An 86,745-nucleotide genomic window follows, 5' to 3' on the forward strand; every position below is an offset into this window, starting at 1 on the left:
TTTCTAGATTAGCATCTCATTCAGCAAATCGTTGGTACCCTTATGAGACACCATGGCGTTATTAAAGACTAAAGATTAATCCATCATCTTTAGAGAAATAAACAAAAATAGTTAATAGATTCTTTTTAGAAAAAAGCTATAAAACAAGAGCCTCTTAGAGAATACTCTACATCATAAGATTTCTTCTTTGAAGCATAGCATTCCAAAAGAAAATTATGATTGCTAACAAGACAATTATTCTAAAAAGAAACTATTTTAACGACTCTATAATTACTTAAGGAATCATAAAGAATAAAGGTTTTTATGCTATCATTTCAAATTGTTGAAAAGCCAGCAATGATACTTGCTGGAGTAACTTTAGAAAATGTAAAGTCAAATCAAGAATGTCCTAAACTTTGGGAAAAGTTACATAAACAATATAATCCAGCAAAACTAAAAGAAAAAGGTATCCAGCAAGCCATTGGCATTTGTAAAACACAACCTGATTTTCGTTTCGATTACAGCGCCACTTATCGAGTAGAGACAAGTGTCCAAGCCCCAAAAGGGTTAGAAATTATTAGGATCCCAAGCGCTACCTATGCAGTCATTTCTGTTAAAGGTCCAATGCCATCGAGTCTTCAAGAAACATGGCGAAAAATAATACAAGGATTTTTTCAAGAGAATAATCTAAAACCAGCTAACTCGCCAAACTTAGAAATTTATTCATCTCAACATCCACAAGATACTGATTATCAAATGGAAATTTGGCTTGCTATCGCAGATATTACTAATAAATCGAAAACAAACTTAATCTAGCCTTGCTTAATATAAAAAAGCCCCTTTTTGAGGCTTTTTTATATTAAGTGATTTCTTTACCTGCATTAGCACCAGATTGTAAATTAAAAATACGCTCGACGTGAATAATACCAACTGCTTTCGGAACCCCCATGCGTCCTTCTGCCCATTTTTTCGCTGCTTCGTAATAAGCACCTTCTGTTTGAATTTCAGCAGTTCCCACAAACCTGTAACCTAAAAGACGTTCACGATCAACAAAGGCAATTTCAATTTTCCCATTATCTTCAATGTTAATACGAGTTTGACCATCTGTATTTTCATTATAAATAAACGTTTTATCATCCCAGAGACGCATAGAACGTTTTGGACCAATATTGGGTTGACCTTTAGCATCAACCGTCGCGACCATTGCTAACTGACTATTAATAATCTCTTTCATTTCTTGTGTAATCATATTAATTTCTCCTTATTTTCTTGCTCGTTTTCCTTTTTTTCCAGAAGTTACTAGGAAAAGCAAACATAAACTAACGTATCCTAGAATCTTGTATATAAAATTATTTTTAGAACTTGTTTGAGGTAAATTTACATCAGACTGTGACTTATGTAATTGCTGCTCGGACCTTATTGGTGTTACAGCTACATAATTATTAGTCTCCGCATTTATATTATGACCTTTAGCCACTCTATCACCATCTACCTTTTCATTAGGTAAAGCCTTATCAAAAATCGGCGTTTTATAATCAACTGGTTTTGAATTTTTCTCCACTTGTTTTTTACGATAATTTGGGACTGTATTTAGGTACCCCTTAGGTGTCTTAGGAATCAATCGGTCTGCTTCTGCCGCTGCATTTCGGATAGCTTGGAAAAATCCTAATCTATGATATTTTGCCAAAGGAATCTGACGTATTGCTTTAATCTTATCAAGGGAACTATTTAAAATATCTTTGATATAAAGACCTTCATAATCAGCTAAAGTGGCAACTGCCAAGGCATGATAACCTTCATTATCCTCGTCAACATTTAATATAGGATTACCATATGCATCTTTTTGTCCCTCGCCAATAGTATCACTCATATCAAGTGCATAAATCAATTTTCCAGACTTGTCAAAATAAACGTTCAATCCGATATAATATTCTGGCAATGGTAGAGGCGTCTTTAATAAATAAACTCCTTGTACCATTGTAGCTTGCGCTAATGGTCCTTTTCCCTCGACTAAATCTGTCAGCAAGTCTAACTCTTTTTCCAAGCGCTTAACATTAGCTTTTTTAATAGCACTATTATTATAAGCTAATACCGCTTTGTTAATACTCCTCTCAAGCAAATGACCATTCTTTGTTGCCTTCTTGGTCACTAAAGCCTTCTCAGCTTTAGCTATGGCTTTATCCAAATCAACGCGATCAAGGAAAAATTGTGCTTCTTGAAGGAATTTTTGTTTTTCTCCTTGTCGGAGGTTAGATTTTGATAACAACGCTTTACCTGCAGTAGTCATTTCTCTAAACTGAGTTTGAGTAGTCTGACGTAATGTAGAGTAATCTAAACCTTCTAGTGTTTTTAAAACCTTTTCAAGGTCTACCATTGTAGAAGATAGCTTATCTGGATCAATGATAAAACGCTCACCATCTGCTAACATATGAGAATTATTATGTGTCCTAACAACCACTTTCTTATTAAAGCGTTTGTCCCCATCATTTTGATCAAAAGCATTAAAAGCAATCTGAGATAATGTAGATGAACCCTTCACTTCTTTCAAATGATTCCTTTTGAAAGCCTCTTCACGAATAGTCTGTAAATTTGGCGGTAAGACTACTTCACTAAGGGCATTATCCGAAAAAGCTTGGACCTCAATTGTCTTTAATTGTTTTTGCTCAGAGAGATTTACACTTTCCAGTTTATTGGATAAAAAAGCCATTTCACCAATTGTTTTAACCTTATTTCCGATAAACATAAGGTGAAGTGCACCATTTTGTCGAAAAGCTGAACGTCCTATTTCTTGTACAGATTCTGGAAGAACAATGGCGTAAATATGATTAATATGGAAAGCAGCATCACCTATTTTGATAAGTTTGTCTTTCAAGTCTAGAGTTCCAATACGATTATTCATAAAGGCTCCCTCTTTAATCTCTTCTAAATCTTCACTTGCTTCAAAGGATTTCAAGTTATTAGATTGAAAAGCAAAAGCACCTATTTTCCGAATAGTTGAGGGGAGCTTTATTTCTTCCAAATCATATTTACGTAAAGTTTTACTTTGAAAATCAACATTGCGAAAAGCGTTATCACCAATTTCAGTAATAGTAATACCATTGTGTTGTTTTGGAATTTCTAAGTTTTTATTACGTCTTACCTTTTGTAAGCCTTTATTTGAAAAACCTGTAATACTATTTTTTTGATAGGTAAAATCTTCCTCTAACCATTTGGTATAATCCATATCAGGCGTTGCACGCCACAATGATTTGTCCGGATTGACGTAAGTATTCTCAGTCGCAAGTTGATGTGGATTTTGGCCTGTCCGTGTGCGCAATACGACCTGATTGTTGTAATGTTCATCTCCTGGATTTCCTGTAAAAGCTTCTGATTCTATTTTTTCAAGTCCATCCGGAAGCATAACATTACTTAGATTATTATCTTGAAAACTTGCTTCTCCTATAACCTTAAGCTTACTTCCCAAAAACTCAACTGTTTGAATACGATTAGATTTGAAAGCGCGTTCTGCTAATTTTATCAAGTGATGTGGCAAGTAAAGCTTACCACCAATCTGGTTATCAAAAAAAGCTAATTCTCCAATGACCTTTAGGTTATCTGGTAACTTTACTTGTTTTAAAGACATGTGAGCAAAAGCATAGTCTGAAATAGTCTCGAGACTTTCAGGAAGATTAACCTCAGCAATATTCTTATTGTCCACAAAAGCATCTTGACCAATAGACTTATAACCATTTGGAATAGTAAGCTTAGTCAACTGGTAAGCATTAAATATTTCTCCCTCATCAATAATTTCCTTCTGATCAATATCTAAACGACTCGGTTTCCCATTTTCTCCTAGCCTACTTGTATATTCTGCAATGGCCGTCTTTTTATCTGGAGTAAAAGCAAAGCTAGCTACTTGTGTCAATTGAGTTCCATCTGCTGCATGACTTGGTAAAACTAAGTGTGATGTTTGAGATAACTTATTAATTCCAGATTTTGGAAAACCTACTAAAGTATCCCCTCTAGTTACGAAATCTTTTGCCTCCCAAGTTGATGTTTCTATGATTTCCTTTTTTGAAGCTGTATCCTGTTTTGATACTTCTACTTTGCTAGCATTATTACTAGAATTGCTTGCTTCTTGTGTAACCTCTGGTTTTGCTTTGAGGACTTGTTTAGGGTCATTTACTACTGACTCGGTTTTAGAACTAGAGTTATTACTATTTCCATCAGAAAATAAATCACTAACTGTTTCATCAACAGTAGAATTCTCTTTAGAAACATTTGTTTTCCTCTCATTATCTTCTTCGAACCAATCATCTTCTGAAGCTGACTGGGTTTGTTCTTGTTTGACCGATTCCTCTCTTTCTAATCCATATACCTCCTGGCTGTATGTCACTACTGATACTGTAGTAAGTGCCAAGGCAAGCGTTTTAAGATGTTTTTTTGTCATTACAATAAAGCCTTTCTAAAAGCCAATATATTTCTCTTAATCTTCTGATCGAGTATATTTAGTTAAATCATGCAGGACTGACAGTCTTCTAAGTCCGATGAAGTGAAATCATCCAGCATATCATCATCATAACTCTCGCTACCTTCTAGGATGTCCTGTCTCACTCGTACATAATAAATAGAGGCACATTTTTGTTTAAATGCTTGAATATAGGCTTTATTTAAATCTCGCGTAGTTGCTTGATCTGTCATGAAAAGCGTTAGCGAAATAGCTTGATCAATGTGTTTTTGAGCGGCAGCTGCAATATTGATAATCGCCTCAGGTCCCACTTCATAAGCTCCTTTTTTGTAGTAGACATAATTATCTGCATCAATCTTATAAGCAGGTACATAAACCCTCCCCAGTGCTCCTTCCTTGCGTACTTCGACAGGTGATACAACTGGTTGGAGGCTCGGAGTACAAGAAGAAAGATAACTGATTGACCCTGTCGGAGCAACAGCTAATAAATGCGCATTAGCTAATCCTATCTCTTTAATACTTTGCACAAGCTTTCTCCAGTCCTCTTGGCTTGGTAGAGTCAGGCCATACTCAGCTAGTAGATTTTTAACACGCTGTGTTTTTGGCTCAAAGTTTTGTTCGGTATATTGATAGAAATAACTGCCATCAGCATAACTTGATTCCGAGAAGCCTTCAAAGGTTCCTTTTTCCTTTGCTAAATGGTTAGAAGCTTTAAAGGCATAATAAGCCATAGCGTAAAAGAAGCAATCTGTAAAATCAATAGCTTCTTGAGAATCGTAATAAATATGGTTAGTCGCCAAAAATCCATGCAAATTCATAGCACCTAAACCAACAGCATGATTAGCTGCATTACCTTTTTTAATAGATGGAGCACTATCTAAATCAGAAGTTCGAGATATACGATCAAGGGCTCTAATGCTATTAGCAATTAATTTTTCCAAATCCGCCGCTTGATCCATAGCACGCGCAATATTAATAGAACCTAAATTACAACAAACATCATGTCCAACCTTAGTGAAAGTCAGGTCTTCTGAAAATTGACTGGCTGTATTAACTTGGGCAATCTCAGAACATAAATTAGACATAACAATTCGTCCCTCTTTTTTGTGAGGGTTTTTAGCATTTACAGTATCTTCAAATAAGATATAAGGATAACCAGATTCAAAATGAAGCTCTGCTATCGTTTGAAATAGTTTTCGTGCACTAATAAAGGTTTTACGAATATCCGCATTGGCTAATAAAGTTTCATATTCTTCTGTGATAGAGATATCAGACATTGGTTTACCATATACTCGCTCAATGTCATACGGTGAAAACAAGGCCATATCTTTATTTGCCTTAGCCAATTCAAAAGTAATATCAGGAATAACAAGTCCTAGGGAAAGAGATTTAATTCGAATTTTCTCATCGGCATTCTCACGTTTAGTATCTAAAAACGTTAATACTTCAGGATGGTGAGCGTGTAAGTAAACTGCACCAGCTCCTTGTCTTTGTCCTAATTGATTGGCGTAAGAAAAAGAATCTTCTAGTAATTTCATGACAGGTACAATACCAGTAGCTTGATTTTTAATACCTTTTATTGGAGCACCAAATTCCCGTAAGTTGGTTAAGCAAAGTGCTACCCCACCACCTCGTTTTGATAACTGAAGGCTTGTACTAATAGCACGAGAAATAGATTCCATATTGTCTTCAATGCGCAACAAATAGCAAGAGATATATTCACCACGACGTTTTTTCCCTGCATTTAAAAAGGTAGGTGTTGCTGGTTGAAAGCGATTTGCTAGCATGTCATCTACTAGGTCATAGGCAGCTTTTTCATCACCAGCAGCTAAAAACAGAGCATTCATTACAACACGATCTTCATAGTGTTCCAAATAATAACGATTGTCTTCTGTTTTAAGAGCATAAGCATTATAAAATTTTAAAGCCCCCATAAAATTTAGAAAAGCAAATTTCTTAGCGTATGCATGCTCAAAAATTTGGCAAATAAACTCAAGGTTATATTGTTTTAGAAGGTCCGATTCATAGTAGTTATTAGAAACCAAATAATCTAGCTTTTCAATTAGTGATGTGAACGTCATTGTATTAGGTTCAACATGTTCTATCATATATTGTTCAACAGCCTCTTTATCCGAAGCAAAATGATAATTACCTGTGCGATCTCTAAAGCGTGTCTTCGCGTTCAACGAGAGATATGCATCTGATTGTGTCATCTTATTTATCCTTTCTAGTGAATTGGCAAAGTAACTCCTTTACCCTTGTAACATCTTCTTGTGTTCCCAGTAATTCAAATTGATGAAGCAAAGGAACATTTAATTTTCGAGCAATAATAGGTCCAGCAATGGCATAAGTGTCACCAAAATTGGTATTTCCAGAAGAAATAACCCCTTGGCAATGTTCCCGATTTTGTCGAACATTTAAAAACTGTACAACTTGTTTTGGAACTGCGCCTTTGGTATCATCTCCTCCTCCAGCGTAAGTAGGCACAATCAAAATATAATCCTCAGTAACCAATATATTGCTACCATCTGATGGAATACGCTGGTTAGACCAAGCCAACTTTTGAACAAAACGATGGGTATTGTTAGATTTCGATGAAAAATAGACAACCTGCACTGTACTATCCATTTAAAACTCCCAATCTTCATCCAATGTTTCTTCTGTAATCCCCATAATATATGAAGAGCCGTTTCCTGAGAAGAAATCATGATTTTCATCTGCACGCGCCGAAAGTTGTGCAAAAACCTCAGGAGATATACGAGTCTCTTCTTCTGTAAATGGAGAATCATATCCTAAATTTTGTAAAAATTTACCAGCATTGTAAATGCTAAACCTGATTGCATCTTCAGCCAAATCAAAACCATCATATAGTTCGTAAAGATAGGCTTTTTCTAAATCAATCAACTGATAAAGGAGGTCAAAGACAAATGTCTTCATTTCGGCTTGCTTTTCTACAGATAATTTAGCAACTTTCTGTTGATACTTATAGCCACTGTAATAGTTATGAATTACCTTATCTCGTAAAATTAAACGAATAATATCAGACGTATTTGGTAATTTTCCTCTGGCTGAAAGGTAAAAAGGAAGGTAAAAGCCACCATATAACAAAAATCCTGGCATCATGGCTGCAGCAACCTTAGATTTCAAAGGATCATCACCAGTATAAAAAGGAATAAGTATACGTGATCGAGCTTGTAGACTTTCAGTATCTACTACCCATTCATGTGCTTCCTCAATTTGTTGGCTAGTGCATAAGGTTGAAAAAATCGTTCCATACGATCGCGCATGAATAGCCACCATAAAGGCAAAGTTAGCATAAATAACTTGTTCATGATCTGTCTGAGAATGCTTAATCTGAGCAATATCACCAACAGTAGCCTGCACAGAATCTAATAAGGTTAGACCAGTAAAAGTCCGAGTAATTAATTGCTGCCAATCAGCATCCAATGTTCTCCAAGAATTAAGGTCATTAGAAACTGGGATCTTTTCAGGTAACCAGAAATTTTGAGTTACTCTGTTCCATACCTCTAAGTCTTTGTCATCGTTTAGCTTATTCCAATTAACAGAACGCATAGGAAAAGCTTTTTCTGACAAGGCATAGTCAAGTGGCGATTGAGAACGATCATAGTATGATTGCATTAAACTAGTCTCCTAAATATTAAAATTAAGCGAGTTTTAAGCACCAAAAAAGCCTCCCAAGAGGACTGGATTTTTGTTAAAATCACACAACTATTGGAATGTTCTTCTTGATGTTTTTTTATTCTGGTAAGAAGCTAACTCTTGCTTCAAAACCACTGTTTTGTTAAGTTACGTTAAACTTTTTTGTCGGTTACCTTTATTAAGGATCTGCTTAAACAGTATACTAACACAAAGTTTTGTGTCTTTCAACATATATCACCACTATATCTTGTGTTTTCATCATAATGTAAAGAATATAAAAATTTAAAAATTAAGCAAGCCTAATTTTTATAAAAAAAGGCTTTACCTTCATACTTTTCCTGTGTAAAACAAAAAAGGAGTAGCGATTGCTACTCCTTTTCCAAAACCCGAAATTAATGCGAGCCAAGGTTCTACCTTGTTCTTTAATATTATTATATACTAATTTCGTTAAGTGTCAACAACTTTTTGGAAAATAAATATTTTCTATATTTTTAACTACAACTCAACTTGATTTCCTTCAACCAAAAAAATTATGCTTTTGGTTTACCGTAACCTGTTAAAAGTAGGATAGTCATAGCAACTGTTTCTTTCAATGATTTCCGACGGAGTTTTAATTTTGATAAAAGATAAATCCTTCTCATTAGATTGGCATTTTTTAATTCTATAAAACGACTAAAGAAGAGTTTACGCTCCAGGGACATTTTATCGGATACTTGAGCAAAAATAAGCGAAGCACGATCAAAAGAAGTATTTATCATCTGCCAAAACGTAGCCACCCCATATTGTCTCCCGTAATTGTTTAGCGACTCTGCCCCTACTTGTCTACGCCAAAGGACTGTACTGTCAGAAATATAAGCCACATTTCCAACGGCGTAAGCTAGAGTTCCAACATAAGAATCATGGGCGCCAATTTGACGATATTCCCAAAGCTTTGCTAACTCATGATTCATCATGATAACCATACCATTTATTTGGTTAAAGGCAATTTGTTCTTGAATAACTGTTGCTGGATTATGTTCTTTCAATACTGTTAATTTTTCATCTACAGAAGTCCAGTTCGAATAAACAAGCAATGGTAGTTCTTGGTTAAATTTCTCTGCTTCTTCAAGGTAACGTTCTAAACGATTTTCTTTCCAAACATCATCCTGGTCTGAGAAAACATAAAAATCTGCTTTTTTATAGTTAACCAACTCGTAAAAACTGCGGTGACTTCCTAACTTTCTGTCATCGTTAGAATTAATAAATATAAAACGTGAATCTCTATTAACATATTCTTTAATAATAGCTACTGTATCATCAGTAGATCCATCGTCCCTTATTAAACAAATCCAGTCAGTATAACCTTGTTGTATTATGCTATCTAATTGCTGGCGAAGGTATTTTTGACCATTATAGGTCGCTAAGCAAATATTTATTTGCCAATCTTTTATCGTTTTCATTGCTATCAAAACTCCTTAAGGCTAGTTCATCTTATGAAAGCTTACAAAGTGAACGGTATCACATACTAATCGTAATTATAATATTATAATATTATATGTCATTAATCAATATAAAATTAATCAAAAATAAGAGTCAATACCCTAAAAGTCCAGCTTAACATAATGTTAAACTGAACTTTTCATCATATTGCCGAGTAGTTTACTTAGTTTTATTTACTATTATTTTTAGTCTTTTTGGGTTTCAAATAAAGAAGTAAACTAGATAACAATGCCAAAGTACCAACAAATAGACCATTCGTTGCTCTATCTGATGTACTAGGTAAGGTATGGTTAACAGAATCCCCGTTATGTTTAGGTGATATGATCTTAGCTACTCTGCTACTATTATTGTTTGTAGAAGTGAGGACTTTCTCATTTCCTGATTTAGTTATTTCTTTAGACAATGATTGAGTAGTAACTGTAGTTTGCGGCTTAACTAATATTATTTCTTCTAGATTCTTGTTTACTACTTTTTCCTTTTTAGAAATAAACATAGGTTCTTTTTTCAAGTTATCAAAATATTTGAAACTGTTAGAAATTACTATAGCGTTTTCTTTCTCTGATACTACTGCCTTATTCAAGAGATCAGACAATTTTACCGTTGCGAAATTACCAGCTTTATCTTCCACAACAAGTGTCAAGGCCTTAGGGTCTACCGCAACCTCACTCTCTCCTATCTTAACCGTTTTAGGAAGTGTCACTTTACCTTCTTGATCTATATGGAAATAATGGTAAGAAGTCTCATCCCCATATTCTTCATCTTTTACAACATGAGATAAAACTAATTGTAAACGATATGTAGGAACATAACTACTTTCCTTAGGCATGGCTAAGCTTAATGTTCGATTAGTTTCATCAAACTGAGCTCGTGAAGGAAGATTTGGTGACTTAGTACTTACTTGTACTTTAAAGTCTGACTCCTGACTATTTGCTCCTTCTGCTACTGGTGTGTAACGTAAGCGATAAGTATAAAAACCATCTGCTACAACTTTGCCATCCTTATCTAAACCACTCCACTGAAGAGCATCCATACGATAATGACCATCACTTTGCTTTGGATTATTATGGAAATTTTTACGATAAGATGGTAAAACCTTACTTTGCCAAATAACATTTCCATTTTGATCTAGAACTTGAGCAGAAATATCCTTAACATTTCTTAAGAAAGTTGCCTGGGGAGTGATTTCGTCCCTATTTCCATCTTTATTTGGAGAAATGGCAAAATATGGATTATTCGCTGCATCTCTTTCCAAAAGATGAATTGTTTTATCCTCAACCTTATTCTCAAAAGTTCCTAAAATAATTCTTTTTGGACTCTCCGGTGCTAATTCTAACTCCCCACCATTTTTGACATAATCAACATAGCCCCAAGACGCTGATTGTGTTAACAAGGCAGTATAGTTGTTGCTTTCAAAAGGAGCTGATTCATTGTACTCCAATTGGTCTTTATGAGTTGTATCATTTGGTTTATAGTAGAAACTACCTTTAGAAAGCGTCTTATAAATCGGTGTTTCAAGTGCTTGTAAGTTCGCAAAATCACCATTAAATCCTACAAAAGGAATACTCATTAACTCCTGATTACTATCCTTGGCTTCTTTAAAACGTACAAAACCTTCTAAGAAATAACCATTTGCCATCTGTTCTTTTAATTTCTGACTAAATTGACTAGCATCAATAGTAAATCGAACTTGTGTTTCTTTATCACGAAGAATTACTTTCTGCCAATTAGTATCTAGCAAGGCTTGTGGTTTAAGGGCAAATTTACCTTTATTTACTTGTTCTGTTGCTACATTAGCTTGATAATACAATTCTTTGACACCTTCTACAAGTTTATGAATTGTAACTGTGATATCAAATTTATCTCCCATTCGTTTGAGATTAATTTTAGCTTTGCCATCGTTTCCAGTAATATAATATTGAGCTTGGATAGCTTTTTCAGCATCAACTACACCTGCACCTTGCTGACGTGGTGAATAAAACGCCTTATCCTCTTCACTATATAATGCTGTTGCTGAGCTCATGAGGATGTTTTTAGACAATTCTAGCAATTTTTTAGAATCTAAATTCATCCCTTTATATTTCTCAGCCAAATGACTTTGAAGCATTGTCATTAATCCTGCAACATGTGGTGAAGCCATACTTGTACCAGACATTGTTTGGTATTGATTATTATAGGTTGAAGAATAAATTTCAAAGCCAGAAGCTGTTACATCAGGCTTGATTGCTCCTTCAGCTGTCACGCCCCAACTTGATTGTTCCAGCATACGATTACCACCTTGGCTATCAACTACTTCAAAACTCTGGTTAAATGTTAACTGACTTGAAGTATTTTTTATACGCTCGCCATCTACTTTACTAATAATCCCCACAGGTAATTCACGGTAAGGAATTAGAAAATTTCCACGTTTTTCTTGATCGTTAAAAATAACGATACCAACAACACCTGCATTTGTAGCATGAGTGATTTTAGTCATAAAATCAAGTCCACCACCACGCTCAATTAATGCAATCTTACCTTTAAAGTCCTTACCTTCAAAGTCTTTTTTTGCACCATAATTGGCATAAACCACATCGTAGGCCTTACCTTTGTCAAAAGGTTTAGAAGTCACAATCGGCAACTTAACTAACTTACCTTCAATAGTTGTTTCAACGACCTCACTGATAGTTTTAAGTGATTCATAGCTAGCAACACTCAAAGTATCTTCAGAAATAGCTGGACTATTAACCGTACCGTAGTCAGGATTAGTTGATAATGGTTTGCTATAATCCATACCAAATGCGCCTTCATTTCCGGCAGCCACAACAACTGCAACGCCCTTCTCAGAAGCTAATTTAAGTGCTAATTTAACTTTATCATTGAGAGCAATTAAAGAATCAGCTGTTTTTCCAATACTCATATTAATCGTTTTTGCTCCTAGATTAACAGCGTCTGTGATTGCTTTAGCATATGCTTCACCAAATTTGTCCGAATCAATTTTATCTGGAATACGCATTAATAAGACTTGAGCATTTGGCGCTGCACCTTCTAAAAGAAGACCATTGATTGCTGGACGTTTACTATTACCTACAAAAATACCAGCAACGTGTGTACCATGCGAAATATTCTTTGCTTCTGAACCATAACCATCTTTCATAGCTGCTGCAATATCAGCCACCGTTTCTGTATTGTTGGCGTAGTTATGTGCAAAAACAATCTTATCGTTAACCCATTTCCCATAAGTGATATTATGTTTTGCTTTTAATTCCTCAAATTCTGTCTTAGTTTTAAAGCTGTGCTTATCATCTTTTGGGCTATCTAAACGAAAAATATCATGGTTAATATCAAAGCCAGTATCAATAATAGCTACTACATTTCCCTTTCCTCTTTGGGTTATGGCTTGTAATTTTGTTATTTTAGATGTATCAAGAACAGCAAGCGATGACTTGCTTTCTGGCTTCACCTCTTCATATGCTGAGGGAACTTTCTGTGCTATTGCAGTTGAAGCATTTGTTACTACATTGCTTTCTTTATTGTTGGTTGTCTCTGGTTTAGAGGGATATTCTTCTTCAAGATCAGCCCCCAAATTAGACGTATCAAGGTTTTTAGATAACTCTTCTAATAATTCATCTTCTGTTTTGTCATTTTTTACAGATGTATCACCCATTTCTTTCGCTGTATTACTAGCAGAAGCAGCTGTTACAGATGTTTTTTCAACAGTATTAGTAGTTACCGATGGCGATGGCTGTTGAGCAACATTAGCAATTACAGGTGATTGCTCTTGGTTTTTTAATTCTTGCTCCTCTGCATTCACTTGATTGCTATGCATTAATAAAATACTAGTTGTTATAAGTGTTAACTTTAAAATAGCCTTTTTTGAGTGATGTTTATCCACTTTTCCTATTTCCTCCAAAAATCAGTATGCATACTATATTACAACATAATTAATTTATTAGCAATAGAATAATTAGCGATAAATTTTATTTTTAATTTTTAATTTAAATTTTTTAAATTTTTGTTAATTAAAAGATCTCTCAGCAATACTGAGAGACCTTTTAATTGATAGTTTAAATAGCATGTATTTATAATAAAACCATATCAAGATGAGGAATATTATCTTCTAGATAGATATCTGAGACAGGTTGAAATCCGAAAGATTGATAAAAATCTTGTAAATAAGCTTGGGCCTGAGCATAAATAGGTTTATTAGGGTAATTTGCCTCACTAAATTTAATCGCATATTCCACTAATTGATTTCCTAATCCCTTTTTTCTAAAGTCTGGATTAACAATCACACGTCCCAAATGCACCTTATCATCTTCTGGTATCAATCTATAATAAGCTGCCAATTGACCATCTACCCAATTCATCCCATGCAAACAAATCAAATCTTCATCATCAACCTCTTGATAAGGACAATCTTGTTCAACCACAAATACAGATACTCTTAATTTATATATTTGAAACAACTCATGTGTAGTTAAATTATCAAAAGGTTTTACATTCCACATTGCTATCTTCCTTTCAACATCATACAGTAGACCCTAAAAAGTCTCTATAGCAAACTCCATGGCAATATAAGCAATTTTATCTTTCTTTTCTAAATCCTCGCTATTTCCTAAAGATCTTGCTTCCCATACTTCTGCATCTAAATTATCCGCAGAGTAAAAAAATTGAATTTGTGTTTACTGCAATTTCAGAACTTGCTTCCGAATAATGAAATGATGTCCCTTCATCCCTAATAGCACTTCTTGGAATAATAATGGATGTCTCCTCAATTGACGAATCAAGGACGCCACATGTTCCAAAAACAATTAAACTTTCCATTCCAAATACTATAATATCTTCCAAGATTGCTACGCAAGCTGAAGCACCAACATAAGCATTGAAAAAGCCAATCTTTTGTCCTTTAAATTCTAATTCATAAATGGGAATTTCTAAGTTTGCTACACTAGTTCTAGCAATTTCACGATGAGGCAATTCTTCTAAAATACGATTGAAAGTCTCCCGCGCGAAACAGGTAATAACAGTCTTTGGAAAACCTTTTATTGGTGAATTAATATCTTCAGGATTAATAATCGCTTTTCTACTATTATCGAATGAATTTATTATCATAAGCATTTCCTTTAAACCTTAATTTACGATGTTCTATCATCTTGTTAAAAATATTTTTTCTATTTTAACTCAATGAAACTTAAAAGGCAAGGTCAAATTTGCAAAGATGAATATACTTAATGGAACTATTTACCATTTCTAAGGTAAATTTCCGTATCAAATAGCTTAAACCATGTGTTTTTAGACTATGTTATATTAATATCTCACCATTACTATCTAAAAATAAGAATACCCAAAAATACTCTTATTTTTTGATTAGAAAACTTTATTATTCCTTACGTTGTAGTTTCACTACAGCCTCGGTCCTTGCTGTATGTGGAAACATGTCAACGGATTGGATGTAGTGGACATGGTATACTTTTGTTAATGTTACTAAGTCTCTAGCAAGCGTGGATGTATTACAAGAAACGTAAACCATTTTTTCTGGAGGCATTTTTAGTATAGTATTTAGCAATTTATCATCTAAACCTGTGCGAGGAGGATCCACGATTAACGCATTAGCGCGAAATCCCTCACTATACCACCTAGGGATAATATCCTCTGCCTTTCCAGCTTCGTAATGTGTATTAGTAAAACCCATATAAAGTGCGTTCTCTTTAGCATCCTGAATAGCCTCAGGGATAATATCCATTCCACGAACACTTTTAACTTTTCCAGCAAAAGCAAGTCCAATCGTTCCTACTCCACAATAAGCGTCAATTAAATCATCATCTTCCTTCACATCTAAGGCCTTAACTGCCTCACTATATAAAATTTGTGTTTGTTTAGGATTAAGTTGATAAAAAGCACGTGGTGATAACGAAAAACCATAATCTAATACTTCTTCATTGATGGATTCTTGACCCCAAATAACTTCTGTTATTTGACCATAGATATCACTTGTTTTACTAGCGTTGATATTTACAGCAACTGTCTTTAACTCAGGAAACTCTCGAACTAATTCAATAACAACATCATCAAAATCAAGTCTTTTACTTGTGATAAAGATCAGTTGAACCTCTCCACTCGCTTGTGCTCGTCGAATCATAACAGTACGGACACCAGCTATTTTACGTTCATTATAAATAGGCAATTTATATTTTCCTAAAAGTTCTGCAACTCGATTTATCATTTCCTGAGTAAGGCTATCTTGCACTAAACAATCTTTGATATCAATCAATCGATGTGTCCCTTGTGCATATAAACCTGCCTTTACATTCCCTCCAAACGAACGCACTTGAAATTGTAATTTAGCACGATAGTGTTCAGGTTCCGACATACCTATCGTTTTACGGATTTCATAATTCTCATATCCCTCTGGTTTAAATTTCATTAGAGCCTGTCGAATAACATCCGTTTTAAACTCTAGCTGCTTATCATATTGAAGGTGCATTATTTGGCATCCCCCACATTCTTTATAAATAGAACAAGGGGGTTCTACCCTATTTTTAGATTTTTTATTTATCTTTAACAGTTTAGCTTCTGCAAAATTACGTCTAACAGAAGAAATCTGACAAAACACCTCTTCTCCCTTGAGGGCCCCTGGAACAAAGATTAGTGTTTTTTTATAAAAACCTATTCCTTCACCATTAATTCCCATTCGTTTAATTTTTAAAGGAATTCGCTGTTTTAAAACCACATTCATCAGTTCATTACTCCCTAACTAAGAAAATACTATAAATCCATAACATTTAAAAAAAGACTCATTTTTACTATTTTATCATTTTTGCTATAATAAAAACTATGAAAATAACCAAAATCGAAAAGAAAAAAAGACTTTACACTCTAGAGCTAGACAATACCGAAAATTTATATATAACAGAAGATACTATCGTTCATTTTATGTTAAGTAAAGGGATGATAATTAATGCCGAGAAACTTGAAAATATTAAAAAATTTGCCCAACTATCATACGGTAAAAATCTAGGTCTTTATTATATTTCTTTCAAGCAGAGAACCGAGAAAGAAGTTATTAAATATCTTCAACAACATGATATTGATTCTAAAATTATTCCACAAATTATTGATAATCTAAAAAGTGAGAATTGGATAAACGATAAAAACTACGTGCAATCTTTCATACAGCAAAATCTAAATACTGGCGATAAGGGACCATACGTGATAAAACAAAAATTATTGCAAAAAGGTATCAAAAGTAAAATAATTGAATCTGAACTTCAAGCTATAAACTTTCAAGACTTAGCATCCAAAATAAGCCAAAAACTCTATAAAAAATATCAAAACAAACTTCCACTAAAAGCATTAAAAGATAAATTGATGCAGAGCTTAACTACAAAAGGATTTGATTATCAGATAGTGCATACCGTAATTCAAAACCTTGAAATTGAAAAAGATCAAGAACTTGAAGAAGACCTCATTTATAAAGAATTAGATAAACAATACCAAAAATTATCAAAAAAACATGACCAGTATGAATTAAAGCAACGTATAATCAATGCCTTAATGCGTAAAGGATACCAGTACGAAGATATCAAAAGTGCTTTAAGAGAATATTTATAAGATAATAACTCTCAGACGATGTATTTTACAGAAAATTATGATAAACTATAACAGACGTATAAATTGTAGAAAGTTGGTAGGCTATGAGATTACCTAAAGAAGGCGACTTTATTACAATTCAAAGTTACAAACATGATGGTAGTTTACACCGAACTTGGCGTGACACCATGGTATTAAAAACAACCGAAAATGCCCTCATTGGTGTTAATGATCATACTTTAGTAACAGAAAATGATGGTCGACGCTGGGTGACACGAGAGCCTGCAATAGTATACTTTCATAAAAAATACTGGTTTAACATTATCGCTATGATACGTGAAACTGGTGTCTCCTACTATTGTAATCTAGCAAGTCCGTATATCTTGGACCCTGAAGCACTCAAGTATATTGACTATGACCTTGATGTCAAAGTATTTGCAGATGGTGAAAAAAGACTACTAGATGTGGACGAATATGAACAGCATAAAGCTCAGATGAACTATCCTACCGATATTGATTATATATTAAAGGAAAATGTAAAAATATTGGTAGAATGGATAAATGAGAATAAAGGCCCCTTTTCATCATCATATATCAATATCTGGTATAAACGGTACCTTGAATTGAAAAAGCGCTAACTAACACACTAAATAGTGTGTTTTTATTAATATCAAATTTAATTACAATACTATTGCAAAAATATATACTTAAAATAAAAAAAGTAGAAAGATCACTTTCTACTTTTTTTAAGAATAGTCCGTACGGGATTCGAACCCGTGTTACCGCCGTGAAAAGGCGGTGTCTTAACCCCTTGACCAACGGACCATATTCTTGATGGGCACGAGTGGACTCGAACCACCGACCTCACGCTTATCAGGCGTGCGCTCTAACCACCTGAGCTACGCGCCCAAGCTATTGCTTGGTTTTTACTTTCTTATAAAGTAAAGCGGGTGACGAGAATCGAACTCGCGACAACAGCTTGGAAGGCTGTAGTTTTACCACTAAACTACACCCGCTTCTATGGGAGTTAACGGGATCGAACCGCTGACCCTCTGCTTGTAAGGCAGATGCTCTCCCAGCTGAGCTAAACTCCCTTTGCTAAGCGACTACCTTATCTCACAGGGGGCAACCCCCAACTACTTCCGGCGTTCTAGGGCTTAACTTCTGTGTTCGGCATGAGAACAGGTGTATCTCCTAGGCAATTATCACTTAACTATTGAGCCTTATTCACTCAAATTGAATATCTATAGTCTAACAAGAAACCGTAACGTTGTCAATATCTCTTTTGGATAAGTCCTCGAGCTATTAGTATTAGTCCGCTAAATGTGTCACCACAATTACACTCCTAACCTATCTACCTGATCATCTCTCAGGGCTCTTACTGATATAAAATCATGGGAAATCTCATCTTGAGGTGGGCTTCGCACTTAGATGCTTTCAGCGCTTATCCCTTCCCTACATAGCTACCCAGCGATGCCTTTGGCAAGACAACTGGTACACCAGCGGTAAGTCCACTCTGGTCCTCTCGTACTAGGAGCAGATCCTCTCAAATTTCCTACGCCCGCGACGGATAGGGACCGAACTGTCTCACGACGTTCTGAACCCAGCTCGCGTGCCGCTTTAATGGGCGAACAGCCCAACCCTTGGGACCGACTACAGCCCCAGGATGCGACGAGCCGACATCGAGGTGCCAAACCTCCCCGTCGATGTGAACTCTTGGGGAGATAAGCCTGTTATCCCCAGGGTAGCTTTTATCCGTTGAGCGATGGCCCTTCCATACGGAACCACCGGATCACTAAGCCCGACTTTCGTCCCTGCTCGAGTTGTAGCTCTCGCAGTCAAGCTCCCTTATACCTTTACACTCTACGACTGATTTCCAACCAGTCTGAGGGAACCTTTGGGCGCCTCCGTTACCTTTTAGGAGGCGACCGCCCCAGTCAAACTGCCCGTCAGACACTGTCTCCGATAGGGATTGCCTATCTGGGTTAGAGTAGCCATAACACAAGGGTAGTATCCCAACAACGCCTCAAACGAAACTGGCGTCCCGTTATCATAGGCTCCTACCTATCCTGTACATGTGGTACAGATACTCAATATCAAACTGCAGTAAAGCTCCATGGGGTCTTTCCGTCCTGTCGCGGGTAACCTGCATCTTCACAGGTACTAAAATTTCACCGAGTCTCTCGTTGAGACAGTGCCCAAATCATTACGCCTTTCGTGCGGGTCGGAACTTACCCGACAAGGAATTTCGCTACCTTAGGACCGTTATAGTTACGGCCGCCGTTTACTGGGGCTTCAATTCATACCTTCGCTTACGCTAAGCACTCCTCTTAACCTTCCAGCACCGGGCAGGCGTCACCCCCTATACATCATCTTACGATTTAGCAGAGAGCTGTGTTTTGATAAACAGTTGCTTGGGCCTATTCACTGCGGCTGATCTAAAATCAGCGCCCCTTCTCCCGAAGTTACGGGGCCATTTTGCCGAGTTCCTTAACGAGAGTTCTCTCGCTCACCTGAGGCTACTCGCCTCGACTACCTGTGTCGGTTTGCGGTACGGGTAGAGTATATGTATCGCTAGAAGCTTTTCTTGGCAGTGTGACATCACTAACTTCGCTACTAAACTTCGCTCCTCGTCACAGCTCAATGTTAAAGATATAAGCATTTGACTCATATCACACCTCACTGTTTGACCAGACACTTCCAATCGTCTGGTTTAGTTAGCCTACTGCGTCCCTCCATCACTATATACTCTAGTACAGGAATATCAACCTGTTGTCCATCGGATACACCTTTCGGTCTCTCCTTAGGTCCCGACTAACCCAGGGCGGACGAGCCTTCCCCTGGAAACCTTAGTCTTACGGTGGACAGGATTCTCACCTGTCTTGCGCTACTCATACCGGCATTCTCACTTCTATGCGTTCCAGCGCTCCTCACGGTACACCTTCTTCACACATAGAACGCTCTCCTACCATGACACTTTTGTGTCATCCACAGCTTCGGTAATATGTTTTAGCCCCGGTACATTTTCGGCGCAGGGTCACTCGACTAGTGAGCTATTACGCACTCTTTGAATGAATAGCTGCTTCTAAGCTAACATCCTAGTTGTCTGTGCAACCCCACATCCTTTCCACTTAACATATATTTTGGGACCTTAGCTGGTGGTCTGGGCTGTTTCCCTTTCGACTACGGATCTTAGCACTCGCAGTCTGACTGCCGATTATATCTCGTTGGCATTCGGAGTTTATCTGAGATTGGTAATCCGGGATGGACCCCTCACCCAAACAGTGCTCTACCTCCAAGAGACTTAACATCGACGCTAGCCCTAAAGCTATTTCGGAGAGAACCAGCTATCTCCAAGTTCGTTTGGAATTTCTCCGCTACCCACAAGTCATCCAAGCACTTTTCAACGTGCCCTGGTTCGGTCCTCCAGTGAGTTTTACCTCACCTTCAACCTGCTCATGGGTAGGTCACATGGTTTCGGGTCTACAACATGATACTATGACGCCCTATTAAGACTCGGTTTCCCTACGGCTCCGTCTCTTCAACTTAACCTCGCATCATATCGTAACTCGCCGGTTCATTCTACAAAAGGCACGCTCTCACCCATTAACGGGCTCGAACTTGTTGTAGGCACACGGTTTCAGGTTCTATTTCACTCCCCTCCCGGGGTGCTTTTCACCTTTCCCTCACGGTACTGGTTCACTATCGGTCACTAGAGAGTATTTAGGGTTGGGAGATGGTCCTCCCAGATTCCGACGAGATTTCGCGTGTCTCGCCGTACTCAGGATACTGCTAAGGTTAATCTATCATTTTAAATACGAGGCTGTTACTCTCTTTGGCTTACCTTCCCAGGTAATTCTTCTATAATGATTAATCCTATATCGCAGTCCTACAACCCCGAAGTGTAAACACTTCGGTTTGCCCTCCTGCCGTTTCGCTCGCCGCTACTAAGGCAATCGCTTTGCTTTCTCTTCCTGCAGCTACTTAGATGTTTCAGTTCACTGCGTCTTCCTTCTCATATCCTTAACAGATATGGATACTAGTCATTAACTAGTGGGTTCCCCATTCGGACATCTCTGGATCAGCGCTTACTTACAGCTCCCCAAAGCATTTCGTCGTTAGTCACGTCCTTCTTCGGCTTCTAGTGCCAAGGCATCCACCGTGCGCCCTTATTAACTTAACCTTATTAACCTAGTTTCTTTAAAACTAGAAAACTCATTAAATATTCACAGCGTTTCGGTTTATTTCTTGTTACTTTCTACAATCTATTTCTAGATCGTGGAATTTGATATAGATATTCAATTTCAATGAACAATTTGAACCTTTCGATTCAATGGAGCCTAGCGGGATCGAACCGCTGACCTCCTGCGTGCAAAGCAGGCGCTCTCCCAGCTGAGCTAAGGCCCCACAAGACCTCTCAAAACTAAACAAGACGCAAATGGCAGGTTTCCTTATCCTTAGAAAGGAGGTGATCCAGCCGCACCTTCCGATACGGCTACCTTGTTACGACTTCACCCCAATCATCTATCCCACCTTAGGCGGCTGGCTCCTAAAAGGTTACCTCACCGACTTCGGGTGTTACAAACTCTCGTGGTGTGACGGGCGGTGTGTACAAGGCCCGGGAACGTATTCACCGCGGCGTGCTGATCCGCGATTACTAGCGATTCCGACTTCATGTAGGCGAGTTGCAGCCTACAATCCGAACTGAGATTGGCTTTAAGAGATTAGCTTGCCGTCACCGGCTTGCGACTCGTTGTACCAACCATTGTAGCACGTGTGTAGCCCAGGTCATAAGGGGCATGATGATTTGACGTCATCCCCACCTTCCTCCGGTTTATTACCGGCAGTCTCGCTAGAGTGCCCAACTTAATGATGGCAACTAACAATAGGGGTTGCGCTCGTTGCGGGACTTAACCCAACATCTCACGACACGAGCTGACGACAACCATGCACCACCTGTCACTTCTGCTCCGAAGAGAAAGCCTATCTCTAGGCCGGTCAGAAGGATGTCAAGACCTGGTAAGGTTCTTCGCGTTGCTTCGAATTAAACCACATGCTCCACCGCTTGTGCGGGCCCCCGTCAATTCCTTTGAGTTTCAACCTTGCGGTCGTACTCCCCAGGCGGAGTGCTTAATGCGTTAGCTGCGGCACTAAGCCCCGGAAAGGGCCTAACACCTAGCACTCATCGTTTACGGCGTGGACTACCAGGGTATCTAATCCTGTTTGCTCCCCACGCTTTCGAGCCTCAGCGTCAGTTACAGACCAGAGAGCCGCTTTCGCCACCGGTGTTCCTCCATATATCTACGCATTTCACCGCTACACATGGAATTCCACTCTCCCTTCTGCACTCAAGTCCTCCAGTTTCCAAAGCGTACAATGGTTAAGCCACTGCCTTTAACTTCAGACTTAAAGAACCGCCTGCGCTCGCTTTACGCCCAATAAATCCGGACAACGCTCGGGACCTACGTATTACCGCGGCTGCTGGCACGTAGTTAGCCGTCCCTTTCTGGTTAGTTACCGTCACTTGGTAGATTTTCCACTCCTACCAACGTTCTTCTCTAACAACAGAGCTTTACGATCCGAAAACCTTCTTCACTCACGCGGCGTTGCTCGGTCAGACTTCCGTCCATTGCCGAAGATTCCCTACTGCTGCCTCCCGTAGGAGTCTGGGCCGTGTCTCAGTCCCAGTGTGGCCGATCACCCTCTCAGGTCGGCTATGTATCGTCGCCTTGGTGAGCCTTTACCTCACCAACTAGCTAATACAACGCAGGTCCATCTCACAGTGAAGCAATTGCTCCTTTTAAATAACTAACATGTGTTAATTACTCTTATGCGGTATTAGCTATCGTTTCCAATAGTTATCCCCCGCTATGAGGCAGGTTACCTACGCGTTACTCACCCGTTCGCAACTCATCAGTCTAGTGTAAACACCAAACCTCAGCGTTCTACTTGCATGTATTAGGCACGCCGCCAGCGTTCGTCCTGAGCCAGGATCAAACTCTCATTAAAAGTTTGAGCTTTGCTCTTTCTGTCTCGCTGACAGATTTATTGTTTTTTGTCATTGACGGATTTACAATGTAAATCCACCCTGCACATTCGTTCGTCTTGTTCAGTTTTCAAAGGTCTTTGCCTCTCTTGAGACAACTTCTATATTCTAGCAAACTTATTCTGCTTTGTCAACTACTTTTTTTAAGTTGTTAACTACGCGCTAATAGAAACTGCTCTCTCGAGACAACTTATTTAGTTTACTACATCATCTCTTACTTTGTCAACTCTTTTTTCATACTTTTTCTACATTTTCTGAAAATGTAGATAGAGCGCAAGAAAAAAAGAGGTCTCACCTCTTTTTATTTCTTAGTAACTACTACAAATCTATTAGGATCGTTACCTTCAGAATAACTTTCAACACCCTCTATAGTTGCAATTGTTTTATGAACAGTTTTTCGCTCACTGTTACTCATAGGATCCATATGGTAAGGTTCATTAGTCTCTAAAACACGCCTAGCTATTTTTTTAGAAAAATCAATTAAAGTTTCTGTACGATGCTCAACGTAGTCATGGACATTAATGGATACTGAAAAACTCTTAGAAAAGCGGTCATGAAGATAATTTTGTGCTAACAACTGCAACGATTTTAATACTTTTCCATGATAACCAATGATGCGCCCAGCTTCTGGCGTTTCTATTTGGAGATTTATTTGTCGCTTACTTGTCGTAGTTTCTATTGTTGCATCTAAATCCATCTCATAGATGATATTTTCAACGTATTTAGTCACCTGAGCAGCTGCTACTTCAATATTAGGAAGTAGGTCAATTTTTTCAATAGCTTCACTTGTAGTTACAACGTTTTTATCATCAATTTTTGGAAGTTCTGGTTGTGATACGTCTTCTTTTTCAAGCGTTTCATCAACCTCCTCTATATATTCTTCCACCACATCTACGCTAGACGGTACATTCTTAATATTTTTTAACGCTACCGATTCATTAATATCAGTTACTTCGTCGGTGATACCTTCTATTTCAACTTTTGCTGGCTTTTTACCAAAGCCCAAAAAACCTTTTTTCTCACGTGATACAACTTTTATATGTGCCCTCAATCGTGAAATGTTTAACTCTTGTAGTCCTTTTTCAATAGCTTCTTCTACAGTCGCTCCTGTAAATAATACCATGGTTTTCCTACTTTCTTTTCTTACTTGCTTTTCTCTTAGCACGTTTAACTCTTTGTTCTTTTTCATGTGCCACTCTTACTGCTTCTTCTCGAACCTTTATAATCTTGTATGGGTTGTTCAATAATAGAATTTGAAATACTTGAAAAGCATTAGACACCGTCCAGTATAAAACAACACCACTAGCAAAGTTAAAGCTTGTTACCAATATGATAAACGGCATAACATAAGTCATAAGAGTTAAAGCAATATTTTTTTCAACAGCTGCTTTGTTAGTTAACCAAGTTGATAAAAAGGTAAATAAGGCCGCCAGTACAGGTAAAATATAATATGGGTCCGGCTGTGATAATTCTAGGCTCAAAAATGTTCCTACTTTTAAGAAAGAAACCCTAGTCAAAGCTTGGAAAAGAGCCCATAGGACAGGTAACTGAATTAGAAGAGGTAATACACTTGCATATGGGTTAACTCCCTCAGCTTTATACATAGATTGCATTTCATCATTTAGCTTTAAACGGTTATCAGGATCTTTCCCTGGATATTTTTTTTGTAATTCCTTGAGCCTTGGCTGAATTTCCTGCATCTTTTGGCTGGATTTCATTTGCATATTATAAAGCGGCATCATAATCGCTCTGATTATTAGAGTGAATAAGATTATTCCCAAACCAATTGAATGGTTAAAGGAGAGCCATTGTATTGATTTAGCAAATGCATAAACTATTTGCTCCCATAATGTGGCTGAATGACTAGATACTTCTCCTCGTCCGCAAGCAACCAATAAAGAGCCTGTCAGCAATATTAAGCTAAATGTTTTAAGTTTTTTCTTCAATTTTATACCTTTCTAGATGAGTCCTGCTATTTTTAAAACGTGTATAAGATTTTTTTCTAATGCTTGATAGTCCAATTCCTCTACACCTTTACGCGCAATCACGACAAAATCATAATCTTGCAGCGCTGTTTTCTGAGAGAGTAAAACATGCCTAATTTTTCTTTTAATAGCGTTACGAACAACAGCATTTCCTAATTTCTTACTAACAGAGATTCCCACACGAAAGTGTTTTTGTTCTTTTTCTAAATAGTAGATAACAAATTTTCGATTAGCAACATTTTTACCTCTGCTGAAAATCATTTGAAAATCCTTATCACTTTTTACCCGATAGGTTTTTTTCAAAATAGTGCTCCATTTATCTAAATTGGTTTTATTATACCATAAATAACCTAAAAGACTCAATTCTTTTCTAATGTTACTATCATTGACAACAGACTAAACAAGACAAAGTGTATTAGAGTATGATATAATGTTAGCGCTATATGCCTTATTATTAGAAAGAAGGAATAAGATGACAAAACAAAAAATTGCCGTTCTTGGACCTGGTTCATGGGGGACTGCTCTTGCACAAGTATTAAATGACAATGGACATGAGGTACGCTTATGGGGAAACGTGGTTGAACAAATAGAAGAGATTAATACTAACCATACTAATCAACGTTACTTCAAAGATATTACCTTAGATTCCAAAATAAAAGCCTACACTAATCTTGAGGAAGCGATTAATAATGTTGACAGCATTTTATTCGTCGTCCCAACTAAAGTTACAAGACTTGTTGCTAAACAAGTGGCTAATCTTTTAAAGCATAAAGTTGTTCTTATGCATGCTTCTAAGGGACTAGAACCTGGTACTCATGAACGACTTTCTACAATTTTAGAAGAAGAAATCTCTGAACAATATCGTAGTGATATCGTTGTTGTTTCAGGTCCCAGTCATGCTGAAGAAGCCATCGTTCGTGATATTACTTTGATTACTGCTGCTTCAAAAGATATTGAAGCAGCTAAGTATGTCCAAAAATTGTTTAGTAATCATTATTTTAGACTTTATACTAACACTGATGTCGTAGGAGTAGAAACAGCTGGTGCTCTAAAAAATATTATTGCTGTTGGTGCTGGAGCACTACACGGTCTTGGTTATGGTGATAATGCTAAAGCAGCTATTATTACGCGTGGTTTAGCTGAGATAACACGTCTTGGTGTACAATTAGGGGCCGACCCTCTCACTTTCAGTGGTTTATCCGGAGTTGGAGATTTAATTGTGACTGGTACATCTGTTCATTCTCGCAACTGGAGAGCGGGAGATGCTTTAGGACGTGGTGAGAAACTTGAAGATATTGAAAAAAATATGGGGATGGTTATTGAAGGTATCTCAACAACTAAAGTTGCTTACGAAATCGCCCAAAACTTAAATGTTTACATGCCCATTACAGAAGCTATTTATAAATCAATATATGAAGGGGCTAATATCAAAGATAGCATTTTAGATATGATGTCCAATGAATTTCGTTCAGAGAATGAATGGCACTAATATCGTTTATATTAATACTATTTAAAGGAGCTATATATGAAAGTCAGAAAAGCAGTTATCCCTGCCGCTGGTTTAGGAACACGTTTTTTACCTGCTACTAAAGCTTTAGCTAAAGAAATGCTTCCAATCGTTGATAAACCAACTATTCAATTTATTGTTGAAGAAGCACTAAAATCTGGAATTGAAGATATTTTAGTTGTAACTGGTAAATCAAAACGTTCTATAGAAGACCACTTTGATTCAAATTTTGAATTAGAATATAACCTAAAAGAGAAAGGGAAAAACGAACTTCTCAAACTTGTTGATGAAACAACTGGCATTCGACTCCATTTTATTCGACAAAGTCATCCTCGTGGGCTTGGAGATGCTGTGCTACAAGCAAAAGCCTTCGTTGGTAATGAACCTTTTGTTGTTATGCTAGGTGATGATCTAATGGATATTACCAATAATAAAGTTATTCCTCTCACCAAACAATTAATTAATGACTTTGAAGCTACTCATGCATCAACAATTGCTGTTATGGAAGTTCCACATGAAGATGTTTCTGCTTATGGTGTTATTGCTCCACAAGGAGAAGGAGTTAATGGTCTATATAGCGTTAACACTTTCGTTGAAAAACCTTCTCCCGAAGAGGCTCCAAGTAATTTGGCAATCATTGGTCGCTACTTGTTAACTCCAGAAATTTTTAATATTTTAGAAACTCAAAAACCTGGTGCAGGAAATGAGATTCAACTAACCGATGCTATCGATACTTTAAATAAAACGCAACGTGTTTTTGCTAGAAAATTTACAGGAGACCGTTACGACGTTGGTGACAAGTTTGGTTTTATGAAAACATCTATTGATTATGCTCTTCAACACCCACAAGTTAAAGATGACTTGAAGAAATATATCATTGATTTAGGAAAATCTCTAGAAAAAACATCTAAGAAGTAAAATATGAGTCAAGTACAATAAAAAAGTTTCCTAAATAGGAAACTTTTTTATTGTACTTGACGAAGAACTTATTGTTCCTCCACACTTTTATCATTTCATAGGAACTTGTATTTTCCCTGAAACAATATCCTCTTTAGCTTTTTTGACAGCAACAGATCCCTCACTAGACAATTGATGCTCTTTAATATCTACACCACTATCCTTTAGACCAAAAACTGTTACTTTCCCTCCTGGATATTGTTTTTTCTCTGTTAATTCTGCTACAGATTGGAGAGATTTCCCCACCTCTTTTATAGTAGATGCCAGAACAAAGTTTGCTTTCTTACCATCTTTTGAAACATAATTGCCTTCTTGACTTTGATCTCTGTCAACACCAATTACCCAGACTTTGTTAGATTCCTTGCGGGTCTCATTTTCAGTTTTAGCCTCACTAAAAATTCCTGCTCCTGTACCACCAGCAGCCTGGTAAATAACATCAACACCTGTTGCATACTGTGTGGCAGCAATCGTTTTACCTTTAGCTGCATCTGTAAATGAGCCTGCATAAGATACCGCAACTTTAATAGCCGGATCAATTGATTTTACTCCAGCCTTAAATCCTGCTTCAAATCGCTTAACAACGACGCCTTCCATCCCTCCGATAAAACCAACTGTTTTTGTCTTAGTTGTCTTAGCTGCAGCAACTCCAGCTAAGTAAGCAGCTTCATTGTCTGCAAAAGTAACACTAGCTACATTTTCTTTACCTTTAATGATATCATCTACAATAACGTATTTAACATCTTTATTATTTTCTGATACTTTTTCAATAGTATCATGAAGACCAAATCCAATACCAAAAATTAAATTATAACCACTAGAGGCTGCCGTATCAAGGTTATTAGCATGATCTGATTCATTAGATGACTGGAAATAATCAAAGCCATTACCTTTTGTCAACCCCTTCTTTTTTCCCCACTTTTGTAGCCCTTCCCAAGCTGATTGATTAAACGATTTATCGTCTACTCCACCTTGATTAGTTACCATCGCAACTTTGATATCTGATTTATTTGCAGACTTATCTGAACGATTACCACATGCTGTTAATGTTAGTACAGATAAAGATAGTAGAGTTAAGCCAATAATTTTTCTGTTCACCGAGAATGAACCTCCTAATAAGTTATAGTCACATAAAAACAGATTTCTATCATAACATAAAAAAATCATTTAGCAAACTTTATTCTATTTTTCCCAGAGAAAGTTTGGTTTTAGAGGCTATAGCCGTAGAATTATACCAACGATAGACCTATTAAGCTGATCGATACAATAATAAATATCATTAAAGCTAAAATACTTTGCCAAGTTTTAAATAATAAAGAACCATTTTGTTTTGTCAAAAAAATAGCCACCAATACTCCACCAACTAAACCACCAACATGGCCTGCTAAACTCACTCCGGGTGTGAAGATATTAAAAAATAAATTTAACAAGATCATCACTTGATATGATTTTCCAACTTGTTTTAAATAAGGATTTTTTCCAAAATACCCTGCGATTGCTATAGCAGAAAAAACACCAAATAAAGACGTTGAGGCTCCTGCTGCCACCACATGTGGAGTAAAAAATAGCGTAAAAATATTACCCATTAAGCCAGATAAAATATAGAGAATTAGAAATCTCAAACTTCCCCAAATACTTTCCCCCATTTGTCCTACGAAATACAGAGCTAAACCATTTAATAAAAAATGTTCCCAACCAATATGAACAAAGATAGGACTTATTAGTCTCCATAGATTTGTTGGATATGCTTTTAGATAATCACCTTGTATTCCACCAAATTGAAAAATAACTTGGCTAGACTCCGCTTGACTTCCATAAGTTAGTTGCATCAATAAAAAAACAAGGGTTGTCAGACTGACCAAGAGTACTGTCGTCGGATACTCTTTAGCGAACTTCTTCATAGACATAATACCTCCTTAACTGCTACGTCATGCTTCTCTTCTACAAAATCCTGTCTCTGACACCTATAAATAGTACTAATAGTATCACCTTCAAAATCACTCAAATAGCGATCAAAATAACCTGCACCATAACCTATACGAAAACCTTTATTGTTAAAGATAAGTCCGGGCACATGAATTAAGTCTATACTAGCTTTTTCAACAGCTCTATCATTAACAGGTTCTAATAAGCCAAACGGTGTTGTCCTCAAGTTATCTTTTTGATAGTCCACAAAAATCATTTTACCTTTTGGATAAGTTTTGGGAACAAGGACACGTTTGCCATCACATAAAGCTTGTTTAATAAGAAGTTGTGTATTGTATTCGTAGTCAAAAGATAGGTAAGTAGCAATTACACAACTATTTTGATAAGCTTTAGTTTTTATAAAAGCCTCTAAAAGTTTACAGTCAACTTCTGATTTGTAAGCTTGAGGTTGAGATTTTAAGGTTATCAAAACTTCTTTTCTTAATAATTTCTTTTCCATATATCTATGATACCATTAATATTGACCATTTATACAAAAATAGTATAGGGGAAAATAAAATGATAAAGTATGAATTTTTAAGGTTTATTTAAGGTTTCTACTGTATACTAGTATCATCCTAAAATAAGCGGTTTATCCTAGCCGTTAGGAAAATATTATCCTAAATTATTTTCCTTTTTCATAAATCTCCTGAGAAAAGTTAATAACTTTTCTCAACCCTTTTTCCAACCCACTATCGCTACCGGTGCTAGTGGGTTTTTAGTTATCCTACAACAAAACTAAAAAGTTCCTCTCTTTGAGGAACTTTTTAGTTAGATATTTTTAAAGACGTGCATTCAATTCAGCGCTAAGCTCTTCGAATCCAGGTTTACCTAGAAGAGCAAACATATTACGTTTATATGCTTCTACCCCTGGTTGATCAAATGGATTTACTGAGTTAAGATAACCTGAAAGGCCAATTGCTAACTCAAAGAAGTAAATAGTGTAACCAAGGGTGTAAGCGTCTTGTGTAGGAAGCGTTACAAACATATTTGGAACCCCACCATCTGTATGAGCAAGGAGTACACCATCTGTTGCTTTTTTATTAACAAAATCTACATCTTTTCCTTGAAGATAACCAAGACCATCTAAATCTTCGGTTAATTCAGGAATAGTCACATTTTTACGAGGTTTCTCAACGCGAACAACTGTCTCAAAGAGGTTACGGTAACCTTCTTGAATAAATTGACCAAGTGAGTGAAGATCAGTTGAGAAGTTTGCTGATGTAGGATAGATACCTTTTTGATCTTTACCTTCTGATTCACCTGCTAATTGTTTCCACCATTCACCAAAGTATTGTAATGATGGTTCGTAGTTAGCTAAAATCTCTGTGATATAACCTTTGCGATAAAGAACATTACGAACTGCAGCGTACTGATAAGCAATGTTTTCAGAGATTTTATCTGAAGATAAATCTTTACGAGCAGCATTTGCGCCTTCCATAAGAGCAGTAATATCTGCTCCTGAAGCAGCAATTGGAAGAAGACCTACGGCTGTCAGTACTGAGAAACGACCACCAACATTATCAGGAACTACAAATGTTTCCCAATTGTTAGCATCTGCTTCAACTTTTACGGCACCTTTAACTTTATCAGTTGTAGCGTAGATACGTTTATTAGCTTCTTCTTGACCGTACTTTTTAACTAGAAGTTCTTTAAATACACGGAAAGCAATCGCTGGTTCAGTTGTTGTACCTGATTTTGAAATGACATTTACTGAGAATTCTTTATCTTGGACGTATTCAACTAAATCGGCAAGGTAAGTAGATGAAATAGAATTTCCAGCATAAAGAATCTGAGGCGCTTTACGTTCTTCTGCGGTTTGCAAATTAGCAAAATGATTATTCAAAAAGTCAATTGCTGCTTTTGCGCCAAGGTACGAACCACCAATACCAATAACCACGAGTACTTCGCTATCTGATTTAATCTTTTCAGCGGCTTTTTGAATGCGAGAAAATTCTTCTTTGTCATAGTTTTCTGGGAGGTCCATCCATCCGAGAAAATCTGAGCCAGGACCAGTCCCTTGACGAAGGAAAGCATCTGCTGCACTTACTTGTGGTTGTAGGTAGTCTAACTCGTGTTCGCCTACAAATTGACCCAAGACTTTTGAATAGTCAAATGTAATATGTGTCATTTTATTTCTCCTAACAATTATGTTTCACTATCATCTTACTCTTTTGTGAGTTTTTTTTCAAGGTTTTTTAACTGTATTTTCATATTTTTTGAAACGCTACCAATTTTTATGAAACTTTCATAATTATTTCCAAAAACACTTTGACTTTTGGAAATAAAAAGAGCACACATTTAGCATCGCTTAGGGCTGCTGGATTCCTCCCCTGACCCACTTCACGAGTAAATGTTGCTCCAAAGATATTATAACAAAACTAATATTTTATTGCAAGCTATCAAATCTTAGTTTTTTCACTTAGTTTAGCTTCTTTCTTGCGTTGTCGTCCTTTTCGAAAGAAATCCTGCATTATTTTAGCGCATTGATCTTCTAAAATGCCGGTTTCAACCTCAACTCTATGATTAAGTCGGCTATCACTTAAAATATCATAGAGACTTCCCGCTGCTCCAAATTTCGTATTCTTAGCGCCATATATAACGTGGGGAATTCTAGCTAAGCCAATAGCTCCACTACACATTACACAAGGTTCTACAGTAACAAATAAAGTAGTATCTAATAAGCGCCAATTCCCTACCTTCTCATTTGCATTGTTAATAGCCATGATTTCAGCATGTAAAATAGCTTTATTAAACTCTTCACGAGCATTATGTCCTCTTCCAATAATATGACCATCTTTTACAATGACACAACCTATAGGAATTTCTTCTTTCTCTAAGGAGGATTTTGCCTCCTTTAGAGCTTCTGTCATAAACCATTCTTTTTCTTCTTGGGTAAATTTCTGCATTATAGTTTTCCTAAGTCCCAAGATTTATGTGGCTGAGCTAAATCAACAGAGATGCCACCTGCATACTTTTCAGACTGTAGTCGAAGTTCTTCCAAATGATTTTCGGGGTTTATTCCTTCTCCCGGAAACTGCGGAACATGTGTTAAAACTAATTTCTTAACTTTAGCGTTATAAGCAATCTCACCTGCTTCTTTACTAGTCAAATGTGCAATATGATTTTCATTTCCCTCGTAAAGATAAACGTCTGCTAAAAATAAATCTGCGCCTTTTGTAAAAGGTACAAGGTCAGCAAAATACCCAGAATCTCCTGTAAAGACTAATACTTGACCAGTTTCTCTTTCTGTAATCCTCATGGCATAGCAGACGACTGGGTGGACTGTTTTGATAAACGTAATATTGAAGGGACCAACTTGCTCAACTCCATTGGTATGATAAGCAATTCCTTGAGCAACGTTAGGTAATGTCAATTTAGAAAACTCATAATCATCCTCATTATGTCCATAAACTGGCAATACTTTGGGTTCCCATTTATCTTTAGGGTATAGCAAACGATAATGATACAACACACCCAAATCTGCTACATGATCTGGATGATAATGACTGATGATAACTGCATCCAAATCCAACGGGCTTATTTCTTTTTCTAGCTCATTGATTGAACGACTTCCCGCATCTATTAATAAGTGAAAATTATTTTCTCCAGTTAATAGAAAACTTGTGGTTCCTCCATCTTTATAAGGATAACCACCCCAACAACCTAACGTTGTTAATTTCATGATAATCCCCTCCTTACTGATTTAATGCTATTATACCAAATTTTATTAAGAATAACTGTTTTAGATTTTATGCACAAAAAAGACTAGTAAATCTAAATTTTTAGATTTACTAGTCCATCTAATATATAGCAATCTTGATTATTTTTCAGTCAAGAAAAAACTATCTTTATATTTAACAGCAACAACAGCAGCTATAATGGCTTTTATTGTATCTCCTGGGATAAATACTAAGTTTTGAAGAAGTGATTTATCTAATGGGATGTTCGTATAAGATGCCAGCCAAACTGCTCCTGCTACATCTACAAAAAGGACCCCTGCTAGCCATACAATAAGGAAAATAGCTATAAAATTCTTTTTATTTACTAATTTTACACCATATGAGATAAGCAAAGGAACAAACAACCAAGCAATAACATAACCAGCTGTTGGTCCTGTCAATACAGGTATAGTCGAACGTAAACCTGAGAATACAGGAATAACTAAACCGACAAGAAAGAAGAGCAAAATAGATAAACTCCCTTTTCTTCCGCCCAAAATAACACCAGCCATCATAACCCCTAGGTTTTGTAAGACGATAGGGACCGGAATGAAACCAAGTGGTAGAGCAGGAATGAAACCAAGTACCACCAATAAAGTAGCCATCATAGCCATCTGGATTAGGCTTTTTGTGTGAAACATTAAAAATTACTCCTTCGAAAAATAAATAGAATCATGGCGTTGACAATTTGGATTAAAAAGCATACGACAATAAGGACAAAAACCAGTTTTATACTCTTTTAATGTCAACATCTGACGACAAGAACCGCATAAGACAGGAAACGTTTCATCAGATTTTGTTGCTGCAAAACAATGCTCCTCGAGTGCATCATGACATTTATAACAAGCATAATATTTTTGACAAACAGCACATTTTAAAGCGACAATATCCAATTTAGTATGATAGTGGTAACAGCGGCTGCTACTATCAAGACCAATACCAAAGTACTCTTGCATCATGATTCCTCCTATGACATATTATACAAAAGTTTTTCTATTGTCAACTTTTTTTAAAAAACGGTTAACAAATAATTCAAAAAAAAGCCCTGTTTTACCAGGAACTTTTTTAAAAATTACGGTTATTCATGCCATAGCCATAGCGCTCCATAAAATCTTGACGGAATTCTAGAAGATTATCATCCATAATAGCTTGTCTGACATCTTTCATAAGATTGACAAGGAAATAAAGATTATGGTAACTAGTCAAACGAATACCAAAAGTTTCATCTGCTTTCAATAAGTGACGAATATAAGCGCGTGTATAATTTTTACAAGTATAGCAATCGCAATTTGGATCAAGAGGCGTAAAATCTTCTGCAAATTTAGCATTCTTAACAACTAAGCGACCTTGACTTGTCATACATGTCCCATTTCGAGCAATACGAGTAGGTAAGACGCAATCAAACATATCTACTCCTCGGATAACGGCGTCTATTAAACTATCTGGTGCACCAACTCCCATCAAATAACGAGGCTTATCATTCGGAAGCATTGGAACAGTAAAATCAAGAACTGCATTCATCTCATCATGTGTTTCTCCGACCGCAAGCCCTCCAATTGAATAACCTGGAAAATCCATCGATACTAAATCTCGTGCTGATTGACGACGTAAATCCTCAAACCCTGCCCCTTGAACAATACCAAATAGTCCTTGATCATGAGGACGGCGGTGGGCATTTAATCCACGTTCTGCCCAACGGCTTGTTCGCTCAATTGATTTTTTTACATAATCATAAGGCTGGTAAAATTGTGGACACTCATCAAAACTCATCATAATATCAGAACCAAGGTTATTTTGAATTGAAATAGCTTTTTCTGGTGATAAAAACATTTTCGCACCATTTAAATGGTTTTTAAAGGTTACTCCTTCTTCAGTGATGTTTCGACTATCAGCCAAAGAATAAACCTGAAAGCCTCCACTGTCTGTTAGAATAGCCTGATCCCAGTTCATGAATTTATGTAAACCTCCAGCTTTAGCAATCAATTCATCACCTGGACGTAACCATAAATGGTAGGTATTTGATAGAATAATTCCTGAACCCATTTCTTTTAGTTCTTCAGGAGATTGTGTCTTAACAGTTGCTTGTGTCCCAACAGGCATAAACATTGGTGTCGGAAATGTACCATGTGGTGTGATTATTTCACCAAGTCTGGCTCCTGTGTGTTTTTCCTGTTTAATTAATCGATATTTTATTGGATGATCAGTCATCGTTTTCTCCTTGCTTCCATGAAAAACAGTCATGGGCTTTAGTGCTAATCAATATCTAAATGTAATACTTTGTATTAATTTCTTTTTTAGCCATTAAGATTTTATCAAAAAAATGTACTCTTGTCATGCTCATTTTAAGGAATGTGTTATAATGAAATGAATTGTACTTTTGTGTATGGAGGAGATATGACGAATTCAGAAATTAAAAATGAGGCAAAAACTATATTAAGCAATCTTCAAGGTAAGAATCAACTTTTTTTACTCCCGATTCTCCTTAGTATTATTACGTTATATATATCATTTTATTATCAATATAATAATATGACACTACTTGATTTTTTTGTACCTCTTCCAGTTTATTTCTTTTACACACTTTTTATTATTTCAGTCAGTTTTGTAATGTTAGATGTCGTCAAAAATCAGAAACTAAACGTTAGATTCTCGGACAATACTTATGTATTTTCAAGCCATATTTTCTGGAAATTACTCTCAGTACTTGTTCTAAAAGGACTAATTTTATCTTTCTTTTATCTACTAAGTACTTTTGGTCTACTAATCATCATTTCAAGTTTTAGGCTACTTTTGAGTGGTAACCTTATCCTTGCCCCTGTTTTAATAGTTGTTAGTAGCCTAATTACTACTAAGGCAGTTATAAAACTCGTTCAACAATATTACTCCTATAGTATCTCAACTTTAGTATTTTACACTCAATTAGAAAGTGGAAACTATGAGGGACCGTCTAAAGTACTGGTTGCTAGTCGAGAACTAATGAATGGTAATAAACTTAGACTCTTCCTTTTAGACTTAAGTTTTATTGGTTGGCAGTTCCTTACAATCTTCAGTTTCGGATTAGTCTATATCTATCTCCTTCCTTACCAAACTACTGCGCGCTTAATCTTTTATAGAAACATTACAAAAAATAGCTAGGAATAATTCCTAGCTATTTTTGTAATTTAAGTACTAAAGAGAACTTACTGCCTTTTTGATACTGACTTTCGACCAAAATATCCCCATTCAGTTGATGTGCAAGTTGTCGCGCAATATAAAGACCTAGACCATGTCCTCCTGTCTTCATATTTCGTGAAGATTCTACACGATAAAGACGATTAAAAATAGAAGCAAGATCTTCATCTTTTATCCCATAGCCTTGGTCAATAATATCGATAACGATATCTTGACGATTTGAATAGGCCTTGATAGTCAAGGGACTTCCAGGATCAGAATATTTGACTGCATTGCTAATCAAATTCAATAAAATTCGTGATAATTTATCATATTGACTAGATAATTTCGAAACATCTGGCGCAACATCAATCATTACTTGGCGATTTTCTTTTTCAAACACCAATTGAAATTCAGATAAAATATCAATCAGTAGTTTATCCAGATAAATTGTTTCTTCTTTATGAGGTTCAGCCGTGTCTGACATAGTCTCTAATGTAATAAAACTTAATTCTTCAACCAGATGGTTAAGACGGTTTGTTTGACGAGAAATGGTATTGAGATAATAGTTAACTTCTTCTTCAGATATAATACCATCTAAAATACCTTCTACTGTTGATTGTATAGAAGTAATTGGAGTCTTGATATCATGTGAAAGTTGTGCAATCATCATTGTTTTTTCGCGTTCACTCTCGTTTAGAGATTTAAACGTTGACTCTAACTCCGAAGACATTTGGTTAAAGGCTGTCTCTAAATCCTTGAATTCTTGTGGTGAACAAATTTGTGCTTTTGTATCAAAACATCTTTGAGAAATATCCTTCATTTTTTGTTTTAACTTTTTCAAAGATGTAAATACACTTGATAATAAGAACAAATTAACTATACCACCTACAATACAGGCAATAATTGTAACTGAAAGGATGTAGTAAACACCTCGAGTCTCAATCAGCATATGATTAAGCCCAAAGAAAACACCTGCTACAGTTATTAACATAGAAATAAGGTAACCAATAACAATATAATATTTTAATTTCATTTTATTCCTCTAATTTATACCCTAATCCCCAAACTGTTTTGATAGTTGGGGTATTGTCTGTACTAAATTTAGCAAGGTCATTGCGTAAGGCATGGATATGAACATTCAAAGTATTAGTGTCATCTAAAAATTCTTCGCCCCAGACACGTTCATAAAGCTCTGTTTTTGGAAAAACACGATTCAAATGATTTGCTAATATCCAAAGCAAGTCAAATGATTTATTGGTTAAGGAAATTGTATTGCAGTCCACCATTACCAAACGTTGTTTTTGGTCGATAACCAAATCACCAATCGTCAACACTTCAGATTGTTGATGATTCCCATAGATACGTCTTAGAATATTTTTAACACGTAAAACTAATTCCCTAGGACTGAAAGGCTTGGAAATAAAGTCATCTGCACCCATACTCAAAGAGTAAATTTTATCTGGTTCAGATACTTTAGCGGTTATAAAGAGAAAAGGTTGGTTGGGTTCTCGAACTAGAACTTCACTAATAAAATCATAGCCATCCATTTTAGGCATCATAATATCACTAATAATTAGGTCAAAACGATTCTCATCTACCTCTTTGAGTGCTTCTATGCCATCCGCAGCTACTGACACTTCATATCCTGCTTGCTCTAGATAACGTCTATTAATATCAATAATTTCAAATTCATCGTCAACTAATAATAATTTTTGTGTCATTCTACTCTCCTAATGAGTCAAAATAGTGCTATACCTCTAGTATAACACTATTTTACCACGATAACCCTCAATAATTTTAAACAAATTTGGTGTTCTGAATTAAATACTATCCCTATCTTTGTTTAGATTTTTTAAGGCCTAGCGCAGTTAGACCTGTCGCAAAGGCTAGACTAAGCATACCTAGCACACCTACATTTTGTTGCTTTGTTTCACCTGTATTAGGTAAATTTTTAGACATCATAGACATTTTTTTACCAGCTTTATCATTTGATTTGGCTTGTGATGACATTTGCATATTAGCTGACATCTTGTTGTTAGACATCATCATACCGGTATTTATTTTAGATGAAGTCATTTCTTTCTTCATAGGCATTGTCATCTTATCTTTTTTCATCATCATTGATGTGCTATTCATATCTTTTTTAGCGACATTAATATGAATCATCACTGTCTTTTGTCCTAAAATAGTATTCATATCAACTTTGCCATCTTTCGTACCATAAATAGTGATAGTTGCTTGATAAGTATGGCTTCCATTTGCCTTAATTTGATCTAAGAGAGCTTGGCCTTTTTTACCGGCTGTATTGCCATTAAGAGAGACTTGGTAGAAGTATTTACCCTTAGTTAAATCTTTTAACGGTAATAATGGACTATTTTTATCAACACCATTGTCTGACCATTTTGCTCCCTCTGAAGCTTTAAGGATTAAACGCGTTAACATGCCATCCCCACCAAACGCTTCATATGGAATCGTTTCGTTAACACCTGCTAAAAATGGACCTTTAGCTTTTGCAGCACTAACATATTTTGCTGGGACGTCTACTTTTTCTTTAAAGGCCATCTTTAGAGAATTTTTTACTTCCATATCAGTTGTAATGTGAGGAATGTTAATGGTTACCATTTTTTGGCTAATCATGTTTTTTAAATCAACTTTACCATCTTTAGCACCATAAACTCTAATTGTGGCTTGGTAGCTATGTTTATCATTAGCTTTAATTTGATCTAAGAGAGCTTGTCCCTCTTTACCTGTCGTATTACCATTTAAAGAAACTTGATAGAAATATTTACCTTTAGTTAAGCCTTTCAATGGTAATAATGGACTATTTTTATCAACACCATTATCTGACCATTTTGCTCCTTCAGAAGATTTAAGGATTAAACGCGTTAACATGCCATCTCCACCAAACGCTTCATATGGAATCGTTTGATTTACACCTGCTAGAAATGGGCCATTCCCTTTTGCTGCATTAACATAATGAGCCGGAACGTCTACTGTCTGTTTAAAAGCAGTATCAGTTGATTTCTTTACCTCATCTACACTAGTCGTTTTGGTCATCGCTACAGGTGTCGGCGTTGCCATCATTTTTCTAACAGAGGTAGCCACCATCATAGGTTTGTCACTCGTTTTTTCAACTTTTGCCATATTTTGCATTTTAGGCATTTCTGAACTTGTCTCCATCGTAGTAACTTTTGATAATGCCTTATCAGTACTACTTTCTACATTTGTAGAAGTGTTAGCTGTTGGAGCTGTAATGGTTGTTTTAGGTTGGGACATCTCATCTGCTGAAACAATATGAGATTGCCCTAAAGCAACAATGCTTCCACTAGCAATCATTACAGATGCAGCTCCAACTTTCAATCGGCGAATTGACCATTTATTGTATTGTGATATTTTCATAAGGGATTCCTCTTTCTTTTTGTTAATGAGAGTATACCAACAAAAAATAAATCATTTTTTAAGCAATTATAAATTATTTCTTAATTATTACTTAGTAAAACTTAAACTTTTTCTCTTAGTCTATAAACAAAAAAAGATTGAACAATTACGTTTCAATCTTTTTTATATTTATCCTTACGCTTCCTCTGACACTCCGGACAGATACCATAAGCTACTAACTGAACTCTAGTCACTTCAAAACCTGTTTGTTGGTGTGCTTCTCTAGAAATATCCAATAAGTCAACATCGACAAAATCAACGATTTTCCCACAATCTTCACAGGCAATGTTTAGGTGCTGATGCCCCATAAAATCATAATAAGTTGTACTATAATTGCAAAGTTTTAGCTCTGTCACAAACCCCTCATCCACAAGGACCTTAAGGTTATTGTAAACTGTTGCCAAGCTCATGTTAGGATATTCTGGTAATAAATCATTGTAAATCTTTTCTGCACTCGGATGCTCACGACTATTAACCATATAGGAAATAATAGCTTTTCGAGTCTCAGTAATTCGAATACGTTTTTCACGGAGATGCTCTAGGACGTTTTCATAAGCATCGAGAGGTCTATGACCATGTGAATGACTGTCCATAGGACTCCTTTCCAGCACGAACTTTAATTTAGCATGGTTATTATAGCATAATTTATATTATTTGCCTATTAAACACGGTAATTAGTTAGTTTCTGAGTGTAATTTTTGGCATTCAACTTTCAGACATTTATTCATGACAATCTGTTTGTGTCCTGCTTGCTTTAGAATTGTCTCTGCTTCTTGACTTTCAAGTCCAAGCTGAGCCCAGAAAATATCAGCGTCTACTTCTAAAAATTCTCTTGCAATATCAGGTAAATACTCGCTACGTCGAAAAATATTAACAATATCAATATGTTCAGTGACATCCTTAAGTGAGGCATATGTCATTTGCCCAAGTATTTTCTGTCCTGCATTTTTAGGATTAACTGGAATAATTTGATAACCTGCTTCTTGCATTATTTTTGATACTTGATAAGCTGCAGTTTCTTGACGGTCTGACAGTCCTACAACTGCGATGGTCTTTGCTTTTGTTAAATAATTTTTTAACATAAAATCACTTGGATTTTGGAAATGATAAACCATATTAATGACTCCTTTACGTATGTTGTCCACTACTTCGCTTCATACCAAGTCTCACCTGCGTTCTCATCTGCAATCAAAGGTACCGATAAACTAATTGCTGACTCCATTGTTTTTGTAACCAACTCCCTGATTGCTCCTATCTCCTCGTTAGGGACTTCAAGTACAATTTCATCATGAACTTGCAACAGCATTTTTGATTTATAACCACCTTTATCAAGTACCCTATCTAAATTTATCATTGCAATTTTAAGAATATCAGCTGCACTTCCTTGGATTGGTGAATTGATTGCTGTGCGCTCTGCAAATTGGCGAATGTTAAAATTACGAGAATTAATATCTGGTAATGAACGACGACGATGGAAAAGTGTTTCAACGTAACCCTTATCTTTTGCTTCACGAACAACTGTTTCCATATAGTTTTTTATTCCAGGATAACGCTCAAAATAGGTGTCAATATATTGCTTCGCTAGTTTACGAGGTATTCCTAAATTATGCGATAGACCAAAATCTGAAATACCATAAACAATTCCAAAATTAACAGCCTTAGCATTTCGACGATCATTGGGAGTGACATTCTCAGGTTTTTCGATACCAAAAACACGCATAGCTGTTGAAGTATGAATATCAGCTCCCTCTTTAAAGGCAGCGATCAAATGTTCGTCTTTTGAAATATGTGCTAACACGCGCAATTCTATTTGAGAATAATCTGAACTCAATAAAACAGCATTGTCTTCTGATGGAACAAAAGCTTTTCGGATAAGCCGTCCTTGCTCTAGTCTAACTGGTATATTTTGAAGGTTTGGGTCAGAACTTGAAAGACGACCTGTCTGAGTCAAATCTTGAACATAACGTGTATGAATTTTACCATCTTCTAAAATATAATCTTGTAAACCAATAATATAGGTTGATTGCAATTTAGTGATTTGACGGTACTCTAAAATTTTAGTTACAAGAGGAGAAATCGGAGCTAAGCGCTCTAATACATCTACTGCAGTTGAATAACCTGTTTTTGGTTTTTTAGTCATTTCTACAGGAAGACCTAACGTTTCAAACAACAACTTTCCTAACTGTTTTGGAGAATTAATATTAAACTCTTGCCCAGCCAATTCATAGATTTCTTGTGTTAATGTTTCGATGACTTTTTGATTTTCAATGGCCATTTCATTCAAGGTATTTTTCTTAACCTTAATACCTCGAATTTCCATTTTAGCTAAAACATTCGCTAAAGGTTGCTCCATTTCAAACAGCAATTCTTCTTGCTCATTAGCTTTAAGCTGTTGCATAATATTAGCCTCAGAATCCACTAAAACTTTTACTTTTTTAGCTAGATGCTCAAGAAATCGTGTTTTTTCTGGTATAGCGCGTTTAGCACCTTTCCCATAAACAGCATCATCAGTATCCAGTGGCAGATTTGTATATAACCTAGCAATTGTTGATACTAGATTATCCTCAGTAGTAGACAAAAGGTACTTGGCCAATCTAGTATCAAAGGCTGGCTCTGGTAAATCAATATTAAAACGATTTAAAAGGACCTTACTTCTTTTAAAATCATAAGTTTTGATAGGTTTTGATAAAGCTTTTTTAAATAAAGCTTCTTGCAATAACGATACATTACTAGTAGCGTAGATTGTATCGCTATTTCCCCAAGCTATCCCAATTAAATCTTCTACATGGTAGTTATCACCCAACATCTCAAAGTAATAAAAATCATTATCGGAGAACATTTCTGTTTTTAATTGCTCCACTTCAGTAAAGTCAACCTCAAAATCTTCCTGACTTGTCTCCTCACCCAGAGCTGCTTTAAACTGTTTAAAATCCATCTCATCATAAAATTGAGACAAGGCTTTTATATCTTGCGGTCCACTATAAAGGATATCTTCTAAGCCGATTGTTATAGGTGATGCTATGTTGATTGTAGCTAGGGTCTTTGATAAGAAAGCTTGCTCCTTATCATTGATAAGGTTTTCTTTCATCTTAGACTGTTTCATAGCCTCAATATTTTCATAGATCCCTTCTAAGGAACCATATTCTGATAGCAACTTCAAGCCAGTTTTTTCACCGATTTTAGTAACCCCAGGAATATTATCTGATTTATCTCCCATCAAAGCTTTTAAATCAATAAATTGACTCGGCGTAATTCCCATTTTTTCCATAAGGTAAGCTGGCGTGAATTCTTCAAACTCAGCAACTCCCTTTTTAGAGATTTCTACTACCGTGTTAGTGTCTGTTAATTGAATTAAATCTTTATCCCCAGAAACCACCGTTATATCAAAATGTTCATTACTAGCTTCGGCTTGTTTTGCAAGAGTACCAATGATATCATCGGCTTCATAATGTTCCAATTCATAATGTTTGATGCCTAAGACATCTAATTGTTGACGAATGTAAGGAAATTGTTCACGAAATTCATCCGGAGTTTTAGCACGCCCACCTTTATAATCTGCATACATTTCCGTACGGAAAGTAGTTTTTCCGGCATCAAAAGCCACTAAAATATGACTAGGCTGGACACGACCTAAAATATGATTCAACATCAAATGGAAACCATATATGGCATTAGTATGAAGTCCAGAATTGTTTTTAAAGCGGTCAATTTGATTATAAAGAGCAAAAAAAGCACGAAAGGCTACAGATGAGCCATCAATTAAAAGTAATTTATTCTTGTTTGTCATAGGTCTATTATAGCATAAGCTATCTGTAAACTTCTGAATTTTGTTAGTTTATTAAACAAAAGAACCCTAAACAAACAGTGTTTAAAGTTCCCTTTATTATTCTATATCTATTTTAACGTAAAGCATAGTCATAAATAGCTTTAGCAACCCCTGCTTTGTTATTATCCACCGTTATATATTTACATCTAGATTTAATCTCATCTGATGCATTCCCCATAGCAACGCTATTGGGAACTAAATCTAATAATTCAATATCGTTAGGAGCATCACCGATGGCCATAACTTGATTAATATCCAGTCCTAATTTTGCTATCAAGGATTTTAAGCCTCTTGCTTTTGTTACTCCTTGAGGCATAATCTCATAAATATAGTCTTGGCTTCGAACTCCACTAAATTTCGAGATTAAGGCTTCTTCAACAGCTTCTTGAAAAGCAGTTACATCTGCATCTAATCCCATGTACATTGCTTGAAAGACAATTTCTTCTTGATTGCGAAGAGCATCTAAACTTGTTGACTTTGCTTTTGTAAAAACTAAATCAGCATCATAAGCAACAATTTCAGGAACTTCCTCTCCAACAGCGTAAAATGTATTTTCAGCTGTTAATGTTAAACAAACGTTGGGAAATTCTTTAACAACCTCCTCAAGAAAGATGAGTTCATCATGTGTTAAAGTTGCAGAATCAATCAATTGCCAATCTTTCGTGCTATAAGTGCTACAACCATTATTCATGATAATATACTCCTCTTTTGTTAAACCTAGTTCATTAAAATAAGGAAGTATACCTGACATCGGTCGCCCAGTACACAGTACAATTTTAATACCTGCTTGAGTTGCTTCTTTAATAGCTTGGATATTTTCCTTTGGAATTTTCTTTTCATCATTTAAAAGCGTTCCATCCATATCAATAGCAATTAATTTTATCATCTTTTTCTCCTCTATCATTTCTTACGTGGTCTGACAACTGGCAAGTGCCATTGTTTCTTATAACCCAACATCCTTAGGCTAGTTACAACTAACACTAACAAATAATAGTCAGTTGTTGTTTTAGCAATTTTAAAATATAAAATGATCCCCACTAATATTGACCAACCTGCATATATTTCACTTCTTAGTACTCCAGGTTTTCGGCCAGCCAGAACATCTCTGACAATACCACCACCTGCACCAGTTAGTACTGCTGCGACAATGACAGCACTAAGAGGTTGATGAGATTGAGTCGCATATAGTGCTCCTTGAACACTAAACGCTGCTAACCCAATAGCATCTGATACAACTTCGGCATCCCGTCCCTTACCACTCAACAAATTAGGGAAAATCATAATAAATAAAATAGCTGCTGCTGCTGCATAAAAAGCAATTCCTTGACTCCAAAGTGTTTCAATAGGCAAGCCAATTAGTACATTTCTAATAGCTCCACCACCAAATGCCGTTACAAAACCTAAGATAAAAAGCCCTAGAATATCAAATTCTTCCTCAATCGCCACAATAGCTCCCGAACTTGCAAAAGCTACGGTTCCAACCAAACTTAAAATGTTCCAAATATCAATTGACATCTGCACTCCTCACAACTAATTCTATTCTAGTTTATCATTTTTAGAATAAAAAAGAAGTGAGAAACTGCTCAAATTAAGAAATTAAAAGCTGTAACCACTTCTTTAATTATTAATTTATTTCCTCTTCTAGTGAATACTTTGTGTCTTTTAAAGAACGTTTTAAAAGCCATTTGAATGTTTTTCCACTTACGACAACTTGATTTTTAGTCAAATCAACATTAACCTCGTCAACACCAATCACACTTGATAACTTATCAGAAACTGTTTTGGCACAACCATCACATTTCATGCCACTAACTCGATAGGTATGTTTCATATTCTTCTCCCTTCATAAAAATTCAGTCTTATTATCTTTATTATTTTAAGACTTTTAAGCGAAGTGCGTTTAAAACTACTGAAACTGAACTAAACGCCATAGCTAAGCCTGCCAACATAGGATTGAGTAAGGGACCACCAAAAAGATGTAAAACACCCATTGCCACTGGAATCGCTAAAACGTTATAAAAGAAAGCCCAAAATAAATTTTCCTTAATAATTTGAATCGTTTGTTTACTGATAGTCATTGCTTTTAAGAGATCTGTTAACTCAGGTTTCATCAACACGATATCTGCTGATTCAATAGCAATATCTGTTCCAGAACTCATAGAGATACCTACATCACTGCTAGCTAGCGCAGGAGCATCATTGATGCCATCACCAACCATCGCAATCTGTCCGCCTTTTTCTTTAAGTTCTAAAATAACGTTTGCTTTCTGATCAGGTAAAACTTCTGAAACAACTGTCGTGATACCCAATTTTTGTGCTATGGCATCTGCACTAGCCTTATTATCACCAGTAAGTAAAACTAAATTAAATCCTAATCTTTGTAACTGCTTAACTGTTTCTTGGCTATCTGTCTTTAGCTGGTCCGTTAAAGTTATTAAACCGCTCAACACTCCATTTTCGGAAACGTAAACCACAGTTTGTGCTTCTTCTTGAGCTATTTCTATATCAGCCTTTGCTAAATCTAAATTAACATCGTTCTTAGTCATTAAGTTAGCATTACCTACAAGCATAGTTTTACCATTAATAGTTGCACTCAAACCGTAACCCAAAATATTTTTAAAAGCCATGACTTCCCTTAAGGGAAGTTCTTTCTCTTTTGCTTTATTAACAATTGTTTGGCTAAGTGGATGATTTGAAAGTTTTTCTACTGATGCTACCTGACCTAAAAACTCCTCTTTATCTCCCCCATATGTTTTGATAGCAACTACTTCTGGTTTCCCTTTGGTCAAGGTTCCTGTTTTATCAAAAACTATTGTATCAATGTGGTGAGCCTTTTCCAACACTTCACCACCTTTAAATAAAATACCATTCTCAGCTGCTTTACCACTAGCCACCATAATAGCTGTAGGAGTTGCCAACCCTAAAGCACATGGACAAGCAATCACTAAGACTGCAATCATAATCTTCAGAGAGAAGGCAAAACTTTGCCCCAGAATTAAGTACCAACTCAAGCCTGATAAAATTGCAATGACAATAACAAAAGGGACAAAGACTCCTGATACTTTGTCTGCTAAGTTAGCAATTGGAGCCTTACTTGTCTGTGCAGCTTCTACTAAGTTAATAATTTGTGATAGAAGGGAACCGCCAGCTTCTTTTTCAACGAAAATCGTTAAGCTACCTTGCCCATTAATGCTGGCACCGTAAACCTTACTACCAACCTTTTTTTCAACTGGAATACTTTCACCTGTTAACATGGATTCATCAATACTTGATTCTCCTGCTACAACATGGCCATCAAGAGGAATTTTTTCTCCAGGTTTGACAAGAATTGTTTCACCTATTTTAACTTTATCCAAAGGAACCATATAGTCTTCACCATCTTTGATAACTCTTGCTTCTTTTGCTGATAAAGTTAATAATTTTTCAATCGAGGCCGAAGTACGCCCTTTGGATAATATTTCAAAATATTTTCCTAGAGTAATAAGTGTTAAAATAACTGCAACAGATTCGAAATAAAGCTGGTGAGCGTAGTGTATGTCACCCTGTAATATTTCGTACAATCCATATAAGCTATAAATGAAAGCCGCTGTTGTGGCTATAGCAACTAATGAATCCATATTGGGATGCCTTTTAAAAAGTGCTTTAAAACCATTTTGGTAAAAGATACGCCCAAAATACATCACCGGTAGTGTTAACAATAATTGTATCATACCATAGTTTAGAGGTCCCTTATCTGGCATCAAAAATGATGGTAACCATAAGTTAATCATTGGTCCCATGGAAATATAGAGAAGAGGTATAGTTGCAACTGCTGACATCCAAAAGCGATGCCACATCTTTTCAATGGCTAATTGGTGCCGTTCAGATTGGCTTTTAGAAGTTTCCTCTTTGAAAAGCGATGCTTCGTATCCACTCTCAGAAACACACTCTTCAATCACATTTGGCGATAAGGTTGTATCATCAAACGTAACTGTCATTTTCTCTGTTGCTAAATTTACTACTGCACTATCCACATGGTCTAACTTGTTGACAGCTTTTTCTATCGTTAAAGCACAAGATGCACAAGTCATCCCATCAATCAAAAATGTTTCTTTTCTATTAGCCATATTTTCTCCTTTCTAATGGCATTGACACTGACCAGGAATGCAATTACAAGCTACACGTTCAAGTGTTTTGCCTTTCTTAGCTTCTAGTGATGATTGCAAATTTAATCGATCCTTCTCTGTCATTGGTATACTTTCCAATAAGTGTCTAACAATAGCAACATGTTTGGTCTGGCAAACTTTTTGAAATACACTATCTACCTCTGACATCATAGCTAAATCTTCATCAATTAAAGGAGAATAGCTAAATCCTTTTCCCATTTTTTCTCTGCTCACGTAGCCTTTATCTAAGAGCCTTCTTAATAAGGTTTTGACAGTTGAAGGAGTCCAATCATACTTCTCTAGTAAAACTGCTAGTATCTCATTACTGGTTGTATTCTGCTGTGCCCAAACCACTCTCATAATTTCCCATTCTGCGCTTGAAATAGTCATTTTCTCACCTCTTTCGATTTACGTTTGTAAACCAATTTTAGCAAATAAATCTACATTTGTAAACCGAAAAACATTTCTCATCTTTCTTTATTCTATTGACAAAGATGTTGGTTTTATTATAATAATATTACACAAAAAATAACATTATATTAAGGAGAATACCTTGAAACCGTCCTTCAAAAAACTATTGCTACTATTTAGTATTATCACCATTTTATCCATCGCCTGTACACCACATGCAAAAGCAAGTGGGCGTTCATGGAAAAGTTGGTTTATCGAACAATACTTTTGGCTAAAGCGCGATAAAAGTTATTATAAAGTTCAAGATGAAAGCTCATTTCAAAAGTACTTAAATGCTAGCCGTGAACAATCTGATAAGGGTTATTACTTAGACCCAAACTCTGTTAATGGAGGGCTTGTTCAAGAGAGACTTTTTGATATGCAAGTCTATTCTTGGAATGACAACGGTAAAGCTAATCAAAAGACCATTTTCTATTTAGCTGGTGGCTCTTACTTAAATAATCCAACGCCTTACCATATCAGCATGCTTAAGACGCTCTCAACTAGTCTTGATGCAAAAATTATTTTACCAATTTATCCAAAAACTCCTCGTTATACCTATGATTATGCTATCCCTAGATTGGTTAACCTTTATAGACACTTTCATGAAAAAAACGCTAATCTCACTTTGATGGGTGATTCAGCTGGCGGAGGATTAGCACTAGGATTAGCGCATGCATTGTCTCACCAATCAGGGCAAGAGGCTATTCCTCAACCTAAAAATATTATCCTCTTATCTCCATGGCTAGATGTGACAATGAAACATCCAGAAATTCCCAAATACGAAGATACTGATCCTATCCTATCTGCTTGGGGTCTCGCACGTGTAGGTGAAATTTGGGCAAATGGTTCTAATAATACTAACCATACATATGTTAGTCCTAAAAATGCCCCTGCTACTAAACTCGCTCCTATTACGTTATTTACTGGAACACGAGAAATATTCTTCCCAGATATTCGCGATTATGCTGCACAACTCCAAGCAGCTAATCACCCCGTTAACTATATTGCACAAGAGGGAATGAATCATGTTTATCCAATTTACCCTATTGAAGAAGCTAAAACAGCACAGTATCAAATGATTGATATCATCAATAAAACTCCTTAATACTAGCTATCTCAACTCTAAAGCTATAAAAAATAAACCATGATTTTGACATGGTTTATTTTTTATTATTCTTAATCTTGATTCTAATCTTTTTTATCTAGATTGCGCAACATTTCATCAATCTTATTTCCGTATTCAATAGATTCATCTTTAACAAATTGTAAATCTGGTATTTTATACATAGTAAGGTTTTTGCCAAGTTCACGCTTAATAGTACCAGTTGCTTTTTCTAAACCAATTTGTGCTTTTTGATTATCAGAAGCAAGTGTCGAATGAATAGTATAAAATACTTTAGCCATTGAAAGGTCACCCAACATCTGAACATCAGTAATTGTGACATCTTGTACACGTGGATCATTAACTCGGAGACGCAAAATCTCATTGACTTCACGTTTAATTTCCATTCCAACGCGATCAATACGATGATTAGCCATAATTAATCCTTTCTTCATTGTGCTCATAACTTGAAAGCTAGGACGAGCCTAGCCATAATTTTGTATTTCCCTACCAACTAAAGATACAAGTTGAGTTTCTCATAGGGGTTATTTACGTTTAATTTCTTCCATAATGTATGCTTCAATAGTGTCATCTTCTTTGAGATCGTTATAATTCTCAATCATTAGACCACCTTCTTGAGCATTGCCGACTTCTTTAACATCATCTTTATAGTGTTTAAGACTTGCTAATTTACCATCAAAAATGACAACACCATCACGGATAACACGAACACTTGAATCACGAGTAACTTTACCATTGATAACCATAAATCCACCAATAGTTCCCACTTTTGAAACTTTAAAGGTCTCACGAATAATGGCTTCACCAAGGATTTTTTCTTGGTATTCAGGATCAAGTTTACCTTTCATCGCTTCTTCAACTTCTTCGATAACTTTATAGATAATGCTATGTTGACGAATTTCGACATCATCAGCATCTGCTTGTTGACGAGCTTGTGGAGTAGGGCGTACGTTAAATCCTATAATAACAGCATTTGATGCTTCAGCAAGTGTTACATCAGACTCATTAATAGCACCAACTGCTGAGTGAACAACGTTAACTTTTACTCCTTCAACATCAATCTTAAGGAGAGAAGCTGCAAGTGCTTCTACAGAACCTTGCACATCAGCTTTGATAATAACATTAACTGACTTAACTTCACCAGCTTTAAGGGTATCAAATAAGTTCTCGAGGCTAACACGTTGCGTGTTTTGGCGTTGTTTTAAGAGAGCACGTTTTGCACGTTCTTCACCTGCAGCACGCGCAGCTTTCTCATCTGCATAAACAGCAAAATGATCACCAGCCATTGGAGCTTCGTTCAAACCAGTAATAGAAACTGGTGTAGATGGACCCGCAACTTTGACACGACGCCCAAGATCATTAGTCATCGCACGAACACGTCCAAATGTATTACCAACAACGATTGGATCTTGTACATTTAAAGTACCTTGTTGGACAAGAAGCGTTGCAACGGCTCCCTTACCTTTATCAAGACGGGCTTCAATAACAGTACCAATAGCACGAACATCTGCATCTGCTTTTAATTCTTCCATTTCAGCAACTAAAAGAACTGTCTCAAGTAATTCTTGAATATTTTTACCAAACTTAGCTGAAATTTCAACAAATTCAGACTCACCACCCCATGCAGTAGAGATGACACCATGCTCAGCTAATTCACTGATAACGCGTTCTGGATTTGCACCAGGTTTATCAATTTTGTTGATAGCAACAATAATTGGGACACCCGCAGCTTTAGAGTGATTAATTGCCTCAACTGTCTGCGGCATAACACCATCATCAGCGGCAACGATAAGGATAGTAATATCAGTTACTGATGCACCACGCGCACGCATAGAAGTAAAGGCCGCATGCCCTGGTGTATCCAAGAAAGTAATTTTCTTGCCAGCTTCTTCAATCTGATAAGCACCAATATGTTGAGTAATTCCACCAGCTTCGCCAGTAGCGACACGTGAATTACGTAGAGTATCAAGAAGAGTTGTTTTACCATGATCAACGTGTCCCATGATAGTAACAACAGGCGGACGTTCCGTTAAGTTATCAGGATTAAGGTAATCCTCATCTGCAAAGAAGCGTTCAATATCAGCTTCATCAACTTCAACCTTAGCATGTGCTTCAATCCCGTAGTCAACCATCAATAGCTCAATAGTGTCTCCATCTAATGATTGATTCTGCGTTGCCATAACTCCCATCATAAAGAGTTTTTTAACAATTTCCGCTGGTTCGCGTTTAATACGTTTTGCAATTTCCGCAACGGTCATGCCCTCAGTATATTCAAATTCTTTTGGTAATTCATGGAATTTACGCTCTGTTACTGGTTTTGGAGCTCCATTAGTCTTACCTTTTTTATTTTTCTTATTATGATTCCAGTTACTATTTCTTTGATTTCTCACTTGGTTTTGATTATTCCAGTTTTTCTTATTTTTTGTTTGCTTTTGTCCATCTTCATTTTCATTTGAAAATTGACGAGACTTATCAGAACGAGTTTGTTTTTTACGACGACTATCTGCTGTCTGTGATGGCGTAGCGGCTACTTTATTGACAATTTCTTTTACCTTAGCAACAGGTTTAGAAGCAAGTTTTTCCTTAGCTTTTTGAGCTTCTTCTTGCGCTTTTAACGCTGCTGCTTTAGCTAGTTCTTGCTCCTTAGCTGCTTGACGTTTGGCTTCTTGCTCTTCACGGAAACGCTGCTCACTATGACGTGAGTATTCAGCATTTTGCTCAGCTTTCAAAGCTGCTGCTCGAGCTTTAAAGTCAATGCGATTGCCTGCAGGTTGCTGAGGACGCGTTTGGGGTTTCTGTTTATGATCAGCATAACGCCCATCATTTTTATTACGGTTATTTTGCTGACCTTGTCGGTTATCATTACGATTACCATTTGAACGCTTTTGACCTTGATGGCGTCTGTCGTCAGAGCGTGTATCATTATGGCGATTATTCTTACGGTGATCCCCATTATGTTGACGCTTCTCCGCTTCAGCTTTAGCACGAGCCTCGCGCTCCGCCTTAAAGTTACGACTTTGTGGTTTCGGTTTAGCTACAGGTTGAGTTGAAGGTTTATCATCGGACAAGCCTTGTTTGGTTTCAACAGTTTTAGATTCTGTTTTCACACCTTGATTAGTTTGAACAGAATTTGTTGGAGCTTTAGTTTTAGAAGAGCTAAAACTCTCAACAATACGTGTAGCATCATTTTCTTCAACGCTAGAAGCATGACTTTTTACAGGTAAGCCAAGCGATTGAGCTTGCTCAACCACTTCCTTACTCGTTTTTCCAATTTCCTTAGCGATTTCGTGTAATCTTTTCTTTGACAATTGATGTCCTCCTATTCTGTTATGCCATAAGAGTCCTCATTTTCTTTGAAAATCCAGCGTCTGCGACAGCAACCACTTTTCTTGGTTTGCCTAACGCATCACTTAATTCCAGTGTTGAAAACACTGTGGAGACTTCTGTTTTGTAGTAATTACTTTTATCAGTTACTTTTTTCGTCAAATTTGGGCCAGCATCATTTGCTAGAAAGATTAGCGATACTTGTTGATTTTGAATTGCTTTAATAACCAATTCTTCACCTGTAATAAGGCGCCCCGCACGCTGTGCTAACCCAATGAGATTTAATACTTTTTCTGAATTATTCAAGGCCTAACTCTCTTCTTTTGACCTTATGGTCGACATATGCCAATAGTTCATCATAGAATTCATCAGAAACTTCCATCGAAAAACTGCGATCAAACACTCGTTTCTTTTTCGCTAGGATAGCTTCATCATTGTCCAATTTTATGTAGGCACCTCGACCATTTTGCTTTCCGGTAGGATCTATAAAAACCTGTCCTTCTTTATTTTTAACAATTCGTAAAAGATCTCGCTTATCGATCACTTCACCAGAAACAACTGATTTTCTTAAAGGTATTTTTTTTGTTTTAGCCATAAAACACCTCTCTCATTTATATTATTCTGCCTTATCTGAAATAACTTCAGATTCTTGAGCTACTTCCTCAGTTTGAAGTTCTTGCGCTTCCATTTTTTCGTATTCACTTGCAGATTTAATATCAATACGATAGCCAGTCAAATGAGCTGCTAAACGCACATTTTGTCCTCGGCGACCAATAGCTAGCGATAACTTGCTATCTGGAACAACTACAGTAGCACGTTTTGTATCTTCATCATCAAAAAGTACCATATCAACTTCGGCTGGTGCAATAGCATTGTAAATGAATTCCGCTGGATCTTCAACCCATTGAATAACATCAATGTTTTCTTCAACCGGGATCTCCAATCCTGTTTTAGCATCAACGCGTTTAGGATGGAAATTACTGATAACTTTTTTAATGTTACTTCCACCGCGTCCAACAATTGTTCCAATCGCATCAACGTTTGAATTATGACTGCGTACAGCAACTTTAGTACGATCTCCAGCCTCACGAGAGACGCTCATAATCTCAACAGTTCCATCAAATACTTCTGGAATTTCTCGCTCCATAATGCGTTTGATAAACTCTGGATGACTACGGCTAACAAAAACGTTGACTCCTTTAGGATTATTCTCCACTTTATAGACATAAACATCAATCATATCATGAGATTTAAAGCTCTCTCCAGGAATCTGATCTTGATGCGATAATTGCGCCTCAAGTGAACCGAGATTGACATAAATAAAACGTTGGTCAAATCGTTCAACAGTACCAGTCATAATTTCACCTTCGTGTTGTTTGTATTCATTGAAGGTTACTTCACGCATTTGACGACGCATTTTTTCCATAATAGTTTGTTTTGCTGACTGAGCTGCCACGCGTCCAAATTCTGTAACAGATTCCTCAAAGCGAATCTTATCACCAAGTTCATACGCTGAGCTAATAGCAAGGGCATCTTTTAGGCTAATTTCCAAACGGCTATCAAAAACTTCATCAACAACTTCACGAACAGTATAGACGGTAAAGTCTGCTTTCTTCTCGTTAAATTCAATAACGCATGATTCTGATTGACCATAACGACGCTTATAGGCAGATTTTAGTGACTCAGTAACTGCATCAATAATATCTTCTTTATTAATGTGTTTTTCTTCTTCCAAAATACGGAAGGCTTCTAGCATTTCTTTGCTCATAGTGTCCATTCTTGCTTCGCAAGAATCATCCTTTCTTAAAGTTTAACCGCAAGACGGGCTTTTGCAACCGTCTGATAGGGAATATCTACAGTTTTATGACGTGTTTTGTCCATATAATCAATTGTCAAGGTTTCACCATCAAATGATAATAAGTCACCTTCAAATATTTTAACTTTATCAATGGATTTATACAGACTTACATTGATATAAGACCCAACAGCATTTGATAATGCTTCTGCTGTTTTAAGTGGTCTTTCCAACCCAGGACTTGAGACTTCAAGCATATACTGTTCTGGAAATGGATCTGGTTGAATTGTGTCAAGTAAGGGACTTACAACGTCTGTCAATTGTGCTGTATCTTCAACCGTAATGCCTCCGGGTTTATCAATTAAAATACTGAGCACATAGTCGCCACCCATTTTTTCGTATTCTACATCTACTAATTCAAACGGTGCTTGAATAGCAGGAGTTACGACTTGAGTAACAATATCAACAATAGTTTGATTTGCGATAACAGCTACCTCTTCTTTCTAACTTGCTTTAGAACTTATAATGACTATAAATTCTATGAATCACACACATAAGAGGCGAAGTAAAACTCCGCCCCTTTCTGTATTATTTAATACTATTATAGCACAAAATACGATTATTGCAATCATTTACTTTAAATTAGCATCACCGTACACTAATCTTATATCAAAAAATTAAAATTTTGTCCTCAGTTCTTTGTAAGAGCTTAGAAAACTTTATGCTAATACTTCAAGCTCAAAGAGAAACGATGATAAAATAAAAGAAATTTTTCGAAACTTGGACTTTTGACGAGTGAAAAAGGTGAACACTTAATAAACACTGATACATTAACAAGATTAAAGGAGAGGAGGGGATTCGAACCCCCGAGCCCCCATTAGGGACTACACGCTTTCCAAGCGTGCGCACTCAGCCACTATGCGACCTCTCCATAAAGGAGTAGCAAATAACTACCCACTTACTATTTACTTATTCTAAAATCGTGCTTCTACACGATAGATAACCTGTCCTTTATTTGAAAATTTGCGTTCGTACTCAGTCATGATATTTTGCTGGTAATCACTTGCATGTAAATCTAACCAAACTTGTTTTAAAGTCATACCGTATTGAGAAAAGCTAGCAAGGCTATATTCAAATAAACCTCTATTATCTGTTTTAAAATGAATTTCCCCCTGCTCAGGAAGTATGTCTTTATAGGTATCCAAGAAAGTCTTATAGGTCAATCGACGTTTCTCATGCTTTTTCTTAGGCCATGGATCACTAAAGTTAAGATACATCAAATCAACTTCGCCAGTATCAAAGTAGTTTGATAGACTAGAACCATCAACTAATAGTAATTTGATATTCTTAGCACCGCTATCTAGAACTTTATCCAAAGCATAGGAAAGCACTGACAATTGAATATCAATTCCAATATAATTGATATCTGGATTTTGCTCTGCCATACCAGTGATAAAAGCCCCTTTTCCGGAACCAACTTCTATGTGAATGGGGTTATTATTTCCAAAAATCTCATGCCAACGCCCTTTGGCTTCTTCTGGATTTGAAATAACATAGTGAGGATTATTTTCTAAGTGTTCCTCTGCACCCTTACGTTTTCTAACTCGCATTATGCTTTTTAATTAACTCTCTAAACTTTCGTAATTCATAAATTTCTTGATTGACATGCTCCATATCTCGTTTATCAAAACATTTGATTATCTGTGATAAATATGAAAATTGCCCATACCAGATAATTTTGCTCCAGACTTTCTCATTATCTTTATAACCGTAGTAAGACAGCCAATCTTTCCAGTGTTTTTGTGGAATATAATGACTTAAAATATATGCAACGTCATACATGCGATCTGTTAAACGAACAGAATCCCAATCAACCAAATAAATTAAACCACTTGTTGTAATAACCCAGTTGCTATGTTTGATATCTCCGTGAACGATTGTTGCAACCTCTGTTCGAAACTCAGGTAAACTACGCTTTAACTCAGTCACAATAGATTGCAAATAAGTGTTTTCCCGGATTTGAATAGGAGTTTGTTTTTCCCAATCCATCAACAAATCATAAGGGTTTTCAATTTTATACCCTAATTGTAACAGCTGATTTACTAAGGGACGAGACTTGTGCAGGCGCAATAAAATATGAATAATCTGTTTACTACCCATATCTTCTTTAGTCAATGTTCGACCATCTAACCATTCTTGAGCACTCATCATATCGCCATTACTTGTACGGCGTGCCCACAGTAGTTGTGGCGCAATCTGTTCCTTAGCTAAGGCTGGCAAAATAGGTGTCGTATTATATTTGACAAAGACACGTTCACCATTTGGATAAGTACCAATATAGGCTTTGCCACTTTTTCCTCTTAAGGGAGTAAGCGTCAATTCTTGATTTGATATTGTCACCAGCAGTCCCTCCTTTTCATTTAGTCGTTTCCTCTTATTTTACTTGTTTTATAGGCTTTAGTCAATCATCTTCTTTATTTTGTAAGGGATGTAATATTCCGTCACAATTAACATCAAAACTATCAATAATATAACAGGTTTCAATTCTCTTATAAGTATGCTATCAATTACTGTCACAGCATATGATAATACTCTGAGAAAACCTTTTAGCTGACTTGCTTTAGCATTTAATCTAACTGGATAGAGCTGATTCATGTATTGATAATCAAAATGGTGACCTAAAGCTAATAGTTGGAACAATAATAAGTAGTTAAATACAAATGCCAGAGCAAGGGCGAGGTAGGTTTCGTTAACAAAGATGACTGATAAGATATTTAAAGTTACCAACCTTATTGTTAAACCAAGATAATCTGAGCTTCTTAGAAATGCCCTCACAAATAAGTTAGTCCATAAACGCGATGGCGTTTTAGAAATAAGTTTTAAAATACCATCTAAAAATGAACGACGTTTTACACTTGTCGAAATTCCTTTAACATTTGTAAACAAAGAGAAAAATTTTAATATACTCTGTTTTCTTTCCTGCTCATGATTTATAGCTGCATCCCAGTTCAAATTTTGATTGTTATAAAAGACCTTTACCTTGTAAGTTATTACCAACCATTTGATTATTCCTAGACCAAAAATTAACAATGTAATCATAAAAACTGACAAGCCTAACTTTATCAAAATTGGTGATATTAATACTAAAAATAAGGTTTGAATAACCAACCAAAAGATATAAGTCCGTTTTTTAGCAGAATTTATAATTTCCTTTATTGCTTCTTCTTTTATAAGTAAAAATTGTTTATCAGCCGGTTCTAAATAGCTGGCTATTCCCCCCATCGCTAGTAACATTAAGATAATGATTGACACAATCACGATAATTGGCCAATGTGTTTTTGGAAAGTCTTTTAGTAACTGGCTATACTGATATAACAAAAAACCTGACAAAAACATTAATACTAATACAAAATGATCGTTAAAGACGTATCTCAAATATTTACTATTTTGAGTTAAAAAGAGACTTCGACGTTTATTAAATAACTTTTTCATATCACACCTCTTTTGTCAGAGCTATGTAGATGTCATTTAAATTAGCATTACTGTCTCCAAAAATAGCCCGTAATTCCTCTAGGGTTCCAACTGCCCGTATTTCTCCTTTATGTAAAATAACAAAACGATCACACATTTTTTCGGCAGAATCTAATACGTGTGTTGACATCAAAATAGATTTCCCTTTAGCTTTTTCTTCTGCTAGAAGATTAATCAAATCTGAAATAGCTAGTGGATCCAAACCTAAAAATGGTTCATCAACAATAAATAAACTTGGAGATACAACAAAAGCACAAATAATCATAACCTTTTGTTTCATTCCCTTTGAAAAATGCATTGGAAACCAGTCTAATTTATCTGTTAGACGAAACATCTCTAATAGTTTTTGCGCACGTGCCATAACTTCATCGGTGGCAATATCATACGCCATAGCTACCGTTTCTAAATGTTCCCTGAGAGTTAGCTCCTCATAGAGACTTGGTGTCTCAGGAATAAAGCCTATTTTCTTTCTATAAAGTTCTTGGTCGGCTTCAAGACTAATACCATCAATTGTAATATCTCCTTGATAGGGTCTCAAAATACCAATAATCTCGTTAATAGTGGTTGATTTTCCTGCACCATTAAGCCCAATTAATCCAACTAACTCTCCATCATTTACTTCAAAAGAAATATTTTTTAAAACTGGGATATTAACATACCCCCCTGTAACATTTTCAATTTTTAACATTGTCATTCTCTCTATCTTTGATATACTTTATTAACTATTATAACAAAATAAGAAAGGGAAGGTCTATTCTTATGGATAATTGTACTTTAGAATTCCCTTATAGTTTTGAAAATAACTTTAAACCTATTTTGTCCGCTTTTACATCTAATGAAATGCCAAGCTACCCCATGCTCCCATTATGTTTACAAAAAGCACCTCCATCACTCATCGGACAAAAAAAGACACCTCAAAAAGGTGTCTTTTTAGTATCAATATAATAAATGCAAAGTAATCAGAATATTAGGCTATAAAACTATCAAACTCAATTATCAGAATAAATAACTGTATTTTTTAGTATATTCGTTGATTTTACCTTCTAATTTTTTTAGAGCAGTTCTCTTAGAAATACCCTCATCATATTTAACACCATCCAAGTCCCAAATTAGTTCTTTATGTAATTTTTCTGCTAAACTAGATTTCCCTTGCGGAAACTTAGCATCAATAAGAGCTGAAATTCTTTGATATTCTTGCTCTAGTTCTGAATACTCACTGTTTTTATTTTCAACTTCTTTTCTTAATGTGTCTAATACATAAGAATCTTGTCTTGATTTAACCTTTCTAAGTAAGGCAAGTTTTTCTTTAAAAGGTATATTTAGTTTTTTTATACGCTCCTGAAGTTCTATCTGGTTATTATAGTTATATTCCTCAGTTAAATCCATATTATTTGATCTATGTGGCTGATAGTTATTATATGTATCCGCAGTAACGCTATTATATCCTAAAAAGAGAGCAGTAAGAGCTGCAGTAGATAATATTATTTTATTTAATTTCAAAATAGTTTTCCTTCTATGATAAATCTCAATTATCATTTTTAATTTATTTATATTATTTATTATACATTTAATTAGATAAAAATGTCAATCATTATATTTAAATTTATTTTAGATACTTCCAAAATTCTAGAAATGTACTTACTCAATAATAAACATCATTAAAAATTGCAATACCCTTTAGGTCATGCTAAGATAAGTATGATGGTAAATATAGATATCACAATCAATACGGGCTACTTTCATTTCCCTGTACGACTTATGACCTATCAAACGATAAAAATTTACCATTCCTTAATAGCTACCCAATAAATTTTTCAACATGAAAGGAATTAGTTATGGATAATTGTATTTTTTGTAAAATCATCAGTGGAGAAATCCCTTCATCAAAAGTTTATGAAGATGATGAAGTATTAGCTTTTCTCGACATTACACAAACTACGACCGGGCACACCCTTCTTATTCCTAAAAAACATGTTCGAAATGTGTTAGAGATGGATGAAAAAACTGCACAGATAACCTTTGAACGCTTGCCTAAAGTGGCGCGTGCTGTCCAAGCTGCTACAAAAGCCAAAGGAATGAATATTATTAACAACAATGAGGAAATTGCTGGACAAACTGTTTTTCATGCACACGTCCACCTTGTTCCCCGCTTTGATGAATCAGACGGTATCAAAATTCACTACACTACTCATGAACCCGACTTTGAGGCACTTGCAAAATTAGCCAAAGAAATTAGAAAAGAGATTCAATTATGAAAATAGGTCGTTTAATTGCACTAGGTTTAGTTAGTTTAGGAGCGCTTGAACTTTACAAAAATAGAAAAACTATCAAGGATTCCTATCAAAATACAAAAAATGAGACAGATTCAGCTAAATTAAAATTAGAACGTATCAAAAATGATCTTGCTATTATTAGTCAGGAAAAAGGAAAAATCAGATTAATTTCTCAAGAACTCAATCATAAATTCCAAGTGTTTAATAAAGATATTCAACCTCGTTTAGAAGAAATTAATCAACGCATGGCTAAATATCAAGAGAAAGACGAATAAGCCGACGGTATAAAAATATCTACTCTAAATATAAAAAGAGCAAATAATGCTCTTTTTTATATTTTATGGATTAGTTTGACCTGGTACTGGTTGCGTTCCTGTGTTTGGATTAGGCGTTGCAGCCCCGTTATGATTATTGACACTTCCACTTGAATCAGCCTGACCTGTGTTAGTGTTACTGCTATAGTTACTAGCAGGAGTGCTACTATTATAGTAATTTTGATGAGTTGTTTGATTAGTCTCAGAACTATAAGTAGTATTACCACTGTAACTTGGTGGTGCTTCTGAATAAGGTGTTGTATTATAATTATTCTCTTGTGTTGATGAATAAGTAGAAGAATCATTACTAGCAGTAGTACCATAGTAATCTTCATATAGAATCGCGCTTGTCTTCAGAGTTTTACTACGCTTTTTATCCAGTTCTTTCTTAATTCTATTTTGAACTGCAAGTAGATGTTTCTTAGTTAAAATTTGATAAGAGCCACCATCTGATAAAGTAGCGTCTTCACCCTTCAACTGATAAGATTTAATATGTTCCAATGAATCTTTATAAGCTAACAAATTAGGAATCGTTTTTGATGATATCTCAATATTAGTTTGCATGTTATTACTTACTGCGGAAAGAATTTTTTTGTATGAACTAATACTATTTAACGCCAATATTTTTTTAAGGACTTTTTGAATTACTTCACGTTGTCTTTTTTGACGCCCATAATCTCCCTCTGGATCATCATAGCGCATACGAGAATAAACAAGTGCTTGTTCTCCATTTATTTTATGTGTCCCTGGTTCAACAACAGCCTTGTACTCTGGTTCATTGGCAGCAATTGATATTGGAAAGTCAAATTTATTAGTTACTGTTATACCACCAACAGCATTGACTAAATCAACTAATCCTTGCATATTAATTTGCATAAAGTAATCAACATTAATATCTAATAAGTCTTGAACAGTCATCAATGCCATTTCCGCACCACCAGAAGCATAGGCTGCATTTAGCTTTGCTTCTACTCCAGTCTGTCCATTATTTTTGGGACCACTCAATTTAATCAATACGTCACGTTCTAAGCTTGTCATCGTTGTTTTATTAGTTTTAGGATTTATAGTGACTAAGATCATAGAATCGCTATTTCCTGACCACTTAGATTTTCGATGCTCTGAACCTGTGTCCACCCCCATTAATAGTATTGAAAACGGCTTTGTTTCTTCAATAGCATGACTTTTTGATTTAGCTAGCTTAAAATCTTTAAAAGTCTTAGATAATTCATTAGTCGAAAAATTATAAGCTGAGGCAACATAGACTCCCAATGCAATTACTGTTGTTAAAATAATTGCAGAAAACATTAAGGTTATTTTTTTCCAAATTTTCATGTATATTCCTAATCTATCAACTTACTCATTCTGTAAATGTCTAGAAATTCTCCATTTTCTCTTTTAATACCTCTTGTTTGAAGCCCATCTATTTCAAAACCGAATTTTTGGTAGAGGTGAATAGCACGTTCATTACGTCCTTGGACTGATAGTTCTAAGCGGCGTGTAATATCGTTATCTGACGCCCATTCTATTGCTTCTTCCATGAGAATATGACCAATACCATATCCCCAATAATCCTTCTGAACGGCAATAAAAAGATCCCCAACGTGTTCAATTTCAATATCAGACTGACTAATGATTGTTATCAAGCCGATCACTTTATTTTTTAATTTAGCAATCAAACAAATGCAATTTTTCGTCATTAAGGTATTTTCAATAAACGTTTCCATTTCTGACAAAGATAGTTGATTGCTCACCGTATGCAAAATAAAATCTGTTTCCTCAGTAACAGTATTTAAAAATTCAAGGATCGCAGATGCTTCCTCTCTCGAAGCTTCTATAAAATCAACAGCAAATTGTTTAGACATCTTGAATCGCCTCAATAATTTCTCTTGCGCGATGCCCATAAGCTTCTAACTGAACCTGACGTCCTTGATTGCTCCTCGTAATAACAATTTCTAAGTAGTTATTGATAAGGTTATCACTAAGCAACTCTCCCCATTCAATAACTGTTACTCCTTGACCAAACAAGAAGTCATCTAAGTCAATAGAATCAGGATCATCTCCAATACGATAAACATCCAAATGGTAAAGTGGTACACGCCCTTCATATTCTCTAACAATAGTGTAAGTTGGGCTCTTAATCATTTGTTTTATGTCTAATCCCTTTGCAATACCTTTTGTAAGAGTTGTTTTGCCTGCACCTAAATTACCAGTCAATAATACGATATCTCCTGACTTTAAAACAGTACCCAGTTTTTGCCCTAGGGCAATAAGCTCTTCTTCATTTTGAGTATAAAACATAGAGATATTATACCAGAAATATCTCTGTCTTCCAACAGTTTGCTGATTCTGACAGCCCCATAGCATATATTTCTTCACTTTTCTTAAGAAAAAAGGAAACCAGGCTACAAATCTGATTTCCTTTTATCTTATTTATCAAACTATAATATTACAAAATAGCCAAGCTGATAAAGTTTAGAATAAATAATATATCTAAAATCCACAGTACCACATGAATATCTTTTGCTTGTCCTTTGATGACTTTAGCTAGTGTATAGGTCAAGAAACCAGCTGCAATACCATAAGTAATGCTATAAGTAAACCCCATAAAAAGAGAAGTAAAGAAAGCTGGGATAGCTTCTGACATATCATCCCATTTGATATCTTTTAAATTTGAAAGCATCATAATACCAACAATAACCAATATTGGTGCAGTAGCTTGACTCGGAACGATAGATACTAGTGGACTAAAAAAACTAGATATAGCAAACAAACCAGCAACTACTAAGGCTGTCAATCCTGTACGACCACCAGCTCCGATTCCTGCTGCTGACTCAACATAGGTTGTAACGTTAGATGTTCCACAAATAGCACCAAAAGTTGTCCCAATTAAGTCTGAATAGAGTGCTTTGTCTAAACTCTTAGATTCATGATTATCACCAGTCGTTGCTAAGATACCAACTTTTTCTCCGGTACCAATGAGCGTTCCAATGGTATCAAAAATATCAGTCAGTGAAAAAGCAAGAATGGCCATTAATACACTTGGTAGACGTGAAGGATTAGAAAATAAAGAAATTAATCCTTTCTCTCCTAATGCAACTCCAAATACTTGCTTCAAATCTCTAAAAGAGGCCGAGAGGTTAGTTGCTTCCCAATTAATAGCATCTAACTTAACCACTCCCATTAAAATACCTAAGAGGGTCGTTGTTAATATCGATAGAATAATCCCTCCACGGATACCCTTTACAATAAAGAAGATGGTAATGCTTAAACCAATCAAAGATAATAAAATGGCTGGATTATCAAACGACACTAGCCCTGGCGTTGCTGAAGAATTTGCTGTAATAGTAGCCAATCCTTTCGCAGCACCCTTTCCAACAACATCATACGTCCCAGGATCAATTGAAAATTTCAAAAAACCAGCATTTTTAATCCCAACGTATGCTAAAAAAGTTCCGATTCCTGCTGTAATGGCTGATTTTAAAGTTGTTGGGATAGACTCAATAATCATCTTTCTAACTTTCGTTAAAGTAATAATCAGAGAAATCAAACCACAAATAAATACCATAGCTAAGGCTTCTTGCCATGTATATCCCAATGCAAAGACAACTGTATATGTAAAGAAAGCATTTAATCCCATCCCAGGAGCTTGTGCATAGGGAAGGTTAGCATAGAAAGCCATAACAGATGTAGCTACAACGGCACCAATAATCGTCGCTAAGAAAACTCCTTGTGCTGGCATCCCAGTCTGAGATAAAATAGCTGGATTTACAAACAAAATGTACGACATTGCAAAGAAAGTCGTTAGACCAGCAGTGATTTCAGTCCGAATTGTCGTCCCGTGTTCCTTTAGCTTAAAAAACTTTTCCATTTTAAAATCGGATTCTCCTTTATTTTTTGCTATTTTACACTTTTAAAAAAATTAATCGTTCTTATATTTACGAACGACTAATATATATTAACAAAAAATAATTCACTTTTCAAGCTTTTTCCCTGCAGAATAATCCATAAAAATAAGACACAATACCTGTAAAAATGTAAATCCTAAAATAAAGTGGAATGAATCCCTACTCGGAACCGCTAAAAGTTCGTTAATTACCACTTGTGGCTTCGTTAAGATATCCCATGAATTTAGACGGGCATAACGACCAATATGAATACCAAAACTTGAAACAAATGATACAATTCCAATAATTCCCCATCTTAAAAATATATTGCTAATTCTAAATTTACGCATAATCACAGAAAAACTTTCGATACCTGATAAAAAACCAAACAAGATACTAGATACATACAAGATATAAAGTATTAAATTTGTCTTATTATAAAGAACGTCTCCGACAAAATGCATATGAATGATATCCGTCAACATATAAAAGGTATTAGGATAGAAAAAAAACCAAGCAAGTGCAAAAAGACCGATAAGAATTTTTTTCTTAAATAAACTAGTAAGGTATGCAAAATCTAACGCTATTAGGGCTAGAGTCATATTCCAAATCAAATTTGGTCCCTGCAAATGATAATATTTAATCCCAAAAGAAATAACAATAAAAAATAGATGTATCGCAAATAGTTTTACTTTCATTCTAACCTCCAATTAATATCTCATTATACAACATATTATTAAATTAAGGTTAAATAAACTTCAAACCTAAAAGACTAACCCTGTTGTGGTTAGTCTTCCATTAATATTCCCCAAAGTAATAATTGTACTAAAAAAAGGCAAGACAAGGCTTTAAAATCAAGGTTAGCCATATTAGTCTGTATTCCATTAAAAAATGCTGACGGATTTAAAATGATTCCTTCTAAACCTAATGATCCTGATTTTTCTAAGCAAAAGGCAAAACTACTAAAAAGCATTACAGGTATAACAGTTGCTAATTGATACCTTTTACTAATATCATATGCATTTACCAATAGCTTCAAGCTTAGTAAAGCTGAAGAGATAATAAAAAGAATTGCAAGAAGGTATGCCATATATTGCATAAAGTGATTAGACTGCCAAATGTCTTTTGTTGACCACTCTAAGCTCACCAAACTAAGAAAAATCCCTAAACTCTGTGGGTAAAAAAATAAAAGACCTAAACTTGCTAAAAGACGAATAAAAATATTACGACTATAATAAGCAATGAATCCCATCTCTAACGACAAGACTGATGCCAATAGAATTACCATCAAATGATCAATTTTTACATGATAATACCATATCCCTAAAATACTGACTATGGCAAAAAGATGACTCCAAATTAACTTTTTCATAATCCACCAACTTCCATATTTCCACAGTTATTATATCATATTTCTACTGTCTCTTTTTATTGAAATCTATTTTTGATATAATGTCAGCATGACAAAGAAAATTATCGCCGTAGATTTAGACGGTACTCTATTACATAATAATAACACTATTTCTGACTACACCGCTGATACACTTCGAAAAGTTCAAGCTCAAGGACACAAAGTAATTATTACAACCGGACGCCCATACCGTATGGCACTCGCTCATTATTTACGCCTAGATTTAAAAACACCAATGATAAATTTTAATGGTGCTTTAACTCATATCCCCGAAAAAAAGTGGGCGTTTGAGCGTAGTGCAACGATTGATAAAAAATTACTCCTTGAAACCTTAAATTTATCAGATGCTATCCAAGCCGATTTTATTGCTAGCGAATACCGTAAAAATTTTTACATTACTATGGATAATCGTGATAAAATTAACCCACAATTATTCGGTGTCAATGAAATTACTGATAAAATGGCATTAGATGTTACTAAAATCACACGCAATCCAAATGCTCTATTGATGCAAACACGTCATAAAGATAAGTATGAGTTAGCTAAAGAGTTACGACAACATTTTAATCACGAACTAGAAGTAGATTCTTGGGGTGGTCCATTGAATATACTCGAATTTTCACCTAAAGGTGTTAACAAAGCTTATGCTCTCAAACATTTATTAAAATCACTCAATTTTTCACAAGAAAATTTGATTGCCTTTGGAGATGAACACAATGACACCGAGATGCTGGCCTTTGCACATACAGGATATGCTATGAAAAATGCTAATCCAACTCTACTTCCATATGCCGACCAACAAATCCAATGGACAAACGAAGAAGATGGTGTTGCTAAAACTCTAGAAAAATTATTATTGTAGTATTTTCCAAAATGATCTCTATTGAAACAGAATTCTAATAGAAATCGTTTTTTAGGTTTTCTACTATATTATTAACAAAAAAAGTTACCACTCTCTTCCCCTATTATAAAAGGTATTTGTGAAAAAAATATCTTTTTTTTAAATTTTATTAGAAATAGTATTGATTTTTTTCTGAAAACGTTTTAAAATATATCTGTTCTATAATTTCGTTGAAATGAAAAAGAATGGCCAATTTTACGATTGGAAGGAGATTATTCTTCTTTATGTCAACGAAAAAATTTTTTAAGGAGGAAGAACAAGAATGGGTATCGGTATTATTATTGCCAGCCATGGTAAATTTGCTGAAGGTATTCATCAATCAGGTTCAATGATCTTTGGTGAACAAGAAAAAGTTCAAGTTGTAACTTTCATGCCAAATGAAGGACCAGATGATTTGTATGGACACTTCAACAATGCTATCGCACAATTTGATGCTGATGATGAGGTGCTTGTGTTAGCTGACCTTTGGAGTGGGTCACCATTTAACCAAGCAAGCCGTGTTATGGGAGAAAATCCTGAACGTAAAATGGCTATCATCACTGGTCTCAATTTGCCAATGCTTATCCAAGCCTATACTGAGCGTATGATGGACGCTAATGCAGGTGTTGAACAAGTTGCCGCAAATATTATTAAAGAGTCTAAGGAAGGTATCAAAGCCCTTCCAGAAGAACTTAATCCTGTTGTAGAAGCTACTCCTGTAGCAGGTGTTCCTGCAGATGTTCCTGCGGAAGTTAAACAAAGTGGATCTATCCCTGAAGGAACTGTTATTGGAGATGGCAAGCTTAAAATTAATCTTGCTCGTATTGACACACGTCTTTTACATGGTCAAGTTGCAACTGCATGGACTCCAGCATCAAAAGCAAACCGTATTATCGTTGCTTCTGATGAAGTTTCTAAAGATGAACTTCGTAAACAATTGATTAAGCAAGCTGCTCCTGGAGGAGTCAAAGCAAACGTTGTCCCAATTAGTAAATTAATTGAAGTAGCTAAAGACCCACGTTTCGGAAACACACGTGCCTTGATCTTATTTGAAACTGTACAAGATGCACTCCGTGCAATTGAAGGTGGTGTGGAAATCCCTGAATTGAACGTTGGTTCAATGGCTCACTCAACTGGTAAAACAATGGTAAACAACGTTCTTTCAATGGATAAAGACGATGTTGCTGCCTTTGAAAAATTACGTGACTTAGGTGTATCATTTGATGTACGTAAAGTACCAAATGACGCTAAAAAGAATTTGTTTGATTTAATCAACAAAGCAAACGTAAAATAACTTATTATCTCTGAAAACGAAAGGATATCAAAATGGCGGATATTTCAATTATCTCAATGATTTTGGTCGTTATCGTTGCCTTCTTTGCTGGTCTTGAAGGTATCCTCGACCAATTCCAAATCCATCAACCTCTTGTTGCTTGTACTTTAATCGGTCTTGTAACTGGTCACCTCGAAGCGGGTATTATTCTTGGTGGTAGTCTCCAAATGATTGCTCTTGCTTGGGCAAATATCGGAGCTGCCGTAGCACCAGACGCTGCACTTGCCTCTGTTGCTGCTGCTATTATTTTGGTTAAAAGTGGTGACTTCACTCAAAAAGGTATCAACTTTGCCTTCTCTACTGCTGTACCTCTAGCTATTGCTGGACTTTTCCTTACAATGATTGTTCGTACAATCTCAACTGCACTTGTTCACGCTGGTGACAAAGCTGCTTCTGAAGGAAACTTCGCAGCAATTGAACGTTTTCACTTTATCGCCCTCCTTCTCCAAGGATTACGTATTGCATTCCCAGCTGCGCTTCTTTTAGCTATTCCATCTTCTTCAGTACAAAGTATTCTTGAAGCAATGCCTGATTGGTTAAATGGTGGTATGCAAGTTGGTGGTGCCATGGTTGTTGCCGTTGGTTACGCTATGGTTATCAATATGATGGCTACTCGCGAAGTTTGGCCTTTCTTTGCTCTTGGATTTGCTCTAGCAGCTTTGAACCAGTTAACTCTTATTGCAATGGGTACTATTGGTGTTGCTATCGCCCTCATCTACATCAGTTTATCAAAAATGGGTGGAAGCAAAGGTACTTCTAACGCAGGTTCTAACGATCCTATCGGCGATATCTTAGAGGACTACTAGAAAGGAGCTAAACAATGACTGAACAAATTAAATTATCAAAATCAGATCGTCAAAAAGTTTGGTGGCGTTCACAATTCCTTCAAGGTTCTTGGAACTATGAGCGTATGCAAAATATGGGGTGGGCCTATGCTCTTATCCCAGCATTGAAAAAACTTTACACTACTAAAGAAGATCGTGCTGCTGCGCTTGAGCGCCATATGGAATTCTTTAACACACATCCATACGTTGCTGCTCCAATTATCGGTGTAACCCTTGCTCTTGAGGAAGAAAAAGCAAGCGGTACACCTGTCGAAGACAAAGCAATTCAAGGGGTTAAAATCGGTATGATGGGACCTCTTGCTGGTATTGGTGATCCAGTATTCTGGTTTACTGTACGTCCTATCTTAGGTGCTCTTGGTGCTTCACTTGCCTCTGCTGGTAATATCCTCGGACCAATCATCTTCTTTGTTGGTTGGAACCTCATTCGTATGTCATTCTTATGGTACACACAAGAGTTAGGTTACAAATCAGGTAAAGAAATTACTAAAGATATGTCTGGTGGTATCCTCCAAGATATTACTAAAGGTGCTTCAATCCTTGGTATGTTCATCCTTGCTGTCCTTGTTAAGCGTTGGGTAGCAATTAACTTTACTGTAGACCTTCCTAAAAAGACATTGTCAGAAGGGGCATACATCAATTTCCCTAAAGACCATGTTAGTGGACAACAATTGCATGATATCCTAGGACAAGTTCAGAGTGGCTTAAGCCTTGATAAAATGCAACCACAAACACTTCAAGGACAACTTGACTCACTTATTCCTGGTTTAGCTGGATTACTTCTTACATTCTTCTGTATGTGGTTACTTAAGAAGAAAGTATCACCAATTACAATTATCATCGGTTTGTTTATCGTTGGTATTCTAGCTCGCCTTGCAGGTGTGATGTAATAAAACTAAGAGATGGTTACAATAGTATTCCATCTCTTATATTTTATTACATAAAATCCACTTAGAGTCCCACTATTATGATATAATCAAACTACTATAAATTAAAAAGGGATTAGTCATGGCACAATCATTAAACAAAACTGTTGAATTTCAAACAACAGGAGTTTCGTATTTAGGTATGGGGAATAAAGTTGGAAAATTTTTAGTTGGTGACCAGGCATTAGAATTCTATAACGATAAAAATGTCAACGACTATATTCAAATTCCATGGACATCAATCAATCAAATTGGAGCTAATGTTAGTCGAAAAAAAATTAGTCGTCACTTTGAGGTCTTTACAGACCAAGGAAAATTTTTATTCGCCTCTAAAGACTCTGGAACGATATTAAAGCATGCGAGACGACATATTGGAGACGATAAAGTTGTTAAGCTTCCTACCCTCATCCAGACCATTTTAAAAATATTCAAGTTTAAAAAATAAGATAGACTATAGTCTATCTTATTTTTTAACTCTAATATTAATATGGGAACTTGTCATCAAACCATCTCAAAAAGTTAGAAAAATGGATTGCTTTAAATATTCGTAATCTAATACGTTCTACAATAAAAGCCAACAAATAAATTAAAATCCCTGCTCCTAAAATTAAAAATGGGTAAAGATAAATGGACTCATAAACAAACGTCTCTGCAAAATCTCTTACAAAATATTTTACTATTAGTGGGTGGAGATGACAGAGATAAACTCCCAAGGTTGAAGGGGCTAATACAACAATTATTTTCTTTAAGAATCCCGAGGGCTTAATGCTTGCTCTAGCAAATAATATAAACAAACTTACCGCCCCTAAAGTTAAAGTAGGCGAAACATACCAATACCAAATATCACCAACGCTAAACTTCATGGCATAAGTAGCAACCAATGATAATAGATAAATTATAAGTAAATATGACGTTTTAAATATATTTAAATCAATACGTTTCAAATAGGCACCAATAATATATAAAATCAGTAGCCAAGTCATTTCAAAACCCTTGCTCAATGAAAATTCTGGAACACGATTATTTAAAACAGCTGGTAAAATTGAAAAAATAATAAACATTAACAAAACCAATTGTTTTAATTGTTTATCAGTCAAGGCATTTAATCCATTATTAATAACAGGCATAAAAACCAATAGACCAAAGTAAGCAGTAATGTACCAATACTGCCCACTGACAATAGGGAAAAAAGCATCTCTCCAATTAAGCAAGGTCACTTCATGACCTGTGATTGCAAAAAGTGCTGTTATTGTAAAGGTGTAGAAAAAAACCTGTGCCCAGATAGACAGTAATTTTGAGTAACGATAACGCGAATTAATTCCCACATAACCACTTATTAGTGCGTAACAGTTAACGGCCCCATAAACTAAGACTTGGATAATCCACGTTACTATAAAATAGGAGTCTGCGTGTCCCTCAACCGAAGATCTCAGACCACCTTTTCCAAGAACATGCGTAATAACAATCATGAACATGGAAATAATCCTTAAAAGGTCTAAGCCGTAATGACGACCTGATTGTTTAATACTTGTATACTTTTCCATAATCATATTTTAGCATAGCTATTTCACTAAAACAAAGAGCAGGCTTATAAAGTTAAGGTTTACATTTTACTTATTTTTGGATATAATAACCTTAACGGATAAGTAGTATAATAGTTCTTTTCAGAGAGTCTGCGGTCGTTGCGAGCAGATAAGATTGTTTTATGAAATTCTACCGTGTTCCATTTATGGGAAATAATTTAATCAATCAATCAAGTGCACTTCTGTGAAGCTGGATGGAACCGCGCCTTTGCGCTCCAGCATGACAGGGTGTTTTTTAGTATAAAGGAGATTCCTATATGTTAGACTTAAAACGTATTCGTACAGATTTTGATGTTGTCGCTAAAAAATTGGCCACGCGTGGTGTTGACCAAGAAACATTAACAACCCTTAAAGAACTTGATATAAAACGCCGTGAACTACTTATCAAAGCTGAAGAGGCGAAAGCGCAACGTAATGTTGCTTCTGCTGCCATTGCTCAAGCAAAACGAAATAAAGAGAATGCAGACGAGCAAATCGCAGCTATGCAAACACTTTCCGCTGATATCAAAGCAATTGATGCGGAATTGGCAGATGTGGATGCTAATTTACAATCAATGGTGACCGTACTTCCTAATACACCAGCTGATGATGTGCCGCTTGGAGCAGACGAGGATGAAAATGTTGAAGTTCGTCGCTGGGGAACTCCTCGTGAATTTGATTTTGAGACCAAAGCTCACTGGGATTTAGGTGAAAGCCTTGGAATTCTCGATTGGGAACGTGGTGCAAAAGTTACTGGCTCTCGCTTCCTCTTCTACAAAGGTCTAGGTGCTCGTTTAGAGCGTGCTATCTACAGCTTCATGCTGGATGAACACGCTAAGGAGGGGTACACTGAAGTGATCCCTCCTTATATGGTTAACCACGATTCAATGTTCGGTACGGGACAATATCCAAAGTTCAAGGAAGATACTTTCGAATTAGCAGATAGCCCATTCGTACTTATCCCAACAGCTGAAGTTCCTTTAACAAACTATTATCGTGATGAAATTATCGATGGGAAAGAATTACCTATATACTTTACTGCCATGAGTCCATCATTCCGTTCAGAAGCAGGCTCTGCAGGACGTGACACACGTGGATTAATTCGCCTTCATCAATTCCATAAAGTAGAAATGGTGAAATTTGCCAAGCCTGAGGAATCATACCAAGAATTAGAAAAAATGACAGCAAATGCTGAAAATATTCTTCAAAAACTTAATCTCCCATACCGTGTCATTACCTTGTGTACAGGAGATATGGGATTCTCAGCAGCTAAAACGTATGACTTAGAGGTATGGATTCCCGCTCAAAATACTTATCGAGAAATTTCTTCATGTTCTAATACTGAAGATTTCCAAGCACGTCGTGCTCAAATTCGTTACCGTGACGAAGTTGATGGCAAAGTTAGGTTGCTTCATACTTTAAATGGTTCAGGACTTGCAGTTGGACGTACTGTAGCAGCAATCCTCGAAAATTATCAAAATGAAGATGGTTCTGTGACTATCCCAGAAGTTCTTCGTCCATATATGGGTAATATCGATATTATTAAACCAAATTAGGCACTCTAAAATGAGTTGGTATACCAACTCATTTTTTCTATGAACTTAGCTAATAGTTTGACAAACTTGATAGTAAGGTAACACTTTCTCAAAGCCTTCTAACAATCGTTGCAGAATATTTTCTAAGCTCTGGTTTTCAGTCAAAAGAACGTCATATTTTACCAATACTTTCCTTACCTTCCCTGACTTAATTTCTTGCATTAAACGTTGACGATTTTCCTCATTGCCTTCTTCTCGATGAGTTTCACCTTGCCTTTGGACCATAAAATACAATGGAGAGGCAATCGGAATCGATAACACTCTAGCCTGCTTCTCGAGTGTCTTATCAGATTTTTGCCTCTCTACAAAGCTTACCTCAAGGCTAACCCCAAAACTATCTTTTACACCATAAACCCTTAGCGCAACAGCCACATCATCTAATTGGTCTGTATCCTTTCGATAATAAACCCAAAAATGTGGACGCCCTACTTGAGCTTGATTAGCCCAATTACTCACTCTTTGCATTTTAAAGCCATCCATACGTTGTTCTAAGGCTCTTGATAACTCTGTAAAGCTATTCCTAGCAAGTTGGCCCTTTGCCTTAAAAGTTTGCATATCGTCCTTTAAAGGGCCTGCCTTCTCAGGCATAATATACTTCATTGATTGGAATTCTAAATAATCATTTAATTCTTGATACATTCTTTTTCTCCATGTAAACAATAGTTAAGTTTTCACGATTATATATATCTATACATACTTTCAAGTTCTTTTAAAGTATTTCTAGCGAAGCCTCGTTGCTAGAAACAAGGTCTAATCGCAATTATAACTAACCAAGCTTTACTTTCTTCATCACTTAATGGAACTCTTTAAAAACCAATCTTTTCATAGCCTTCTAAAATCTAATAATAGCTATTTTTTCTAGAAAATTTCTCTTCAATAACAGATAGAGTCTCAAGTTAAGGAGAGCCTAAATAATGGTACTTAGAATAAAGTGTTCGAAATGACTCTTTCTGAAAATTTTGGATTAGACTACAATCTAAAAATTGGCTAATGCTAGTGTCATTGATATATCTCCTTTTTATCAATTATAACAAAATATGAAACTATAACTATGATAATACCTTGAAAAACTAAATATAGGCTGAGTAAATAACTCAGCCTTTTTCTATTAATATTTTCTAAAACGTTGGTAACGTTGTTCCAATAAATCCTCAAGAGATAATTGTGAGAGCACTTCTAACTCTGAAATTAAACTTGTCTTAATCATATCGACAATCTCACTTGAAAAATAACCATGTTCAGGGATTACTTTGTCTACAACTTCCATATGGTAAAGTTCTCCAGCAGTCATCTTCATTAATTGTGCTGCTTCTGTTGTTCTTGTACCATCTTTCCATAAAATAGAGGCAAAGCCCTCAGGACTTAAAATAGAATAAACAGTATGTTCCAACATCCAAACCTTATCGGCAACAGCTAAAGCTAATGCTCCTCCAGAACCCCCTTCACCAATAATAATAGCTATAATAGGGACTTTTAAATCACTCATTTCTAAGAGGTTTCTAGCAATTGCTTCACCCTGACCTCGCTCCTCAGCACCTACCCCAGGATATGCTCCAGCAGTATTGATGAAGGTTATAACAGGTCTTCCAAACTTCTCAGCTTGTTTCATTAAACGTAAAGCCTTACGATAACCTTCAGGATGTGGTTGACCAAAATGACGGTCTAAATTATCTTGAAGGTTCTTACCTTTTTGAATACCGACAATCGTCACAGGACGCCCTGCCAAGTACCCCAAACCTCCTATAATTGATTTGTCATCTGCGAACTGGCGATCACCATGAAGTTCCATAAAATTATCAAAAATCAATTCAGCGTAGTCAAGAGCAGTTAGCCTCCCTTGATCACGCGCATCTTTTAAAATTCTTGTCACATCATTATTCATGACCAACCTCATTTCCATGGAAAGCAATTAGTTGAGCAATGCAGTCGCGTAATTCTGTTCGATTTATAATAGCATCGACAAAACCATGTTCTAACAAAAACTCTGCCTTTTGAAAGCCTTCAGGTAAATCTTCTCTCACTGTTGTTTCGATAACACGACGACCAGCAAAACCAACCAACGCTTGTGGCTCAGCCAGAATAATATCACCTTCCATAGCAAAACTCGCAGTAACGCCGCCGGTTGTTGGGTCTGTTAAAATTGTTAAATAAAACAATCCCTGGTTAGAATGGCGTTTAACTGCTGCCGATACTTTTGCCATTTGCATCAAACTCATAATACCTTCTTGCATTCTGGCGCCCCCTGACGCTGTAAAAATAACAATAGGTAATTTCTTTTCAGTTGCTAGCTCAAATAATCTTGTCAACTTTTCGCCTACGACCGTTCCCATAGACGCCATTATAAAATGAGAATCCATAATAGCTAAGGCCGTAGTTTGTCCTTTTATTTTAGCTAAACCTGTCACCACCGCTTCATCTAAGTTAGTCTTTTGACGTGTAGCAGCCAGTTTTTCACGGTAGTTTGGAAAATTCAAAGGATCCTTAGTTTCAATTCCTGTAAATAATTCCTCAAAACTATCTTCGTCAACTGTTAGCAACAGACGTTCTTGCGCTGAAATTCTAAAGTTGTAAGAACAAGCTGGACAAATCTTTGCTAATCCTAAATCTTTCTGATAAATCATATGTTTACAAGAAGGACACTTAGCAAAGAGTTCATCAGGAACCTCAGGAAGACTACGTTTATCAGAAGACCCTAATGCTTTGTTTGGACTAATACGGATATATTTATCCTTTTTACTAAATAAAGCCATCTTCCCTCCTATTGATTGTTACCATAATACCTTGGTAAAAAGTCTTCCATCAGGAATGAAGTATCATAATCCCCAGCCAAGACTTTTTTATCAGAAATGAGATCCATTTGAAATTCTGTATTTGTTACAATACCATCAATTTCAAGCTCATATAAGGCACGTTGCATTTTCATAAGTGCATCAAAACGATTTTCTCCGTGAACAATTACTTTCGCAATCATACTATCGTAATAAGGAGGAATAGTGTAGCCTGTGTAAACCGCTGAATCGACACGTAAGCCCATACCGCCAGCAGGTAGATGTAACCCATTAATGGTACCTGGACATGGCGCAAAATTAAATTGTGGATTCTCTGCGTTAATACGACATTCAATCGCATGACCAGTTAACTTAATATCATTTTGAGAAACTGATAAAGGAATTCCAGCAGCGATACGAATCTGCTCTTTAACGATGTCAACACCCGTTACAAATTCTGTAACAGGGTGTTCTACTTGAACACGAGTATTCATTTCCATGAAATAGAACTGTCCGCTATTCTCATCTAACAAAAACTCAATTGTTCCTGCATTTTCATAAGATACAGCCTCAGCTGCACGAACAGCTGCTTCACCAATTTGTTGACGCAGAGTGTTACCTATTGCCACAGACGGACTTTCTTCCAATACCTTCTGATTGTTACGCTGCAGAGAACAATCACGTTCTCCTAGGTGAACTATCTTACCAAAGCTATCTCCAAGTATTTGTACTTCAATATGTCTAGCTGGGTATATAACTTTTTCAATATACATAGCACCATTACCGAACGCAGCCAAAGCCTCCTGTGAAGCAGACTCAAAAGCAGGCTTCAATTCATCTGCTGATTTGACCTTCCTAATTCCTTTTCCACCGCCACCGGCTGAGGCTTTTAACATCAATGGATAGCCGATTTCCTCAGCAATTGATACAGCTTCTTCTACACTTGTAACTTGACCATCTGATCCTGGGATAACCGGAACATCAGCTTTTATCATCTCTGTACGAGCATTGATTTTATCACCCATTTTATCCATAACTTCTCCAGATGGACCAATGAATTTTAAGTTCATCTCTTCACACATAGTAGCAAATTTAGAATTTTCACTCAAAAAACCAAAACCTGGATGAACAGCTTCCGCTCCAGTCACAATAGCAGCAGATAATATAGCATTAACGTTTAAATAAGATTCTGCTGATTTGGCTGGTCCAACACAAATAGCTTCATCTGCTAAAATTGTGTGCAATGATTCCTTGTCAGCCTCCGAATAGATAGCAACTGTCGAAATTCCCATTTCACGGGCTGCACGAATGATACGTACTGCAATTTCTCCGCGATTAGCAATCAATATTTTCTTAAACATTTTTGATGCTTCTCTCCCTCTAAATTCAATACTATCTTCAATTGCCTATTGCAAATGTTAACGTTCCACTGGCAGCTAATTTCCCATCAACTTCTGCTATTGCTTCAACAACGGCTATAGTTCCTCTACGTTTGACAAACTTAGCAGTCATAACTAATTGATCTCCTGGAACAACTTGCTTTTTAAATTTCACTTTATCCATACCTGCATAAAAAACAAGCTTTCCTTTGTTTTCTTCTTTAGATAATTCTAAAACACCTGCAGTTTGAGCCAAAGCTTCCATAATTAAAACGCCTGGCATTACAGGATATTCTGGAAAATGACCATTGAAAAAAGGCTCATTGATACTAACATTTTTGATAGCGACTATCTCATCTTCTGATACCTCTAAAACACGATCCACTAATAACATTGGATAGCGGTGAGGTAAAGCCTCACGAATTTCTTTTATATCAATCATTTGATTCGTACCAATCCTTTACCAAATTCAATAACTTCTTCATTGGCTACAAGAATTTCAGTAACTACACCATCATGGGGGGCAGGCACTTCATTCATCACCTTCATTGCCTCAATAATCATCAAAGTTTGTCCCTTCTTCACGCTATCACCTACTGAAACAAAGTTAGGTTTATCTGGTCCAGAAGCTAAATAAGCAACCCCAACTAAAGGACTTTCGACAACGTCACCTTCTGCAACAGTCACAGTCGACTCTGGGATTTCTGAAACTACTTCAGTAGCTTGTTTCGTTTGCTCACCTGCTTCATTAGAGACAGGAGTTGCTATAGTTGGAGTCGCTTCAGGTTGATGACTCATAGGAGACATAGTTGGGACAAGTGGAGCTTTTCCCTCATTTTTACTAAAAGACAGCTCACCGTCACTTGTTTTGAATGAAAATTCTCTCAGACTTGACTCATCAAATTGAGTCATTAAATCCTTAATCTCTTGAATATCCAATTTAATCCTCCCAGCGTTTGAAGGCCAGAACTGCATTGTGTCCTCCAAAACCAAATGTATTTGAAATGGCATAACGAATATCAGCGTCTTGCCCTTGACCAAAAATAACATTCGCTGTAATATCTTCTGATAATTCTGTCGTTCCAGCAGTCATTGGAACATAACTATGACGTATCGCTTCAATAGTTGCAATTGCCTCAACAGCTCCCGCGGCACCCAAAAGATGACCAGTAAAAGATTTAGTCGAAGAAACTGGAACGTCTGTCCCAAGTGCAGCAACAATAGCTTGACTCTCTCCTTTTTCGTTAGCAGGTGTTGAAGTTCCATGAGCATTTACATAGTTAACTTCTTCAGGTTTAATATTAGCTTCAACCAGTGCAAGTTGAATAGCTTTAGTGGCTCCTAAACCTTCTGGATGTGGTGAAGTCATATGATATGCGTCACAAGTGTTACCATAACCAACAACTTCTGCAAGAATAGTAGCTCTTCGTTTTTCAGCGTGTTCTAAACTTTCTAAGACCAACATTCCAGAACCTTCTCCCATGATAAATCCATTGCGATCTTTATCAAATGGAATAGATGCTCTTGATGGATCTTCAGTTGTTGATAATGCTGTAAGACTTTGGAATCCAGCAATGGCAAATTTTGTAATAGCAGCTTCTGCACCACCGACTACCATAATATCTTGAATACCAAATTTTATATTACGGAAAGCATCTCCAATAGCATCATTAGAAGAAGCACAAGCTGTATTAATTGATTTACATACACCATGAGCGCCTAACCTCATCGCAACATTTCCAGCTGCCATATTTGGTAGAGCTTTTGGAAGCGTCATTGGTTTTACGCGTTTTGGCCCTTTTTCATGAAGACGAATCACTTGTTCTTCAATCTCTTGAATCCCTCCAATACCTGATGCAACGATGACACCAAATCGATCTGCATCAATTTCATCTAAATTTAAATTAGCATGTTGAATAGCTTCACTTGAAGCATATAAGGCATAAAGGGAATACATATCAAATCTGTTCAGATCTTTTTTGACAAAATATTTATCAAATGGAAAATCATGAATTTCAGCAGCATTTTTGACCATGAAATCACTTGAATCAAATTTAGTGATAGGTCCAATACCAACATTTCCTTCTTTAAGACTATTCCAAAATTCTTCTGGTGTGTTTCCAATAGGTGAGGTTACACCGTAACCTGTTACTACTACTCGCTGTAATGTCATATTATTTCCTCTTTATCATTGCATCGTCATACCGCCATCAATGGCAATAACTTGTCCTGTAAGGTATTCTTGTTCTGCTAAGAAAGACGCTACCTGCGCTACTTCTTTACCTTTTCCAATACGTTTCATTGGAATTTGAGCTAAAATAGCTTCTTGCATTTTTTCTGGGATAACATCTGTCATATCAGATTCGATAAAGCCTGGAGCAATGGCATTGACACGAATGCCTCGTGCTGCTACTTCTCTGGCAACTGATTTTGTAAAGCCAATTAAACCTGCTTTAGAGGCTGCGTAATTAGCTTGCCCTACATTTCCAGTTAATCCAACGACGCTAGAGATATTAATAATAGCACCTTGACGCGCTTTTGTCATCGGTTTCAAGACTGATTGTGTCATATTAAATGCACCTGTTAAATTAATTTTAAGAACGCTCTCAAAATCTTCAACAGTCATTTTAAGCATCAATTTATCATTAGTAATACCAGCGTTGTTAACGAGCACATCCACACTACCTAGACTTGCAATAGCTTCTTTAATCATGCGATTAGCATCTTCAAAAGAAGAAACATCTCCTGAAATAGCAATAACTTTTACACCATAATCAGCAAATTCAGCTATTAAGTCTTCTGATATTTCAGAACGTCCATTTAAAACAATATTAGCACCTAATTGTGCAAATTGATGGGCAATTGCAAGGCCGATTCCTCTACTTGAACCCGTAATAAAAATGTTCTTATCTTTTAATTGCATATTTTCCCCTAGTTTAATTCCTTAAGATTATTAAATCCAATTTTATCTTCAACAGAATGTACTGATAATGAGCTATCTATTTTTTTCAAGAAACCTGAGAGTACCTTCCCTGGACCAATTTCAACAACCTGTGTCATTCCCATTTTTTTCATGGTTTCAATAGACTCATCAAAGCGTACAGGTTCCATAACTTGGCGTGCCAATAAAGATTTGATATCGTCTTTTTTCATTATCTGCGCCTCTGTATTTCCAATTACAGGGATTTCAGAAACTGAAAAATGAACTTTATCTAAAACATCGCTCAATTTCTGACTTGCAGGTTTCAATAAAGCAGTGTGAAAAGGACCTGAAACATTCAGAGGAATTAAACGTTTTACTCCTTGTTGTTTTAATTCTTCTACAGCTGCATTTACAGCGATTGACTCTCCCCCTATAACAATTTGCTTTGGAGTATTATAATTTGCAGGACTAACAATACCAAACTGAGAAGCCTTCTTACAAGCATCTTCAATTATTTGACGATCAGCATTTAAAACTGCTACCATTTTGCCACTACCAGCAGGTGCTGCTGCTTCCATTAGTTGGCCTCGTCTAGCAACAAGTACTACAGCATCTTCAAATCTTATAGCACCTGAAGCAACTAAAGCACTGTATTCTCCCAAAGAAAGTCCTGCAACCATATCTGGTCTAAGTTCAATTTCTTTAAGAATTAAACGATAAATAGCAGTCGAAGTCGTTAGAATAGCTGGTTGCGTATATTTCGTCTGATTTAATTTGTCTAAGTCTTTATCAATCAATTCTCTCAAATCATATCCTAAAACATGACTTGCCTTATCAAAAGTTTCTTTAACAATCGGGAAAGTTTCATATAAATCTCTAGCCATTCCTAACTTTTGAGCACCTTGACCAGCAAATAGAAATGCAACTTTATTCATAGTGTCTCCTTATTTGTATTTATAAATCTGACCAGCGGCTTGCCTCAGAAAGAATAACTTGACGCGCTCCTGAATAAATATCTTCAAGAATCTCTTGACAAGTCTCTTCTGATTTAATTAATCCTGCAATTTGTCCTGCCATAACTGAACCATTAATAACATCCCCATCAACAACTGCATTGCGAAGAGCTCCCGCTCCTAATTCTTCAATCTCATTGATTGAAATACGGCCAGCTAAATAATCTTTTTCTGCTTGGCTATAGGTTGTTACTAGTTTATTTTTTAAGGCACGAACTGGATGACCTACTACCTGAGCAGAAACAGCAGTGTCGATATCTTTTGCTTTTAAGATTTTTGCTTTGTAATTAGGGTGAGCATTAGATTCTTTAGCAACAACAAAACGAGTTCCTACCTGAACAGCATCAGCTCCTAACATGAAACCCGCAGCAGCCCCACGCCCATCTGCTATACCACCTGCGGCAATGACTGGAATTGTAACAGCATCAACAACCTGTCGTACTAATGTCATCGTGGTCAGTTTTCCGATGTGACCACCCGCTTCCATTCCTTCTGTAATGATAGCATCAGCCCCTAATTTCTCCATACGTTTTGCTAATGCAACACTAGGAACAACAGGGATTACTGTTATACCTGCTTCATGAAAGCGCTCCATGTACTTACCAGGATTACCTGCACCCGTCGTTACAACTTTTACACCTTCTTCAATAACCAAATCAACAATATCATCTACAAAAGGTGATAAAAGCATAATATTCACACCAAAGGGTTTATCAGTCATAGATTTTATTTTATCAATATTTGCTTTGACAACCTCTTTAGGGGCATTTCCTCCACCAATAATACCTAGACCACCTGCCTTAGAAACTGCTCCTGCAAGATCTCCATCAGCGACCCACGCCATACCCCCTTGAAAAATTGGATATTTTATATTTAGTAATTCTGTTATACGTGTTTTCATTTTTCTTTCCTAAAATTAATAATTTGACAATCAAACTATATTGATAAGAAGAAGAGTGAGTACCGATCAACGATTGATTGAATACTCACTCTAATAAGTGATTTGGTAAGAATATCTTTTATTATCACTTGCTTCTTTTTTTCTTACGACTTAATTATTTTACTTTTTCTTCAACATAAGCAACTAAATCACCAACAGTATTTAGTCCTTCTTCTGTCTCAATTTGGATATCAAATGCATCTTCAATTTCTGAAATCACTTGGAAAACATCAAGCGAATCAGCATCAAGATCGTCAAAAGTAGTGTTCAACGTTACTTCTTCTGCATCTTTACCAAGTTCTTCAACAATAATTTCTTGTACTTTTTCAAATACTGCCATTTTTAGCTCCTTAAATTTTAAATAATCTTTTATAAATGTGCTATGCACTATATATAACTAAATTTTAACAATTAGACTTCCCCATGTCAAACCTCCACCGAAACCCGATAAGAGGATTGTTTGGTTACCATCTAGTTTCAACAAACCGTTCTCATAAGATTCTGAAAGTAAAATAGGGATACTAGCTGCACTAGTATTACCATAATCCATCATATTCTCTGGAAATTTATCACGTGCTATATCAATTTTTCGAGACATCTTATCTAAAATCCTTCGATTCGCTTGGTGTAAGAAAAGATAATCAATATCTTCTTTTTCCAAATAAGATGTTTCTATAAGATGATTGATACTTTTTGAAACTTCTTTGATAGCAAAATCAAAGATTGCTCTACCATCCATTTTCAAAAATTTATCATCAAGTACTTCATCTGAGAAAGGTGAATTTAACCCGACTTGACTGGATTGAAGTCCCTGACGACTACCATCTGTATTGAGAGACTCTGCAAGAAAATGTTTTTCCTTAGAAGCTTCTAGCAAGACACCTCCAGCTCCATCTCCAAATAAAACTGCTGTCCCTCTATCAGTCCAGTCTAATACTTTAGAAACAGTTTCTGCTCCTATTACTAAACCTTTTTGATAGCTACCTGATGATATCAATTTTTCGGCGGTAGACAAGGCAAAAACAAAACCACTACATGCTGCACTCAAGTCAAAGGCAAAAGCATTACTCGCTCCAATATGAGCTTGCACTCTTGCAGCAGTAGAAGGCATCATAGAGTCTGGTGTCATCGTTGCAACAATAATAAAGTCAATTTGACTAGCGGAATAACCGGATTTTTCAATAAGTTGTTCTGCGACCTTATTTGCCAAATCAGCTGTTGTTTCATTTTTACTAATATGACGTTGTTTTATACCAGTACGTGACGAAATCCAGTCATCACTGGTATCCATGATTAATGATAAATCCTCATTTTTAATAATTTGAGAAGGTGCATAATGTGCAAGTTGACTAATTTTAGCAAAAACCACTAGACTAAGTCCTCCAAAAATTTATGAAGATTCCCTAAAGCGCTCGTCAACATTTTTATGTCTTCTTCACCTAGGTCTTCAATAATATGAGATACCATAGATTTATGAAATTTACTATGCAATCGATCTAATAACCTACCTCTCTTAGTAAGACTCAAGTGAACAACTCGACGATCAATACTTGACCGTTTACGCTCAATGTAGCCTTTTTTTTCTAACTTATTAAGGCTGGTTGTTACAGTTCCCAAAGTTAACATTAATTCTCGAGCGACATCGCTAGGAGTTACCTCAGAATGTTTCCCAATAATTTCAATAGTATGCATTTCTTTTAAAGATACATCGCTAAATTGGCTAGTCTTTAAACTCATTTCCTCAATAATCATGATTCTATTAAAAATGTCAACTAAATAACTATTAATCTGATCGTATTCCAAGATATCACCACCTCACATTAAACTTTGATAATCAAATTATATCAAAGTTCAAACTTATTTGCAAGACTTTAATCTTAAATAATTTGATTTTCAAACTATTTGCCTAAAAAATTAGGACGCCTTCTATCAGCGTGTGCCCGAACACCTTCTTTAAAATCTTGCTTAAAGGCTAATGATTCTTGCAGTTGTAATTCAAGCTTTTTATATTGTTCCCAATCTTTAAAAGCAGCTTCCCAAGCTAATGATTTTATGGCTTGATATGAGTTTATAGAATGTCTACTTAAACGCTTTAATAGTTGATCCTTAATTTTACCTATTTTATCTGATTCACAAAGTTTATAAACAATTCCCAAAGCTTCAGCTTTTTCAGCAGATAAGCTTTCTCCAGTTAAAGCTAGTTGCACTGCACGAGTTATACCGATTGATTTACTAAGTAACAATAAACCTCCTGCATCTGGAGCTAAACCGACACCCACAAAAGCCTGGATAAATTTACTCTTCTTGCTTGCGATAACAAAATCAGCTGCTAATGCAATATTAGCTGCGGCACCAGCTACAGCCCCATCTACACACATAACAACAGGTTTCTCTAGCTGTAGTAAATCATACGATATCTGATTAACTAACTCAGCAATTTTAGTTAATGAGCTAATATCATCGCTCTCAACAGCAGCTTTCATCACTTTTAAATCTCCTCCGATTGAAAAGATTGGTCCTTGTGCTTCAATCACTAAAAACATGACATCTTTATTTTCAGACACAAGCCTTATTGCATCAATAATTTCTTGACACATTGGGATGTTAAAACCATTTGAAATATCTGGTCGATTAAGCATAATAGTGGCCACGTTGCCATCAATACCATATATTATATTTTCGAACTTCAAAATGTCTCCTCTCTTTAAGAGTGAAAGAAAAATTAAAAATAATTTGATTATCAAATTATCATGCTTTGTATTTTATCATAAACCTAGCTTTCATGGCAAGATAAAAAATTAAAAAACGGAATTAAACTTCCCGTTTTTAATAGTTATCTAATTTCACAAAAAATTGACTCAGATCGCTCACTAATACATTAGCCTGCGACTGATTCATTCCAAAGTATTTATCTTCAATAGCCCACACATCAATACCGGCTGCAATACCGGCTGCAATACCAGCTGTAATCCCCTTCTCACTGTCTTCTACAATAAGAATTTGCTGTTTAGGAATATCTAAAAGTTCTGCTGCTCTATTATAAATAGCTGGATTAGGTTTACTTTCTGAAAATTCCTCACCAGACAGAATTACCTTAAAATATGTATCCAGATTAAAACTTTCTAATGCTAACATGATATCATGTCTAGTAGAACTTGAAGCTAGACCCAAAAGATAGCCTTTGTGATGAAGCTTTTCAATGACTCTTTTACAATCCTGAAAAATTAAATCTTTGTATGGCAAGGGATTATCCTCTTTATAGCGACTATAATCTTGTTGGAGCTTATCAATATCCCAGGTATCATATTGATCACCTAAAACAGATTTCCAAACCTGCTTCATATTTCCTCCAATAAAAAAATTCATTGGTAAATGGTCAATTGTAATTCCATGTTGTTTTAAAAAACGCTCTCGCCTTTTATAATAAAATAATTCAGTGTCAAATAGAACACCATCCATATCAAATATTATTGCTTTATATTTACACATGTAACTATTATATCATTCTTTTAAATTTAGAGGTAATGACAAATTTTCTGACTTTTGTTATAATTTATCTAAAATTCATTCTTGAGGTAACCTATGAAAGTAGTCAAATTTGGAGGAAGTTCTTTAGCATCTTCCCAACAATTATACAAAGTACTAAATATTATCAAATCAGACTACACTAGACGGTTTGTTGTCGTTTCAGCTCCAGGGAAACGCTACGAAGAAGACTTAAAAATGACAGATGCTTTGATACAATATTATCAAAATTATATTAACGGTAAAGATATTGTTAAAGACCAAACTTGGATTATCAATCGTTATCAAGAAATTATTAGTGATTTGTCTTTAGGAAGCACTATTGCAGAAGAAATTACTCGCTCTATAGAGCAGCTAGCTTCACTTCCCATAGAAAATAATCAGTTTTTATATGATTGTTTTTTAGCAGCCGGTGAAGATAACAACGCAAAGTTAGTTGCAACGTTTTTTAATCAAAATGACATTCCTGCAAGATATGTTCATCCAAACGAAGCAGGAATTATTGTAACTAAAGAACCATGTAATGCACGAATTATTCCAGGAAGTTATGATAAGATTGAGAACTTATGTCTATACAATGAGGTTCTTGTTATCCCTGGATTTTTTGGAGTCACAGAAGATAACCAAATTTGTACCTTTTCAAGAGGGGGATCTGACATTACTGGATCCCTAATTGCAGCAGGCATAAAAGCAGACCTTTATGAGAACTTCACAGATGTTGATGGTATATTTGCAGCACATCCAGGTGTAGTTAAGAACCCTCACGCTATCCCTGAGCTTACTTATAAAGAAATGCGTGAATTAGCCTATGCGGGTTTTTCGGTTTTACATGATGAAGCTTTACTTCCTGCCTATCGTGGCAGAATCCCTCTTGTTATTAAAAATACAAATAATCCCCAACAGCCTGGTACAAAAATAGTTTTAAAGCATACTCGTAGTAACATAGCAGTAACTGGGATCGCTTCTGATAGCCGTTTTGCTAGCATAAACGTATCTAAATACTTAATGAATAGAGAAGTAGGTTTCGGCCGAAAAGTACTACAAATTTTAGAGGATTTAAATATTAGTTTTGAACA

The 86,745-nt window shown here is 36.0% G+C and carries 82 protein-coding genes, 6 tRNA genes, 3 rRNA genes, 1 other RNA gene and 2 pseudogenes (2 of these 94 running past the window's edge); 18 read left to right on the forward strand and 76 right to left on the reverse strand.

What is annotated here, in order from left to right; all coding sequences use genetic code 11:
- Both EGX70_RS11220 and EGX70_RS05460 read left to right on the forward strand, forming a co-directional pair.
- Positions 1–65, forward strand: a pseudogene (locus EGX70_RS11220) (DUF2316 family protein) (it extends 220 nt beyond the left edge of the window).
- Between the two features lie 238 nt (positions 66–303).
- Positions 304–795 (forward strand): GyrI-like domain-containing protein, encoded by a 492-nt coding sequence (locus EGX70_RS05460; RefSeq protein WP_000948272.1) that lies wholly within the window; start codon positions 304–306, stop codon positions 793–795.
- Between the two features lie 43 nt (positions 796–838).
- On the opposite strand, the gene EGX70_RS05465 is transcribed toward EGX70_RS05460, so the two are convergent.
- The 10 genes and pseudogenes from EGX70_RS05465 to rlmD form a co-directional block, all read right to left on the reverse strand.
- Complete coding sequence (locus EGX70_RS05465) at positions 839–1,228, reverse strand: pyridoxamine 5'-phosphate oxidase family protein (protein WP_000632621.1); 390 nt, start codon at positions 1,226–1,228, stop codon at positions 839–841.
- Between the two features lie 12 nt (positions 1,229–1,240).
- A complete protein-coding gene (locus EGX70_RS05470) occupies positions 1,241–4,408 on the reverse strand; it encodes a leucine-rich repeat domain-containing protein (protein ID WP_123947988.1) in 3,168 nt (1,055 codons plus the stop codon).
- Positions 4,409–4,470: 62 nt separating this feature from the next.
- Positions 4,471–6,639: a class 1b ribonucleoside-diphosphate reductase subunit alpha gene (nrdE, locus tag EGX70_RS05475; protein WP_123947990.1), complete on the reverse strand. Its 2,169-nt coding sequence runs from the start codon at positions 6,637–6,639 to the stop codon at positions 4,471–4,473.
- A gap of 1 nt (position 6,640) precedes the next feature.
- Entirely contained in the window at positions 6,641–7,054 is a 414-nt protein-coding gene (nrdI, locus tag EGX70_RS05480) for a class Ib ribonucleoside-diphosphate reductase assembly flavoprotein NrdI (RefSeq protein ID WP_000378635.1), read from the reverse strand.
- Positions 7,055–8,065 (reverse strand): class 1b ribonucleoside-diphosphate reductase subunit beta, encoded by a 1,011-nt coding sequence (nrdF, locus tag EGX70_RS05485; RefSeq protein WP_001192437.1) that lies wholly within the window; start codon positions 8,063–8,065, stop codon positions 7,055–7,057.
- A 551-nt stretch (positions 8,066–8,616) separates the two neighbouring features.
- The gene (locus EGX70_RS05490; RefSeq protein ID WP_000848921.1) at positions 8,617–9,525 is read right to left on the reverse strand and encodes a glycosyltransferase family 2 protein; all 909 of its coding nucleotides are present in this window, start codon (positions 9,523–9,525) and stop codon (positions 8,617–8,619) included.
- Between the two features lie 209 nt (positions 9,526–9,734).
- On the reverse strand, positions 9,735–13,436 hold the full coding sequence (locus EGX70_RS05495; RefSeq protein WP_000357579.1) for a S8 family serine peptidase: 3,702 nt from the start codon (positions 13,434–13,436) through the stop codon (positions 9,735–9,737).
- 187 nt (positions 13,437–13,623) lie between these two features.
- The gene (locus tag EGX70_RS05500) at positions 13,624–14,052 is read right to left on the reverse strand and encodes a GNAT family N-acetyltransferase (protein ID WP_123947992.1); all 429 of its coding nucleotides are present in this window, start codon (positions 14,050–14,052) and stop codon (positions 13,624–13,626) included.
- A gap of 33 nt (positions 14,053–14,085) precedes the next feature.
- Positions 14,086–14,656, reverse strand: a pseudogene (locus EGX70_RS05505) (purine-nucleoside phosphorylase).
- A gap of 268 nt (positions 14,657–14,924) precedes the next feature.
- Positions 14,925–16,280: a 23S rRNA (uracil(1939)-C(5))-methyltransferase RlmD gene (gene rlmD, locus EGX70_RS05510; RefSeq protein WP_001103627.1), complete on the reverse strand. Its 1,356-nt coding sequence runs from the start codon at positions 16,278–16,280 to the stop codon at positions 14,925–14,927.
- 98 nt (positions 16,281–16,378) lie between these two features.
- Between rlmD and recX the strand changes: the two genes are divergently transcribed.
- On the forward strand, positions 16,379–17,155 hold the full coding sequence (gene recX, locus EGX70_RS05515; protein WP_000704972.1) for a recombination regulator RecX: 777 nt from the start codon (positions 16,379–16,381) through the stop codon (positions 17,153–17,155).
- Between the two features lie 83 nt (positions 17,156–17,238).
- The gene (locus EGX70_RS05520; protein WP_001239184.1) at positions 17,239–17,772 is read left to right on the forward strand and encodes a DUF402 domain-containing protein; all 534 of its coding nucleotides are present in this window, start codon (positions 17,239–17,241) and stop codon (positions 17,770–17,772) included.
- A gap of 115 nt (positions 17,773–17,887) precedes the next feature.
- Here EGX70_RS05520 and EGX70_RS05525 read toward each other — a convergent pair.
- The 11 genes from EGX70_RS05525 to rnpA form a co-directional block, all read right to left on the reverse strand.
- A tRNA-Glu gene (locus EGX70_RS05525) sits at positions 17,888–17,959 on the reverse strand.
- Positions 17,960–17,969: 10 nt separating this feature from the next.
- Positions 17,970–18,043: transfer RNA gene (locus EGX70_RS05530), tRNA-Ile, on the reverse strand.
- A gap of 36 nt (positions 18,044–18,079) precedes the next feature.
- Positions 18,080–18,150 (reverse strand) — tRNA-Gly (locus EGX70_RS05535).
- Between the two features lie 5 nt (positions 18,151–18,155).
- Positions 18,156–18,228, reverse strand: a tRNA-Val gene (locus EGX70_RS05540).
- 3 nt (positions 18,229–18,231) lie between these two features.
- A 5S ribosomal RNA gene (gene rrf, locus EGX70_RS05545) occupies positions 18,232–18,347 on the reverse strand.
- A 72-nt stretch (positions 18,348–18,419) separates the two neighbouring features.
- Positions 18,420–21,317: ribosomal RNA gene (locus tag EGX70_RS05550) — 23S ribosomal RNA — on the reverse strand.
- Positions 21,318–21,468: 151 nt separating this feature from the next.
- A tRNA-Ala gene (locus EGX70_RS05555) sits at positions 21,469–21,541 on the reverse strand.
- Positions 21,542–21,595: 54 nt separating this feature from the next.
- A 16S ribosomal RNA gene (locus tag EGX70_RS05560) occupies positions 21,596–23,143 on the reverse strand.
- The 16S, 23S and 5S rRNA genes sit together here with 5 tRNA genes alongside, the layout of an rRNA operon.
- 338 nt (positions 23,144–23,481) lie before the next feature.
- A complete protein-coding gene (gene jag / locus EGX70_RS05565) occupies positions 23,482–24,303 on the reverse strand; it encodes an RNA-binding cell elongation regulator Jag/EloR (RefSeq protein ID WP_000242577.1) in 822 nt (273 codons plus the stop codon).
- 7 nt (positions 24,304–24,310) lie between these two features.
- Positions 24,311–25,126, reverse strand: coding sequence for a YidC/Oxa1 family membrane protein insertase (locus EGX70_RS05570; RefSeq protein ID WP_000727918.1), 816 nt, complete (start codon positions 25,124–25,126; stop codon positions 24,311–24,313).
- Positions 25,127–25,138: 12 nt separating this feature from the next.
- Positions 25,139–25,468 (reverse strand): ribonuclease P protein component, encoded by a 330-nt coding sequence (rnpA, locus tag EGX70_RS05575; RefSeq protein WP_000754611.1) that lies wholly within the window; start codon positions 25,466–25,468, stop codon positions 25,139–25,141.
- A gap of 169 nt (positions 25,469–25,637) precedes the next feature.
- Here rnpA and EGX70_RS05580 point away from each other — a divergent pair, with 169 nt between their 5' ends.
- Entirely contained in the window at positions 25,638–26,654 is a 1,017-nt protein-coding gene (locus EGX70_RS05580) for an NAD(P)H-dependent glycerol-3-phosphate dehydrogenase (protein WP_000166106.1), read from the forward strand.
- Positions 26,655–26,690: 36 nt separating this feature from the next.
- Positions 26,691–27,590 (forward strand): UTP--glucose-1-phosphate uridylyltransferase GalU, encoded by a 900-nt coding sequence (gene galU, locus EGX70_RS05585; protein ID WP_000868271.1) that lies wholly within the window; start codon positions 26,691–26,693, stop codon positions 27,588–27,590.
- Between the two features lie 90 nt (positions 27,591–27,680).
- Here the strand turns inward: galU and EGX70_RS05590 are convergent, their stop codons facing one another.
- From EGX70_RS05590 to tgt, 10 genes are all read right to left on the reverse strand, one after another.
- Positions 27,681–28,724, reverse strand: a complete 1,044-nt coding sequence (locus EGX70_RS05590; protein WP_001080265.1) for a BMP family protein — start codon at positions 28,722–28,724, stop codon at positions 27,681–27,683.
- A 131-nt stretch (positions 28,725–28,855) separates the two neighbouring features.
- Positions 28,856–29,533, reverse strand: coding sequence for a rhomboid family intramembrane serine protease (locus EGX70_RS05595; RefSeq protein ID WP_000061940.1), 678 nt, complete (start codon positions 29,531–29,533; stop codon positions 28,856–28,858).
- A complete protein-coding gene (locus EGX70_RS05600; protein ID WP_000412414.1) occupies positions 29,524–30,051 on the reverse strand; it encodes a 5-formyltetrahydrofolate cyclo-ligase in 528 nt (175 codons plus the stop codon). Before EGX70_RS05600 ends, EGX70_RS05595 begins: the two co-directional genes overlap by 10 nt.
- A gap of 321 nt (positions 30,052–30,372) precedes the next feature.
- Entirely contained in the window at positions 30,373–31,722 is a 1,350-nt protein-coding gene (locus EGX70_RS05605) for a glucose-6-phosphate isomerase (protein WP_000148892.1), read from the reverse strand.
- A gap of 151 nt (positions 31,723–31,873) precedes the next feature.
- Positions 31,874–31,959: signal recognition particle sRNA small type (gene ffs / locus EGX70_RS05610), an RNA gene on the reverse strand.
- Positions 31,960–31,993: 34 nt separating this feature from the next.
- Positions 31,994–32,500, reverse strand: coding sequence for a tRNA adenosine(34) deaminase TadA (gene tadA, locus EGX70_RS05615; protein WP_001169006.1), 507 nt, complete (start codon positions 32,498–32,500; stop codon positions 31,994–31,996).
- Positions 32,500–33,276 carry an MBL fold metallo-hydrolase gene (locus tag EGX70_RS05620; RefSeq protein ID WP_000779461.1) on the reverse strand — a complete coding sequence of 259 codons (777 nt, stop codon included), beginning with the start codon at positions 33,274–33,276 and terminating at the stop codon, positions 32,500–32,502. The genes tadA and EGX70_RS05620 overlap by 1 nt, the downstream gene beginning before the upstream one ends.
- Positions 33,277–33,414: 138 nt before the next feature.
- Complete coding sequence (locus EGX70_RS05625; RefSeq protein WP_000469149.1) at positions 33,415–33,954, reverse strand: biotin transporter BioY; 540 nt, start codon at positions 33,952–33,954, stop codon at positions 33,415–33,417.
- A 6-nt stretch (positions 33,955–33,960) separates the two neighbouring features.
- Complete coding sequence (locus EGX70_RS05630) at positions 33,961–34,272, reverse strand: CHY zinc finger protein (protein WP_000983191.1); 312 nt, start codon at positions 34,270–34,272, stop codon at positions 33,961–33,963.
- A 106-nt stretch (positions 34,273–34,378) separates the two neighbouring features.
- Complete coding sequence (gene tgt / locus EGX70_RS05635; protein WP_000129510.1) at positions 34,379–35,521, reverse strand: tRNA guanosine(34) transglycosylase Tgt; 1,143 nt, start codon at positions 35,519–35,521, stop codon at positions 34,379–34,381.
- Between the two features lie 186 nt (positions 35,522–35,707).
- Here tgt and EGX70_RS05640 point away from each other — a divergent pair, with 186 nt between their 5' ends.
- Positions 35,708–36,448 (forward strand): DUF975 family protein, encoded by a 741-nt coding sequence (locus tag EGX70_RS05640; RefSeq protein ID WP_000185054.1) that lies wholly within the window; start codon positions 35,708–35,710, stop codon positions 36,446–36,448.
- 13 nt (positions 36,449–36,461) lie between these two features.
- Here the strand turns inward: EGX70_RS05640 and EGX70_RS05645 are convergent, their stop codons facing one another.
- The 11 genes from EGX70_RS05645 to EGX70_RS05695 all read right to left on the reverse strand — a co-directional run bounded on the left by EGX70_RS05645 (position 36,462) and on the right by EGX70_RS05695 (position 48,265).
- Positions 36,462–37,499 (reverse strand): HAMP domain-containing sensor histidine kinase, encoded by a 1,038-nt coding sequence (locus EGX70_RS05645; protein WP_000770240.1) that lies wholly within the window; start codon positions 37,497–37,499, stop codon positions 36,462–36,464.
- Between the two features lies 1 nt (position 37,500).
- Positions 37,501–38,187, reverse strand: a complete 687-nt coding sequence (locus tag EGX70_RS05650) for a response regulator transcription factor (protein WP_123947994.1) — start codon at positions 38,185–38,187, stop codon at positions 37,501–37,503.
- A 112-nt stretch (positions 38,188–38,299) separates the two neighbouring features.
- Entirely contained in the window at positions 38,300–39,865 is a 1,566-nt protein-coding gene (gene pbsP, locus EGX70_RS05655; RefSeq protein ID WP_000703866.1) for a plasminogen-binding protein PbsP, read from the reverse strand.
- A gap of 152 nt (positions 39,866–40,017) precedes the next feature.
- The gene (perR, locus tag EGX70_RS05660; protein ID WP_000377090.1) at positions 40,018–40,497 is read right to left on the reverse strand and encodes a peroxide-responsive transcriptional repressor PerR; all 480 of its coding nucleotides are present in this window, start codon (positions 40,495–40,497) and stop codon (positions 40,018–40,020) included.
- Positions 40,498–40,578: 81 nt separating this feature from the next.
- Positions 40,579–41,019, reverse strand: coding sequence for a CoA-binding protein (locus tag EGX70_RS05665; RefSeq protein ID WP_000262487.1), 441 nt, complete (start codon positions 41,017–41,019; stop codon positions 40,579–40,581).
- A gap of 29 nt (positions 41,020–41,048) precedes the next feature.
- Positions 41,049–43,691: a DNA polymerase I gene (gene polA / locus EGX70_RS05670; RefSeq protein ID WP_123947996.1), complete on the reverse strand. Its 2,643-nt coding sequence runs from the start codon at positions 43,689–43,691 to the stop codon at positions 41,049–41,051.
- A gap of 112 nt (positions 43,692–43,803) precedes the next feature.
- Entirely contained in the window at positions 43,804–44,616 is an 813-nt protein-coding gene (locus EGX70_RS05675; RefSeq protein WP_000593336.1) for a Cof-type HAD-IIB family hydrolase, read from the reverse strand.
- Between the two features lie 14 nt (positions 44,617–44,630).
- Positions 44,631–45,245 (reverse strand): trimeric intracellular cation channel family protein, encoded by a 615-nt coding sequence (locus tag EGX70_RS05680; RefSeq protein ID WP_000020721.1) that lies wholly within the window; start codon positions 45,243–45,245, stop codon positions 44,631–44,633.
- A gap of 109 nt (positions 45,246–45,354) precedes the next feature.
- Positions 45,355–45,561 (reverse strand): heavy-metal-associated domain-containing protein, encoded by a 207-nt coding sequence (locus EGX70_RS05685; RefSeq protein ID WP_000683375.1) that lies wholly within the window; start codon positions 45,559–45,561, stop codon positions 45,355–45,357.
- A gap of 40 nt (positions 45,562–45,601) precedes the next feature.
- Positions 45,602–47,836: a cation-translocating P-type ATPase gene (locus EGX70_RS05690; protein ID WP_000013400.1), complete on the reverse strand. Its 2,235-nt coding sequence runs from the start codon at positions 47,834–47,836 to the stop codon at positions 45,602–45,604.
- 12 nt (positions 47,837–47,848) lie between these two features.
- Positions 47,849–48,265, reverse strand: a complete 417-nt coding sequence (locus EGX70_RS05695) for a CopY/TcrY family copper transport repressor (RefSeq protein WP_000156042.1) — start codon at positions 48,263–48,265, stop codon at positions 47,849–47,851.
- 163 nt (positions 48,266–48,428) lie between these two features.
- Here EGX70_RS05695 and EGX70_RS05700 point away from each other — a divergent pair, with 163 nt between their 5' ends.
- On the forward strand, positions 48,429–49,433 hold the full coding sequence (locus EGX70_RS05700) for an alpha/beta hydrolase (protein ID WP_000804611.1): 1,005 nt from the start codon (positions 48,429–48,431) through the stop codon (positions 49,431–49,433).
- An 83-nt stretch (positions 49,434–49,516) separates the two neighbouring features.
- Here the strand turns inward: EGX70_RS05700 and rbfA are convergent, their stop codons facing one another.
- The 11 genes from rbfA to EGX70_RS05755 all read right to left on the reverse strand — a co-directional run bounded on the left by rbfA (position 49,517) and on the right by EGX70_RS05755 (position 58,789).
- Positions 49,517–49,867 (reverse strand): 30S ribosome-binding factor RbfA, encoded by a 351-nt coding sequence (gene rbfA, locus EGX70_RS05705; RefSeq protein ID WP_001273670.1) that lies wholly within the window; start codon positions 49,865–49,867, stop codon positions 49,517–49,519.
- A 108-nt stretch (positions 49,868–49,975) separates the two neighbouring features.
- Positions 49,976–52,759 (reverse strand): translation initiation factor IF-2, encoded by a 2,784-nt coding sequence (infB, locus tag EGX70_RS05710; RefSeq protein ID WP_000039152.1) that lies wholly within the window; start codon positions 52,757–52,759, stop codon positions 49,976–49,978.
- Between the two features lie 19 nt (positions 52,760–52,778).
- Positions 52,779–53,081 carry a YlxQ-related RNA-binding protein gene (locus EGX70_RS05715; protein ID WP_001065560.1) on the reverse strand — a complete coding sequence of 101 codons (303 nt, stop codon included), beginning with the start codon at positions 53,079–53,081 and terminating at the stop codon, positions 52,779–52,781.
- Positions 53,074–53,370 (reverse strand): YlxR family protein, encoded by a 297-nt coding sequence (locus EGX70_RS05720; RefSeq protein ID WP_001140526.1) that lies wholly within the window; start codon positions 53,368–53,370, stop codon positions 53,074–53,076. The genes EGX70_RS05715 and EGX70_RS05720 overlap by 8 nt, the downstream gene beginning before the upstream one ends.
- Positions 53,371–53,391: 21 nt before the next feature.
- Positions 53,392–54,543, reverse strand: coding sequence for a transcription termination factor NusA (gene nusA / locus EGX70_RS05725; RefSeq protein WP_000032295.1), 1,152 nt, complete (start codon positions 54,541–54,543; stop codon positions 53,392–53,394).
- A 35-nt stretch (positions 54,544–54,578) separates the two neighbouring features.
- A complete protein-coding gene (gene rimP, locus EGX70_RS05730; RefSeq protein WP_041971671.1) occupies positions 54,579–55,055 on the reverse strand; it encodes a ribosome maturation factor RimP in 477 nt (158 codons plus the stop codon).
- 358 nt (positions 55,056–55,413) lie between these two features.
- Positions 55,414–55,501, reverse strand: a tRNA-Ser gene (locus EGX70_RS05735).
- Between the two features lie 43 nt (positions 55,502–55,544).
- A complete protein-coding gene (gene trmB / locus EGX70_RS05740) occupies positions 55,545–56,180 on the reverse strand; it encodes a tRNA (guanosine(46)-N7)-methyltransferase TrmB (RefSeq protein WP_001266024.1) in 636 nt (211 codons plus the stop codon).
- On the reverse strand, positions 56,170–56,970 hold the full coding sequence (gene ccrZ, locus EGX70_RS05745) for a cell cycle regulator CcrZ (RefSeq protein WP_000155919.1): 801 nt from the start codon (positions 56,968–56,970) through the stop codon (positions 56,170–56,172). The genes trmB and ccrZ overlap by 11 nt, the downstream gene beginning before the upstream one ends.
- A gap of 57 nt (positions 56,971–57,027) precedes the next feature.
- Entirely contained in the window at positions 57,028–58,062 is a 1,035-nt protein-coding gene (locus EGX70_RS05750) for an ABC transporter permease (RefSeq protein WP_000732713.1), read from the reverse strand.
- A gap of 1 nt (position 58,063) precedes the next feature.
- Complete coding sequence (locus EGX70_RS05755; RefSeq protein WP_000912307.1) at positions 58,064–58,789, reverse strand: ABC transporter ATP-binding protein; 726 nt, start codon at positions 58,787–58,789, stop codon at positions 58,064–58,066.
- Between the two features lie 71 nt (positions 58,790–58,860).
- Here EGX70_RS05755 and EGX70_RS05760 point away from each other — a divergent pair, with 71 nt between their 5' ends.
- The gene (locus EGX70_RS05760; RefSeq protein WP_000368100.1) at positions 58,861–59,046 is read left to right on the forward strand and encodes a hypothetical protein; all 186 of its coding nucleotides are present in this window, start codon (positions 58,861–58,863) and stop codon (positions 59,044–59,046) included.
- 51 nt (positions 59,047–59,097) lie between these two features.
- Here the strand turns inward: EGX70_RS05760 and EGX70_RS05765 are convergent, their stop codons facing one another.
- The gene (locus tag EGX70_RS05765; protein WP_000773453.1) at positions 59,098–59,601 is read right to left on the reverse strand and encodes a hypothetical protein; all 504 of its coding nucleotides are present in this window, start codon (positions 59,599–59,601) and stop codon (positions 59,098–59,100) included.
- 335 nt (positions 59,602–59,936) lie between these two features.
- Between EGX70_RS05765 and EGX70_RS05770 the strand changes: the two genes are divergently transcribed.
- Positions 59,937–60,356, forward strand: coding sequence for an HIT family protein (locus EGX70_RS05770; RefSeq protein WP_000368097.1), 420 nt, complete (start codon positions 59,937–59,939; stop codon positions 60,354–60,356).
- Positions 60,353–60,649 (forward strand): hypothetical protein, encoded by a 297-nt coding sequence (locus EGX70_RS05775; RefSeq protein ID WP_123947998.1) that lies wholly within the window; start codon positions 60,353–60,355, stop codon positions 60,647–60,649. The genes EGX70_RS05770 and EGX70_RS05775 overlap by 4 nt, the downstream gene beginning before the upstream one ends.
- A gap of 63 nt (positions 60,650–60,712) precedes the next feature.
- Here the strand turns inward: EGX70_RS05775 and EGX70_RS05780 are convergent, their stop codons facing one another.
- The 6 genes from EGX70_RS05780 to EGX70_RS05805 all read right to left on the reverse strand — a co-directional run bounded on the left by EGX70_RS05780 (position 60,713) and on the right by EGX70_RS05805 (position 65,944).
- On the reverse strand, positions 60,713–62,020 hold the full coding sequence (locus EGX70_RS05780) for an LCP family protein (RefSeq protein WP_000708156.1): 1,308 nt from the start codon (positions 62,018–62,020) through the stop codon (positions 60,713–60,715).
- An 8-nt stretch (positions 62,021–62,028) separates the two neighbouring features.
- Positions 62,029–62,550, reverse strand: a complete 522-nt coding sequence (locus EGX70_RS05785) for a GNAT family N-acetyltransferase (protein ID WP_000043146.1) — start codon at positions 62,548–62,550, stop codon at positions 62,029–62,031.
- Positions 62,543–62,986, reverse strand: coding sequence for a tRNA (adenosine(37)-N6)-threonylcarbamoyltransferase complex ATPase subunit type 1 TsaE (gene tsaE, locus EGX70_RS05790; protein ID WP_000500161.1), 444 nt, complete (start codon positions 62,984–62,986; stop codon positions 62,543–62,545). Before tsaE ends, EGX70_RS05785 begins: the two co-directional genes overlap by 8 nt.
- 148 nt (positions 62,987–63,134) lie before the next feature.
- Positions 63,135–64,556 (reverse strand): NCS2 family permease, encoded by a 1,422-nt coding sequence (locus EGX70_RS05795; RefSeq protein WP_000410400.1) that lies wholly within the window; start codon positions 64,554–64,556, stop codon positions 63,135–63,137.
- A gap of 102 nt (positions 64,557–64,658) precedes the next feature.
- The gene (locus tag EGX70_RS05800) at positions 64,659–65,270 is read right to left on the reverse strand and encodes a DUF1361 domain-containing protein (RefSeq protein WP_000865226.1); all 612 of its coding nucleotides are present in this window, start codon (positions 65,268–65,270) and stop codon (positions 64,659–64,661) included.
- 89 nt (positions 65,271–65,359) lie between these two features.
- On the reverse strand, positions 65,360–65,944 hold the full coding sequence (locus EGX70_RS05805) for a hypothetical protein (RefSeq protein ID WP_000734042.1): 585 nt from the start codon (positions 65,942–65,944) through the stop codon (positions 65,360–65,362).
- 88 nt (positions 65,945–66,032) lie between these two features.
- Between EGX70_RS05805 and EGX70_RS05810 the strand changes: the two genes are divergently transcribed.
- The 5 genes from EGX70_RS05810 (at position 66,033) to EGX70_RS05835 (ending at position 70,409) form a co-directional block, all read left to right on the forward strand.
- Entirely contained in the window at positions 66,033–66,845 is an 813-nt protein-coding gene (locus EGX70_RS05810; RefSeq protein WP_000162325.1) for a Cof-type HAD-IIB family hydrolase, read from the forward strand.
- A 301-nt stretch (positions 66,846–67,146) separates the two neighbouring features.
- On the forward strand, positions 67,147–68,157 hold the full coding sequence (locus EGX70_RS05820; RefSeq protein WP_000511101.1) for a PTS sugar transporter subunit IIB: 1,011 nt from the start codon (positions 67,147–67,149) through the stop codon (positions 68,155–68,157).
- A 32-nt stretch (positions 68,158–68,189) separates the two neighbouring features.
- Positions 68,190–69,002: a PTS mannose/fructose/sorbose transporter subunit IIC gene (locus EGX70_RS05825; protein WP_000763690.1), complete on the forward strand. Its 813-nt coding sequence runs from the start codon at positions 68,190–68,192 to the stop codon at positions 69,000–69,002.
- A 14-nt stretch (positions 69,003–69,016) separates the two neighbouring features.
- Complete coding sequence (locus EGX70_RS05830) at positions 69,017–69,928, forward strand: PTS system mannose/fructose/sorbose family transporter subunit IID (protein ID WP_000139227.1); 912 nt, start codon at positions 69,017–69,019, stop codon at positions 69,926–69,928.
- 118 nt (positions 69,929–70,046) lie between these two features.
- Positions 70,047–70,409 carry a DUF956 family protein gene (locus EGX70_RS05835; RefSeq protein WP_000079341.1) on the forward strand — a complete coding sequence of 121 codons (363 nt, stop codon included), beginning with the start codon at positions 70,047–70,049 and terminating at the stop codon, positions 70,407–70,409.
- A 37-nt stretch (positions 70,410–70,446) separates the two neighbouring features.
- Here EGX70_RS05835 and EGX70_RS05840 read toward each other — a convergent pair whose 3' ends face one another.
- Entirely contained in the window at positions 70,447–71,439 is a 993-nt protein-coding gene (locus tag EGX70_RS05840) for an acyltransferase family protein (RefSeq protein WP_000480862.1), read from the reverse strand.
- A 365-nt stretch (positions 71,440–71,804) separates the two neighbouring features.
- On the opposite strand from EGX70_RS05840, the gene serS reads away from it, so the two are divergent.
- Positions 71,805–73,082, forward strand: coding sequence for a serine--tRNA ligase (gene serS / locus EGX70_RS05845; RefSeq protein ID WP_000886193.1), 1,278 nt, complete (start codon positions 71,805–71,807; stop codon positions 73,080–73,082).
- A gap of 45 nt (positions 73,083–73,127) precedes the next feature.
- Here serS and EGX70_RS05850 read toward each other — a convergent pair whose 3' ends face one another.
- The 15 genes from EGX70_RS05850 to EGX70_RS05925 all read right to left on the reverse strand — a co-directional run bounded on the left by EGX70_RS05850 (position 73,128) and on the right by EGX70_RS05925 (position 85,633).
- Complete coding sequence (locus EGX70_RS05850; RefSeq protein WP_000284171.1) at positions 73,128–73,760, reverse strand: hypothetical protein; 633 nt, start codon at positions 73,758–73,760, stop codon at positions 73,128–73,130.
- Between the two features lie 469 nt (positions 73,761–74,229).
- Complete coding sequence (locus EGX70_RS05855) at positions 74,230–75,003, reverse strand: acetyl-CoA carboxylase carboxyl transferase subunit alpha (protein WP_001058274.1); 774 nt, start codon at positions 75,001–75,003, stop codon at positions 74,230–74,232.
- Entirely contained in the window at positions 74,996–75,871 is an 876-nt protein-coding gene (gene accD / locus EGX70_RS05860; RefSeq protein ID WP_001173385.1) for an acetyl-CoA carboxylase, carboxyltransferase subunit beta, read from the reverse strand. The genes EGX70_RS05855 and accD overlap by 8 nt, the downstream gene beginning before the upstream one ends.
- Before the next feature lie 8 nt (positions 75,872–75,879).
- The gene (accC, locus tag EGX70_RS05865; protein ID WP_000473511.1) at positions 75,880–77,250 is read right to left on the reverse strand and encodes an acetyl-CoA carboxylase biotin carboxylase subunit; all 1,371 of its coding nucleotides are present in this window, start codon (positions 77,248–77,250) and stop codon (positions 75,880–75,882) included.
- Positions 77,251–77,287: 37 nt separating this feature from the next.
- On the reverse strand, positions 77,288–77,710 hold the full coding sequence (gene fabZ / locus EGX70_RS05870; RefSeq protein ID WP_000565430.1) for a 3-hydroxyacyl-ACP dehydratase FabZ: 423 nt from the start codon (positions 77,708–77,710) through the stop codon (positions 77,288–77,290).
- Positions 77,707–78,207 carry an acetyl-CoA carboxylase biotin carboxyl carrier protein gene (gene accB / locus EGX70_RS05875; RefSeq protein WP_000354298.1) on the reverse strand — a complete coding sequence of 167 codons (501 nt, stop codon included), beginning with the start codon at positions 78,205–78,207 and terminating at the stop codon, positions 77,707–77,709. The genes fabZ and accB overlap by 4 nt, the downstream gene beginning before the upstream one ends.
- 1 nt (position 78,208) lies before the next feature.
- A complete protein-coding gene (gene fabF, locus EGX70_RS05880; protein WP_000175071.1) occupies positions 78,209–79,441 on the reverse strand; it encodes a beta-ketoacyl-ACP synthase II in 1,233 nt (410 codons plus the stop codon).
- A 15-nt stretch (positions 79,442–79,456) separates the two neighbouring features.
- Entirely contained in the window at positions 79,457–80,191 is a 735-nt protein-coding gene (gene fabG, locus EGX70_RS05885; RefSeq protein ID WP_001176108.1) for a 3-oxoacyl-[acyl-carrier-protein] reductase, read from the reverse strand.
- Between the two features lie 8 nt (positions 80,192–80,199).
- Entirely contained in the window at positions 80,200–81,126 is a 927-nt protein-coding gene (gene fabD / locus EGX70_RS05890) for an ACP S-malonyltransferase (RefSeq protein ID WP_001044779.1), read from the reverse strand.
- Positions 81,127–81,145: 19 nt separating this feature from the next.
- On the reverse strand, positions 81,146–82,105 hold the full coding sequence (fabK, locus tag EGX70_RS05895; protein ID WP_000857467.1) for an enoyl-[acyl-carrier-protein] reductase FabK: 960 nt from the start codon (positions 82,103–82,105) through the stop codon (positions 81,146–81,148).
- A gap of 154 nt (positions 82,106–82,259) precedes the next feature.
- Positions 82,260–82,484, reverse strand: coding sequence for an acyl carrier protein (locus EGX70_RS05900; RefSeq protein ID WP_000257836.1), 225 nt, complete (start codon positions 82,482–82,484; stop codon positions 82,260–82,262).
- 57 nt (positions 82,485–82,541) lie between these two features.
- Positions 82,542–83,513, reverse strand: coding sequence for a beta-ketoacyl-ACP synthase III (locus EGX70_RS05905; protein ID WP_000230695.1), 972 nt, complete (start codon positions 83,511–83,513; stop codon positions 82,542–82,544).
- Positions 83,513–83,947: a MarR family winged helix-turn-helix transcriptional regulator gene (locus tag EGX70_RS05910; protein ID WP_000455488.1), complete on the reverse strand. Its 435-nt coding sequence runs from the start codon at positions 83,945–83,947 to the stop codon at positions 83,513–83,515. Before EGX70_RS05910 ends, EGX70_RS05905 begins: the two co-directional genes overlap by 1 nt.
- Positions 83,948–84,042: 95 nt before the next feature.
- Positions 84,043–84,834, reverse strand: a complete 792-nt coding sequence (locus EGX70_RS05915) for an enoyl-CoA hydratase (RefSeq protein WP_000667365.1) — start codon at positions 84,832–84,834, stop codon at positions 84,043–84,045.
- A gap of 136 nt (positions 84,835–84,970) precedes the next feature.
- Positions 84,971–85,633 carry an HAD family phosphatase gene (locus EGX70_RS05925; protein WP_000335410.1) on the reverse strand — a complete coding sequence of 221 codons (663 nt, stop codon included), beginning with the start codon at positions 85,631–85,633 and terminating at the stop codon, positions 84,971–84,973.
- A gap of 93 nt (positions 85,634–85,726) precedes the next feature.
- Between EGX70_RS05925 and EGX70_RS05930 the strand changes: the two genes are divergently transcribed.
- Positions 85,727–86,745, forward strand: partial view of an aspartate kinase gene (locus EGX70_RS05930; RefSeq protein WP_000869695.1) — the 5' portion only. Its footprint extends 334 nt past the window's final position; 1,019 of the gene's 1,353 nt are visible here — the first part of the coding sequence; its start codon is at positions 85,727–85,729; the stop codon falls past the right edge of the window.

Source organism: Streptococcus sp. FDAARGOS_522 (assembly GCF_003812445.1).
Lineage (GTDB): Bacteria > Bacillota > Bacilli > Lactobacillales > Streptococcaceae > Streptococcus > Streptococcus agalactiae.

What these genes read in the sequence shown, in the direction of transcription:
- EGX70_RS05690 (WP_000013400.1), bottom strand. Translation starts at nt 47,836, where the DNA reads ATGGCTAATAGAAAAGAAACATTTTTGATTGATGGGATGACTTGTGCA.
- nusA (WP_000032295.1), bottom strand. Translation starts at nt 54,543, where the DNA reads ATGAGCAAAGAAATGCTAGAAGCCTTCCGTATTTTGGAAGAAGAAAAA.
- rlmD (WP_001103627.1), bottom strand. Translation starts at nt 16,280, where the DNA reads ATGAATGTGGTTTTAAAACAGCGAATTCCTTTAAAAATTAAACGAATG.
- EGX70_RS05500 (WP_123947992.1), bottom strand. Translation starts at nt 14,052, where the DNA reads ATGTGGAATGTAAAACCTTTTGATAATTTAACTACACATGAGTTGTTT.
- EGX70_RS05780 (WP_000708156.1), bottom strand. Translation starts at nt 62,020, where the DNA reads ATGAAAATTTGGAAAAAAATAACCTTAATGTTTTCTGCAATTATTTTA.
- rbfA (WP_001273670.1), bottom strand. Translation starts at nt 49,867, where the DNA reads ATGGCTAATCATCGTATTGATCGCGTTGGAATGGAAATTAAACGTGAA.
- EGX70_RS05800 (WP_000865226.1), bottom strand. Translation starts at nt 65,270, where the DNA reads ATGAAAGTAAAACTATTTGCGATACATCTATTTTTTATTGTTATTTCT.
- EGX70_RS05620 (WP_000779461.1), bottom strand. Translation starts at nt 33,276, where the DNA reads ATGAAATTAACAACGTTAGGTTGTTGGGGTGGTTATCCTTATAAAGAT.
- perR (WP_000377090.1), bottom strand. Translation starts at nt 40,497, where the DNA reads ATGGACAGTCATTCACATGGTCATAGACCTCTCGATGCTTATGAAAAC.
- EGX70_RS05470 (WP_123947988.1), bottom strand. Translation starts at nt 4,408, where the DNA reads ATGACAAAAAAACATCTTAAAACGCTTGCCTTGGCACTTACTACAGTA.
- EGX70_RS05770 (WP_000368097.1), top strand. Translation starts at nt 59,937, where the DNA reads ATGGATAATTGTATTTTTTGTAAAATCATCAGTGGAGAAATCCCTTCA.
- EGX70_RS05465 (WP_000632621.1), bottom strand. Translation starts at nt 1,228, where the DNA reads ATGATTACACAAGAAATGAAAGAGATTATTAATAGTCAGTTAGCAATG.
- EGX70_RS05795 (WP_000410400.1), bottom strand. Translation starts at nt 64,556, where the DNA reads ATGGAAAAGTTTTTTAAGCTAAAGGAACACGGGACGACAATTCGGACT.
- EGX70_RS05595 (WP_000061940.1), bottom strand. Translation starts at nt 29,533, where the DNA reads ATGTCTATGAAGAAGTTCGCTAAAGAGTATCCGACGACAGTACTCTTG.
- EGX70_RS05830 (WP_000139227.1), top strand. Translation starts at nt 69,017, where the DNA reads ATGACTGAACAAATTAAATTATCAAAATCAGATCGTCAAAAAGTTTGG.
- EGX70_RS05650 (WP_123947994.1), bottom strand. Translation starts at nt 38,187, where the DNA reads ATGACACAAAAATTATTATTAGTTGACGATGAATTTGAAATTATTGAT.
- EGX70_RS05835 (WP_000079341.1), top strand. Translation starts at nt 70,047, where the DNA reads ATGGCACAATCATTAAACAAAACTGTTGAATTTCAAACAACAGGAGTT.
- pbsP (WP_000703866.1), bottom strand. Translation starts at nt 39,865, where the DNA reads ATGAAAATATCACAATACAATAAATGGTCAATTCGCCGATTGAAAGTT.
- nrdI (WP_000378635.1), bottom strand. Translation starts at nt 7,054, where the DNA reads ATGGATAGTACAGTGCAGGTTGTCTATTTTTCATCGAAATCTAACAAT.
- EGX70_RS05720 (WP_001140526.1), bottom strand. Translation starts at nt 53,370, where the DNA reads ATGGCTAAAACAAAAAAAATACCTTTAAGAAAATCAGTTGTTTCTGGT.
- EGX70_RS05665 (WP_000262487.1), bottom strand. Translation starts at nt 41,019, where the DNA reads ATGGTTTATCATTTCCAAAATCCAAGTGATTTTATGTTAAAAAATTAT.
- EGX70_RS05925 (WP_000335410.1), bottom strand. Translation starts at nt 85,633, where the DNA reads ATGTGTAAATATAAAGCAATAATATTTGATATGGATGGTGTTCTATTT.
- EGX70_RS05760 (WP_000368100.1), top strand. Translation starts at nt 58,861, where the DNA reads ATGGATAATTGTACTTTAGAATTCCCTTATAGTTTTGAAAATAACTTT.
- nrdE (WP_123947990.1), bottom strand. Translation starts at nt 6,639, where the DNA reads ATGACACAATCAGATGCATATCTCTCGTTGAACGCGAAGACACGCTTT.
- fabK (WP_000857467.1), bottom strand. Translation starts at nt 82,105, where the DNA reads ATGAAAACACGTATAACAGAATTACTAAATATAAAATATCCAATTTTT.
- EGX70_RS05605 (WP_000148892.1), bottom strand. Translation starts at nt 31,722, where the DNA reads ATGACACATATTACATTTGACTATTCAAAAGTCTTGGGTCAATTTGTA.
- EGX70_RS05855 (WP_001058274.1), bottom strand. Translation starts at nt 75,003, where the DNA reads ATGAATAATGATGTGACAAGAATTTTAAAAGATGCGCGTGATCAAGGG.
- EGX70_RS05695 (WP_000156042.1), bottom strand. Translation starts at nt 48,265, where the DNA reads ATGACTATTTCAAGCGCAGAATGGGAAATTATGAGAGTGGTTTGGGCA.
- EGX70_RS05645 (WP_000770240.1), bottom strand. Translation starts at nt 37,499, where the DNA reads ATGAAATTAAAATATTATATTGTTATTGGTTACCTTATTTCTATGTTA.
- fabF (WP_000175071.1), bottom strand. Translation starts at nt 79,441, where the DNA reads ATGACATTACAGCGAGTAGTAGTAACAGGTTACGGTGTAACCTCACCT.
- EGX70_RS05630 (WP_000983191.1), bottom strand. Translation starts at nt 34,272, where the DNA reads ATGATGCAAGAGTACTTTGGTATTGGTCTTGATAGTAGCAGCCGCTGT.
- EGX70_RS05850 (WP_000284171.1), bottom strand. Translation starts at nt 73,760, where the DNA reads ATGTATCAAGAATTAAATGATTATTTAGAATTCCAATCAATGAAGTAT.
- tsaE (WP_000500161.1), bottom strand. Translation starts at nt 62,986, where the DNA reads ATGTTTTATACTCAAAATGAAGAAGAGCTTATTGCCCTAGGGCAAAAA.
- EGX70_RS05600 (WP_000412414.1), bottom strand. Translation starts at nt 30,051, where the DNA reads ATGGAAAAGAAATTATTAAGAAAAGAAGTTTTGATAACCTTAAAATCT.
- fabZ (WP_000565430.1), bottom strand. Translation starts at nt 77,710, where the DNA reads ATGATTGATATAAAAGAAATTCGTGAGGCTTTACCTCACCGCTATCCA.
- EGX70_RS05750 (WP_000732713.1), bottom strand. Translation starts at nt 58,062, where the DNA reads ATGAAAAAGTTATTTAATAAACGTCGAAGTCTCTTTTTAACTCAAAAT.
- EGX70_RS05825 (WP_000763690.1), top strand. Translation starts at nt 68,190, where the DNA reads ATGGCGGATATTTCAATTATCTCAATGATTTTGGTCGTTATCGTTGCC.
- EGX70_RS05520 (WP_001239184.1), top strand. Translation starts at nt 17,239, where the DNA reads ATGAGATTACCTAAAGAAGGCGACTTTATTACAATTCAAAGTTACAAA.
- EGX70_RS05840 (WP_000480862.1), bottom strand. Translation starts at nt 71,439, where the DNA reads ATGTTCATGATTGTTATTACGCATGTTCTTGGAAAAGGTGGTCTGAGA.
- tadA (WP_001169006.1), bottom strand. Translation starts at nt 32,500, where the DNA reads ATGCAGAAATTTACCCAAGAAGAAAAAGAATGGTTTATGACAGAAGCT.
- EGX70_RS05785 (WP_000043146.1), bottom strand. Translation starts at nt 62,550, where the DNA reads ATGTCTAAACAATTTGCTGTTGATTTTATAGAAGCTTCGAGAGAGGAA.
- EGX70_RS05900 (WP_000257836.1), bottom strand. Translation starts at nt 82,484, where the DNA reads ATGGCAGTATTTGAAAAAGTACAAGAAATTATTGTTGAAGAACTTGGT.
- EGX70_RS05820 (WP_000511101.1), top strand. Translation starts at nt 67,147, where the DNA reads ATGGGTATCGGTATTATTATTGCCAGCCATGGTAAATTTGCTGAAGGT.
- EGX70_RS05810 (WP_000162325.1), top strand. Translation starts at nt 66,033, where the DNA reads ATGACAAAGAAAATTATCGCCGTAGATTTAGACGGTACTCTATTACAT.
- jag (WP_000242577.1), bottom strand. Translation starts at nt 24,303, where the DNA reads ATGGTATTATTTACAGGAGCGACTGTAGAAGAAGCTATTGAAAAAGGA.
- EGX70_RS05640 (WP_000185054.1), top strand. Translation starts at nt 35,708, where the DNA reads ATGACGAATTCAGAAATTAAAAATGAGGCAAAAACTATATTAAGCAAT.
- EGX70_RS05460 (WP_000948272.1), top strand. Translation starts at nt 304, where the DNA reads ATGCTATCATTTCAAATTGTTGAAAAGCCAGCAATGATACTTGCTGGA.
- fabG (WP_001176108.1), bottom strand. Translation starts at nt 80,191, where the DNA reads ATGCAATTAAAAGATAAGAACATTTTTATTACGGGTTCAAGTAGAGGA.
- tgt (WP_000129510.1), bottom strand. Translation starts at nt 35,521, where the DNA reads ATGACTGATCATCCAATAAAATATCGATTAATTAAACAGGAAAAACAC.
- EGX70_RS05580 (WP_000166106.1), top strand. Translation starts at nt 25,638, where the DNA reads ATGACAAAACAAAAAATTGCCGTTCTTGGACCTGGTTCATGGGGGACT.
- accD (WP_001173385.1), bottom strand. Translation starts at nt 75,871, where the DNA reads ATGGCTTTATTTAGTAAAAAGGATAAATATATCCGTATTAGTCCAAAC.
- recX (WP_000704972.1), top strand. Translation starts at nt 16,379, where the DNA reads ATGAAAATAACCAAAATCGAAAAGAAAAAAAGACTTTACACTCTAGAG.
- trmB (WP_001266024.1), bottom strand. Translation starts at nt 56,180, where the DNA reads ATGCGAGTTAGAAAACGTAAGGGTGCAGAGGAACACTTAGAAAATAAT.
- EGX70_RS05625 (WP_000469149.1), bottom strand. Translation starts at nt 33,954, where the DNA reads ATGTTTCACACAAAAAGCCTAATCCAGATGGCTATGATGGCTACTTTA.
- EGX70_RS05685 (WP_000683375.1), bottom strand. Translation starts at nt 45,561, where the DNA reads ATGAAACATACCTATCGAGTTAGTGGCATGAAATGTGATGGTTGTGCC.
- accC (WP_000473511.1), bottom strand. Translation starts at nt 77,250, where the DNA reads ATGTTTAAGAAAATATTGATTGCTAATCGCGGAGAAATTGCAGTACGT.
- galU (WP_000868271.1), top strand. Translation starts at nt 26,691, where the DNA reads ATGAAAGTCAGAAAAGCAGTTATCCCTGCCGCTGGTTTAGGAACACGT.
- EGX70_RS05755 (WP_000912307.1), bottom strand. Translation starts at nt 58,789, where the DNA reads ATGTTAAAAATTGAAAATGTTACAGGGGGGTATGTTAATATCCCAGTT.
- polA (WP_123947996.1), bottom strand. Translation starts at nt 43,691, where the DNA reads ATGACAAACAAGAATAAATTACTTTTAATTGATGGCTCATCTGTAGCC.
- nrdF (WP_001192437.1), bottom strand. Translation starts at nt 8,065, where the DNA reads ATGCAATCATACTATGATCGTTCTCAATCGCCACTTGACTATGCCTTG.
- EGX70_RS05680 (WP_000020721.1), bottom strand. Translation starts at nt 45,245, where the DNA reads ATGTCAATTGATATTTGGAACATTTTAAGTTTGGTTGGAACCGTAGCT.
- EGX70_RS05675 (WP_000593336.1), bottom strand. Translation starts at nt 44,616, where the DNA reads ATGATAAAATTAATTGCTATTGATATGGATGGAACGCTTTTAAATGAT.
- EGX70_RS05775 (WP_123947998.1), top strand. Translation starts at nt 60,353, where the DNA reads ATGAAAATAGGTCGTTTAATTGCACTAGGTTTAGTTAGTTTAGGAGCG.
- serS (WP_000886193.1), top strand. Translation starts at nt 71,805, where the DNA reads ATGTTAGACTTAAAACGTATTCGTACAGATTTTGATGTTGTCGCTAAA.
- fabD (WP_001044779.1), bottom strand. Translation starts at nt 81,126, where the DNA reads ATGAATAAAGTTGCATTTCTATTTGCTGGTCAAGGTGCTCAAAAGTTA.
- EGX70_RS05490 (WP_000848921.1), bottom strand. Translation starts at nt 9,525, where the DNA reads ATGAAAACGATAAAAGATTGGCAAATAAATATTTGCTTAGCGACCTAT.
- EGX70_RS05805 (WP_000734042.1), bottom strand. Translation starts at nt 65,944, where the DNA reads ATGAAAAAGTTAATTTGGAGTCATCTTTTTGCCATAGTCAGTATTTTA.